Origin of the sequence: Yersinia aleksiciae, assembly GCF_001047675.1 — a bacterium.
Classification (GTDB): Bacteria; Pseudomonadota; Gammaproteobacteria; order Enterobacterales; family Enterobacteriaceae; genus Yersinia; species Yersinia aleksiciae.
The window spans coordinates 2,821,940-2,937,282 of sequence record NZ_CP011975.1 but is presented as its reverse complement, the minus strand read 5'-3'; the positions used below and the strand labels follow the sequence as shown (position 1 = coordinate 2,937,282).

Here is a 115,343-nt window from a genome sequence, read left to right as displayed (position 1 = left end):
ACCACATGCTCCAGACCGGGGCCTAAGGCGGCGACAAAAGCCAGTGCCAGCACCAAGCTGGGGAAGGAGATAAAAATATCGGTAATGCGCATCAGAATACTGTCGACTTTACCGCCGAAATAGCCTGCCACCACGCCAAGTAATAGCCCGATTGGCCCGACAGTCACTGATACTAACGCCACGATATACAAGGTGGTGCGAGCGCCATAAATCAGTCGGCTGTATTGATCACGGCCAAACTCATCGGTGCCAAACCAATGTTGGCTACCCGGCGCTTGCAAAGCATTGCCGAGATCTTGCACCAGCGGATCATGGGTCGCCAACCAAGGGGCAAAGAAGGCCACCACCAGTAGCAAGCCGATGATGGAGACGCCGATGGCGGTGAGCGGGTTTTTCATTAAGGTGCGCATAAAGTTCAGCACCCGCCGTAGTCCGCGCTTCCAGCCCTGCCTGTTGCGCTCAGGGCGTATCACGGTGTTATCGGGTTCAGAGGAAAGCATCATTGATTCGTCCTCGGGTCAAAGATCTGATACAGCATGTCAGACAGTAAATTCAGTGAAACGAAGATCAAGCCAACCAGCAACACACACCCCATCACCGCATTCATATCACCGAGCAGTAAACTGCCGGTCAGATAGGAGCCAAAACCGGGCCACGAGAAGACGGTTTCGATCAGTACCGCACCTTCCAGTAGTGAGCCGTAGGCCAGTGCGACCACCGTCAGCAGTTGCACCAGAATATTGCGGAACGCATGGCCCCACAGCACCTGAAACTCAGATAAACCCTTCACTTTGGCGGTGATAATGTACTCCTGCGACAGCTGCGCCAGCATAAAACTGCGGGTCATGCGGCTGATATAGGCCAGTGAGTGGAAGCCGAGAATAGTGGCAGGCAGCACCAGATGATTGAGTGCGCTGCGGAACACCTCCCACTCTCCCGCCAGCGCCGAGTCAATCAACAGCAAGCCGGTGCGGCGATCCACCAGACCGTCATAAGCCATATCGACCCGCCCGGCACCGCCCACCCAGTTTAGCCAGGCGTAGAACACCAGCAGCCCCATCATGCCGACCCAGAAGATCGGCGTTGAGTAGCCCACCAGACTGATAAAACGCACCACATAGTCAGCAAATTTGCCGCGTCGCGCAGCAGCCATCACCCCCAGCGGAATCCCCAGACCGGCCCCCACCAGAATCGCCATGGTCGCCAGTTCGATGGTGGCGGGGAAGACGCGGATGATGTCATCCACCACCGGCCGGCCGGTCAGCAAGGCATTGCCGAGGTCACCGTGGATCAGCGAGTTAAAATAGATAAAGAATTGCGTCCAAAGCGGCTTATCCAGCCCCAGTTGCAGGTAAACCTGCTGATAGGTGCTTTGATCCGCATCTTGGCCGACAATCGCCAATACCGGATCGATCGGCATCACCCGCCCAATAATAAAAGTCAGAATCAATAAGCCGAATAGGGTCACCGCCACTTGCAAAATGCGTTTTGATAAACGCCGTGCGACACCATGGGGGGCCAACCAGTCTGAAAGCTTCATGCTATCCTCCCGAAATGGACAAGGCACACGGCGCCCTGCCCCTTAGGTTGCGTGCAGTGAGTTATCGCTGCTTATACACCTGTAGCAGGCGGGTCGTGGTTGACGGGTGCGGCACGTAATCCATCACATCTTTGCGCACCACAACGGAATCAACCATTTGTGAGATCGGTAAAATGGCAGGGTATAGCGCGTCATAGCGCTGCTGAACTTCAATGTACATTTGCTTCTGTTTGACCGGATCTTTCTCGATTAACGCGTTATCAATCAGATCGTTAAGCTGCTTATCGTAGAACGAGGTGCGCCAGCCCTGGAAGTTGGTCAACTTAGCGGCATCACTGTTATCGGGGTTATAGGCAATCGAGCGCAGGCTAGAGTGAGGATGTGGATCAACACCGCCACCGCCACGGCCAACCAGCATGTCGAATTGACGATCGCGCATTGCGCCATAGACCTGATTGCCTGTGCCGGTCAGAATTTTGGCCTGAATCCCCGCCTGTGCCAGTGTGGATTGCACGGACGTCGCTACATTGATGAACGGTGGATCAGAGAGCACGCGCAGAGTGGTGGTGAAACCCTCTGGATAGCCCGCTTCAGCTAGCAGCCCCTTGGCTTTCGCCACATCCAGTTTATAGCCAGGATCCGGCAGGGTGACATCCATCCCTTTCTGAATCGGGCGCTGATGAGATATCCCGTAACCCGGCATAATAGTGCTATTAATGCCATCATAATCAATCAGGTAACGTACCGCTTCGCGCACTTTAGGATTGGCGAAGTGGGGCTCCTTCAGGCTCATGGCAACATAATAGATGGTGCCGCGCTGGACTTCGTCGACCTTGATGTCTGGGTGACTTTTCAGCGCGTTGATATCCGGCACCGACATGCCACTGGCAATATCAATATCGCCTTTCTCGATCATTAAACGCAGCGCCTGTGACTCCGTCATGTGGCGGAATATCGCCCGTTTGATCTTGGCATCCCCCTGCCAGTAGTTCTCTACCCGACTCATGCGTAGGACATCTTTCGCCTGCCAGACATCCAGCTTGAAGGGGCCAGAACCCGCTTCATTGGTGGTCAGCCAGCCATTGCCCCAATCGCCATTTTTCTCATGTTGCATCACAGTGGCGCGATCCAGAATCGAACCACTGCCCAAGGTGCCCAATGAGTAGATCACCAGTTTCGGATCTGTCGGTTTAGGCAGCTCAATCTCCACCGTTAAGGGATCTTTGGCGCGAATCAGTTGCTCGACGTTATCGGCGGTGAAACCGTAGGATTTCCAGGTGGTGGCTTGCGCCAGATTGAGGTGCATCAGGCGATTCATTGACCAGGCAAAATCAGCTGCCGTCACCGGATTGCCAGAGTGGAATTTCATGCCATCCCGCAGGGTAAAGGTGATTAACTTGCCGTCATCACTGATTTTCCATGCTGTGGCCGCGCCGGGCAGCACTTTACTCGGCGTATGTGGATCCAGCTCCACCAATGAGTCATACAGATTAACAATGATAGAAACTGCATCATTGCCCGTCATGGCTGCCGGATCGAGAGACAGCAGGTTATTCATATTCATGCCAACAATCAGTTGGTCATCGGGCGTTTTAGCCACACTGACGCCAGCCGACGTCAGTGTGACCAACAGGGTAAGGAGGAGTGTTCTAACTATTATTATCGCGTTCATGGACCATCTCCGGTAAGAAAAGACTAGATCTGAATGCTTGTTTTTATAGTCAATACAACGGGTTACTATGACCCAAAGACAGTAGTGTTGCCGGTTAGCGAGTGAGCTAAAGGTTAATCGGTGCTTAGGGTATGGGCCTCGATATAGTCGAAATTGATATCCTCACCCAACCCAGGGCGTGTCGGCAGTGAGACATAACCGTCACTGTCCATCGGGTCGATGATGCTATTGAGGTAAGCGGCCGGCTGGTCATAATCGAGGAACGGATGCAGTAACCCGCGCTCATACCAACGGCAGTTACGGATAGCCCCTACCACCGCCAAATTAGGTGCGCCGTTGCCGTGAATTTCGCAATCCATGCCGAAAGATTCCGCCAAATGTGCCACTTTCAAGCAAGGAGTAATGCCACCCACACCCTGAACACCGGCGCGTAAAATATCGCAGGCACCGGCTTTCACCCAGTCAGCACGGCTAAAGTACTTACCCGCCAGACTTTCAGGCCCAATGATGTCAATCTGGAGGTTCTCCCGCAGCCAACAATAAGAGGCCATGCTCTGCTCCTCCATCGGTTCTTCAAACCAACTGAAATTCAACTTTTGTAACTCGCGGCCGATGTAGAGTGCGTCGCTGCGGCTATACCAGTGGTAGCCATCGAGCATCAGCGAAATATCCGGCCCCACCGCTTCGCGTACGGCGGCACAAGCACGGACATCCATTTGTGGACTCGGCGCAAAGGAGACCGGCGGCATCCAGGTATGCAGCTTAATCCCCTTATACCCTCTGGCGACCAGTTGCTCAGCAAAGCGCGCATACTCATCGGGGGTGGATAAGCCATCGGCCAATTCGTCACCACACATGGTGCTGCCGTAGGCCAACACTTTATCGCGATAACCACCGAGTAATTTATAAACGGGCTGGCCCAGCTTGCGCCCTAACAGATCCCAGATCGCTTGCTCGGCAATCGCCAGCGCCCGATCGGTTAATTGATTGGCGCTGCCCCGCTGCCAGTGCACCAAATCATTCCACAGCCGCTCACGGTCAAAGGGGTTCTGCCCAATCAGCACTTTTTTAAAGAAGCTATTGATGATGTGCGGGCGAATGACTTCGGGAGGAGCAAAAGCATAACCACAATCGCCTTCGTCGGTGGTTAAGGTCAGCATCGCCATTTTGGCCTGCGACTCCTCACCGGGATGCGAATGCCCTGCGGTATCAGAAACACGTCGGGTGGGATAAGAAAAGACGGTTACATCTACTGAGATTATTTTCACCTGATTACCTGCCTTTAAAGTTCATCTCGTTTTCAATCGAAACGGTGGTCGCTTCGCGAGTGTTTCCTGACTCAATGGCCTTCATCCCTCGGCGCGAGAAACACTAATCCCTTATTTTTAATAATGATTTAATCACTTTACATATTAGAACGTCAGATCTTTTTAAATGGAATGTTATTTCACTTACTCAGTATTGAAGATAACCAGCGAATAGTCATTAGGAAATTCGCTGCAAAAGCAGCAATAAATACGGGGTTTTTTAGGCAAATGCCCAGTTTATTGTGAGCAGTATCACGATGAAATCGAGGGGAAGTGTCATACATCACAAAACAGGGCAGAACTACGGGGTTCAATTTGAGGTTTAAGACCCCTGCTTGCCACCACTTAGCTTCTCAGACAATCACTAGCCAATAGCTATCTCAACGATAGGCCAAGCTGCCGTCTACTTTCCAAAGGGGAAGTCGATAATCTGGCAACCTCAACGGGTGTCGATGGCCAGAAAGGCGGAATTAATGCCCCGACCGTATTTAACGCCGTATTTAATGTTAATCAATTCTGGGATGGCCGCGCCGTTGATTTATAACAGCAGGTAGGGAGGCCGCCACTGAATCCGGTAGAAATGGCCTCAACATCATGGGACGATATTATCAGTGACTGGTAAAGAGTAGATTTAGGATAAAAGACGTTGCTTAGAAATAAGCCCTCAAGCTATGCTCATTCTCATTTATAACAAAATGTAACAGGGAGTAGATCGCCGCCTGATTCCTCCCTGATTATCCTACGAACGCTTTTATAAAAATAATAGGAATGAAAATGAAGAAATTATCTCTGGGGATCCTGGTCGTGGCGTTAATCAGCGGCCAGCCAGTCTTGGCTAAAAGCTGGCAGGAGATTAAGCAAAGCGGGGAGTTACGCATTGGGGTGCCTGGCGATTATGCCCCTTTGGCATTCCATGATAAGCAGGGCCAATTAGTCGGTTATGATGTTGATATGGCAAAGTCTCTGGCCGAGAGCCTAAAACTCAACGTCACCTTTGTCACCACAAGCTGGCCGACACTGTCGGACGATTTGGTGGCAGATAAGTTTGATATCGCCATGGGTGGCGTCACCGAGACAGCGGGCCGTGCAGCACAATTTGCCTTATCCAGCGCCGTGGTCAAAAACGGTAAAATTGCCCTCGCCAACTGCCAGCAAGCCAAAAAATTCCCGACGCTGGATGCCATTGATCGCGCAGCGGTAAAAGTGATTGTGAATCCCGGCGGCACCAATCAATCATTTGTCGATGCTAATATCAAACAAGCCCAGATTATTCGCACCAAAGATAATGTCGCAAATTTGCAGGGTGTCCGCGATCAGAGCGCCGATATTATGTTTACTGACTTGATCGAAGGGGATTATTACCAGAGCAAAGAGCCGGGAGTATTTTGTGTCGCCACACCGGAAATATTACCCGGCACTGGTAGCTACAAAGTTTATATGATGTCTAAGGATAACCAACCGCTGTTAAAAGAAGTAAATCAATGGCTAACTGGCGAGACAAAATCCACCTTGGCGCATAAGTGGAATATATCTGAGTAGGGCGGTTTTGATTGCCATCCGTGGCAACAGTGATTCAGTACATTAAGCCGTTAACCCACCGTCCAGCACCAGGGTCTGGCCGGTCATGTAGCGGCTGTCATCGCCAATCATAAAGGCGCTGACGCGGGCGACCTCTTGCACGTCACCCAAGCGCCGCAACGGTATCTGTTTACGCAGCCCTTTTAAGGCATCGGCAGGCATCGCGCGCGTCATGTCGCTGTCGATGATCCCCGGCAACAAGCAGTTTACCCGAATACCAAAACGCCCCATCTCCAGCGCCAGCGAGCGGCCGAGGCCAATCATTGCCGCTTTACTGGCACCATAGGCGCTCTGCCCAATATTGCCTTTGATGGCGGTGACCGAAGACATCAGCAGAACTGCGCCCTCGCCCTGCATCATCATCTGCGGCAATAGATGCTTGTTCCAGTAGAAGACGGCATTCAGATTGGTGTCCAGCACATTGCGCCAGTTCTCGCCATTTTGCTGAATGTGTAAGCTGTCACCGGTAATGCCCGCATTATGGATAACCGCACCGGGCGGGCCATATTTCTCCAACAGCAGCGGAGCTAACTGGTCAACATCTGCTTCGTTGCTGCCATCACAGCGGTAGTGGGTCACCGAGCCGGGTAGCCCTGCACAGCTCTCTATCACTTCGCCGCTCTGTTGCTCACCGCTACGCCAGGTAAAAACCACATCCCACTCTTTCGCCAGCTCTTCAACCAGTGCACGGCCAATGCCACGGCTGCCGCCGGTAATCAATACCCATTTCCTGCTCATAATATTACTTCTTCTGCTCAGCTAATTTCTGGCAAAGCTCGCCTAACGTCATATCTGGGTGTTCCATAAACATCTCGGCATTCAGCGTGGCACCGAATTCGCGCTTTGCCAGCACCATCAGTTCGACGTAATCCAGGCTGTCGAGTTTCAGCTGATGCAGCGACATCTCAGGTGAGAGTGCTGACATTTCCAAATCTTTAGCGTCACACAACATTTCGCAAACGGTGTCATAAACGTGTTGATACTTTTCCATGGTCAATTCCTTATTGAGTCGCGGCTAATGGCCACGTTTTTAATGTTACGGCGGTAGTGATTAAGGGTCCGGCGTCTGACCAGGCCTGAATCGCGGCGCGCAATACCCAACCCTCTTCGGCATTACCAACGATTAACGTCGGTTCGATGCTGTATTGCAGCGCACTACGGACAAATAAATGCGGGTTGGTGCGCAGTAAATCCGCACTAAAATGCACGTCATGGTGGGTCTGGATGACAGGCACATGCTTGAAAATATCAATCAAGGTGTCCGCCTGAATCCCCGGCAACACCTCTTTAGCGCTTGCCAACGTTTCCGGGGCGGCCACTAACAGCTTAAACAGCAGCGCGTCGAAAAATCCCCAACACTCATTGGGTTCTGATGCATTGCCAGGAAATTGCTGGCTGAACTGATGAACTTGTTCCGCCGATAGTGAAGTCCATTGACCACTTTTCATCTGTTCCAGCGCGGGCCCGCTGCGCAATTTGCTGTTGAAGCAGCTTTCGCCAGTCCCCATATCCAGCAGATTGCCACTGACTTGCCCCACGGCCTCACTGAGTTGTAACTGATAGGCCGTGTGGCACAGCACTGGCTGGCGCAAGCGCACATTAAACCGCAGGAAATCCGCCTGAGGCATAGCCGGTAATAGCGCCGCACTGAGCTGATATTTGATATCCAGCATCGCGCGCATACCGTGAACCGTGAGTTGCTGTAGACCCAGATGCTGCGCATGTTGCAGATCAAAGTGGATCGGGTTGTAATCGCCGGAAAACTTAGCCCAACGTTCAGCATCGCTGAGGGTGTAGTTAAAGATCATGCTCAATCCAACCCGATAACCAATGCGGCGTTCGCCCCACCAAAGCCGAAGCTGAGGTTTAGCGTATTGCGCAAAGCTTTTGGCCGATGCCCTTCACTGATGTAGTCCAGATCGCACTGCGGATCGGCATTTTTCAGGTTACAGGTCGCGGGCATGATCTGATGCTTCAGCGCTTGCAGGCAGATAATCGATTCAAAGCTGCCCGCTGCGGCAATCAAATGGCCGGAGTAGGATTTGGTGCTGGACAGTGCTGTGGTATAAGCCGCATCACCAAATGCCTGCTTGATGGATTGCGTTTCATTCAGATCGTTAAGCTGAGTCGAGGTGCCGTGCAGGTTAACGTAATCAATCTCTTCGGCGCTCAAACCCGCCTGCTGCAAGGCGTGGCGAATAGTTTTCACCCGCGCCACGCGGTCTTCTGCTGGTGCAGTAAAGTCAAAGGCATCGGAGTAGTTACCGTAGCCTTTGATCTCGCCGAGGATAGTCGCGCCGCGAGCAATCGCCCCTTCGCGCTCTTCGAGGCACAAGACTGCCGCGCCCTCAGAGAGCACAAAACCATTGCGATCCAGACTAAACGGGCAGCTGGCTTTGGTGACATCCTCTTGCTCGCGCGCCAGTGCGCCCAGAATGTCGATATTCCACACCGCCGCATCGCTGCGCAGTGATTCACCCGCCCCTGCCAGCATCATTGATGCGCGGCCGCTGCGGATAATTTCAAATGCATCACCAATGGCGATAGTGCCGGTGGCGCAAGCGGCGATCGGTGAGTTCTGATAACCCCGTAATCCCCAGTACAAGCTACAGGCGGCAGTACCGGCATTCGGCATCGACAGGAAGCAGCCGAAAGGTGTACCCAGCCCGGTTTCCAGATAACCTTCGTAGTTATCATGGGTCTCATCTTGCCCGGCCCAGCCGCTGCCGATGATGGTGCCACAATCCAGCAAATCATAATAAGCTTCCGGCGACTGCTCGCCGAACGCCATGCCCATGGCTTCTCGTGCTGCCGCCAGTGCCAGTCGGGCATAGCGCGGTAGGCGGCGGCGAATGGCCGCAGGGACCGATTTCAGATTAGGTTCAGCGTCAAGCAAGCCAAAAAAGCGCGACTTGATGCCCTGCTCAGACTTATCGTAATAACGGTAACCCAGTTGGTAATCCATAATGGCGTCCCAACTCTGCTGTGCCGTCATGCCCATCGGGGTCACGCTGCCGTAACCGGTTACGACAACGCGGCGCTGTTTATCTGTCTTCGTCATGATTTAATTCCTTTACTGTCCTTACTGTTATCGACTCCACTGCTCACTACGCCGCCGCCAAGGGCTAACCATAATTTCATGGTGGCATTCAGGTAGTTATATTGCAGTTCGAGCAAACTGGTTTCACTGGTCAGCAGGGCATCCTGCGCGTCCAGTAAGGTCTGAAATGAGATAGCACCCGCCTGATATTGGCTGTTGGTTAGGCTCAACCGACGTTGGCTAAGTTGCAGGTTCTGCCACTGATTCTGTTTCTGTTTCTGGTAGCTCAGCCGCTGGGTCATCGCGTCATCCACATCTTTCAGTGCGCTATAGACCTTGCGGCGGAAATCAACGGCAGCCAATTGCACGTCCAGTTTTGACTGGTCGATGGTGAGCTGCACGGTATTCCATTGTAGGAAGGGCAATGCGCCACTGGCACTTAGGGTACGGCTCGGGTTGCTAAACCACTGTGAAAACACCGCGCTACCCGCATCCAAGGTGGCACCCAGCGAGAGTGTCGGATAGAAATTCAGTTTGGCGACATCCGAACCGGCCAATGCGGCACGCAAGCGCCACTCGGCGGCCTGCACATCGGGCCGCTGGGCAATGACCTGTAGTGGCAAACTTTCCGCGATTGGCACCTGCTGCTGGAGATCCAATGACTGACGTTCTGCCTGACGATAATCAGGCGCACGGTTAAACAGCAGCGCCATGGCATTGCGCGCCGCTTCCCGCTGCTGTTCGAGATTTTGATACTGGTTTTGGCGATCCAACAACGACTGCTGCGCCTGCAACAGCTCAATCTCACTCGCATCACCGGCCGCCAGCCGTGATTGCACCATTTTTAGCGTCTCCTGCGAGATAGCCAATGCCGTCTGTTGATAACCCAGCTGCTGATTGAATTTGGCAATCTGCCAGTAGAGATCCGCAGTGATACCAATCAGCGAGAGCGCCGTTTCCTGACGATCCTGTTCAGTGGCGTTCACCAGCCACGCCGATTGCTCGCGGGCGCGGGCCAGTTTGCCCCATAAATCCAGTTCGTAGCTCAAACCCAGCGAGGTACTATAGCTCTCTCGCGGCTGAGTATTTTCATTCAGCGAACGGGTATTGCTGCCCGTACCGTTCAGCGTGACATTCGGGGTCATATTGGTATTGGTCAGCCCTGCCGTGAGCCGCGCCTGCTGTAACTTCAGCCCTGCTGCCGCCAGATCATTGTTGCTGACCAACATGCGGTTGATGCTTTCCGACAGTTGCGGATCATCGAAATTCTCCCACCAGTGCACGCTGTGGTTCAGGTAGCCGCCGCCACTGTCCTTAACCCGCCATTCGTCGGGCACTGACAACATTGGCCGCTGATAATCACTTTTCAGCAGAGAGCCGCAACCGGTGAGCAACAGAGCAATTAGCCCTGCATTAATCAATCTATTCATTCTCGAGCCAACGCCTCGGTCGGGTGTAAACGCGCGGCATTGCGTGCGGGGAAGAAGCCGAATCCCAGCCCAATAAGCGCAGAGAAACTGCACGCCATCACCAACGGCTGCCAAGTGAAAATCATGGTGAACGTCTCCGTCACCCACGAGAAAACCACCCCAGCCAGGGCCGAACCGGCGATGCCAATCAAACCGCCGAGGGTGCAGATCACCACTGCCTCAATCAAGAACTGGAGCATGATGTCGCTCTGCCGTGCACCGACTGACAGGCGAATCCCGATTTCGTGGGTGCGCTCGGTGACCGACACCAACATGATGTTCATCACGCCAACCCCCCCCACCAACAGCGAAATGGCGGCAATTGCCGTGATCAGCAGCGTCATCGAATCAGAGGTTTTCTGGATGGCTTTGCTCATTTCATCATTGCTCAGAATAAAAAAGTCACGCTGACGATGGGCCTGATCCAGCAGCATCTCAACTTCGCGCTGGGCCGCATTCAGCTCAAAACCCTCTCGCACTCGCAGGGTGATCGACTCCAATGGCATCTCTCCGGAGATGCGCTCGGTTAGCGAGGTATAGGGCATCCATGCGCTCAGTAATCCGCCGAACTGCATACCTGAGCGTTTGGCGACCCCTATCACCCGTAACGGAATACCGTCGAGTTGCACAATCTCGCCAATCGGGTTTTCCCCACCAGCAAACAGTGTGTCACTGAGTTCAGGTTGCAGGACAACCACCGGCTCACGGGTGCTGACATGGCTTGAGCCAAAGCCCGCGCCGTTAATAAAGTTCAGCCCTTCCACCTGAAAGTAACCGCTGCTAACCCCAGAAAGATTGATCATCACTTTTTTATCGCCACGCACCGCCGTCACCATTTTGCTGACCACCGGTGACAAGCTATCGACGTAAGGTTGCTGGCTGAGCAACGCCACATCCACCGGAGTGAGGGAGCGTTCCAGGTCAGGGCGCGGTTTATCCCAGCCCAGTCCGGGGCGAATATCCAGCGTACTGGTGCCAAGCTGACTGATTTCACTGAGGATTTCTTGCCGTGCGCCTTCCCCTACTGCCATGGAGGAGACCACCGACGAAATGCCGATAATGATGCCCAGCATCGATAAAAAAGCGCGAATACGGTGGCCGAGCAGTGAGCGCCAGGCCATTTTTATCGCTTCGCGCACACTTAACCACCAGTGCGGGCGGCCAGTGGCAACAGTGGCGGGTAACGCCGCATGAACCACGGTGCTTTCAGCCACCGAGTTGTGACGATCGGCAATGATTTCACCGTCGCTGATCTCGATAATGCGCTGGGCCTGATTGGCGATATTGCGATCGTGGGTCACGATAATAATGGTGTGACCGGACTGATGCAGGCCGTGGAGAATCCCCATCAGCTCCTGCCCGCTGGCACTGTCCAGCGCCCCGGTGGGCTCATCCGCCAGAATAATGCCCGCGCCATTCATCAGGGCGCGCGCAATACTCACCCGCTGCTGTTGCCCCCCTGAGAGCTGCGCCGGTTTGTGCAACAAATGCTGGCCCAGCCCCAAACGACGCAGCAAGTAGGCTGCACGTTCCTGACGCTCGGCGGCGGTCATCGCGGTATAGAGTGCCGGAATAACCACGTTTTCGGTGGCGGTTAAGTAGGGCATCAGGTGGTAGCGCTGAAAAATAAAACCGATGTACTGGCTTCTTAATTGCGCCAACTGTTCGCTGCTGGCTTCGCGCGTCGAAATGTTATGAATCGACATCTCGCCCTGCGTCGGCTTATCCAAACAACCAATGATGTTCATCAGCGTCGATTTGCCCGAACCGGAAGCACCAATGATCGCCACCATTTCGCCGCTGTGAATCGACAGTGAGATGTTCTTCAGCACCGCCACCGACTGCGCACCAGAAGCAAAATGGCGATAAATGCCTTTGAGCTGGATCAGCGGATCCGCGTCAGCATGAGCAGGGTTATGGCTCATGGGTCGCTCCCGATGGCGCACCCATTAGCACCACCTGATCACCCTGATTCAGCCCCTCTTTCACTTCGGCATATTGAGCATTACGCAGGCCAAGGGATACCCAGCGAGTGGCGATCTGTTTGCCGTTGACCACTTGCACCCGATAGCGTTTATTCGGCTGCTGTTCACCCAGCGCAGAGAGTGGCACGCGCAGTACATTCTTCGCCTGCGCAGTGATAATAAACACTTGTGCCGTCATCGAGGTGCGCAATAGCCGCTCGCGGTTAGCGATAGTGAATATGCCGTTGTAATAGATGGCGGAGGTCTGTTGGTTGGGCTGCGGTCCAGTGCTGTCTTCCCGTAAACTCTCCGCAGACGCTTCCTGAATGGCATCCATTTGGCTTTCGTAACGGCGCTCAGGATCCGCCACCACATAGAACCATAACGGCTGCCCGACACTGACTTTGAGAATATCGGTTTCGGAAATGCGCGTGTGTACCGTCATGGTATCGACATTGGCCAGTACCAGAATTGTGGGTGCGCTTTGTGAGGAGACAATGGTTTGTCCCTCTTTGGTGACGATGCCCAGCACTTCGCCATCAATGGGGGCCGTGATGCGAGTAAAGGCCAGATTGGCTTTGGCTGTTTCCATCGCCATTTGGCTCTGCACAATCAGGGCTTCATTAACGCGTAACTGCGCCACTTGGCTATCGTATTGCGCTTGTGCTTTTTCCAGCGCGCTTTTCACGCCCGAATTATCTTTTATCAAGGTCTGCTGGCGGCGAAGCTCCAGTAAATATTGGCGTAACAGTGCCTGCGCGGCCTGCTTCTGCGCCTGCGCACTCTCTAATTCAGCCCCGGTTTTACGTAATTCGTTCTGCTGTAGTGTGGGGTCGATTTCAGCCAGCAATTGGCCTCGGGTCACGCGGTCGCCCTGCTTGACATAAAGTTTGGTGAGCTGCCCGTTAACCTGCGCACCGACATTGACTTGCAATGAGGGTTTTAAGCTGCCGGTTGCCATGACATTTCGTTCAATATCACCGCGACCAATGGTTTCAGTTAAAGGGGGGACAGCCTGCTGACTATCCGATAGCCATAGCGCCACCCCACCGCCAATCACCAACAACAGGGCAATCAGCAGGATCAGCGCTAAGCGCCGTGTTTTACTTGTCATATTGATACGCATCAGTTAACCGCCGCTGGCGTGAGGTGGCTTGAGGTCACGGATTGAGAGAAACGCACCAGTTGGCCGTCGTTCAAGCGGAAAACCCGATCAAACATCGGCAGCACACGGTCACTGTGGGTCACGGTGATCAGCGTTTTCTGGTGTTCGCGGCAATGAGCCAATAGGGTCTTCATCACTTGATGGGCGGTCTCTTCATCCAGATTGGCGGTGGGTTCATCCAAAACCAAAACCGGACAATTGCTGTACATCGCACGGGCCAGTAATAAGCGTTGGCGTTGCCCTAAAGAGAGCGCGGCGTGACTTTCACGCACCAGAGCGTTGAGGCCACCCGGCAATTTATCGATGACCGCCGTTAATTGCAGCCCTTGTAGTGAGCGCTCAATACGCTGGCGTTTATCCGCATCCAGATGCCCATCAAACAGGGTGATATTGTGCAATACCGAGGCGTTGAACAGGATGTCCTCCTGACTTTGCAGGAAGAACAGCGCGTGGGCCTGCTGAAAATCAACCGGTTCGCCATCGACCAACACCTGCCCTTGCTGTGGCGGCATCAATCCTGCCATCACTTTCAGTAGGGTACTTTTCCCAGCACCGGATTCACCGATGATCGCCACACTCTGCCCACGGGTCAGTGACAGTGACAAATCGCGCAATACTGGCTGGCTGGCGTCGTAGGCAAAACGGATCTTCTGGTAATCCAACTGGCGGGTAAACGCCGGGATCGCTGGAGGAATCGACGAGCGACTTTCAGGCGACGTTGGCTGCCCTGCCGGGAACAGGTCACGGGCGCGGATATCAATCACATGTAGTTGGTTTTTCTGCAAAATCGCATAGAAAATCTTGGTGATGTACGAGGTGAAAATTTCGCGCACAAAACTGTAGGCGAAAAACTCGCCCAGACTCAGTGTTCCCTGCTTCAACATTGGCAAAGCCAGCAGCATAAAGAACACCATTTCCAGGCTGCCGATCAGCTGATAGAGGCTATTTTTGACCTGATCGTATATTTTTTTCTTCTGTAACGCGCTGAACAGCGACAGCGCCAGACCAGCAAATACCCCTTGGCGTTGGCTGGCTAAACCGGCAGATTTAATGGTAGAGAAGCCCTGAATGGTTTCCAGAATGAAATCACTTTGCTCAGCGCCTTTGACCTGTAACTGCTGGGTGTAATAGCGGTCACGGTAGATGGCCCAAATACTGATCAGTCCCATCAACATCACGCCAACCGCTGATACCATCGCCAGTAATGGGCTCATATAGCACATCACTGCGAGCGCAATAGCGCCGATGATCCAGTCGGTGCGCAGGCCATTATCCAGCTCAATTTTTTGGGTGGCGGCCATTTGCCAGTTCGAGAAGCGGCTGAAGATATCGCCCGGTGCGCGCTTATCAAAAAAGTTGAGCGAATGGCTAAGCAGACGGGAAAAACCGGCGACGCTATTGAGCACCACAAATTGCTTGATGTAGCGCTCGGTGATGTACCGCACACAGAAAGCGAGTGAGGTGGAGACCACAAAGGCCAGCAGAAAATAGAAGTAGGGGAAGTCTTTGTCGCCCGCAGAAGAGAACACATCATTGATCGCGCTGCTGACCATGGTCGGCATGATAAATAGCGTCAGAGAGATCAAGAACGCCAGCGTCATTAGCCAGTAGATCCCCCGAACATTCGCGGTCTCTTTCAGGCTCATGCAGTCGAGCGCGCTGAGTCGCTTACTCTGTTCCATCTTCTTCACGGCTTCAGGATCGGCTGGGGTTTCGGGGTCCAGCACCAGCGCATAACCGCTGATCTCTGCTTTTAGGGCATCCATCGGCAATAGCTGCTGTCCGATAGCTGGGTTCATCACGCAGACATAGTTACCTTTACGGTAAGCGAGCAGCACATAATGGCTGGCACCGTAATGCAAGATGGCTGGCAACGGAATAGCTGACAGCTCTTGATGCTCAAACACCACCGGATAAGCCGGTATCGCCAACTCAGACAAAATAGTGCACAGCGTGGCCAGTGAGGTGCCATGTTGTGAGGCAGGATAGCGCTCCCGCAAGCTTTCCAAGGGTGCGTTGATGCCTTGCGTCTGTGCCAGCATCGAGATACAGGCCAAGCCGCATTCATTGGTTTCGCTTTGAAAAACTTGCGTCGGGATTATCTTTTCCATTTTCTACTATTCTTTATAAGTGACATTTATTCGTTAATAAAAAATAACGAATGTGAGTGCCATAACAGCCAATCTTGCGGATGCTGCGTCATTGACGTTTCGATCAATTCAGGTAATTTCTTTTTGACTTCCCGTGCACTAAGTGCAGGGTAAATATGGATTTTTATCCCTTTGTCGTAATAAAGGTAATAAAAAACCACCTGCGCCGACAGGGCGCGGGCAATGCGAATAATGCCGCTGTGCAAATTGGCGGGGCGGTTAAACAGCTGGCAGGGCATTTTGGCCGTTTCTGCTATCTGGTTATTGACGGTGTAATCAGGCGTAATGTCCGGAAAAACCATGATATTTCGCTTATGCTCTGCCGCTTCCATAATGGCATCCATCAGGTTACCGGCAATCGCACGGCTATCAGCATGAATGGAGCAATAAGAGATATTCACCCCGCCCATTTGCCGCGCCCGCTCTTCATAAGCTTCAGCGCTGGCCGAGACCACCACTGTCGCCTGCCCCGGATAAGCTCCTGCGCCCACCATGCCAGCAAGCACATCTGAAACCATGTGCAGTGGTGCCAAAACAACCGGAGAACCGGCTTGGTGCAGTGCGCTAACATGGCTGTCCAACTGCTGAGTACAGGCGGCCAACTGCGCTAAAATCCGCCGATTCTGGCCGTAAGTTGCTGCCAACTCCAACACCTGACGCCGCTGTGCCGTGCGAATAAAATTCTGCGCTGACGGGCTTTTCTGACCCACCAATAAACACTGGCTATTGGCGGCTGCCACCCGTGCCAGATTCTTCTGTCGCCGCGACGCCAAACCGAAAGCCCGGTGCAAAGCACCGAGCATCAGTAGAAAGCGATAATCACCGTGCCGTAACAACCAGACAGCCAGTTGGGCCTGCCAGCGGGTGAATGCTTGCCCACGGAAAGCCAGCTTATCCAACTGGTTTCTCCAGGCAAAATAACCCCATACGGCTAGCAGTCTCATTATTTATCCAGCGCCTTATCGTGCTCAAGTAATGACAAGAGCTGATCCGAGAACGCCGGGAATTCACGATCCTGCAAGGCTATCCATTTCTTACCGACGACAAAGGATGGGGTGGCGTCAATGTTGTAATGTGCCGTCACAGCCTTCATGTAGGCGAGTAGCGCTTTAGCTTCCTCAGACTGGCTAGCTTGCTGATATTGGGCGACATCGATGCCATTGGCTTTTAACCAGTTTTCGAGTTGGCTGTTATCGCTCAAATCGATGTTATCTTCGAGTACCGCTTTATAGGCACTTTGGCGGTGCTGCGATTCAATGCCCATCACGGATAAGGTGGCGAACATCGGTGCGAAACGCACCAGACCAGCAGTTTTGTCACTGCTGATATGTAGGCGGATAAAGCGGCTGCCCTCTGGCATGCGCTTTTCTAATTGGGCGACGTTCTCTTCGTTGATGGCGCAGTAATGGCAGCCATAAGAGAAGAATTCGATAATCGTTTTATCGTCTTTGATCGGGCTGTTGGCAATTTCACTGTCGCTAACTGATATCAGCGTTTCCTGTGTATTTTGATTCAGCACGAAATAGTGGAAATAGGCTGTTGTTATCAATGAAGAAATAAGGATAACCAACAGTGTGTAACCGATAAAAAAGCCCTTATTTCTAAATATACTGTTTTTTATCGAGATATCGTTTTTGATAGACATAAAGGTGTATTCACATTCAAGGTTCAGGTAAAGACATAAACAAGTGTAAAATCACATTTATGTCGGCTTAAAATCGCACCACTTAATATTCAATTAATACGAAATTTCTTGAATCTGAAAATTAGTTTCGCATTAATAAAAATAAATCAGGCAAGTACAGTTATTCCCCCGCACTTGCCTGGGTAATCATTAAGTATTGTTAGACATCAACAAACACTTAAAACTACATATTACATGCAGTTAGAGAAATCAGCTGGTTTAGAAGTCGTGCTAGTCACTTTACCGTGTTTATCAGTACAAGTAGTCGTTGCCATACAAGTTGCAGTTGTGCCATTAGCTTGCAGCTGGAAAGTATCTTTACAAGTAATACCAGTACCGCCAACGATTGTATTGGCATCAGCCAGGTTCATTTTTTTCATGAGTTTTTCCTTAAAGAAAAAATAAAAAATTACAGCCTATTATTTAATAGCCCATTGAAGTATGCGTTTTTAGCTATAGATATAAATCTTAATAACCAACCACTAAAACACAGTGAATTTATACTCTATTAACGCAATGAATTACAACTTAAAAATAACATTTATTTATTCTAAAAAATAGATAAATAAATGCCGCAAGGGTTCGCTGCTATATTAAAATAACAGTCTAACACCTCACTTTATGAAAATTAAAATAGCATATTTGAATACACTATTTTATCTTCATAATAATCATGCACTCAGATTAAGAGTGCATATCATTCTCTATTTAGAGGTATGACATAATCACAACTCCACTACCGCTAAATGTGCCCGCGTCAGGTAATGCGGGCGCATGAAGGGTTGATTCAATCGGGAAAGAGGTATTCCCCACCCCTGCGACGACCGTGACACTATTGGAAAGATCTTGCCCTGATACCTTCAATGTCGACTTTAGGTTCCCATTTTGCCCAAGGCTGATGTTTTGGCCACCCACGAGTGTCAATACCACTGATGTTGTGGCGGTGCAGTTGATGATCAAAGGTTCAGTTTTTGTTGCACCATCAACAGATTGCTGACTAAGCGAACCATGGTTGATATAGACATCACCGGTGACTTCACAGGTTTCTGGGGTAGGAGGAACCGCACCGCAATAAGAGCCAGGAATCAAACGACTGGTAAAGTTAGAATCACCAGATCCTTGCCAATATAAGATACCAAAACAGGTATTAATGGAGCTCAACACCACTGTTTTCGTACTCCAATTACCTGCAACACCATTCTGATCAACAAATTTTTGTCTCATCATTTTCGCCGTCGCGCCCTGGCTAACAATGACGCGTGTCGACGCCGAACTAGGGTTAAGGCATTGCTCCGACGGAGTACTTGAGTAATGGCATATCGCCACTGAACATGATAAGGAAGTGCAAAGTACTTCATCAAGTTCTTCACTCGGCCAAGAATATGTACCGTTATAATGCCCGTCAATCCGCGTTTGTGTCGAAACCCAGGCACTGGCTTGGCTATAGAGCGGCAATAAGAACAGCACGCAAGCTATTAGCCAGCAATATCCATTTTTAAATCGCATATTAGGCTGTTCCATTTGTTTAAGTTCCATTGTCCTATCAGCATTTGTGCTGTTGATAATAAATTTCAGCGACGACATCTTGGCATTAAAATAAAATCAGGCGGGGAGACTCACCGCTCAATAGTATTGCAAGCTAAAAGTTGCTACTGCATTAAACTCACCGCGCTTAATGGTGCGTTGGGTAATGGCATCGGGCTCACCCTGAACATAAGCTTTCAAGGTAATAATATTACTATCTGCGTTCAGCGAAATATCTTCACTGGCTTGGTCCAGCGGTAAGGGTCTACCTGCCAAGGTCTCGATACCTATACCGATGCCCATATCAGCATCAGTAACCGATAATAATCCCGGTAATTTAAGATTTTTATTTCCGGTAAACATAATCTTGGCGGTATTACCCAAACTGATATCACAATCGACCAGATGAATTTGAAATTGCTTACCTACAGTACGTTGATTCGAATAGAGGTATTTATCGACCACCGTGCCAAAATTCAAAGCAATGGCTTCGTCACCGGGACGTATTGTGCAAGGCTCCGCGACTAATGCACCGTGAAAACGCATATTATCAGCGGCCCATGTTGGCATCGCCCAAACAATATTCAGCATCAGCATGCTAAATATCATTCGTTCAGGGCGCATCAACAGATTAAAATTAGCCATCATGTGATCCTATTGATAATCCACTAATAATGTGGCGGTGGCTGAAAAAGCCCCTTCAGTTAATGTCGCACCCGGTGCTTGAACCGGTACGGCCTGAAGCACCGGCGGGTTATTCTTGTCATACGGAACACGTGTATTCAGTGTAAAAGCCGTGCCATTTTTCAGTATTCTGATACCCAGATCTTGGGTATCGGTTTGGATCGCTGCGGCATCAAATGTGGTTACAGATCCGCTAATGATCGTCAGACCCAATTCCGAACTGCCAGTAGGTGTCGTATCACAGGTGACGGTGTAGGGCACATTCTGGGTATAATTGGTGCCATTAATCTTATTCACCCCCAGGTTTTCCCCGAAAGCCACATCGATGGTGCTACCACCACTGATGGTGCAAGGTGGGGGATTAATTAATGTGCCCGAGAACGTCATATTCACGGCATACGCCAGTGGACTACTCAGTGCCAGTACCACCGCAACAGAAAAGCACGATATCAATGCGCTGTTTTTCATTATTGATACTCCACAACCATGGTGGCTGATGCAGTAAAAAGACCGGTCGCTAGCGCAGCACTTGTCTGTTTTATCGGTACCGCCTGCAACACTGGGATCGTCGGATAGGTAAAGTTGAAGGTGCTATTGAGCGGTAATGCTTGCCCACTGCGCATCAATTTGATCCCTAATCCGTTGTTACTGGTTTGCAAATAGCTGGCATCAAGTGCGGCACCATCACCCTTAATACTCATTTTTAGCGTATTGGATGCTGCTGTCGTGCAGTCCAAGTTATAGCTGATCGGCTTCATGTAATTAACGCCGTCGATACGCGAAGTCAGCAAGTCATCACCAAAATCGACGTTGATAGTGCTATTGCTGTTAATCACACAAGGCGGTGCGGCAAAAATACTGACCGTGATATTGACCGCCGCAACTTTATTCAGCGCCCATGCAGAGCTGCTCAACAATGTCGTCGCCCCGATGAAGGTCATCATGACCACCGGAACAAACCGGTTAACGATGCTGCTACAAACCGATCTGCTATAAACCGAGCTGCTATAAATAACAGTCATCCCATATTCCTTTTTCATCGTTCAGTCTGACATCCGCGCTGTCGTCTCATCTGCTCAGCTAAAGCCGTACCGAGATAAACAGTTATTTAACGCTTTCAACCACTGAGCAGGTGCTGCCTGTACAACCAAAGATCATTTTTGGTCGGCCACCAAAGTCATTGACGTAAGTCAGTACCGGTTTGCTGCCCAATGCGCCAGCGCTGACATCTAACATGCCCTGTGATTTTGGTGCGATCATCAGTGGCTTGAAACCCGTAACCGTTTTGCCGTTTTTGCTCTCACTGGCATCGACCAGCGTGATGTAATACGGCGTCGGGTTATTAACCTGATAACGATCGCCCTGACGAGTCAGCTGAACTTTTTCTTGCCAAGGTGTCGCCATATCGGCCTTTTGTGGCACGATGCTGGCTGGGCGGTAAAAAAGCTTGATGCGGGTTTGCAGCGCAATCTGCAAGGTATTGGCTTTTTCCGAACGTGGTGGAATTTCACGCAGGTTAAAGTAGTACAGCGTTTCACGGTCTTGAGCTAACTGGCTCACCGCAGGCAACGTCTGGATTTTTAACTGGCTGAGCGCACCCGGCTCTACGCGTTGCACTGGCGGAACCACTGTCAGCGGAGAGTTAATCTTGTTCCCCTGCTCATCTTCAATCCATCCCTGCGCCAGATAAGGCAACTGCTTATTCTGGTTGCTGATGTTCAGACTGATCGACTTATCGCCGCCATTGAGGATCACCCGGGTTCTGTCCAGTGCAATCGCTGCTGTCGCCTGCTGGGCCATCAATGCCGTCACCAAAATGGTGGCGATGCGCAGTTTGTTATTCAATTTCATTACCTTTTCCTTCGAATTAATCATGTCAGAACCTAGTGGCGCCGATCGTTTTCTATTCTCTAAACGGGCTGTTATCCGCAGGTCCATTGCTAAACCTTTCTACTGTGATACCGGGGGTTTATCCCCTTCCGTTATCGGCTGACAAGGCAACAGTAGATTCGCCAGTAGTGCTGGAGTGAGTGTCTTCGGAAGCGTCACGCTACATTGCGCCGCCCCATTCCAGTGTACTGACATGGTTTCACCGGCTTTGATCCCACTGAGATAAGTAGAACCATCGTCATTCACAATGCCGGTTTCTTGCTGCTTTTCATTTAAAACAGTGGCGCCGAATGGCGGTGCCGAACCATCAGCCATACGCAGCATGGCCAAGGCTTTCTCACCAGAAATCACATTAAAGCGGCGATAACCGATTGCACCTTCAGTCAGCGTAACTTGCGCAACCGTGCCTCTGGCTTCTACGTCATCCGCCAAGTTATCGATATCGATACTTGCTCGGTTACGGTGATAGCTGTTCACATCGCTGACGATGGCTTTACCAAAACGGTTGGTACGTACGGTTGAGCCATAGCCCTGAACCGGAACATCTGCTACACCTTGGGTATCCAGTAACAATCGCGTGCCGCCCATCACATTTGCCCGATGCAGTGCCGCACCTTCAGCTGTGACGGTCGCGCCACCCTGAATGCCTAAACCGACGGAAGAGTACTGCCCTTCCTGGTAGCTGGCGTTGGCGCTAATATCCGCGCTATTGCCAATGTGGTTATAGTTACCACTCACCAATGCGCCGCTACGTGCTACGCCGGTATTAATCTGGTAGTTATTGTGGGCATCTGGACGATTGGCGTATCCGACTCGGTGCGTATTTTCACCACTACTGACCGACGCGCTATAGCTCAAGGTCGCGTTATTACCGAACGGCATGGATAAGGACAAGTACATGCCGTCATCATTGCTGTCGTTATACCGGTTACGGAAAGCAGACAGAGACAGACTGACGTTCTTGAATTTACCCACGTCAAAATAGCGAGCCAATGACAGGTTATAGCGGTCATTCGCCGAACGGTCCCAATAGGTCTGATGGCTATAGTTCAGATAAGCACTCAGCCCCAAATCGCGGAATTGCTGGTTGAAGCTGATGGTATACATCTCTTTGTTACCACCCACTCTGTCGCCGCGATAACGCGCATCAAGATACTCGGTCATGCTCATAAAGTTACGTTCAGAGAAACGGTAGCCAGCAAAGGTCACTTGGCTGCCGGTTTCTTGGAAGTTTTTCGAGTAGTTGACTCGGTAAGAGCCACCACTCAAGGTGCCTTTCTCCGGCAAGTTGGCCCAGGATTGAGTCATATCAACCGACACGGCACCAAACTCCATCAGATCACGCCCCACCCCCATAGATGCGGCTTGATACTCGTTTTCACCGCTGATCCCACCACCGAACAGTGACCAACCGTTATTGACGCCCCAAGAGAATTCCCCGGTGGCAAATGCTGGCCCTTCAGCCCGATGCCCCATACTCGAGGGCTTACCGGCAGCGACGCGATAACGCACCATGCCGGGGCGAGTCAGGTAAGGAATGCTGGCGGTATTGACCTGGAATTGCTGGACTTGGCCATCAAGCTCTTCCACCCGCACATCCAGCGCCCCTGAAACAAAACTGTTCAGGTTCTGAATACGGAATGGGCCCGCAGCGACCAGCGTTTCACTCAGTACACGTCCTTGCTGACTGACAATGACCCGCGCATTGGTACGGGCAACACCCATAATCTCAGGTGCATAACCACGTAGATTCGGCGGTAACATGTTGTCATCAGTAACCAAACTGGCACCGCTAAAGCGGAAACTGTCAAAAATCGCTGAGTTCAGAAAATCCTCACCCAACGTCAGCTTGGCACCCAAACTCGGTATCGCACGGTAGGCGTAATAACGGCTCCAATCCCATTGACGTTCTGTGGACTCGCCGGAGGCCTGATCAATACGTGTCTGCCAATCAGCACGGAATCGCCAGGCACCGATGTTGGCCCCAGTGGTACCGTTACCGCTCAGACTGTTGTTATTGGTGTTATTCGTCTGCTGGCGGTTCAATTGCCCCAACAGGTTATAGTCGAAAAGCACCCCAGGAAGCCCCTCTTCCCAACGAGAAGGCGGATCCCAATCGGGTTCGCTGTATTCCAACCAAGCTTGCGGCACACTCAGGTAGAGTGATGAGGTCGCCAGATCGCCTTGCACAGTCAAGCCGGGCAAGCTGCTGATATCCAGACATTCACCATTACGCCACCAAGTCAGCTTGTGCAGGCTATCTTCTTTCAACGCCAGCAACTCAACCAACTTGGGTGATAAACACGCCTCACTATTTTTTGGATCTTTCTCAGAGGCGTAGAACACCACAGGTTGTTCGTTGAGCTCCTGCTTATTCATATGAACCAATAAGTTATAACTCCCAGGCATAATATAGCCACGTTGGGAGAATTGGCTCAGATCGATATTGGCGCGATCCGTGGTATCCAACACATCGGTATTAAACTGAATATCATCGCTGGCTGACACGCCATAGGCATTGCCACTTAACGCAACTGCAATCAAAATGCGTAATAAACCGCTACGGGCAATACCGTGAGTGATGGAACGAGCGGATACCATGGGATATGTCACCTTACTCATTGAAATCAGTAATAATCCAATTTGAAACGAACACTGGAGTAATAGTTTCCAGCACGCAGCATCTTGCCATTGCCCACTAACCGCAGGGCATAATTGAGTCTCATATCATCAGTAGGGATAATATTAATTTCCGGTGACGGCACACCTGGAGCAGAAGCATTGCCCTTATCATCAATGATTTGCATTGCGACGCCTTCGGCTTCACCGTAAACCGCGAAATTATTGCCATCCGCGGCACCATCAAATGACACAGTAAAATGCTGTCGGTTAGATTTATCGGGGTCCGCATGAACTATCGTGCAATCCAGTAGGCGAATCGCAAACGGGTGCTCATTCCCCACGCCGTTCTCGACCAATTGACCGATGGGCATAATCGCCATGTCGATGGTCTGCTCTAAACTTCCTGGGTCTATCGCGCAAGACGTATCAGTAATACTTCCTTCCATACTCACGTGGCCCAAGTCTGTCTTCATGGGATCAGCCATTGCAGAAAAACTAATTAATGACGCCATTAGCAAGGAAGGAGGCACTATCAAAAAAAATGACCTGGACATAAATCACCTAGCTCATCCAACACGTATCTTTCTCAAGATAAAAAGACATGCGGATAAATCCGCATGTCCAATTAAAAATGGGGTGCTTATTGGTAAGCCAGCATGAAGTTAGCTACGCTTGAGAAGCTACCTGGTTTGATAGCGTCAGAAGCAGTGCTGCCCTGCAGGTAAGCAGAGAAAGCCAAAGTGTTGTTACCGGTGATCAGAGTCTGTTCAGCAGTTGCATCGCCCAGAGTTACAACAGAACCAGAACCATCAACGATAGCAATACCAGCGCCTTGAGCCAGACCAACGATACCCAACAGGCCAGGGACTGCAGCTGATTCTGCACCGCTAAAAGTAGTGGTTACAGTTTTCAGAGTGGTGGTGTCGCAGTTTTCCAATTTGATGTCGAAATCATGGGAAGAAGAACGGCCACCATTCTGCAGAGCTACGTTAGAGATCTGACCCATTTCAACAGTCTGAGAATCAGAACCTGCTGCGATTGAGCATGGCGCATCAATGATAGAACCATTGAAAGTCACAGTACCTTGACCTTGGTCTGCTGCGTTAGCTACAGATGCAAAACCTAATACCAGAGCTGCTGCCAAGATCGTTTTATTCAGTTTCATTACGTAATTCCTTTATACACAATTAAAGTTTAACTAGCTGACTTACCTTTATAGAATCAAGGCAAATATCGCATCGAAGTAGTTGAAAAATAAGAACTCAAGCAATTTATTGTCGTTAAAATACGAGGAAATAAGTCGCATACTACAGAGAGCTATAGATTCAACATGCAAGCATTGCAAAACACCTGCATTTTAAAAAAACCTTTAAATAACGCTTAAGACCTTTTTGTTCGACGCAGATAATACAAATATAGATGTTAACTTCATAGGTAATTAATTCAAAAAATCAAAATTCAGAGTGTTTACCTTAATTAATTACACTTACCAATTAATCTCGATAAGATTGATCGATAAACACCACACCTTCGATACTTACCACTACCAAAAATCACATGTCGACACATTTGATCGCTAAAAGTCATTTTTCCAAAATTAACGATTGCTTATTCCATAAGTCAAATTATAATCGACATTAAATCCTCAAGACCCTAATTCCAAAAGCAGAAAAAACTTAACCACAAAAAAACAAAACATTAATAACATTTAAAAACACGCATAGATAAACGTATTTTTACACACAAAAATCAAAACAACCCATTGAAATATATGAATAAAAATAAAAAAATCAAAAACTTAGCTTCAATTAAAAATAAAGACCATTTATTTATTGATGGATTTGAGAATGGTATTTACTTGGTATTAAAACCAGGCTTAATTGTTAATTCCAGAGGGTCGATTTATGGCGATAAAATAAGAATTACAAAAACAATATAAAATAAATAAGATGCGACCTTACTGGTTGTGGGAAGTATCCTTTAAATTTGTAGGAAGATACTTACAACTATGTGGGAAATATAAATAATGAATAGAGAATGTAAGAAATAAAAAACACGACATTCTTAATAAAGATATTGCATGAGGAAAAATCAATGAAACCTAAGAATCAACGTAAAGAAGAAGTCATGGGCATATTGGAAGAAACTTGTAATAGCTTACAAGAGCAATTTAGTGAAGCGATACCGCCCGTAGACCGTTGGCCAAAAACTAGGGAGTTGGCTGATAAAGCACAATTAGATATTTATACCGCAAGACTGGTATTAATGAAGTTGGTTGATGAGAACAGAGCCAAGATGTCAGAAACTAAAGTGCTGAATTCATTGCGCTGGTTTATTGCTCAACCGGCAGAGAAATAGCGCTGTTGTCGCCGTTGAGCGGCCAGTCAGAGTGCACTGATAAGGCATTAATACATTATCCTTAATGTTTTATTCAATATCAAATCAACCTATTGATAGATAATGAAATTTAACTCACCTACACCCATGAAACCCACCCTCTCAGTGCAAGGGATTAACCTTATTGTGGTGGCGGTCATCGCCATAACATTCATTGCCATGATGCGCTATGAAATCAATGGAGGCGGTGCCGGACTCCATCTTCCCACCAACATAGTCATCTGGGTCATGATGGCGCTATTAACCATCGCACTCTATTGGCCACGTCATGAAGCGCGCCATACCCTGAACTCTCTGGGTTGTCTGTGGCTGCTATCAGGTGCACTAATGATGAGTATTCCTAGCTTATTCCCCGCCTCCTTGCAGCACGTCGGGGCTTGGTTACCCCGCATTTTGGGCTTGTGGGGCGGGATAACAGTGCTATTTGGGTTATTTCGTCTGAGGCTGAGCGCGGATACGCGACAACTGTGGTTGATACTCATCCTGTTGTCCGCTTGGGGGCAGGCCATACTGGCTCTACTGCAACTATTTGTTTTTACATCCGATAATTGGATGGAGTTCGATATTACGCAGCGCCCTTATGGCATCTTTCAGCAAACTAACGTGCTGGCCAGTTATCTGGCAACGGGATATGCCATCGCCGTCTATCTGTTTATGGTTTCGGGTAGCCGTGCCGTGCGCGGTATCAGCACACTGACACTGCTTATTTTCCCCGGCTTATTGATGTTACTGCAATCGCGGATCGGCTGGGTCGGTGGGATATCAACCTTGCTCTTGTTTTCGCTCTATTACTGGCGTCAGCGGCAGATCGCCTGGTTATGGTTATGTAGCCTGATAAGCTTACTGGCCGCTCTTTATCTATTGGGCCAATTGAGTGAGAGTTTGCTGCTCGCCAAGGAAACCAGTAATCGAGATCGCGGACTCATCCTCAAATATACCTGGCACATGATACAGCAGCACCCGTGGTTAGGCTGGGGTTACGGCAGCTTTGAGGCTGCGTTTGCTCAAGCGTTATCCCAAGCTGGACAAGTCCCGAATAACTTTATTTTTCCTTCTCACCCTCATAATGAAGTGCTGTATGGTTGGGCTGAAGGTGGCATAGTGGCACTGATTGGAATGCTGCTACTCGCTATCGGGTATGTAAAACCGCTGCTGAGACAGCCAAAAACAGTGTTCCCTCTGTGGGTACTCACCTTGCCAATCGCTTTACATCTGATGACGGAGTTACCACTTTATCAATCTGCCGCCCACTGGCTGGTGCTTATCCTGCTTGGCCGATTGATGATTCCGGAAAACATGCTGGTGGCAGAAACCACGGCACCCACGCTATGGCAACGCGGAATGCACTATGCCGTCATTTTATCGGCATTATGTACGCTACTATTTATGGTGACGGGCTTCAATACTGGCCGAGTGCTGACACTGGCCGAAAGAGGCGGGTTAGTTGACATGCGGCCATTAGATAAGCTGACGAATCCCTACATCCAGTGGGAAAGGTATGAATACATCCGCCATATCAATCTGTTACTGCAATTTAACCAGCGCCAAGATCCGGCGCTACTGACACAGTTTAGTGCATGGGCAGAGCAGTACATTCAATTGCACAATGATCCGAATGTTTATCAAAGTCTCATCATGATTAACCAGTATCAGAACAATGTTGCTCAAGCCAATCAGCTGCACCAGACAGCGAAAGCGTTATTCCCCGGCAACCCCGCCTTCAAGTAAGCCTCCCAACAAATCAGTGCGGCCCTGTTATCAAGGGTCGTGCGGTTTGCTTATTCTCTCGAGTGACTTTGTGTTTAGCGACTCATGGCCGAACTCTCGACAATAGTCGCTAAGGTTGATTTTCTACGCACCGATACCTTCAGCAAGTGAAGTTTGCCGGCGGTTTCCCATCTTTACCTGTGACAGCTTATTGCTCACTGGGCTAGTATAGCGATAGAAAAAGGTCTTGATACCCGTAGACCACAATTAACACGTAAGCCTCGATTTTCACCGATAGCAGCCTTATTCTTGTCTGTCGACCCCATCATCTCAGTGACTTTGGATGACAAGTGATACCTAACGAGCACAACGAAAATCACAATTTACTTTAAATTCAATGGAATAAAAAGATTAAGTCTATGACTGACAATGTAAATTTAGATTCCCATACCCCCATGATGCAGCAGTACCTTCGGCTTAAAGCCCAGCATCCTGACATACTGCTGTTCTACCGGATGGGGGATTTTTATGAGCTGTTTTACAGTGATGCGAAGCGCGCCTCACAGTTGCTGGATATCTCACTGACCAAGCGAGGCGCTTCCGCCGGTGAGCCAATTCCCATGGCCGGTGTCCCCTATCATTCGATTGAGCCCTATCTGGCGAAACTGGTCCAGTTAGGTGAGTCAGCGGCAATCTGTGAGCAAATCGGTGATCCGGCGACCAGTAAAGGGCCGGTTGAGCGCAAAGTCGTGCGGATCGTGACGCCGGGAACGGTCAGTGATGAGGCTTTACTCCAAGAGCGGCAGGATAATCTGCTGGCCGCTATTTGGCAGGATGCACGTGGATTTGGCTATGCGACCTTGGATATCAGTTCAGGCCGTTTTCGGGTGGCAGAACCGGCCGATATTGAAACCATGGCCGCCGAACTGCAACGCACCAATCCCGCCGAGCTTTTATACCCTGAAAATTTCGAGCAGATGTCGCTGATTGAGCACCGACATGGCTTACGCCGCCGCCCATTGTGGGAGTTTGAGCTGGAAACTGCCAAACAGCAGCTTAATCTACAATTCGGCACACGCGATTTAATCGGTTTTGGTGTTGAGCAAGCCCATCAGGCATTACGTGCCGCAGGCTGCTTGCTGCAATATGTCAAAGATACCCAGCGCACCTCCTTGCCCCATATCCGTGGTTTAACTATGGAACGCCAGCAAGATGGCATTGTGATGGATGCCGCCACCCGTCGTAACCTCGAATTGACCCTTAATTTATCCGGTGGGACCGAGAATACGCTGGCTGCCATTCTTGATTGCAGTGTGACCGCCATGGGGAGCCGGATGCTGAAACGCTGGCTCCATATGCCCGTGCGCGATATCAAGGTACTAACGGATCGTCAGCAAGCCATTGGTGGTCTGCAAGATATTACGGCAGAGCTGCAAACACCGCTGCGTCAAGTGGGTGATTTAGAACGTATTTTAGCGCGACTGGCACTGCGCACCGCCCGCCCGAGAGATCTGGCCCGTATGCGTCATGCTTTTCAGCAATTGCCGGAGATCCATCGCTTACTGCAACCGGTCAATGTGCCTCATGTGCAACACCTGCTATCGCAAGTCGGCCAGTTTGATGAGTTACTCGACTTGCTGGAGCGGGCCATTGTTGAAACGCCACCGGTATTAGTGCGCGATGGTGGCGTCATTGCACCGGGCTACAATGCCGAGCTGGATGAATGGCGAGCATTGGCCGATGGCGCGACCGACTATCTGGATCGACTAGAAATTCGCGAACGTGAAAAGTTAGGTCTGGATACACTAAAAGTGGGCTTCAATGGCGTCCATGGCTACTACATTCAGGTCAGTCGCGGTCAGAGCCATCTGGTTCCGATTCATTATGTCCGCCGACAAACGCTGAAGAATGCTGAGCGCTACATTATTCCTGAGCTAAAAGAGTATGAAGACAAGGTTCTGACCTCGAAAGGCAAAGCGCTGGCGATTGAAAAAGGGTTATACGAAGAGATTTTCGATCTGCTGTTGCCACATCTGCCCGAACTGCAAACCAGTGCCAATGCGCTAGCTGAGCTAGATGTGCTGTCGAATCTGGCGGAAAGAGCGGAGACACTCAACTACAGCTGCCCGACCCTAAGTGATAAACCGGGGATCAAAATTAGCGGTGGTCGCCATCCGGTGGTTGAGCAAGTGCTGAGCGAGCCCTTTATTTCTAACCCGCTGACCCTCTCCCCCCAACGGCGGATGTTGATCATTACGGGTCCAAACATGGGGGGTAAAAGCACCTATATGCGCCAAACAGCACTGATTGTGCTGCTGGCCCACATGGGGAGTTATGTGCCTGCGGATCAGGCCACTATCGGCCCGATTGATCGCATATTTACCCGTGTTGGCGCGGCGGACGACCTGGCATCAGGCCGCTCTACCTTCATGGTGGAAATGACGGAAACCGCCAATATCCTGCATAACGCCACAGAGCAAAGTTTGGTGTTGATGGATGAAATTGGTCGCGGCACATCAACTTATGATGGCTTATCACTGGCCTGGGCTTGCGCTGAAAATCTGGCTAGCCGCATTAAAGCAATGACGTTGTTTGCCACCCATTACTTTGAACTGACAACCCTGCCGGAAAAAATGGAAGGGGTGGTGAACGTACACCTTGATGCGCTTGAGCATGGGGAAACTATCGCCTTTATGCATAGCGTACAAGATGGCGCAGCCAGTAAAAGTTATGGTTTGGCGGTTGCCGCACTGGCCGGTGTGCCGCGAGAGGTGATCAAGCGGGCGCGGCAGAAATTGAAAGAGCTGGAGTCACTCTCCAATAATGCCGCGGCAAGTAACATTGATGGTTCGCAGCTGACGCTGCTCAATGAAGAGACGCCACCTGCCGTTGAAGCCTTGGAAGCGCTAGATCCCGATTCGCTGTCGCCTCGTCAGGCGCTGGAGTGGATTTACCGCCTGAAAAAAATGGTATAACGCCCATAAAAAAACGGTGAACATCAGTTCACCGTTTTTGTGTTTTGTCGGACTCGCGCTCTATACCCTAAATACAAACTATGACGGGTATTTTTATTCGCGGAACAATGCCTCAATACTTAAACCTTGAGTTTGCAGAATTTCCCGCAGACGGCGTAAGCCTTCAACCTGAATCTGGCGGACACGTTCGCGTGTCAAACCAATCTCACGGCCAACGTCTTCTAACGTTGCTGCTTCGTATCCTAACAGACCAAAACGACGGGCCAATACTTCGCGCTGTTTTGCATTCAATTCAAACAGCCATTTGACGATACTTTGTTTCATATCATCATCTTGCGTTGTATCTTCCGGACCGTTTTCATTCTCGTCAGACAGAATATCCAACAAGGCTTTCTCTGAGTCGCCGCCTAAAGGTGTATCAACCGAAGTGATACGTTCATTGAGGCGTAACATACGGCTCACGTCATCGACCGGCTTGTCGAGTTGCTCGGCAATCTCTTCAGCGCTGGGTTCATGATCCAATTTATGAGAAAGCTCTCGGGCGGTACGCAAATAAACGTTTAATTCTTTAACGATATGGATAGGCAAACGTATGGTTCGGGTTTGGTTCATAATCGCCCGTTCAATCGTTTGACGAATCCACCATGTGGCATAAGTGGAGAAACGAAAACCGCGTTCAGGATCAAACTTTTCCACCGCACGGATCAGGCCGAGGTTACCCTCTTCAATCAGATCCAGCAGCGCTAAGCCGCGATTGCTGTAACGACGGGCGATCTTCACCACCAACCGCAAGTTACTTTCAATCATACGCCGACGTGAAGGCACATCTCCGCGCAATGCACGCCGGGCGAAATAAACCTCCTCTTCTGCGGTCAGCAGTGGTGAATAACCAATCTCACCAAGGTAGAGCTGTGTCGCATCCAGCACACGCTGGGTAACGCCTTGCGCCAACAGCTCATCTTCCGCTAACTCGCTTTCAGTAGGTTCATCTTCTACTAATGCTTTTTCATCGAAAATTTCAGTTTCCGTACTGTTTTCATCAAAATCAGCATCTTCCTGCAACTCGTTAACTTTCAGCGTATTTTGGCTCATATGCTGCTCCTACCCGTGAATCCGGCGAGCAGAATACAGCGTATTCTGCCCAATCTATCGCTGCGGAAGGTAACGCAGCGGGTTTACGGATTTCCCCTTGTAACGAATTTCAAAATGCAATCTTACTGAACTGGTTCCGGTGCTACCCATAGTGGCTATTTTTTGACCCGCCTTCACTTCTTCTTGTTCCCGGACCAGCATTGTATCGTTGTGAGCGTAGGCGCTCAGGTAATCATCATTGTGTTTGATGATGATTAGATTACCGTAACCACGCAGTGCGTTCCCAGCATACACAACCCGCCCATTTGCTGTAGCGAAGATCGGTTGCCCACGAGAACCAGCGATATCAATCCCTTTGTTGCCTCCTTCGGAAGCAGAGAAGCTATCGATCGTTTTACCTTCAGTTGGCCATTTCCAGCTACTGACTGGACCACCATTGCTGGTTGGATCACTGATGGGACTGCTTGGTGCAGTAACAGGTGCAGTTGTCGCGGCAACGGCCCCTGACGCTGGTAACATTTTACCAACATTCTGTTTACCCGAGTTTTCAGAATACGCGCTAGTTGGTTGAGAATCAACCGTTGTAGTTGTGTTCTGAATATTTGACGGCGGTTTTGCTATTCCGCCTGATGTGGCATCAGTCGCCGCTAACATTCCACCGCCAGAACCATTACCTAACTGAATGGATTGCCCTACATTTAAGCTATATGGCTCAGCAATATTATTTTTTGCGGCCAGATCACGGAAGTCATTCCCCGTTATCCAGGCGATATAAAACAGCGTGTCTCCACGCTTAACGGTATAAGTATCACCGCTGTAACTTCCTTTGGGGATAGTGCCATAGCTACGGTTATAAACAATGCGTTCACCCGAACTGTTGGTGTCAGAGCCACTTAGCATGGTACCTGAACGATCACCACCGACACTGCTGATTGGCGCAGATGTTGTATTCTCATTGCTACAACCCACCAACCATAAACTCATAACCGTACATGCCGCGACTCGGCGTAATGTAATCATTGGGCTTCCCGTGCTCATGCTTCCCCCATGACAGCAATAATAAGCGATGTATCAAATACAGAAGCGCGCATGCTATCAATACCACGCCTGCCATACCATAAGATTTATGTTACTGATTTTTTGATCGATCTTTCGCGTAAATAACCACGTCTCGAATGAGATGAAAGATTTAAGGCTGAATTAAGGACATTGAGTTCAAGCCAACTCTCCTTTGACCAAGGGGACAAAGCGAACGGCTTCCACCGTTTCAATCTGGAATTCATTGTTGCGGCGCTGCACACATTTCAATGTTTGAGCCAGCTCTCCGACCGGAAGAACCAATATTCCCCCGTCATCTAACTGCTCAAGTAATGCCTGCGGAATTTCTGGTGGAGCCGCTGTCACAATGATCGCATCAAATGGCCCGCGTGATGCCCAACCTAGCCAGCCATCACCATGGCGGGTAGAGACATTATGCAGATCCAGCTGTTTCAGGCGGCGTTTTGCCTGCCACTGTAACCCTTTGATTCGTTCGACTGAACAAACATGTTCGACCAAATGCGCCAAAATGGCGGTCTGATAACCCGATCCGGTGCCGATCTCCAATACTCGCGAGGTTGGCGTCAATTGCAACAACTCGGTCATACGTGCCACCATATAAGGCTGGGAAATGGTTTGACCCGAACCTATAGGTAGAGCTGTGTTCTCATACGCCTTATGCGCCAAAGCTTCATCAACAAAACGCTCACGCGGCACCGCTTCGATCGCCTGTAACAAGCGCTCGTCCTGGATACCTTGCTGACGTAACTGCATCAACAATGTTTGCATGCGTTTATTTACCATTCCCCGTCAACCTCATGAATGCTGGCTAACCAATCTTCAACTACGTCTTGCGCCCCATAGGCGGTTAAATCAACCTGAAGTGGCGTGATCGAAACATAACCCTGCTCAATCGCCGCAAAATCTGTGTCCGGTGCTACATCAAATTTCTCACCCGGAGGGCCAATCCAGTAGATATCATGCCCCCGAGGGTCCTGCTGACAAAATACCTGCTCCGCTGGATGACGGCTACCACAGCGTGTTACCCGAATGCCTTTAATCTCAGATAAGGGTAAATCAGGTACATTAATATTCAGTATTTTGCCGGTACGCAATGGTTTATGTTGTAACGCGCGCAATATACGGCAAGTGATCGCCGCCGCCGTCTCATAATGTTGATGCCCATTAAGTGAGATAGCCAGAGCAGGAAACCCTAAATGCCGCCCTTCCATCGCTGCCGCGACCGTCCCCGAATAGATAACATCATCACCGAGATTAGGGCCAGCATTGATGCCGGAAACCACGATATCGGGCCGAGGGCGCATTAATGCATTCACCCCCAGATAAACACAATCGGTCGGCGTGCCTTGCTGAACCGCAATGTCACCATTGGATAATGTGGTGATGCGCAGTGCGCTATCCAGCGTCAATGCATTGGAAGAGCCGCTACGATTACGATCGGGCGCAACGATTTGTACCTGCGCGAATGTCCGCAATGCGCTGGCGAGCGTTTGGATGCCAGGCGCAGAAATACCATCGTCGTTACTCAGCAATATCCGCAGCATCAGCATTATCCTGATTCATAATTTCGCGCACCACACTGGTGGCAAAGCTGCCGGCGGGTAACCAGAAACGGAGTTCGAGGGTCACATCATCCCACCAGCTCCACGCCATATTCTGCGGTTTCAGCAGGACTGCCCGACGTGCGCCTTCAACACGTTCGCGCTTCACCAACGCCAGTAATTCGCTTTGCTCCGCCAAACAGGCCAGTTCGAAAGCCAATGCCTCGCCCTGAGTACCCAGTTCACCCTCCCCTGGCAACGGGGCGGTGATATTCAGTTCGCCCGCATCGACACGCTGCTGTAGCGCGGCCAATTCATCGGCGGCAGCAACAAACCAACTGCCGCGACCGGAAAGCTGCAATGCATCGCCTTCCAGCACTGTCGTGGCCTGCTGTTGTGCCAAACGACAACTGCTAATCAGATTGAACATGGCGCTACGGCTGGCTGAGAGATAAAAACTGCGTTTACTGCGCTCTTTGACCCGAATTTCGTTGTTCGCCCACAGACGCGCCTGCACCAAATTATTGCCGCCACGCCCAAACCGCTGGCTGCCAAAATAGTTCGGTACACCATGGGCCGCAATTTGCTGCAACCGCTGCTCGACATCCTGACTATCCGTGATGTGGCGCAATATCAAGGTAAAAGCGTTGCCCTTCAGTGAACCAATGCGCAGTTTCCTTTTTTGGCGCACCGACTCCAGCACTTCGCAACCTTCCAGTTCGAAGGTGGAAAGGTCTGGCGCTTCTTTACCCGGCAGATGCAAGCAGAACCACTGTTCGGTGACGGCGTGGCGATCTTTCAAGCCTGCATAGCTCACCAAACGTGGATGTAGCTTGGCAAAACGCGCCAGATAGTCAGCGACAAACTGGGTATTGCAGCCATTTTTGCGGATACGAACCAAGAGATGCTCGCCTTCGCCATCCGGCTCAAAACCCAGATCCTCGATCACCACAAAATCTTCTGGGTTAGCTTTTAGAATGCCACTCGCCTTGGGTTTGCCGTGCAGCCAGGTGAGATTTTCCATGTCCATGTTTTTATGCCTTAACCAACAATTATGCCTTAACCAACAGAGCTACCGCTTCACAAGCAATACCTTCGCCACGACCGGTGAAACCAAGCTGTTCCGTGGTGGTGGCTTTGACGTTGATATCATCCATATGACATTGTAGGTCTTCCGCCAAATGAACGCGCATCTGTGGGATATGGGGGGCCATTTTAGGCGCTTGGGCAATGATGGTAATGTCCAGATTCCCCAACTTATACCCTTTTGCCAGAATACGGCGGTAAGCTTCACGCAGTAAACCACGGCTATCGGCACCTTTAAATGCCGGATCCGTATCGGGGAATAACTTGCCGATATCACCTAAAGCGGCAGCGCCTAACAAGGCATCGGTGGCGGCATGCAATGCCACATCACCATCGGAGTGTGCCAGTAAGCCCTTTTCGTAGGGGATGCGTACACCGCCAATAATCAGTGGGCCACTGCCATTCTCGCCAAATTTATGAACATCGAAACCATGACCGATCCGCATTAGTGCTTCTCCATAGGGTGTAATCGGGTTAAATAAAACTCCGCTAGCGCCAGATCCTCTGGACGCGTCACCTTGATATTATCCGAACGGCCAGAAACTAATATCGGATGATAGCCGCAGTGCTCTAATGCAGAAGCTTCATCGGTGACCACCGCCCCCTCTCGCAAGGCGCGGGATAGACACAATTTTAATAACTCAAGCGGAAAAAGTTGAGGTGTCAGGGCATGCCACAGCGCTTGACGATCAACAGTATGGGCGATGGCTTGAACCCCTGCCTCACTGCGTTTCATGGTGTCACGCACCGGGGCGGCCAGAATCCCCCCCACTTTGCTGTGCCCAATAATCGACAGCAATTGGTCGAGATCGTCGCGGTGCAAACAAGGACGCGCCGCATCATGCACCAGCACCCACTCCGCCTGCCCCGCACATTGTAGGCCAGCCATCACCGAGTCGGCGCGCTGCTCGCCACCGTGAACAATACGAATACGGCGATCCTGTGCGATGGGCAACGTAGAAAATTGCGTGTCCTGCGGATGTAGGACGACGATAATCTGCTGAATTTGCGGGTGACCCAACAAAGAAAGAATAGCGTGTTCAATGATGGTTTTACCGCCCGCCATTAAATACTGTTTTGGGCAATCAGCCTGCATCCGGCTGCCAATACCCGCAGCCGGTAGTACAGCGATGACTTCAGGAAGGGAAACTGCAAAATGACTCATTATTATTGTTGCGCGTTATTTTGCGTCGAAGGGGGACTCGCATTGCGTCTGGATTGGTCAGGAACCAGACGATAGAAACTTTCGCCGGGTTTAATCATACCCAGCTCGTTACGTGCGCGCTCTTCGATCGCCTCTTGACCACCGTTTAAATCATCAATTTCAGCAAATAGCTGGTCGTTCCGGGCTTTAAGTTTGCCGTTGTTGGTCTCTTGAAGAGCCACGTCATCCTTAACCCGAACAAAATCATGAACACCATTCTTGCCCAACCACAGTGAATACTGGAGCCAGCCAAGTAAAATCAGCAAAAGAAGTGTAAGTTTTCCCATTCCCGCCCCCCGAAAACTGCCTAATCATCCCACAACTTTTCGTCGGACTCCACTCTGTGACGGAAATAGGCCACAACGCTCAGATTAAGAACGATTTCCAACCAAATAACAACGCGACTTTTCGCAAATTTGATTTAATAAATGTTATTGGCCTCATTTTTGTCGAGCCCCGCATAACAAATGAGCAACATACGTACTTTTGTTTGCATTTATGCGCGATAAATCAAGCGTGATAAAAAGAAAAATAAGCCACCAAATGGATTAATGCGCTGATTAATCCCTTCAGTGCCAATAAATAGGTTTTTTTCTAAGTTAGAACGAAGATACGCAAAGAAACAAGGACGTTTTCTGTTCACTATATTAAACAAATGTTCTACTATTTTATTCATTCCGACAGGATGATTCTGAATTTTACGTGTTCGGTAAACACTGTCAACGTGGCCAATTCTTCTTTTGCCGGGGGCAAAACCCATGGAAAAACAAACAATTCCGCCAGATAATGAATTGTTAACTGAAATTGCAGTGTCTTACTACCAAGATGAAATGACCCAGGAAGAGATTGCCCATAAATTTGGCATTTCAAGAATCAAGGTCGGGCGGCTACTTAAACGGGCAAAAGCCGAAGGCATTGTTGAGATTACAGTACGTTATCATCCGGTGTTTAGCACCCGCCTTGAGCAGCAGTTGATTGAGCATTTTGGCCTGAAACGAGCATTGATCGCGCTGGATTATCAAGATGAAGATGAACAGCGGCGTCAGGTTGCCTCGTTGGTTTCCGGCTATCTGGCGACAAATCTAAAAGACAACACAGTATTAGCGGTTGGACAGGGGCGTAATATCGCTGCCATCGCGGATCACATCAGTATCGTACCGGAAAGGCAGTGTAAGTTTATCTGCGGCATTGGCGGTACGCATCGCCCCGGTGATGCGATTAATGCTGATCATATCAGCCGTCGTCTAGCCAAGAAATTTGGTGGCTCCAGTGAGACTCTTTACGCGCCCGCTTACGTAGAAAATCGCGCGTTAAAAGAAGCCTTTATGCAGAACGGCACCATCAAAGAGACGCTCGATCGTGCCAGAAAAGCGGATATCGCTCTGGTCGGTATTGGTGATATGAATGAAAATAGCTATATGGTGAAACTGGGCTGGTTCACACCGCAGGAGATTGTCGATGCCAGTATGCATCAAGGTGTGACCGGTGAGATTGCCGGATACGATTTCTTTGATGCCCAGGGCCAGCCGGCGAATACCGTGATGAATGATCGGGTGATTGGCATCAGCACTCAAGAGTTGCGCCAGATACCTTGCGTGATCGCTATCGCCTCTGAAAGCACCAAAGCCTTGGCTATTCTGGGTGCTTTGCGCACCGGTGCGATTGATATTATTGCCACCAGCGCATCCAATGCGCGGACAATTTTGAAAATGATCCAGCAACAACCTTAATCGGGTTTTTACTGCGCGACACTATGGCGGTCAGCGCCCCCTGCTAACCGCCACCTACCTGTAAGCTAGACCAACCGCTGCTCTACCGAATCAGCCAATTGGCTCAGTATTAAGCAACATGATGTTGCCCCCGCATCTAAAACCCCGCGAGAGCGCTCACCCAGACGGCTGGCTCGGCCAATCCTGGCGACTAAATCAATGGTGGAATCGCGCCCGGCATGAGCCGCATTTTTCATCAGGTGGAGTGACTCAACGAAGGATTTATTCTGCTGTTGCGCCAGTTCGAATACTTCGACAGCGGGGATCAGCGTATCCATAATGCATTTATCCCCCACCCCCGCATCGCTGATATCTTGTAAGCAGGAAAGCCCCCCTCTCAACATAGCGCTAAATGCCGCGGCATCAATTTTATCGCAGTCACGAATACTGTCCGCCATACCCATAAAAATGCTGCCATAAAGCGGCCCCATCGACCCGCCAATCCCCTCCATCAGGGAGTCAGACAGCACGTCCAGCGCCTCGGACACGGTTAGATCTTTACCTTTGATACTGTCCGCACAAATATTGAAGCCTTTCGCCATATTGATGCCGTGGTCGCCATCGCCGATCGCACCGTCAATTTCACTCAGGTAGTCGCGATTGACGATAATCGTCTCCACCAAGTCTTCAACAATCGGTGTGCCTTCTTTGCTACAAAATACGCTCATCAGCCCTTACTCCACCTGCGTTAAACCTAATGAATGAGTTGGCACGTCAATTAACGCCTTTAATTCATCATCCAGTTTCATCAATGTCAGCGTGATACCCATCATGTCCAGCGAGGTAAAATAGTTACCGATATAGGGGCGATAGATATTTATCCCCTTCTCTTTCAACAAGTTGACCACTTCAGCATAGTAAATATACAGCTCAAGGGTCGGCGTGGCCCCTAAGCCAGAGATCAAAACTGCCACCTCATCGCCATCAGCAAAAGGCACATCATCGACCACGATATCCACCATCGTTTTAGCAATCTGAGCCGCGGGTTGTAATGGCTCCACCCGAATACCCGGCTCGCCATGATGACCAATGCCGACTTCCATCATGCCATCTTCAATATGAAAGTTAGGTTTACCGACCGCTGGAATGGTGCAAGAGGTCAAGCCCACCCCCACCGAACGGCAGTTATCAATGGCCTTTTGCGCCACATCGATGACGGCATCTAACTCATAGTGCTGAGCCGCTGCCGCTGCCCCCACTTTCCACATGAAAATTTCACCGGCCACCCCACGGCGCTTCTCTTTTTCTGTCGGAGGTGCAGAGGCCACATCATCATTGGCGACCACCGTTCTGACTTTGATGCCCAGCGCCTCGGCTTTTTTGGCCGCCATTTTGACGTTCATATTATCACCGGCATAGTTGCCGTACAGGCAAGCAACCCCCGCCCCGCCGTCAGCCGCCTTAATAGCGGTTAAAAATGCCCCCGCCGCCGGTGAGGAAAAGATCTCCCCGATCGCCACCGCATCCAGCATATTTTTGCCAATGTAACCTAAAAATGCAGGTTCATGCCCAGAGCCGCCGCCAGTCACAACCCCCACCTTTCCTTTATAAGGAGCCTCAGGGTGCTTCAACACTTTCTCATGATCCGTTTTAGCGAAAAACTGTGGGTACGCCGCCAGATAGCCCTTGATGGCATCCTCCACAACGTGGTCGGGATCGTTAATAATTCGGTTCATGGCACTCTCCTTGCAACAGAATAATAGGTAGCGAACTACTGGATGGTATAGCCGCCATCAATCACCAAATTAGCCCCAGTGATCATGTTGGCCGCGTCACTTGACAGAAATAGCGCGCAGGCCGCGACTTCGACGGGATAGGCGAAACGACGAGTGGGAATTTTCAGTTTCATCTCTTCCGCCACCTCCCCTGACCACGCCTTTTTGCCCAATTCAGTTAATACCACGGTGGGTGAGATAGCATTGACTTGTATGCCGAGCGGCCCCCACTCGAGCGCCAGCACTTTGGTCATGCCAATCACCCCGGCTTTACTGGTGCAATAAGCCAAATGATTAGGTAACGCCACAATCCCCGCTTGGGAGGCCAAGTTAACGATTTTGCCATGGCCCTGCGCAATAAAGTGTTTCCCCACTTCCTGACTCATCAGGAAAACCCCTTTCAGATTGACGTTAATTGTCCGGTCCCAATCTTGCTCCGTCGTCTTTTCCGCCGGGTCCAACGCCACAATTCCGGCACAGTTAACCAAAATATCCAGTTGGTTGAAGGTATTAATCGCCTTGGCGATCGCTGTTTTGACTGATTCGCTGTCACTAACATCACAAAACAATCCAATTGCGCTATTGTCATTTAGCTGCTTTGCTACCTCGGCGACATTATCGTTGCGGTCAATCAAGATCACTTTCGCCCCCTTAGCCAAAAAAAGCTCAGCAATGGCGTAACCGATACCTGCTGCGCCGCCAGTAATGGCAGCCACTTTACCTTGCAGAGAAAAATCAATATTGAATCTGTTGTATTCAACTTTCATGTTTTACGTCCTAATCAATAGCTCTCTGGTTATCACTGCTGATCTGCGAATAACGTGCTGAGTTACAGGGTTTTGTTCACCTCGTAGACCTGTTCGTGCTCTTCCAGTAGCTCATCAGGGCTGTCTGCGGGCAAGGTGACAAACTTCATCAAGACGGCGGCGACAAGATATAGCCCCGAGAAGAGCCAAATAATGCCTTCGATACCTAAAGGGCCAATAAAAAGGGTAACGATCAATGGTCCAACAAAGGCGCAAAGTCCGGCCCCCAGATTGAGAACTGACATGGCCGCACCTTTATCCGTGGGCGCGAGACTTGGCATGATGGCTGACAAAGGAACAAATCCGGCGAAACAGGCCCCCAGCGCACCGGCGGCCAGCATGGTGTAGGTGTAACCTTCAACGCCAAAGTAAGTTGGGATGTAATAGAGCAGCAGGATAGAGATGGCGCTGCCCATACAGCCGAACCACATCACGGTATTCGTCCAGCCCCAGCGGTCACTGATCACACCGGACAATAAGTTGAAGACAATATTGACCGTCCACATAAAGGCATAGATAGACAACCACTGATCGCGGGTAAAACCAATCACATCTTGCAGATAGGTCGGCAGGAAAACGATCATGCCAAAAGCAAACGACAGGTTGATGGTACGAACAAGCCCCCCTAGCCCGATTTTGTAATTCTCAAAGGCGATCGACACCCCTTTGAACAGATAAGCGAAGGTTTTCGGTGGCGCATCCGTTAGCGCCGTGACTTTGCTCTCTTTGCTTAACATCAGGCCAATCACCGCCCCGATCAAAACAAACACAATTCCACTCCACAGTGTGTGTATTTCGCCTAATATCGGCAATGCAATACTGGCGTAGAACACCCCCAGAACACTTAATCCGCCAGTAAACACAAACCAGAAAATACCCACCGCCGACCCCAATTTAGCTCTGGGGGCTTCATAGGCGATCCAAACTAAAAAGCCGTATGAGAACAAGGGGTAGCCAAGTCCGCGTAGCGCATAGGTCGGGATCATAATTGACAGATTATTGCTGGGTAAGCCAAGGGATAAGAACAGCACAGAGCCAATCAGGAAAATCACGACACCGGCCGCCATCACCTTTTTCGCAGTAAACATTTCAGCTAAGACACCGGACAGCCATGCGGCAATCGCCACGGCAAAGCCGTACACACTGAACATCAGGCCAGACTCTTCAACCGTCAGACCGCGACGAATAATGAAATCAGAGAGCCAACTTTGCTCCAATCCCTCCCCGGTCATAAATATCAGTACACCGATATAACCTAATAATATTTTCTTAGGCAGCCCTATCCTTTTAATCAACATGTTTAGCATGGTGCATCACCTATGATTTGGAAATAATGCGATGACTACTGGATATTGGGATTGAGGACCACTTTAAGAGAGCCGATACCTTTGGTGACCATGTCAAAGCCTTCGGCAAATCTCTCCAGCGGTAGGATATGCGTCACCACACCATCGGTTGGCAGGTCACCGTTACGGATACCTTCGATGACCAGTGGGTAGCAGTAAGGCCCCAGATGTGACCCCAACACGTCCAGCTCTTTGCGGTCGCTGATGATGCTCCAATCAACGGTCACCGGATCTTTGAACACCGAGAACTCCACAAAAGTGCCCAACTTGCGTAGCAGCGTTAACCCCTGCTCAACCGCCTTTTGCGCACCAGTCGCCTCAATGTAGATATCGCAGCCATAGCCGTCGGTCATCTCTTTAACAATAGAAATCACGTCATCTTTGCTGGGGTTAAGCACTAAATCCGCACCGAATTTCTTCGCCAGTGCCAGTCGGTCATCGGACAAATCCAAAACAATCAGCTTACCGGGACCTGACTTCTTGATGGCCCCCACCATACCGAGCCCTAATGTCCCTGCCCCCGCCAGCACGACGACATCACCGAGTTTTATTTTAGCGCGCTGTACGGCGTGGAAAGAGCATGAGTAGGGTTCGATCAGAATGGCTTTTTCCAACGGAAGATCATCGGGAACAAGGTAGTTAATCGCCTCTTTGGTGAATTTCATATATTCAGCCATCGCGCCATTAACGTTGTGTTGGAAGCCGTAGAGATCGTGTTTTTCGCACATCCAATACTGTCCACGATTACAGAATCGGCACTCCCAGCAAGGAACAATCTGTTCCGAGGTTACCCGATCGCCTAACTTAAACCCCTCCACTTCCGCCCCCAAACCCACCACGTGGCCGATAAACTCATGGCCGGGGATCATCGGTGCCTTGATATAAGCGGGTTGCGTCTCATCCCCCCAAAAACTGGGCGCACCGCCAAAGGCTTTGGTATCACCAGCACAGATACCGCAGGCTTCGACCTTTACTAAAATCTCTTTCGCATCAATTGTCGGGACCGAAACTATCTGAAGTCGATAATCCCCCGGGCCATAGGCAACAACTGCCCGCATTTTTTCAGGAATATTTTCAAGCATCTGAGCATCTTTAGAACATTCGTTATACATGATTGACTCCTTCAACAATTATTCTTGTCATATATTTAAATTCGCCATAAACACGATATGAACATAAGATCTTTAAATGTACTATTGAACAGTACAATTAAGCAGCGGATTTACGCTATTAGAAAATACTCAGGCTGTGAGGGAGATCATAAATAAAAGAAAAACCGTAATACCCCTTGTTTTTGTGGGCAATTGAGGGCTTGGATAGAGTCAACAAGAGATCAAAACAACATCAAAGCTTTTTTAAAAATGATCATAAGTTTATTGACTGATCATATGAAAAGGATGAATATGATGGGCATATGAACATGATAATAACTTTTGTTTGATGCCGTTGTATCCTGTTCCTGATGCTGAAACACCCAGCTATCAGCTCGCCAATAATGTATGGCAGCAATAAAAGTGATTAATCGGGTTGCCGTTCAATTTGTTAAGGGGTGAAATATGTTATCTATTGCCATCGGCTGTGATGATGCGGCTATTGAGATGAAAAATCAGATTCTTACCTTTCTGCAAAACAAAAACATAACTGTCGTCGATTACAGTTGCGATCAACAACGCGAACCCACCCTCTATCCCGATATCGCCGTTCAGGTTGCTCAGACCATTAAAGATGGGAAGCATGAACGCGGGATTTTGATCTGTGGAACTGGCATTGGTATGAGTATCTCGGCCAATAAAGTGCTGGGCATTCGTGCCGCACAGTGCCATGACCCCTTCTCCGCCCAACGGGCCAGAAAAAGTAATAATGCACAGATCATCTGTCTGGGGGCGCGGGTGATTGGTGTTGAGTTAGCCAAAACCTTAGTCGATACCTGGCTTGATTGTGATTTCGATGGCGGTAGCTCAACCGAAAAGGTGGAACGCATCAGCTATTATGAGCAGCGACAAAATCTCTGAGATAACGCCTCTGCCATTCTTCAAGCTGGCAGCGACATGGGAAGGGATACGATAGCGAATAGCGAGGGAGTCATTGCGGGCTGTTAGCGGATTACGCCTCAGTAGCCCGCTGATTCAGCGCTCACCAGCCCGTGAGAAAGGAGAACAGCATCCAGAATAGGCACAGCACCGCAATCCCGGAGCCCCCGATGGTCACCAGCAGATTACCGCGCGATAGCACACTGAGTACAATGCCAATCAACACGGAGACCGGCATCAGCGCTAAGAAGAACGGCCAGGTATAGAGCAGAAAGAAGACGGTATTGGGGCCGTAGACAAAGAAGGGGATCGCAAACGCCAGCCAATAGAAAACAAAACCAGTGACACCACCGAGAAAGGAGTATGAAGGTTCATCCCGCTCCCGCTGTTCGTCGATCATCATTTGGGTGACATTCTGCATAGAAATCCTGTAGGTACAATTTACCAGCACGTTCTAAGGACGTTTTGCCGGCTTAGTCATTATACCCAAAGCCATTGACGTCACAGGTTGGCAGCAAGCTAACAACCCAGTGGCAGTAGGGGCTAAGGGTATTGGTTTAGGATTTGATAATAGCGCGACCACGCAGCACGTCTAACAATTGTTCAATCAAATTTGTTACTAATTGTTCACCCTGCAAATGAATATCTGCCTGCTCAGGTGATTCGTAAATAGAGTCGATGCCGGTGAAGTTTTTCAGCTCGCCAGCACGGGCTTTTTTGTATAAACCTTTAGGATCGCGAGCTTCGCAAATCGCCAACGGCGTATCAACAAACACCTCAATAAACTGGCCTGATGCCAACATATCGCGCACCATTTGTCGCTCGGCACGATGGGGCGAGATAAACGCCGTTAGCACCACCAGACCCGCGTCCACCATCAGTTTGGCGACTTCGCCGACCCGACGGATATTTTCGCGCCGATCGTCATCAGAAAAACCCAAGTCACGGCACAAACCATGGCGTACATTGTCGCCATCTAGCAAGTAAGTACTAACACCACGGGCGAACAGCGCTTGTTCCAGTGCGCCGGCCACCGTGGATTTTCCTGAGCCGGACAACCCAGTAAACCAGAGCACCACGCCCTGATGCCCATGCTGCTGCTCACGATCCTGTCGCGTTACCGCATGGGGGTGCCAGACGATATTCTCATCGGCTGGTGTCACGTGATCGATTGGCACGCTATTTCCCCCCTAACAGATCACGCGCACCCCAATGCGGGAAGTGGCGACGAACCAGCGCATTCAGCTCCAACTCAAACGCACTGAAGGCGGTACTTTCCTGATAAACCGACGCCAATGTTTCACGAATTAAACCCGCGCCGACCGTGACATTACTCAGCCGATCAATAAAGATCATGCCGCCGGTATCGCGATTACGCTGATAGCTGTCCAGCACCAGCGGCTCATCGAACGCCAGTTCAACTAAGCCGATGCCATTGAGTGGCAAGCTCTCCACCACCCGCTGAGTGAGCGAGTTGATCTCGACCTGATATTGGATATTTTCAACTCGTGCTCGGGTCTTTTTACCCGCCACTTTGATGTCATAACTCTGCCCAACCACCAGCGGTTGTTCAGCCATCCATACAATATCCACCAGCGCATTCTGCGCCGCTTTTAGGGTTTCACAGGCATCCACCAGCAGGTCACCACGGCTGATATCCACTTCATCGGTCAGTACCAGCGTGATAGCTTCACCGGGGACGGCTTGGGTCAAATCGCCATCAAAAGTGACGATACGCGCCACTGTCGACTCCACACCAGAGGGCAACACTTTCACTTTTTGCCCAACTCGCACCATGCCCGCTGACAAGGTGCCAGCATAGCCACGGAAATCCAGATTTGGCCGATTAACGTACTGCACCGGGAAGCGCAATGGCTGTTGGCGGCTGGCATTCACCACATCCACACTTTCCAGCACTTCAAGTAGCGTCGGGCCGGAGTACCAATTCATTCTCTCGCTAGGCGAGGCCACATTATCGCCATCCAGTGCGGAGAGCGGGACAAACTTAATATCCAGATCTGTCGGTAACTGCTCGGCAAAACTCAGGTAATCCTCTTTAAATTGCTCGAAGACACTCTCCTGATAATCCACCAAATCCATCTTGTTCACCGCCACGACTAAATGGCGAATACCCAGTAAGGTCGCAATAAAGCTGTGGCGACGGGTTTGATCCAACACCCCTTTGCGGGCATCAATCAACAAAATCGCCAGATCACAAGTTGACGCGCCGGTTGCCATGTTGCGGGTGTATTGCTCATGCCCCGGCGTGTCGGCAATGATAAATTTGCGCTTTTCAGTCGAGAAGTAACGATAAGCCACATCAATGGTGATGCCCTGCTCACGCTCGGCCTGTAAGCCATCCACCAGTAGCGCCAGATCCAGTTTTTCGCCCTGTGTACCGATGCGTTTGCTGTCAGTATGTAGCGTAGTAAGCTGATCTTCGTAGATTTGGCGAGTATCGTGCAGCAAACGCCCAATCAGGGTACTTTTGCCGTCATCGACGCTGCCGCAGGTCAAAAAGCGCAGCATAGTTTTATGCTGCTGCGCATGCAGGTAGGCTTCTACACCACCTTCGTTGGCGATTTGCTCGGCGATGGAGCTGCTTTGTAGAATCATCGACCTGTTTTCTGGTGCTGATGGTTGGGCAGTAACAGGTTGAGTTTGTAATTTGGTGTTCATCGGGCGCTCCTCAGAAATATCCCTGACGCTTTTTAAGCTCCATGGAGCCGGATTGATCGCGGTCGATCATACGACCCTGACGTTCACTGGTGGTCGAGATAAGCATCTCTTCGATGATGGCGGGCAAGGTTTCTGCCTCGGACTCCACCGCACCGGTCAGTGGCCAGCAACCCAATGTGCGAAAACGCACCATCTTCTGAGTAATGACCTCGCCCGGCTGTAAATCGATACGATCGTCATCCACCATGAGCAACATGCCATCACGTTCCAACACAGGCCGTGGTTTCGCCAGATACAGCGGCACAATGTCGATTTTCTCCAAGAAGATATATTGCCAGATATCCAGCTCAGTCCAGTTGGAGAGTGGGAAGACGCGGATACTTTCGCCTTTGTTAATCTGGCCGTTGTAGTTGTGCCACAGCTCAGGGCGCTGATTTTTCGGGTCCCAGCGGTGGAAACGGTCACGGAAAGAGTAGATTCGCTCTTTGGCACGTGATTTCTCTTCGTCACGCCGCGCGCCACCGAAAGCCGCATCAAAACCATATTTGTTCAGCGCCTGCTTGAGGCCCTCGGTTTTCATGATATCGGTATGTTTGGCACTGCCATGGACAAACGGATTTATTCCCATCGCTACCCCTTCCGGATTGCGATGCACCAGCAATTCGCAGCCAAAGGCTTTGGCTGTGCGGTCGCGGAATTCGTACATCTCACGGAATTTCCAGCCGGTATCCACATGCAATAACGGGAAGGGCAAGTTACCGGGGAAGAATGCCTTGCGCGCCAGATGCAGCATCACAGAGGAGTCCTTACCGATGGAGTAGAGCATCACCGGGTTACCGAATTCGGCGGCCACTTCACGGATGATATGGATGCTCTCCGCCTCCAATTGCCGTAAATGAGTGAGTCGTTTTTCGTCCATAACAGATCCTTTATGCCAAATTCACGACTGACGGGCTGATGGCCTGTTCAGTCTGTTGCTGTTGCCCAAACCAAGCGATTTGGTGATGTAAATCCACCACTTCACCGATAACCAGCAGTGCCGGTGTGGGAGCCTGATGTGCTAATGACTCTAGCTGGGCCAATGTGCCGGTCCGAACCTGTTGGTCCGCGCGGGTACCCCGACTGATGACCGCCACTGGCGTAGTGCTAGCGCGGCCATGAGTGATTAACTGCTGGCTGATTTCAGCCGCTTTTACGGTCCCCATGTAAATCGCCAGAGTCTGGCGGCCACGGGCCAGTGCTTGCCAATCCAACTCACCGCCATCGCTGCGGCAATGGCCGGTAATAAAGGTCACGCTCTGCGCATGGTCACGGTGTGTCAGGGGGATACCGGCGTAGGCTGTCGCCCCCGCAGCCGCCGTCACCCCCGGCACCACCTGAAACGCAATACCCGCACGCGCCACCACTTGTAACTCTTCGCCACCACGACCAAAGATAAAGGGATCGCCCCCCTTCAGCCGCACCACCCGCTTCCCTTGCTGTGCGAGTGTGACCAGTAATTGATTGGTCTCTTCCTGCGCCACCGAGTGCGCCCCCGCCCGTTTGCCGACACAAATACGTTCAGCATCGCGGCGAACCAAATCTAAAACCTCGGGGCTGACTAAATGGTCATACAGCACCACATCAGCCTGCTGAATAACTTGTAGGCCGCGTAAGGTCAGCAAGCCAGGATCGCCGGGGCCTGCACCCACTAAGGCCACTTCACCGAGCGTACTGCCCTGCCCCGCGATTGATTGTTGTAATTCGTCTTCTGCCTGCGCGAGCTGACCACGACTGATCAAGCTGGCAAAACGGCCACTGAAGGCGTTCTCCCAAAAGCGGCGACGTGCGCCCATTGAGTGAATCTGCTGCTTAACGCGGCTACGCCAACGCCCAGCCACTGCCGCCATGTCACCCAGACTGGCCGGCAACAATGCTTCCAGTTTCTCGCGCAATATCCGCGCCAACACGGGCGCTTGACCGGCAGAGGAGATCGCCACCACCAAGGGGGAGCGATCGACAATCGACGGGAAGATAAACGAGCAGAGAGGTTGATCATCCACCACATTGGCCAAAATATGCCGTTGATCAGCAGCAGCGAAAACAGCGGCATTCAGTGCGGTATCGTTAGTGGCCGCAATCACCAGAAACACCTCATCCAACTGTTCGGGCAAGAAGACCTTTGCCTGCCAGTGAATACGGTCATCCAGATACTGTTGTTCGAGTTCAGATGAAAGCGTTTGAGCCACTACCCGCACTTGAGCGCCAGCGCGGTGTAGCAATTCAATTTTTCGCGCAGCAACTTCACCGCCGCCAACCACCAGCACTGGGCGCTGTTTTAAGTCGGCAAATAGAGGTAGATAGTCCACAACATCCTTCGATTACATGATAAAGCGTAGGGTGACTATAGGTGGGGGGCCTGACCTTATGAAATGACGAAAAGTAATTACAAGTTCCATAATGATATATAGCCGTAATAGTATAGCTCCCAGCTATGTTAGCCCGTTTTGGCAGGGGCTTTTTTCGGGTCCATCTTTCTGCAATTTAAGAATCATACAAATTGTTAATTTGTGCAGACAGTTTCATACTAAGCACCGCTAAGCGCCGCGTTATCCATGCCAGCAGGCATGGCCCAGACTATAACAAGGATATTTCGGTATGTTTTCCCGCCGTTGCCTAAAGTGGGCATTATTCACCCTGTGTTTCAGTGCCGTGCTGCCATTGCAGGCCGCCACAACTCAAGCCGCTGGCAACATTGCTGAGCAGCAAACTCGCCATATTAGCACCTACTTCCCCGGCCGAATGGCGGGCAGTCCTGCCGAGCTACTGGCTGCCGAGTACATCAATCATCACTTTCAGCAGATGGGCTATCAAAGCAATATGCGCGGTTTTAATACCCGCTATCTCTATACCAGTAAAAATGGCAAGCAGAGCTGGCGGACACTGAGTGCGACATCAGTGATTGCGGCGCGCAACGCGACAGCCACGAATAATACTGCGGCCAGTAAAGCGGATGAACAGAAACAGATCGTGATCATGGCGCACTTTGATACTTACACGCCGCAAAGTGATACCGAGTTAGATAAAAATCTTGGGGGTCTGACACTGCAAGGTGTCGATGACAATGCCGCTGGAGTGGGTGTCATGCTGGAACTGGCCGAGCGTCTGAAAACCGTTCCACTGCGCTATGATCTGCGTTTTGTCGCCCTCAGCGCGGAGGAGATTGGGGCACAAGGCACCGAGAACTATCTGCAACGAATGAGCAAAACAGAGAGAGCCAATACCTTGTTGGTGATCAATCTGGATAATCTGATTACCGGTGACCGCCTCTATTTTAATGCCAGTAACCAACCCTCGGCCATTGCCGCCAAAGAGCAGGCACTGAAGTTGGCACGGCGTTATGGCATTACCGCCGCAACCGTTAAAAATCAGGTCAGCGCTCCGTGTCGGGTAGATAAAAATCTCTTCGCCACTGCTGGATTGCCGCTGTTATCCGTCGAAGCCAGTAACTACAGCTTAGGCAACAAAGAGGGTTGCCAGCAACGCGCCATCAGCAGCCACTTCCCACAAGGCACAACTCGCCACCAGAGTCAGTTGGATAACTTAAATTATCTGGATAAATTCTTACCGGGCCGCATCACTAAACGCACCCATGACACGGTAAAAATACTCCTCCCCCTGATCGAAACGTTAGCTGCCGCGAAGAAATAATTTTAGCGCTGCGAAGCGCTACGCAAAATGAACAAAAACACCATAAATTCAACGTTCAGGCGGTCATTTTGACCGCCTTTTTTCGTGTCTTTCGCGTATAACTCTCGGTGGGTATAACTCCTACAATTAATTGACTCAATCTCGATGGTGGGTGCAATACCCACCAGCAACTCACCTGGAGATCACATGGAGAGTGGCGAATTAATTGATTTAACCAAAGCATAGATGCTTAGGGAGTTAACCATGATCTACCCTATTTTTATCTTCAGTACCGATGAAGGATTCGACGGCTATTTTCCCGATATTGACGGCTGTTTCTTTGCGGGCAGTACCCTCGCTGATATCAGCAAAAATGCGGAGGAAGCCTTTGCTGTTCATATTGAAGCACTAATGGATGAGGGCTTTCCATTACCGACTCCGTCCAAGGATCCGCAACGCTATATTGGTGATCCACGCCTAAAAGAGGATGGTGGGATTTTGGGGTTTGTTGAGATTGATCCGGCCAAATATGAGAGTAAGGCAGTTAAATTCAATCTGACCATGTCACAAAACCTGCTGACTGCGATTGATAAATTTATCGCGACACACCCTGGCTATAAAAACCGGAGCCAGTTTTTGGCGGAGTTGGCTCGCGAGCGAATTATCAGCTAACGTGGAAAGAACAAGGGCGCTCACTGCGCCCTTGATATCACTCTCCGCTACATCAGCCTTCATGCAGGCCGCATTCACGCTTCAGGCCGAAGAAACGGGTCTCTTCCTCACTCATACCAGGTTCCCATTTACGGGTAGTATGGGTATCGCCGACAGAGAGATAGCCCTGCTCCCACAACGGATGATAGCTCAACCCGTTTTGCGTTAAATATTGATAAATCTGACGGTTATCCCAGTCAATGATCGGCAGCAGCTTAAATACCCCACGCTGGACAGCCAGAACCGGTAATTGCGCACGGCTGCCCGATTGCTCACGGCGTAGACCCGCAAACCAGGTTTGTGCGCCTAAGGTCTCCAGCGCCCGATTCATCGGCTCCACTTTGTTCAGCTCGTTGTAACGCTCAATGCCTTCGACACCCTGCTCCCACAACTTGCCATAGCGTGCCTCCTGCCAAGCGGGGCTTTGCGGCGCGCGGAACACCTGCAAATTAAGTTGCAGCTGCTCGGTCAACGCATCAATAAACTGATAGGTTTCTGGGAACAGATAGCCGGTATCCGTCAGGATGACCGGAATATCAGGGCGCTGGCGGGTCACCAGATGCAAGCAGACTGCTGCCTGAATCCCAAAACTGGAAGAGAGCACAAACTCACCGGGCAGATTTTCCAACGCCCAACTCACGCGCTCTTGAGCGGTTAAATGCTCAAGTTCGCCGTTAATCATGGCTAATGCTGCCGCTTGCTCTGCTTTTGGTCGCGCATTAAGCTCGCTCAAATTCATTTGGCTCACACCACCTCCTGCACTTCATAAAAGTCACGGGCTGAATCAATCACGGGTGCAATAACACCTGCGCGGATAACAAAGTCACCGAAACCTTCATCGGTATGGCGCTCTTTGGCCCAACGACCAACCAACTGATCAGTGATCGCTAAAATCTCATCTTCGGTAATGTTTTCACGGTACATCCGTGGGATGCGAGTCCCCTCACGGTTGCCGCCCAGATGCAGGTTATAACGGCCAACGGCTTTCCCCACCAGCCCCATCTCAGCCAGCAAAGCACGGCCACAGCCATTCGGGCAGCCCGTCACGCGCATCACAATATGCTCATCGGGCAGACCGTGCTGCTGCAAAATACCTTCAATACGGGTCACAAATTCCGGCAAGAAACGCTCAGCTTCCGCCATTGCCAGTGGGCAAGTTGGGAATGAAACGCACGCCATGGAGTTTTCACGTTGCGGGCTGACACTGTCATCCATCAAGCCATGTTCTCGCGCCAAAGCTTCAATGCGCGATTTATCTTTTTCCGGCACGCCCGCCACAATCAAGTTCTGGTTAGCCGTTAGGCGGAAATCGCCCTGATGAATTTTAGCCATCTCGGCGACGCCGGTTTTTAGGCTGCGGCCGGGGTAATCCAGCAGACGTCCATTCTCAATAAACAGGGTCAAATGCCACTTTTTATCAATACCTTTCACCCAGCCGATACGATCGCCACGGCCCGTAAACTGGTAGGGTTTGATGGCCCCAAAGCTCACACCCGCACGTTTTTCAACTTCAGCTTTGAATGTCTCAACGCCAACGCGCTCAAGTGTATATTTGGTTTTGGCATTTTTACGGTCGGTACGGTTGCCCCAGTCACGTTGGGTGGTGACCACAGCTTCAGCAATCGCCAAGGTGTGTTGCAGTGGGATATAACCGAATTCACTAGCCTTACGTGGATACGTATTCTTATCACCATGAGCAATAGATAGCCCACCGCCCACCAGCACGTTAAAGCCCACTAATTTGCCTTTTTCCGCTACCGCCACAAAGTTGAGGTCGTTAGCATGGAGATCGACATCATTTTGCGGCGGAATAACGACTGTGGTTTTAAATTTGCGCGGTAAATAGGTCGCACCAAGAATCGGCTCTTCATCGGTAGTAGCGACTTTCTCTGCATCCAACCAAATTTCGGCATAAGCACGAGTTCGTGGCAGCAGATGTTCAGAGATCTTTTTCGCCCATTCATAGGCTTCTTGATGCAGCACCGATTCAACCGGATTCGACGTACAGAGCACGTTACGGTTGACATCATTTGCTGTCGCCAGCGCATCTAGCCCCAATTGATTCAGCAACTGGTGAGCCGGTTTTACATTGCCCTTCAGAATGCCATGGAACTGAAAGGTCTGGCGGTTGGTGATACGAATACTGCCGTATAAGGTGTTATCCGCTGCGAATTTATCAATGCCCAACCACTGTTGCGGGGTAATAATCCCGCCCGGCAAGCGGCAACGCAGCATCATGGCGTGGCGGGGTTCCAGCTTCTGCTCAGCACGTTCTGCGCGGATATCGCGGTCATCTTGCTGATACATGCCGTGGAAACGGATCAACAGGAAGTTATCGCCATTGAAACCCCCAGTCAGCCCATCATTCAGATCTTTGGCAATGGTGCCGCGCAGGAAATTGCTTTCAGACTTCATGCGTTCGCCATCGGAGAGTTTTCCGGTCACGACCAGTGGCCCTGGGTGTTTTTCATTCATCAGTACACATCCCGCTGATAACGGCGCGCCAGGCGCAGCTCACTTAAATATTCATCAGCCTGCTCGGTATCCATTGCACCGTGCTCAGCCACCACGTCCAGTAAAACTTGCTCGACGTCTTTTGCCATGCGGTTAGCATCGCCACAGACGTAAATGTGGGCGCCTTGTTGGATCCAGCTCCACAGTTCTGCGCCCTGTTCGCGCAGTTTGTCTTGTACGTATATTTTATCGGCCTGATCGCGGGACCAAGCCAGATCAATGCGGGTCAGCAGGCCGTCTTTGACGTAGCGCTGCCATTCAACCTGATAGAGGAAGTCTTCGGTGAAGTGCGGATTGCCGAAGAGCAGCCAGTTCTTACCACTGGCACCAATGGCTTCACGCTGTTGCATAAAGGCACGGAATGGGGCGATACCGGTACCCGGCCCAATCATTATCACTGGCGTTTCTGGGTTAGCAGGCAAACGGAAGTTATCGTTATGTTCGATGAAAATGCGGATGTCACCATCCACCACCAGCCGGTCAGCCAGATACCCTGAAGCCCCCCCCGTGCGTGGTCGACCATCAATGTCATAACGCACCACGCCTACGGTGATATGCACTTCATTTTCAGTTTCCGCCTGCGAAGAGGCGATGGAGTAGAGGCGCGGGGTCAGTGGCCGCAGTAGCGCCACCAGTTGATCGGCATTTAGGTCTGATGGGGCCTGGCGCACCATATCAACGATTGGCGTATTTTTCGCATATTGTTGCAGCGCGGGTTTATCGGCCAACAAAGCAATCAGTGTTTCATCGCGAGAGAGCGCTGCGTATTTATCGACGATCACCGTGGTGTTCTGTGTGAGTTCAAGATGGCTGCGCAACCCTTGTACCAGTGGCATATTCTGCCCATCAATACTCACCGGCTCATCACCTTTGAGCCACAATAGTGCGAGCAGCTCTTCGACCAGTGCCGGGTCATTATCAAACCAGACCCCCAGCGCATCGCCCGGCTGGTAACGCAGCCCTGAGTCGCCTAAATCAATTTCAATGTGGCGCACATCTTTTTCTGAGTTACGGCCAGTCACTTTTTGCTGAACTGATAACTGCGCCGTCAGTGGCACGGTTTTGCTGTAGGGGCTGGAGGTAATTTCATCGACAGCACCACTTTGCGTAGCCGCGACTGCCGCCGTCGATTGGGCTGGAACTCTGGCCTGCAACGCCGCAACCACCTGCTGACGCCACTGCTGTGCTGATTCCTGATACTCCACATCGGCATCGACGCGATCCAAGAGCCGCTCAGCACCCAGCTCAGCCAGTTTGTTGTCGAAATCTTTACCGGCCTGACAGAAATGCTCGTATGACGTGTCACCAAGACTAAATACCGCAAACGCAGTTTCTGGTAATTTCGGCGCTTTTTTAGAGAAGAGGAATTTGTGCAATGCAACGGCTTCTTCCGCTGGCTCACCTTCGCCCTGAGTCGAGGCCACCACCACCAACAGGCGCTCCTGCGCAATCTGCTTAAACTTATAATCACCCGCATTGACCAGATTGACACTCAGCTTAGCGGCCAAAAGGTCATCGCGTAACTGTTCAGCTAGACGCCTTGCATTCCCCGTCTGAGAGGCCGAAATTAGGGTCACCGTCACTGCCGGTGATGCTATCGCCGCTGGAGTAACAACTGCGCCAGGTTGCTGATTAACCATGCCCCAGAAGTAGCCGGACAACCATGCCATTTGGGTTGGTGAGAGCTCACCAACCGCCGCTTGTAAGCGGGTCAACTGCTCCGGTGATAGCGGAAGTAAGGAAGTAAGAGGAGCCTGAGTCGTCATTGCAGTACGAATTCCTTTATGCTTTAGCCAGTGTCAGTCGATTATTTTCAGCAAGAAAATCTTTATGTTTGTAAGGTTAACCATCTCGATCATAACAATTAAAGAAGCGATGGAAATAATAAATAACTAAAACGACTAAGCGGTTTTTCAGGTAATCAATATGAGTTAAAGTGTTCAACTTATTAGGTAAATTTACAACAACGGATATCAAGCTCTGGGTTCAACCTGTCTGCCTATAAATCAGCAAGCTACGTCATGATTACCCAGCGCAATGGGCACAATGATGTTCATCATGGATAGATGTTCACCATCAGCACCAGTACTTTCCTGTATAGCCAGCATCGATACTTTCCGATACTATGCGGCGATTTTTTGAGTCAATAAGGCCAGAATTATGAGCACCACGCTATTTAAAGATTTTCAGTTTGAAGCCGCACATCGGCTACCCCATGTGCCAGCAGGGCACAAATGTGGTCGTTTGCACGGTCATTCATTTATGGTCCGCATCGAGGTGACGGGTGAAGTTGATGCTCACTCCGGTTGGGTGATGGATTTTGCTGATCTAAAAGCGGCATTTAATCCGATTTGGGAACGTTTGGATCACCACTATCTGAACGATATTCCTGGCTTGGAAAACCCAACCAGCGAAGTGCTGGCGAGCTGGATTTGGCAGCAGCTTAAACCGCAATTACCTGAGTTAAGCGCCGTGATGGTGAAAGAGACCTGTTCTGCGGGTTGCGTTTATCGCGGGTAAGGTTTGTGTCACCTACCAATAAGCATCTTCTTCGTGCGAAGAAAACCTAACACCCAAAGAATTTGACGTTACAGCTAGGCAGCAAGTGAATGAATCCCAATGAGCTTACATCAGTAAGTGATTTGGGTGAATGAGCACCGCAACACAGCTGCGGCGGCAAGGACGAAGCGGGCCCCCAAAGTCATTGATGTTGCAGCAAGGCAGCAAGTGAATGAATCCCAATGAGCTTACATTAGTAAGTGATTTGGGTGAATGAGCACCGCAACACAGCTGCGGCGGCAAGGACGAAGCGGGCCCCCAAAGTCATTGATGTTGCAGCAAGGCAGCAAGTGAATGAATCCCAATGAGCTTACATCAGTAAGTGATTTGGGTGAATGAGCACCGCAACACAGCTGCGGCGGCAAGGACGAAGGGGATTAAGCGATATTTAAATACTTATGTGTCTGCATGGAAAGCCGCCAGTTCTTGGCGATACAAGTTTCAATGCAAAGTTTGGTCGCCTCCTCTTTTTGACTGATGGGCTGCAACGCAATGATGCGTTTTTTATCATCATGCAGAGTGGCCAACAACGCCTCCAATGCTTCGATATCCCGTAAACGCCCCACCGGATGCTTAATTTCATCTGCGCGCTGCAATGCTTGCGGTAAGACTTTCAGGCCACCTCGCATATTCACTTTCGGCGAAACGGTGACCCAAGTGGCCGCCGAGCACTGCACTTCGTGTGTGCCGCTGGTTTCAATCTGACAGCTGTAGCCGGCATGCTCCAGCACAGAAGTTAGCGGTAGCAAATCGTAAATAGCGGGTTCGCCCCCAGTGATCACCACATGGCGAGCGGTATATCCTTGCTGGGAAAAGATATCCAATAGCTGCTGTTCACTGGCAGAACCCCAAGCATCACTTTCAGCGGTTTTCACCATAATGCGCTGCATATCGACTTCCCGATCGGCCTCTTTCTCCCAAGTATGCTTGGTGTCGCACCAACTACAGCCTACTGGGCAGCCCTGCAAGCGTACAAAAATCGCCGGAACACCGGTGAAGTAACCCTCGCCCTGCAAGGTCTGGAACATCTCATTAATCGGGTACAGCATCAGTATCTCTATATCGTGATTCAGGCCAATGGGCAATTATTGCAGATTCCCGCGCCTTCACCAAACTGGCAGCACCCAGACTGCCAGTTTGTTTGTATCAGAGCGTTACTCAATAACACCACAGGCCATGCGAGCACCGCCACCACCCAGTGGCATTGGATGGTCAGCATAGTTATCACCGCCAGCATGGATCATCAACGCATGTTTTTTCAGCTCGGATAGTGATTTCAGCCGCGGGGCCAAGACCTGATAGGTGGCAGTGCCATCGGCATTGACGACCAGTCCCGGTAGATCACCCAGATGCCCTTTGTCATTATAAGGGCCAAGATGGGTGCCGGTTTTTTGTGGGTCAAGATGGCCGCCAGCAGCAAGGGCTGGCACGGTTTTTCCGTCTTTCTGTCCAGGTGCACAACTTGGGTTTTCATGCAGATGGAAACCATGAGTACCAGCTGCCAGCCCAGTCAGATTGGGGGTGAACAATAAGCCATAAGCGGTTTCCGTTACCGTCACAGTGCCCAGCGCCTTGCCATTACCTTCGGGCAGGGATTCATTCATGGTCACGGTAATACCCGCAGCCAGTAAGCTGCCAGAGAACAGCATCGCCGGCAACAGTATGTATTTCAGTTTCATCAGTTATCTTCCTTTATGCATGATTATCGAATCATTCGGGTGATTAATAAGGATAACGGTTGATGAATTATCTGCACGGTAGCAGTGCCATAGATGTGAGTCAGATGAGGGTTATCAGCCAGATTCAGATAAATCTCGCCGGGATAAATCAAGAGATAACAATATGATGGGATCTATTCGGCAGGAGAGCGCAACGCCATAAAAAAACCCGCCGAAGCGGGTTTTATCAATCAACTGTAACAGAAGATATAGCGCAGTAATTACTGGCCTTTAACTTCTTTCAGACCGTTGAATGGTGCGCGGTCGCCCAGCGCTTCCTCAATCCGAATAAGCTGGTTGTATTTAGCAACACGGTCAGAACGGCTCATAGAACCAGTTTTGATTTGGCCTGCTGCGGTACCTACTGCCAGATCGGCAATGGTAGCATCTTCGGTTTCGCCTGAACGGTGAGAGATAACCGCGGTGTAACCTGCATCTTTCGCCATCTTGATAGCAGCCAGAGTTTCGGTCAGAGAACCGATCTGGTTGAATTTAATCAGGATAGAGTTAGCAACACCTTTCTCGATACCTTCTTTCAGGATCTTGGTGTTAGTGACAAACAGATCGTCACCAACCAGCTGGATTTTGTCACCCAGAACTTCGGTCTGGTATTTGAAGCCAGCCCAGTCAGATTCGTCCAGGCCATCTTCGATGGAGACGATTGGATACTGTTTAGTCAGGTCTTCCAGGAAGTGAGTGAACTCTTCAGAAGTGAAAGCTTTGTTGCCTTCGCCAGCCAGAACATATTTGCCATCTTTGTAGAATTCAGATGCAGCACAGTCCATCGCCAGAGTCACGTCTTTGCCTAACTCGTAGCCTGCTTGTTTTACCGCTTCAGCGATAACAGCCAGTGCTTCGGCGTTAGAACCCAAGTTAGGTGCATAACCGCCTTCGTCACCAACTGCTGTGCTCATGCCTTTGGATTTCAAAACTTTAGCCAAGGTATGGAACACTTCAGAACCGATGCGAACAGCTTCTTTCAGAGTTTTAGCGCCCACTGGCTGAATCATAAACTCTTGAATATCAACGTTGTTATCAGCATGTTCGCCGCCGTTGATGATGTTCATCATAGGCAGTGGCATAGAGAATTTGCCTGGGGTGCCGTTCAATTCAGCAATGTGCTCGTACAAAGGCATGCCTTTAGACGCTGCTGCTGCTTTCGCTGCTGCCAGAGAAACTGCCAGGATGGCGTTAGCACCAAACTGGGATTTGTTCTCAGTACCGTCCAAATCGATCATGATTTTATCGATGTTAGCCTGGTCTTTGGCATCTTTACCCAAAACTGCCTGAGCAATTGGACCATTTACTGCTGCAACGGCTTTCAGAACGCCTTTGCCCAGGAAACGGGATTTGTCACCGTCACGCAGTTCCAGTGCTTCACGGGAACCAGTAGATGCACCTGATGGTGCCGCAGCCAAACCAACAAAACCGCCTTCCAGATGAACTTCGGCTTCTACAGTTGGGTTACCACGGGAGTCGATGATTTCGCGACCGATGACTTTAACGATTTTGGACATTAGATTTTCCTCAGTACAAGTTAAACTAAAACTCCAGACAGAGGGGGCGACATCGCTGCCGCCCCTTCTACCAAATATTTTATTTCACCTGGCGCTTCTGATAATCACCAGCCGCTTTCACAAAGCCGGCGAACAACGGGTGACCATCACGTGGCGTCGAAGTAAATTCTGGATGGAACTGACAAGCCACAAACCATGGATGGTCTGGCAACTCGATAATTTCCACCAGTTTGTTATCCGCAGAACGCCCGGCAACGCGCAACCCGGCAGCTTCGATCTGCTTCAACAACATATTGTTTACTTCATAGCGATGACGATGGCGCTCAACGATGATTGGTTCACCATACATCTGACGTACCAGGCTACCTTCGGTCAGGTTGCATGGCTGGCCACCTACACGCATGGTACCGCCCAAATCGCTCTCTTCCGAACGCACTTCAACGTTGCCGTCTTCATCACGCCATTCGGTGATCAATGCAACCACCGGATACTTACAGTCTGGCACAAATTCTGTGGAGTTCGCGTTTTCCATTCCCACAACATTGCGGGCAAACTCCAACAGTGCAACCTGCATCCCCAAGCAAATGCCGAGGTAAGGAATATTGTGTTCACGGGCATAATTTGCCGTCAGAACCATGCCTTCCACACCACGGTAGCCGAACCCACCAGGAATAAGGATAGCATCCAGCCCCTTCAGCATCTCTTCGCCGCGTGTCTCAACATCCTGCGAATCAATCAACTTGATGTTCACTGTCAGGCGATTTTTCAGCCCACCGTGCTTCAAGGCTTCAATCACAGATTTATAGGCATCCGGCAATTCTACGTATTTACCAATCATCCCGATGGTCACTTCGCCACCCGGATTGGACTCTTCGTATAATACCTGTTCCCACTCTGCGAGATTTGCTTCAGGACAAGTTAAGCTGAATCGTTTACAAATATAATCGTCAAGGCCCTGTGATTTCAATAGCCCTGGGATTTTATAAATGGAATCAACGTCTTTTAGGGAGATAACCGCTTTTTCTGGCACATTACAGAACAGGGCTATTTTGGCACGTTCATTAGCAGGAACTGGGCGATCAGAACGACAAATCAGCACATCTGGCTGAATACCAATTGAAAGTAGCTCTTTTACCGAATGTTGCGTTGGCTTGGTTTTCACTTCACCGGCAGCCGCCAGATAAGGAACCAACGTCAGGTGCATGTAAAGCGTGTGCTCGCGGCCAACATCAACCGCCATCTGACGAATCGCTTCCAAGAATGGCAGGGATTCGATATCCCCTACAGTGCCGCCAATCTCAACCAATACGACATCGTGGCCTTCGCCGCCTTCGATGATGCGTTCTTTGATAGCATTGGTGATATGAGGAATAACCTGAATAGTTGCACCCAGATAGTCGCCACGACGCTCTTTACGCAGGACTTCAGAATAGATGCGGCCCGTAGTGAAGTTGTTACGACGGGTCATTTTAGTGCGAATGAAGCGCTCATAGTGCCCTAAGTCCAGATCGGTCTCAGCACCATCTTCGGTGACAAAAACTTCCCCGTGTTGTGTCGGGCTCATGGTGCCCGGATCCACGTTGATATACGGGTCCAGTTTCATGATGGTAACGTTGAGGCCACGGGCTTCAAGTATAGCCGCCAGAGAGGCTGCGGCAATGCCTTTACCCAGAGAGGATACTACCCCGCCGGTCACAAAAATATAATTAGTTGTCATGCTGAACCTGAGAGTTTAGGTTTAAAGACGATGGAAGTACCAGGACGGGAAAGTAGTATACCGGAACCTTGGTTTCGCTACAAATGATCTCCACGTCCACGGCGGTTTTCGCTGCCAAAACCGCGCGGAACGTCGTCTTATGATCCGTTATAATTCAATATATTAACGTAATTAAAATTCCACAACCATCCGTGAAATGAATTAAAACACCTTACATTTCAGTTTCTTGCTTTTTAACTTGCTGCCAGGCAGCTTCCATTTCATCGAGCGTCGCGCGCTCCATGGTCAGACCTGATGCTGTAACTATTTGTTCTACCTGACGAAAACGCCGTTCAAACTTACGGTTGGCAGCTTGTAGGGCATTTTCCGCCTTATGGCCTAAATGGCGGGATAAGTTCACCGTAGCAAACAACAAATCACCAATCTCTTCACCCAACTTCTCTTCATCGACGACGACCTGACGCGCCTCGAACATCACCTCATCGATCTCTTCGTAGACTTTGTCCAGCACCGGTCCCAGCGTATTCCAATCAAAGCCCACCGACGCACAGCGTTTCTGGATTTTATGGGCTTTCATCAACGCGGGCAGGGCATCAGGGATATCATCCAAGGCCGAATACAGCGCCTTCTCGGCCCGCTCCTCTGCTTTACGGGATTCCCAGCCTGCCAACGCGGCTTCACTGCCCATGGTTGCCTCAGCGGCGTGCTGAGCTTCATTTGGGAACACATGGGGATGGCGGCGCACCAATTTGTCACTGATGGCGTGACACACATCATCAAACGCAAACAACCCCTGCTCCTGTCCCATTTGGGCATAAAACACCACTTGGAACAGTAAATCACCGAGCTCATCGCGCAGATCGTCGAAATCCTTGCGCTGAATCGCGTCAAGCACCTCGTAAGTCTCTTCCAGCGTATAGGGGGCGATCGTGTCAAACGTCTGTTTACGATCCCATGGGCAGCCATGCTCCGGGTCGCGTAAAGTGCGCATAATATCCAACAGTCGTTGCAGAGCTATGGCCGTGGTGTTAGGGGGAGTTACTGGCTGAGTCATCTCAATTTATTCACTTTTTAGTTTTTAAAACTCGAGGCGTCGCGAGCGCAGGCAGATTGATTGCGGCCAGCGCACAGCCCCCGGAATGTACACGTAGTACATGAGGAGGGCGAGCACTGCCCAATATCAATATGCCAAAGCGTAGTAGCCGCTTAAAGATCACTAGTTACCGTGGAGGCGACGGGCGTCTATTACATCCGGCAACTGATTCAATTTAGCCAACACCCGACCCAGCACCTGCAAGTTATAGATCTCGATATCCATATCGATGGTTGCCATCATCTTTTTGGTATCGCTACGGCTGGCAACACCTAGCACGTTGACTTTTTCATTCGCCAAAATGGTGGTGATATCACGCAACAGTCCACTGCGATCGTTGGCAGTGACCCGCACCACCAGCGAGTAGCCGCTGGAGTAACTTTCGCCCCAGACAGCATCGACAATCCGTTCTGGCGCGTGAGATTGCAATTCAGCTAACTGTTCGCAATCGGCGCGGTGGATCGATATCCCCCGCCCCTGCGTGATAAAACCGATAATTTCATCACCGGGGATCGGCTGGCAGCAGCGAGCAATATGGTGCATCAGATTACCGACACCTTCGACCACAATGCGCCCGCTGTCTTTGCTGGCATTACGCGACGGTTGCTGCGTTTTATTCTTGAGATGGCGTAATGCTTCTAAATCAGCCTCTTCCGGCGTCGGCTTATTCAGTTTCCCTTGCAGGAAGTTCACCATCTGATTCAGACGGATATCACCACCGCCAATGGCCGCCAACACTTCATCCATAGAATTCATGTTATAGCGCGGAACCAGTAGCTTCTCAGCCTCTTTCAGGCTGATATCCATATGCTCCAGTTCGTCATCCAACATCTGCCGACCAGCAAGAATATTCTTGTCTCTATCTTGTTTTCGGAACCAGTTATGTATCTTGGATCGCCCTCGGTTGGTGGTGACATAACCGAGGTTAGGATTTAGCCAGTCGCGACTTGGGTTTGGCTGTTTCTGAGTGATGATTTCAATTTGATCACCCATCTGCAACTGATAGGTAAAGGGCACAATGCGCCCACTGATTTTCGCGCCGATACACCGATGGCCCACATCGCTGTGAATATGGTAGGCAAAGTCCAGTGGCGTAGAACCAGCAGGTAAGTCAATAACATCGCCTTTCGGGGTAAACACATACACCCGATCGTCAAATACCTGACTGCGCACTTCATCCAGCATCTCGCCGGAGTCGGCCATCTCTTCCTGCCAAGCAATCAGTTTACGTAACCAAGCAATGCGCCCTTCATAACCAGAGCGGCCTGCGGCCACCGCACCCTCTTTATACTTCCAGTGCGCAGCAACCCCCAGTTCGGCATCTTCATGCATCTGGCGGGTACGAATCTGAATTTCCAAGGTTTTTCCGCGCGGACCGAGTACCACAGTATGGATCGACTGATAACCATTGGGTTTAGGGTTAGCGACGTAATCATCAAATTCATCAGGTAAATGACGAAAATGGGTATGCACAATCCCCAGTGCGGCGTAGCAATCCTGTAAGCGCTCCACCACCACCCGCACAGCACGCACATCAAATAGCTCATCGAAAGCGAGCGATTTTTTCTGCATTTTGCGCCAGATACTGTAGATGTGCTTGGGACGCCCATAAATATCAGCTTTGATACCTTCATCCGCCATCGCTTTGTGCAATGAAGCAACGAAGTCATCAATGAATTGCTCACGATCGATACGTCGTTCGTGGAGTAATTTGGCAATTTGCTTATATTCATCGGGGTGCAGATAACGGAAGCAGAAGTCTTCCAGTTCCCACTTGATCTGGCCGATCCCGAGGCGGTTAGCCAGCGGCGCATAGATATTGGAACACTCTTTGGCGGCCAGAACACGGATCTCTTCTGGCGCATCCTTCACTTCACGCAGATGCGCGATGCGTTCTGCCAGTTTGATCACCACGCAGCGGAAATCTTCCACCATCGCCAGTAGCATACGGCGCACGTTATCCACTTGCTCAGAGCTCATGGAGTCATTATGGGTGGCTTTCAACTGACGGATGGCGTCCATATCGCGCACACCGTGCACCAGATAGGTGATGCCTTTGCCGAATTGCTCAGTCAGGGTGGCTTCATCCACCACATTAGCATCCGCTAACGGGAACAGTAGCGCCGCGCGCATACTGTCATTATCCATACTCAGGGTGGAAAGGATTTCAACCATTTCAAGGCCGCGCCACAGCAGCAATGAGGCGTCGGGATGATTTTGCGTCTGCTGCTCACAGTAACGCCAGGTTTCGGCTAATCGCTCACATGACTGCGGATTGGGAAGCCCCAAACTGGCGATCCAATCGTCGAGCGCAAACTCGCCCGCTGGATTCAAATGTGCACTTCGTACCGCAACCATAACTTCTCCCTACTTTGCGACCCCTGACGCCTGCATAAACAGCGCCATAGATTCAAGATGCCCGGTGTGGGGAAACATATCCAACATTCGCACCTGAGCAAGACGGTAACCGGCGGCTAACAACACCTGACTATCCCGTGCCAGCGTAGTGGGATTACACGAAACATACACCACTCGCTTTGGCGCCAGTTTAACTATATGTGACATGACCCCAGCAGCACCAGCGCGTGCGGGGTCTAATAATACTTTATCGAATCCCTGTGCCGCCCAAGGCTGACAACTGATGTCGGATTCCAGATTTTCATGAAAAAATGATACGTTGGGTAATGCATTGTTCCGCGCATTATACTGCCCATTCGCCACCAGCGCCGCAACTCCTTCCACCCCGACAACTTCCCGCGCACGCTTTGCCAGCGGCAAGGTGAAATTCCCCATGCCGCAAAACAGATCCAGCACCCGTTCGTCCGGCTGCACATCCAGCCAAGTGATAGCCTGAGCCACCATTTGCTGGTTGACCGTATCATTGACCTGAATAAAATCTCGCGGATGGAATGCTAAGCGTAGACCGTCGATTTGGTAAAAGGGTTCTTCACCGATGAGTTTTTCCAGATTCTCACTGTCGCCAGCCAGATAAACCGTCACTTGCTCTCGTTTGGCAAAATCGGTTAGCGCCGAGCGATCTACCTCTTTCAGGGTATCAAGGTGGCGTAAAACCAGCAACGGCCCGTTGTCAGCCAAGACCAGCTCCACATGCCCTAATCTCTGCACGGCCTGTAAGGCAGATAAGCACTGATAAAGTGGTTGCAGCAGGCGCTCCAATTCAGGCCGAAGTACGGGGCAGTGCTTCACACTGACCAGATCGTGAGACTCGGTTTGGCGGAATCCCATTTGTAATCGCTGCTGTTTGGGCTGATAGAGCAGTCCTAATCTCGCCCGCCGCCGATAGCCATATTCTGGTCCACAGATAACCGGGTCTAACTCAGGGCAGCCCCCCACCGCCCGCGAGATCAACCGCGAGAGCGAATCGGCTTTGCTGGTTTGTTGCAGTTGGCTACAGGCGTGTTGCTGCTGACAGCCTCCACAAATTCCAAAGTGAGGGCAAGGAGGAGCGACCCTTTCGCTGCATTGGTTCAGTAAACGTTTAAGTTTGCCACGGCCATACTGGCGTTTTTGTTCGATCAGCTCAATTTCAGCTTGCTCTCCCGGCAAAGCTCCGGAGATAAAAATAGCTTTACCTTGGTGGCGCGCAACGCCCTGACCAAAAGGGTCGAGAGAATTTACTGTCACAGTTATCGTTTGTCGGGTCGTCACACGTCGGTTTGCAGAGTAGAATTGCGCCATAATGATTGATCGAGCATCAGTTTCGTTAGCTGCCAATTCTCCCACATTGGAATACCATGACCAAATACAGTCTTCGCGCGCGCATGATGATTTTAATCCTGGCCCCCACGCTGCTTCTTGGGCTGTTACTCAGCACTTCCTTTATGGTCAATCGCTACAATGAGTTGCAAAACCAAATAGTTAACGCTGGTACTAACATTATTGAACCGCTGGCAGTTGCCAGTGAGTACGGAATGACCTTCCGTAACCGCGATACCGTCCGACAGTTGATAAACCTCTTTCATCGTCGTCACTCAAATATTGTTCGGTCAATTTCAGTTTTCGACGCAGATAACAATCTTTTCGTCACATCTAACTATAATTACAATTCCTCACAATTAAGGTTACCCAAAGGCGAATCCATTCCCCGTTCGTTAATGTTCTCCTATCGCGGCGACTCTCTGGTCATGCGCATGCCCATTGTCTCCGAATCCAATTTATCCAGTGATCGGGAGTCAGATTCCGATATCACCAGCCGACCACTGGGCTATATCGCTATCGATCTGGATCTGCAATCCGTGCGTTTGCAGCAATATAAAGAGATCTTTATTTCGACCCTACTGCTGCTGTTCTGCATGTGTGTGGCGATTTTGTTTGCTTATCGCCTGATGCGCGATGTCACCGGCCCGATCCGCAACATGGTGAATGCTGTAGACCGGATCCGCCGAGGGCAGTTAGATAGTCGGGTCGAAGGACACATGCTCGGTGAGCTGAATATTTTGAAAAATGGTATCAATTCGATGGCGATGTCGTTAGCGGCCTATCACGAAGAGATGCAGCAAAATATCGATCAAGCCACATCAGATTTGCGTGAAACACTGGAGCAGATGGAGATACAAAACGTCGAGCTGGGGCTGGCGAATAAGCGCGCTCAGGAAGCTGCGCGCATTAAATCTGAGTTTCTGGCGAACATGTCCCACGAGCTGCGAACCCCGCTAAACGGCGTGATTGGCTTTACCCGCCAAACACTGAAAACCTCACTGACACCGACGCAAACCGATTATTTGCAAACGATCCAGCGCTCGGCCAACAACTTGTTATGCATCATTAATGACGTGCTGGACTTCTCCAAACTGGAAGCCGAAAAACTGATTTTGGAGCATATCCCCTTCTCGCTCCGTGGCTCGCTGGATGAAGTCGTTATCTTGCTGGCGCACACCGCCCATGAGAAGGGGCTGGAATTGACACTGCAGATTAACAATGATGTCCCTGAGCAGGTGGTTGGGGACGCGATGCGTTTGCAGCAAATTGTCACGAACTTGCTTGGTAATGCGATTAAATTCACTGAACAGGGCAATATCGATATTGTGGTGGCGGTGCAGACGTTAACGGCACAAAGCGTAATGCTGGTAGTCGAAATTCACGATACCGGCATCGGAATTTCCGAATTGGAGCAGGCCCAGTTATTCCAGGCATTTCGTCAAGCGGATGCCAGTATCTCACGCCGCCATGGCGGCACCGGGCTTGGACTGGTGATTACCGAAAGATTGGTCAAAGAGATGGGGGGTGATATCAGCTTCCATAGCCAAGTGGATCGCGGATCTACCTTCAGATTCCACCTCACCTTGGATCTCAACGAAACACTCTCTTATCGCCAACCCGACATGTCATATTTAGAGGGGAAAACGCTGGCCTATATCGAGCGCAATACCTCCGCAGCAAGGGCCACATTGGATATTCTCAGCGTCACGCCATTGCAGATAACCCATAGCCTGACGTTAGCGCAACTACCGGTGCAGCATTATGATTTTCTACTGGTCGGTGTGCCTATTCCGTTCCGCACTAATATGGCTGTTCATCAGGATAAACTGATGGCGGCCATGAAGATCTCTGAGCGGGTGATTCTGGCGCTGCCAAGTCAGTCACAGGTGGAGGCCGAGCAGCTTAAACTGTTAGGTGCCAAAGCATGCCTCATCAAGCCATTATCATCCAATCGATTGATTCCTATATTGCTATCTGAAGAACCGCTCGGTTTATCACTGGTCAAGGAACAAGCGGAGAAGCCGCTTAAATTGCCGTTTAAAGTGATGGCCGTTGACGACAATCCGGCTAACCTGAAATTGATTGGCACCCTGCTGGAAGAGCAGGTTGCAGAAACTGTGCTCTGTGACAGCGGGGCGAAAGCCATTGCCTACGCTCGCGAAAATACATTGGATATCATTTTAATGGATATTCAAATGCCAGAAATTGATGGCATCCGCGCCAGCGAAATCATCCATCAGATGTCCCATCATCTGGACACGCCGATCATTGCCGTCACAGCCCATGCAGTGAGGGGGCAGCAAGAACAGTTATTAAAACTGGGCATGGCTGATTATTTGGCAAAACCTATTGATGAAGCCCGATTGATACAAGCACTCTCCCGTTATCAGCACAATAGTTCGCCACCACGTAAGCGGGTGGATGATATCAGGCCAAGCGTGTCACTTGAGTATGCAGGGGCAATAGACTGGCCATTGGCCGTCAGGCAAGCGGCTAATAAAGAGGCGCTCGCTAAAGATCTATTAACCATGCTATTAGCGTTTATGCCGCATGTCACAGACCGCGTGCAGGCTATTCTGGCAGGGAAAAATGACGACGACATCCTGAATCTGATTCATAAATTCCATGGCAGTTGCGCATGTAGCGGTGTACCACGGCTAAAACAGTTATGCATGATAATTGAGCAGCAATTGCGTCAACAAACAGACTTGCAGGAGCTGCAACCAGAATGGTTTGAGTTGTTAGATGAGATAAAGAATGTCCGCCATGCCGCCAAAAGCTACTTGGGGGCAGCGTAACATTCGTCCGACAGCTGAAATAAAAAGGGGCACAGCGATAAATCACTGCGCCCCCTTTGACGCCATTTATTTGGCGACATGAATACCTGTTACTGCATCAACAAATAGAGTGAGGTATCACCACGCTGGATGTTTAATGCCAATACCGATGGTTTGGCATCAAGGATTTTCCGCAACTCACCCAGATTCTGGACTGGTTGCTGGTTAATCCCAATGATGATGTCACCTTTTTTCAGTCCGATGCGTGCAGCAGCAGTACCGGCTTTCACGCTATCAACTTTCACGCCTTTCTTGCCATTAACATCAGAGTTGCTCAGCTCAGCACCTTCAATACCGGTATAGAGATTACCTGAGTCAACTTGTGCCTGACTGCTCTGCTCTAACGTCACGTCCACATTGACAGGTTTACCATCACGCAGCAGACCCAAGGTCATTTTGCTACCAACCGGCAGGGTACCAATCTCGGCACGGAAACCAGCGAAACTATTGATTGGTTTACCATTCATGCTAACAATGACATCACCCGCCTTGATACCAGCTTTAGCCGCAGCAGATTTCGGCATAACTTGGCTAATAAAGGCCCCTTTCTGCGCATCGACATTCATGGCTTTTGCCAGCTCAGAGTTCAGCTCAGTCCCCATGATACCCAGTTCACCGCGCTTCACCTGACCAAACTCAACCATCTGAGATGTCAGGTTTTTCACCATGTTACTTGGGATGGCAAAGCCAATACCGATGTTACCGCCGTCTGGTGCCAAAATCGCCGTGTTGATCCCGATCAGCTCACCGTTCAGGTTGATCAAAGCACCACCAGAGTTACCACGGTTAATCGCCGCATCAGTTTGGATAAAGTTTTCATAATTTTCTACGTTCAGGCCGCTACGACCCAAAGCAGAGACAATACCAGAAGTCACGGTTTCGCCCAGACCATATGGGTTACCGATAGCAACGGTATAGTCACCGACACGCAATTGATCAGAATCGGCCATTTTAATAGCGGTCAGATTTTTAAAATCTTTCAACTGTAACAGCGCGATATCCGTACGTGGATCTTTACCAATAACTTTCGCTTCATAGCTGCGGCCATCGCTCAACTTGACGTTGATTTTGGTCGCATTATCCACCACGTGGTTATTGGTAACGACATAACCCTTAGCGGCATCAATAATGACCCCCGAACCTAGCGCACGGAAGTCTTGCTTGCTTGGCACGCCACCTTTACCGTCCTGTCCACCCTGGCACATTGGAGAACCCTGGAACGGAGAACCGTCTTGGCAGAATGGTGAGTTGTCGCCAAAGAACTGCTGGAACTGCGGTGGCACACCACCCGCACCAGCATTGCTTACCTGGGTGCTACCTTCCACATTAATACTCACAACAGAAGGCATCACTTTCTCTAGCATTGGCGCCAGGCTAGGGAGCTGCTGGCTGCTAGAAGACGCCGTTTCTGCCGAAATGGCAGAAGAAACCGGCCCCATGGCTAAACCGATGCTCAATGCCAATGCACTTAACACTAAAGTTGTTTTCTTCATCTATTCCTATTCTCGCTATACAATTAATAATGATTCAATAAATGGTATTTTGCAGACCAATGTCGTCTTGCATAGTAAGATTGAATATGGGGGATGAAGTTCATAGACCCAAGAATCAGAATAGTAAAAAATATTGTCCGTCTTTACAAAACTACAGTTAATTAAACGGGCAATTCAATTTACCCGCATACTATTCCGCAGCCATTAAGCGCCGATATTCATCATAGGCATAAAGATCAGTCATACCACTAATATAATCCTGAATTAAACGAGCACGATAATAATATTCATATATCTCATGTTGTTCTGGCGGTAAATTACGTAACCGCTCCACTGATTCAGCATAAGCCAGCCGATGTTTAGTCGATAATTTATGGAATAATCGCGTCTCAATGGGATACTGACGGTGGCTATCTTCTGCAACTAAATACGTAAATGCCGTTTGCGACATAGCTAATAGCGGGCTATAAATATCGAGCAACCCACTAATGACTCTATATCCTTGTAATTCAAGCTGTTCTACTTCCGGATGATTAAATACGTGTTTTACGGCGACCTTTTTAAAAATTTGCAGTAATTTACACGCGGCACTGGAATCTTCTAATAATGCCTGATTAAACGAACCGGAAAAAACGGCGGGTAGATTCTCAATGAAACGCTGTGCGGCATGTGGAACCAATTTCCCCACCGTATTTACCCGTAAATACATAAAGAATTGATCTTCGGTGCTGCGCCGACCTTGTTCGCGTCCTAATTGCCGAAAAGCCCCTCCCACGACTTTATCAAACAAATCGCCATGGGTGACATCCCCCCACTCCTGCCCCATATGATCATAAAGTTGCTCAACACTGAAAATATTTTTTTCCACCGCGTCTTCTAAATCGGCAATACAATAAGAAATATCATCGGCAGCTTCCATAATATAGGTCAGCGGGAAACGGTCAAACTCCCCCATATTGAGTTCACAGCGCAAATCTTTAACATAGCTCTCTTCGGCAAGATAAAAACCAGGCTTTTTCATCAAATAGTTATGGGAAGCAGGAATATCACCTGACCAATATGCCGGTTTAGTATATTTGAGAATGCAGCCCACCTGAGCATAAGTCAGATTCAGTTTTAATAAGCTGTAAACCAGCCGTATCGCTTGCGCGTTACCTTCGAACTGGCTCAAATCATGGCGGATTTTACTGCGCAGCACATTGAGTTCGGCTTCCCCTTCCCGCAGCTTCAACGTATTGACCTGACAATGATCCTTGCCTCGAGGCTCAATGCCTCCGCCATTCGGATCCATCTGCTTGGTAAACCAGTTATTGATCGCCGACTCACCAAAATGGCCGAAGGGGGGATTACCGATGTCATGCATCAGGCACGCCATTTCCACAATACTTTCAAAAGGATCGAGTAACTTATCCAGCCCATAGGCCGTGATTTTCTTATCCTGCTTAAAACGATTAAGGATCTCTTTGGCAATATAACGACCCACCTGCTGGACTTCCAGCGAATGGGTTAAGCGGCTACGGACGGCGGCATTGCGCTCTAGCGGAAATACCTGTGTTTTTTGCTGTAAACGCCGAATGGCGGCGGAGTTTACAATACGCCCACGATCGCTTTCAAATACCCGGGTAATCTCATACTCATCCTCTGCCGAACTGGATTTACCAAACGGCCGCTGAAAACTGATTTTCTGCTTAAAGTCGATCCCAGACATAGTTCCCCCTGATATTTCAATACAAACAGTGATACCCACTCTTGTCGGTAGAAGCAATTGATAACGTATGAACTGCGGCACATTACGCATTATCTCTGCTTAGCTACCCGAATATCTCACTTAGCTGATAAACTGTATGTCGATAATTACAGGTTAATCCACTCTTTAAAATCAGCAGGTATCCATATGAAAGTCGGCATTATTGGTGCAATGGAAGAAGAAGTGACGCTGCTGCGTGACAAAATTGAAAATCGCCAAACCTTAACGCGCGCAGGTTGCGAAATTTACAGCGGCCAACTTAATGGCGTGGACGTCGCATTGCTGAAATCAGGTATCGGTAAAGTATCGGCGGCCATGGGAACCACCTTGCTACTGGAACATTTCCAGCCAGATATCGTGATCAATACCGGTTCTGCGGGGGGCTTGGCTTCTAGCCTGAAAGTGGGCGATATCGTGGTGTCGACTGAGGTTCGCTATCACGATGCCGATGTCACTGCTTTCGGCTATGAACCGGGCCAAATGGCCGGTTGCCCAGCCGCTTTCGTTGCTGATAGCGATCTGATTGCACTGGCCGAGAGTTGTATCAAGCAATTGAATTTAAACGCAGTGCGCGGCCTGATTTGCAGCGGCGATGCATTTATTAACGGTGCCGCCCCACTGGAACGTATTCGTACCACCTTCCCGACAGTGGCAGCGGTTGAGATGGAAGCCGCAGCAATCGGCCATGTTTGCCACCTGTTCAATACGCCATTTGTTGTCGTGCGCGCCATTTCAGATGTGGCGGATCAAGAGTCTCACCTGAGCTTTGATGAATTCTTAGTGGTCGCCGCTAAACAGTCGACGCTCATGATCGAAGCCATGTTAACCACGCTGGCTCAACGCGGTTAATGGCGCGGTTCGATACCCCTCCCTTAGCACAAGCTGCAATAACCTTAGCCCGAGCGATTATCCTATTATTGCTCGGGCTGTTTGCCCTTAGCCTGTTCTCCTCGCAGGCACGGGCGGCAGAGCGGATTATCAGTTTGTCACCCAGTACCACCGAGTTGGCCTTTGCCGCTGGGCTGGGGGATAAGCTAGTGGCTGTAAGTGCTTACTCCGATTATCCCGAAGCAGCAAAAAAACTGGAACATGTGGCGTCGTGGCAAGGGGTCAATGTCGAGCGTATTCTGGCACTCAAGCCCGATCTTATCCTTGCCTGGCGTGGCGGGAACCCACAACGTCCACTGGATCAACTGGCCTCTTTTGGTATTCCGATCTTCTATTCTGATCCGGTAAATATTGACCAAATTGCTGGTGATCTGGATAAATTGGCGCAACACAGCCCCCATCCTGAGCAAGCCCATCAGGCCGCTGAGCAGCTCCGTCAGCAAGTCGCTGAGTTGCGCCGCCACTACACCCGTAAACCGCCACTACGCACCTTCCTACAATTTGGGACACAGCCCTTATTTACCAGCTCCGGGCATACATTGCAGAGCGAGATAGTTTCCCTCTGTGGGGGAGAAAATATTTTCGCGGGCAGCCGAGTTCCTTGGCCGCAGGTGAGCCGCGAACAAGTGATGATCCGCCAGCCACAGGTGATTGTGGTAAGCGGTGATAAGTCTCAAGCCGAGAACATCAGCGCCTTCTGGCGGCCTCAGCTTGCAGTACCCGTGATAACCCTTAATGAGGACTGGTTTAATCGCACTGGCCCACGTATTCTGCTGGCCGCTAAGCAGCTGTGCCAACAAATGGCCAGCCTTCCATCCCCTGTGGCGGAGTCACATTAATGCTGGTTTATTGGCTGGATATTTTAGGTACTGCGGTATTTGCTATCTCTGGTGTACTGCTGGCGGGGAAGTTGCGAATGGATCCGTTTGGCGTGCTAGTGTTGGGTGTGGTGACCGCTGTTGGTGGCGGCACAATACGTGATATGGCATTAGCCAATGGCCCGGTATTTTGGGTAAAAGATCCCACTGATTTGGTCGTCGCAATGGTGACCTGCCTGGCCACTATTTTACTGGTGCGTCAGCCAAGGCGAACACCGAAGTGGATACTACCAGTACTCGATGCCATTGGTTTGGCGGTATTCGTCGGTATTGGCGTCAACAAAGCCTTTGCTGCGGATGCCAGCCCGCTGGTGGCTATCTGTATGGGGGTCATCACCGGTGTCGGTGGCGGGATTATCCGCGATGTATTAGCCCGCGAGATCCCAATGATCCTGCGCACTGAAATCTACGCCACAGCCTGTATCATCGGCGGCATCGTTCATGCTACCGCATTCTATACTTTTGGAATGCCATTGCAGCAAGCCATGATGCTGGGGATGGTAATCACACTCGGTATCCGCCTTGCCGCTATTCGCTGGCGTTTGAAACTGCCAACGTTTGAAATTGAGCATTAATATCCGCTCCCACAAGATTCCCTGTCAAATAAAGCGTATTTTTTGTACTATATGCTGAGTATTTAGGCTTTCAGGCGAACGAATAGGCTCTCACCGAGTCTATTCGTTCTCTTAATGATCCCGTCAACCAAGATAAAGCATCTGTATTGATTGGATTTAAATCTTCAATTTTTTAAATTATTAGCCAATATCTCTCTAAAATCATTACTGTTCGCAGCTAACAACGCTGCAGCGTCAAGTAAGAAGGATATCCCCATTTAGCTGGCTGAGTGGACACCGACAGTTTAAGTGCAGTTAAAATCATGAAATCTACTTTTCTTATATTTGGGCTGGTATTTTTTACTGGTCAGTCACTGGCCCAGGGGCTGGGTGGCGCAATAGATATACGCCTGACTATCGTGTCATCTTGTCAGGTGCAGTCACCGAATCAGAATGTACACATAGCCAATGATTTAAAAGTGAACGACCCAACAATACAGTGTCATAAAGGAAGTGGACTGGTGACGAAACCTAAAATCAGCCATGCCTTTATTGTTCCAGATGGCTCGCAACTGGGTAAAAACAGTGCTCGTCAAATGGCGCAATTGATTACTGTAGAATGGTAAGATTCAGATGTAAAAAAACCGCAGCTTACACAATGTTGCGGTTTTTTTTATCAAAATTTTGGCGGTGGCTCTATTTCCAACGTAGGAATAAAGTGATTACCCAAAATCATTGGCGTTTCAGCAAGGCAGCAAACGAATGAGTCCTGATGAGCTTACTCAAGTCAGTGATTCAAGAGAGCGAGTGCCGCTAATACCGTTGAAGCGTTAAGGAAGAAGGGTAATTTAGATACTGAAGGAAGAACCGCACCCACAGGTACTCTTCGCATTCGGGTTAGTTACGACAAAGCGCGAACCCTCCAGCCCTTCGGTGTAATCCACTGCGCCGCCGACCAAATATTGCAGGCTCATCGGATCAACGACCAGCTCAACGCCTTGTTTTTCAATGGTCATATCACCATCGTTGATCTGATCATCGAAAGTAAATCCATACTGGAACCCGCTGCACCCGCCACCGGTAATGTAAACCCGCAGCTTCAGATTTGGATTTTCCTCATCAGAAATCAACAGCTTAACTTTTTTTGCTGCTGCCTCGGTAAACTGTAGGGGCAGTACTGTTTCGTCGCTCATACTCATCACTCCCAACCGGTATTCGAGTTGCAGGTTACTACAATGGCAGCCTGATCTATGCATCAATTATCCAATACCTGAGTAGTTCATTCAAGTATTGCTGACTAATGTTATATATTATCTACCTGTTTGAGTATGACTTTCAACCACCGGTTGTGGCTGCGCTGCCGCAGATGCTGCTTGTTCTTGTCTCTCTAAAGTACGGGCCAAAATGGCTGAATACAAGGGCTTACCTCCCATAAACTGGGCAATTAATGTCGCCCCCAGACAGGTAACAATCATCGGCAAAATAAGTTGATAATTATCGGTCATTTCCAGTACCAATACTAACCCAGTCAGAGGTGCGCGTACTGAAGCGGCAAACAGCGCCCCCATCCCGGCGATAGCGAAAGTGCCGGCCTCAATACCGTATTCTGGGAAAAAGTGTGCACAGGATAGGCCAAAAGCGGTGCCTAGGATGGTACCGAGAGCCAACATCGGGGCAAATATTCCGCCCGGAGCACCCGAACCAAAGCACAGCAAGGTGGTAATGACGCGGGCAACAAAGATGAAGATCAACATGCCAATGCTGAAATTACCGGCCAGTGCGATAGGAATTAATGTAAAGCCGCCGCCTACCGCCTCACCATGAATCAATGCCAGCAGGCCGCACATCCCCCCCAATAAGCCACCGATCAATACCAGCTTGCGCCAATCGCCGCCGTGGAAGCGCATAAACAGATCCTGCGTACGAAATATCAGAGCATTGAACATCACGCCTACAGCACCAAAAATAATGCCAAGCAAGAGGTAAAGCCATAGGCTATTCAGCGGGACATCACCGAGTTTGCCAACATCAATAATCGCGCGTTCACCATTAAAATAGCGATAAACGATGGTTGAAGTAATCACCCCGACAAATACCGCTTTGATTGAGACCAGACTGTAACGGAACTGCGAGCGCATCTCTTCAATAACGAACAAAATCCCCGCCAACGGCGCATTAAAGGCGGCAGAAAGGCCCGCCGCTGCCCCCGTCGCTAATAGTGAGTGCCGAGCTTCAGGACTGCGCAGGCGGAAAATATCGACAATCATGCGCCCACTATTCCCCCCCATCTGCACCATCGGCCCTTCACGACCTAACACCATGCCAGCCCCTAATGTCCCAAGGCCGCCAATAAACTTAACTGGGATGACTCGCCACCAGCGCACCGGACGCATCTCCTCCATTGCACCTTCAATTTCGGGGATCCCCGAACCACCGGCCTCAGGAGCAAAACGACGCACCAGAAAATAACCCACCATCGCCAATAGCGCTGACATAATAAACGCCAGTGACCACACCAAAATGGCAGAATCTGCCACCTTCGCCAGCGTTGCCAATCTTTGTTGTTGAATCCAATCGACGCCTCGGTCAAAGGCTACGCCCAGTAACCCCGTCACCATTCCGACGACCCCTGCCATGACAAGAATGATCAGTGGGGTTTTATCACGGTTAACCAGTGCGCGGATAAAACGCCCGCGCTTGAGTTTAGTCTCACCTTCGGAAGGCATATTTTGCGTTGAATCAGTCATGGTTTGTATGATTTTTTATTAATGATAAATGATGTAAATAAACAGTAGCATTAGTCTAGTCCACGTCATGATGAAGTGTCTGCTTAAACATCGATGAAATGATCTGGCTCAGTTAAGACTGTTGGAATGGCAAGGTGTTGGATTTGCGGCACGCTGCGCAAGCTAGCCGCTAAATATGCTCAATCATTTGATAACCGCCGCCAGTTCTTTAGAATAGGCCGCATTATTCTATTGCTAAGGCGGATGTTATTAACGCTGAAGTTATTGATGCTGATGGATGCTATTAGCGTTGATGTCATCAATACTAATATCGCCAACCCCAATTCAGGAGCCAGTTTATGAGTAAGTCCGAAAGTCTGTATGCCCAGGCAAAACAGTTAATTCCAGGCGGGGTTAACTCTCCGGTGCGTGCATTCACAGGGGTAGGCGGCGTCCCACTCTTTATTGAACGTGCTGATGGCGCTTACTTGTTTGATGTAGATGGCAAAGCTTACATCGATTATGTCGGCTCTTGGGGGCCAATGGTGTTGGGTCACAACCACCCGGCGATCCGTCAGGCGGTGATTGAAGCTGTTGAGCGCGGTTTGAGCTTTGGCGCGCCAACAGAGATGGAAGTGAAAATGGCTGAGTTGGTCACAGACTTAGTGCCAACCATGGATATGGTACGCATGGTTAACTCAGGTACCGAAGCGACCATGAGTGCTATCCGTCTGGCCCGTGGCTTCACCGGTCGCGATAAAATTATCAAGTTTGAAGGCTGCTATCACGGTCACGCAGACTGCCTGCTGGTCAAAGCCGGCTCCGGTGCGCTAACACTCGGTCAACCGAACTCGCCGGGCGTACCAGCCGATTTCGCTAAACACACCTTAACCTGCACTTATAACGATCTGACCACCGTGCGCGAAGCCTTTGAGCAATATCCGCAAGACGTCGCCTGTATCATCGTTGAACCCGTCGCCGGTAACATGAACTGCGTGCCACCACTGCCAGAGTTCCTACCTGGCCTGCGCGCACTGTGCGACGAATTTGGTGCGTTATTGATTATTGATGAAGTCATGACCGGTTTCCGTGTGGCATTAGCGGGAGCGCAAGATTATTACGATGTCATCCCTGACTTGACCTGTCTGGGTAAAATCATCGGTGGCGGCATGCCAGTTGGTGCTTTCGGTGGCCGCCGCGATGTGATGGATGCACTGGCACCCACGGGCCCGGTTTATCAGGCCGGTACACTCTCCGGTAACCCCATCGCAATGGCAGCAGGTTTTGCCTGTCTGACAGAAGTTGCGCAGGTGGGTATCCATGAGACCCTGACTGAACTGACCGATTCGCTAGCGACGGGCCTGCTCCATGCAGCTAAAGCAGAGAATATTCCGCTGGTGGTTAACCATGTCGGCGGTATGTTCGGCATCTTCTTTACCGATGCCCAAACCGTGACTTGCTATCAAGATGTCATGAGTTGCGATGTTGAGCGTTTCAAGCGCTTCTTCCATCTGATGTTGAAAGAGGGTGTTTATCTCGCACCTTCTGCTTTTGAAGCGGGCTTTATGTCTGTGGCACACAGCAAGGAAGATATTCAGAAAACTGTGGATGCTGCACGTCGGTGCTTTGCCCAACTTTGATATCAGTGAATAAACTAACCACCACTCAATATGGGTGGTGGTTAATAAATTAAATTAATATTGACGAAAAAAATATTTGGTTGACTTAATAACAGTCAGTATAGCCAAGACAATATTATTAATAACTTACAACATTAGATGTGACTAAATATTGCCACTACTGCCATTCCACGTTGGCCCCATGGGAATAGCCGGCAATTTAACCTCAACGGGACAGTGGCTTACCATGTTACTTATTACTGGCTGAACGGTATCAGTAAGCAGACTAAAGTAACCAAATAACACTTCGGAATTGAGTATTGTGCCAAAGCCAACAACCAGTAGACCATAGATGAGCACAGCTTTTGTTACTCTTTCATTACCAACACTATATTTTTCTGACTTGTTTTCTTCACAATTTAGCTCAGTCATATTAATTCCCTCTAATATAATTTGTTACTATCAAGCAAAGTAACCAGACAAACCAAAGAGTTATTTATATCAAGCAAATAAAATCATGAAGACTAATAATCAACAGAAAATCATAGAATAACAACTGACCAAGTTTATCTGGGGTTTGATATTATCATAGAATACTTTATGTGTAATATCTCTATGTAGCATTAAAGTTAAATCACATTAAGGAAGAATGGAATTTTTATTTTACTATTGAGTTGAAGTTTTCTCTGAATTTAAAAGATAATTTTTAGATATACAGTAACATTATTTACTCGGCTATTATTTTTCAATGATTATTATTGTAAATATGCCATAGGTGTATCTGACACCAGCTTCAGTTATCCATAGCTGAAGCTGGTGATTATTCGAATAAGCTCCTACCGCCCCTGCTTACGTAATAGATAAACAAAATAGGGGGCCCCAATAAAGGTTGCCAACAATCCGGCAGGGATCTGGTTCGGGAACAGCAGCATCCGACCACACCAGTCGGCAAATACCATCAATAAGCCGCCCAAGATAGCGGCAATAAACAGTTGCGGAATGGCACGCCGGAAGCCCAACATGCGGGCCATATGAGGTGCCATCAGCCCGACGAAGCTTAGTGGCCCCACTGTCAGCGTAGCCGCCGCCGTCATGGTCGCCGCCAAGAGCAAAATAGCTAACCGGCTAGGTGCCAGCGCGATACCTAATGCCCTAGCCGTCACACTGCCCAAGGGTAGAATCATTAACCAACGGCGGCACAGCGGGGCCAATGCAATCAGCACCAAGGCAATGAAGCCAGTACTCAGCGCCTGTGGACCATCAACGGCGTAGGTAGAGCCTGAAATCCATGCCAGCAAGCCGCGCATTCGCGGATCACCACTGGCTAACAACATGGTGATTACCGTGGTAAAGGCGGTGCTCAGCGCAATCCCCGCCAGTAACATTCTGCTGGGCGAGAACCCGCCCCGCCCCGCCACCACCAATATCAGCAATAAGGTTACGGCCGCGCCCAGACTCCCCGCAGGTAGCAACCACGCTAGCGCGTTACCTGGCACAATGAACATCATAATCACTACGCCGAAAGACGCGCCGGAGCTGATACCCAGCACCTCCGGACTCGCCATTGGGTTGCCCGTCAGTTTTTGAATCAGGGTCCCTGCCACCGCCAGCATCATCCCGGCCGCCAGCGCCGCCAACACGCGCGGCCAGCGCCAGTGCAGCAGAGCCTGAAGTTCATCACCACTAATCCAGTTCCAGCCTTGGCTGTCGCGACCAAACATCAGCGCTACCGTCAATCCCGCCAGCAGTAACAATAAACCGGCACTGATCCATAATCCCAAACGCTGCCGTTCAGCAGGAACATTGTCGCCAAAATCCATCGACGGCGCAGTGGCGCTGTGCAAACGAGGTAGTAGCCACAATAGCAGCGGCGCACCAATCAGCGCCGTCGCCGCACCGGTAGGGATCTCCCGCCAGACTTGCGCCAACCAGACAATGCCTTGGTCCGTCACCCACAGCAGCAACGCCCCCAGTAGTGGTGCCAGTATCAGCCGTTGTGATAACCGCCGCGCACCCAGAATTTTTGCCAGCAGAGGGGCGAATAAACCGATAAATCCAATCACACCCACCGCATTGACCAACATTGCGCTGAATAGAATTGCCAGCCCCAGCGCACTCAAGCGGGCCAGCGATAGCCCTAACCCCAAATTGCGGGCAACGCCATCATCCAGCCCGAGCAGGGTTAATGGGCGGATCAATAACGCGGCCAGAACACAGGTGATCAGCAAGCGCGGCAGGAGAAACTGCACCGTGCTCCAATCCTGCTGATTCAAGGCACCACTGCTCCACAAGAATAGCCCTTGCAGTTGGTCATAATTAAACAGCGCCAGTAAGTTACTGACTGCGCTACAGTAAAGGCCGAGAACCAGCCCTGCCAGAATCAGGGTGACAGGCGACATACGTTTGCCCCAAGCCACACCAAAGACCAGCACACCGACAGTGATACCACCGGCCATTGCGGCCAATTGGCGGGTCAGTTCACCGCCGGGCAGCATCCACAATGTCGCGATAGTCAGGCCGAGTTGAGCACCCGCAGCCACACCTAATGTGGCTGGTTCAGCCAATGGGTTACGCAGCACTTGCTGGAACAACACCCCCACCAATCCTAATCCGGCCCCAGTTAACAGCGCCACGGTCAAACGAGGTAACTGGCTGTAATGGAATAACATTTGGCGCACGTCATCACTGTCGGGCTGCCAGAGGGCTTCACCCCAAAGTGATGCTGGTAATAATTGACTGAGGTTGTACAGTGTCAAGGCCACGGCAACCAGCAGCAAGCAGCTCAGTAATCCCGCAGCCAGCAGCCATCGGTTACGCAGATTTTTTGCCATCATGATGCTTTACCCCACACTGGCCCCAAAAGGCGCACAAAACGCATGGCGGAAAGCGTCGAGCCGTAGAACCACACCGGCGGCAATATGTGTAACTGATTTTGGCGGACAAAATCCATCGACTGCCACAATGGGGTTCGAGCAACTTGCTGTAAAATCTCGCTATTACCGTGGCTAAAGCAGATTGCTTGCCCCGGTTTTATCGTCGCTAAACGTTCAATACCGACCACCGTGCTGCCCCAGAGATTGGTTTCTCCCTGCCAGGCATTTTTAATGTTCAATTCGTTCAAAACATCCTGAAACAGACTGCCTTGGCCGACCACCAGTGCATGGCGGGTATCCAGCAGGGAGAACATCAATAGTGATGCCTTGCCGTTACCCGTGAAGCGCTGACGGGCGGCCTGCATAAAGTGGGTAAAATCGGCGATATGCTGTTCCGCGGCAGCCTCCAAACCCAAACGTTCGCCCAACGCACGTAATGAGTTCTTGCCCACCGCCAGCGGTGAACTGCCTTTTTCGTTGAAGGCAAAACTCATGGAGGGAGCAATAGGCGTGAGCATTTGCGGCGAAGGGCCGAAACCTTGCGACATCAGGATTAGCGACGGTGCCATTTGTTGGAGCAATTCGAGATTGGGTTCAGTGCGCTGGCCGATGTCGATCACACTGGCAGGCAGTTCTGGCTCCTCAACCCATAGCCGATAATTATGGGTATCTGCCACACCATAGGGCGTAACCCCCAAAGCGAGCAGTAGCTCAGTGGGTAGCCACTCAAGGGCGACGACGCGCCGACTATCGGCTTTAGGCGGATTCACCGCCCATCCGGGCAATGAACACAGCAGTGGCGATAAGGCCAACGCGGCGAGCAGTCTGCGCCGAGTGAGATCCGGTGTGGCTAAATGGGGCTGTTCCATGGGGAGATAGGTTTTCATTAATAGACGAAGCTTACCGGCGCGCCACCAGCCGGATGCGGCAATATTCCCATCGGGATGCCGTAAATTTGTTCCAATACCGCGCCCTGCATCAGACTGTCAGCGGGGCCTTGTGCAATCATCTCCCCGCCACGCAGTGCCACTAAATGGTCACAGTAGCGGGCCGCCATATTAATATCATGCAGTACCGCAATCACTGTCAGGCCACGTTCACGGCTAAGACGCTGAATCAGCCCCAACACTTCAACCTGATGCGCAATGTCTAGTGCCGAAGTCGGTTCATCGAGCAGCAGGCAGCGGCTGTTTTGGGCCACCATCATCGCCAGCCAGGCACGTTGGCGCTCACCGCCGGATAAGCTGTCGACTAATCGGTTAGCCAGCGGTTTTAAGTCTACCAGCGCAATCGCCTCTTCCACTTGTTGGCGGTCTTCCTGACGAAAACGGCCTAATGCGCCGTGCCACGGATAGCGGCCAATGGCGACTAATTCGCGCACTGTCATCCCTTCAGCCGCAGGCAGCTGTTGCGGTAAATACGCCACTTCACGGGCAAAAGCTTTGCTCTCCCACACGGCCAATGGCACATCATTAAGCAAGGCTTCGCCACTTGATGGCGGTTGATGGCGACCCAGCATTTTTAATAATGTCGATTTACCGGAACCGTTATGACCAATGAGCCCGCAGACTTTCCCTTGGGGAAACGTCAATGACAGTGGCTGCAATAAGGTCCGGCCCGGAACCGAAAAACTCAGTTCACGGAGTGTGAAGATGCTGGATTGGCTTGCCTGTTGGTCCAAGATAGTGCCCTGCTTTGCGCGATTAAGTATCAAGCGAGAAGATAAATCTAAACGATAATAGTTATCAAAGTGAAATAATTATCAAAGCAGGTAGTTTATGCGTAACTTACGGCGGACTGCAAGCGCTAAGCCAGCCGATTGAGTCGGACGAAAGGCAAAAAAAAAAGCCCCTTCGGGCGTGAGACCGAAGGGGCTTGGTAAGCAGGCTGATAGGTTACTGACCGAACATATCTTTGATCCAACCGGCGACACCGTCACCGTCGGCTTTCGGCTGTTCAGTGGGTGCTGCGGCCTGACACAGCCCTTGCGGGTTCTCGGTCCATACCGGAATCGAGCGCATGCCGCCACCATCACCGCAGACAAAGTTACCTGCCGAATCAATGTTCATCTGGCTAATCCCTTCCGGTGGCTGCAATACCAGCGGCAGCGGCGTTTGGTTCTCCAGGTAGCGGCGATACAAGGTCAGTGCGCCATTGGCACCAGTCAGTTTGGCTGGGCCGTTATTGTCGCGACCGACCCAGGCAATCGCCACTTCCTTGCCATCGATACCGGCAAACCAGCTATCACGTAGGTCGTTGGTGGTACCGGTTTTAGCCGCCAGATTGTATTTAGAGAATTTCACTGACAGCGAACGGGATGTCCCACGGGCGACCCCTTGCTGCATGGCGTAAAGTGTCAGATACGCGGCCTGCGCTGGCACCATACGTTCCGCCTGCGGGAAGCTCTGATACAACACAGTGCCATCTTCGGCAATCACCGAGCGCACCGCTGATAACGGTGCACGATTCCCGCCACTGGCGATGGTCTGGTACTCCTGTGCCACTTCAACGGGCGTCAAATCGATCGCCCCCAGCAACATGGCCGGAACCGGATTGATCACCGCTTTCGGGATACCCAAGCGTTGCAGCATGGCGGTGATTTGATCCAGCCCAACCGACATCCCCAAGTTCACCGTGGGTACGTTCAGCGAGTTCGCCAGTGCATCAACCAACATCACCTGACCACGATACTGACGGTCATAGTTTTTTGGCTGCCACAATGAGCCGTTAGGCAGTTTGATCGACAGTGGCTGATCCGCAAGCCAAGTATTGAGGCGGAATTTATCGGGCTCACTCAGGGCGGTCAGATAGGTCGGCGGCTTGGCGAGTGACCCCACCAGTCGGCGGGCCTGCATCGCGCGGTTAAATCCGGCATATTGCGGCTGTGCGCCACCCACCATGGCACGAACTTCACCACTGAAGCGATCGACAATCACCATTGCCGCTTCCAAATCATCCAAATGACGCGCGGCTTTCAGGGCCGGAATGCCGTCTTCGATAGCTTTTTCTGCCGCATCCTGCGAAACCGGGTCTAGCGTGGTGAAAATCTTCACGCCGGACAGATCGTTAATCTTGTCACCCAGTTTTTGTTGCAGCTCCTGACGCACCATCTGCATAAAAGCAGGCTGAGGGGTGATAACCCCACCTTTCGGCTGGACACCCAATGGCCGAGCGCTGAGCATGGTGTAAAGCTCTGCATCGATCACGCCCTGATTCTGCAACAGGCGCAGCACCAGATTGCGCCGCTCAAGCGCCAATGTCGGGTTGCGCCACGGGTTATATAGTGAGGCCCCTTTTACCATCCCCACCAGCATCGCTTGCTGGTCGAGGCTCAGTTCATTCACCGGACGCCCGAAGTAATAGAGGCTCGCCAGCGGGAAGCCGCGGATCTGATCACTGCCACTCTGGCCGAGATAGACTTCGTTGAGATAGAGTTCCAGAATCCGGTCTTTGCTGTAGCGGTAGTCCACCAACAGCGCCATATAGGCTTCATTGGCTTTACGCCACAATGAGCGCTCGTTGGTCAAAAACAGGTTTTTGACCAGTTGCTGCGTCAGCGTACTGCCACCCTGCACCGCCTTACCGGCGGTCAGGTTCGCTAGCATGGCGCGGCCAATGGAGTAAGGGCTGATGCCGTCATGCTCATAGAAATGACGGTCTTCCGTTGCCAGCAAAGTATCCACCAGCAAATCAGGGAAACCAGCACGTGGCACAAACAGGCGCTGCTCACCATTCGGCGATTGCAACATGGTGATCAGCTTGGGATCGAGGCGTAAGAAGCCGAAATCACGCTGATTATCCAGGTTTTGAATCTGCACCAGCCGATCGTCTCTAAACACTAAGCGCGCGCGAATTTGCCCCTCTTTCGCATCAGGGAAATCAAACGGGCGGCGCAAGATATCAATGCTGTCGCCTTGCACGGTGAACTCGCCCGGTCGGGTCATACGAGTCACTTGGCGGTATTGCATCCCCTCCAGCAAATCGACCATCTCTTTTTTGCTGTAGGACATGCCCGGTTCGAGGTTAACCATGCGGCCATACACCGCAGCGGGCAGTTGCCACACTTTGCCATCAATACGGCTGCGGATTTGCGAATCAAGATAGACCCCGTAAATGGCTAACACCACCGCGCCGACCAAGAACAGCTTAATAAATAAACCGAGCCAGCGGCGTTTTTTGCGGGGTGGACGTGATGCTACCTTTCTTGGCATCGGTTCTTCCTCGTCGTCGTAGTCATCATCGTCGTGCTCTTCATCATCTAAATAGTCTTCATCTTCGTATTCATCTTCATCACGCCGCCGGCGCAGTGGCCTTTTCGGTGCGGCTTTGGGTTGGGCTTTCTTGCCCTTGCGCCCTATTGGCTCGCGATCATCCCCAGACATGTCTTTTTCTCCACGCGCATTGGCGATTATTGCGGCTTAATGTGTTCCCCAATCTCGCTAATAGAAAGGGGAAACATCTGAAATTATTGGCTCTTAGCCATGGGATATTATTTATCCTGATACTTCTTGGTTCTGCGGGTCGGGCGAGTATTGGCGGGATCATCCGGCCAAACATGCTTGGGATAGCGCCCCTTCATCTCTTTTTGCACTTCTCGATACGCGCCCTGCCAGAAAGCGGCCAAATCACCGGTAATCTGTAATGGTCGATGGGCCGGAGAGAGCAGCTCAAGCACCACGGCTACCCGCCCACTGGCGAGCATCGGGCTGTGTTGCTCACCAAAAACCTCCTGCAAACGCACCGCCAGCACCGGAGGCCGGTCGTTATAATAGCGGATTGGCAGGCGGCTGCCAGTGGGCACAGTGTAATGAGTTGGTAGCTCAGTATCCAGCCGTTGGCGTAGCTGCCAGTTCAACAGCCGGGTCAATGCCTCCACAATATTCACTTGCCGCAACCCACGGAGATCGCGCACGCCGGATAACGACGGCAGTAACCATTGCTCAAGCAGAGCCAATAATGTGTCGTCATCGACCGCAGGCCACTGCTCTTCCGGTAACCAGCGGCTGGCACATTGCAATCGGGTGCGGAGCTGTTCAGCACTCTCATCCCAATTCAGCACTTGCAGCCCTTGCTCGCGTACCCAGTTTAGCAACGCCGATTGCAGTGCCTCGTCACTCGGTTTCGCCAATGGCTGCGCCCGTAAGGTCAGCCGCCCGATTTGCCAGCGTCGCCAAGCTCGTAGCGTACCTTTGGCCTCATCCCACTCCACGACCGTCCGCTCTTCCACCAGTCGTGGCAGCTGTTTCGCCAGCTTTTCGATATCAATGGGCAATGCCAGTAAAATGCGCGCATCTGGCCCGCTATTGCTTTGTAACAAGCTGGCGGCCACCAACCAAGGTGCACGTGACAACGCCTCATCTTGCGCCATTGCAGCCCCCATTCCGTTCGCTAACAGGTAGCGCCCATCCTGCCCGCGCTGCTGCGCAATGCGATCGGGGTAAGCCAGCGCCAATAATTGATCGGCGATATCGCTGTCGACAGCCCCCACACGCGCACCGATTCTTTGAGTCAGTTGCCTTGCTCGCCGCTGCCAGTGGGGCTGCGGGCGACTCAGCCAGTCGTGCAGATCAATCTGACCGCTGCGGGGTGGCTCTTCCAAAATCGCCGCCAACAGAGCTGCGGTTGCTAATGCATCCGGGTTTTGATCGGCGGCAAAACAGAGCATGGCGGCCAGACGCGGCTCGCAGCCCAAATTGGCCATGGCACGCCCCGTACCGGTCAGATGGCCGGAGGCATCGATCGCCCCTAGCCGCTGCAGTAAATCGCGCGCGGCAGCCAGCGCTGCCGATGGCGGTTGATCCAGCCACGTGAGCTGCGCCGCGTCCTGACATCCCCAGTTCAGCAGCTCTAGCCACAAGCTGCATAAATCACTGTTCAGGATCTCCGGTTCACTGTATTCCGCCGCCCGTTCGGCCTGCTCTTTGGCAAACAGATGCCAGCAGATCCCCGGTTCTAACCGCCCGGCACGGCCCGCGCGCTGAATCATCGACGCCTGACTGATGCGCTGAGTCACCAGCCGCGTCAGACCGTTTTTGACATCAAAGCGCGCTACCCGTTCCAACCCGCTATCGACCACCAGCCGAATACCTTCGATAGTCAGGCTGGTTTCGGCAATATTGGTTGCCAGCACCACCTTGCGCCGCCCTGCGGGGGCGGGTTGAATCGCTCGCTGCTGCTCATTCAGCGGCAGTGCACCGTACAACGGGCAGAGATCCGTGTCGCTGGCGACCTCACCCTGCAAGCGCTCCAGCACCCGATGAATCTCACCGACGCCGGGTAAAAACAGCAACAAAGAGCCAGATTGTTCATTCAGTAAGCGCTTCACCCGATGGGCGACCCCCTCCTCCAGCCGCTCATGGCTCGACAGCGGTTGGTAGCTGCGCTCGACCGGGAAGCTGCGACCCGCGGAGACAATGGCTGGCGCGGCGGGCAGCAGCGCGGAAAGCCGTTGGTTATCCAGCGTCGCCGACATAATCAGCAGTTTCAAATCATCGCGTAGCCCCTGCTGCACATCCAGCAACAGCGCCAGCGCTAAATCAGCCTGCAAGCTGCGCTCATGAAACTCATCGAGGATCACCAAAGAGACGCCCGTTAGCTCGGCGTCTTGTTGCAGCATGCGCGTTAGGATGCCCTCGGTGACCACGTCCAGACGGGTGTCCGGCCCACTTTTACTTTCGGCCCGCATCCGATAACCCACCGTCTGCCCCGGCTGTTCACCCAACTGCTGCGCCAGTCGGTAGGCCACATTTTTCGCCGCCAGCCGTCGGGGTTCCAGCATGATAATGCGGCCCGACAATCCGCCATGTTTCAGGATTTGCAGCGGTAACCAGGTCGATTTCCCTGCACCGGTGGGAGCATGGAGCAAGACTTGCGGTGAGCTTTGCAACGCGCACAATATCTCGCTAAGCACTTCACCTACCGGTAAAGCGGCCATCGCTGCATCACTTTCTCTCTGACTCACCACCACATTCTTCCCCATGCTCTCTACTTTCATCGTCAGCCATTGTAACATCATGACCGTATAGCGTATTTAGCCGAGTGATTATGCCAATCTGATGATTAATACCGTTGATAAAACTAGAGTCCGCGAAACCCACCTTCGTCGCCTGTTCTTCGCGCTGGCGCTGCCAGAGACCCTCCAGCAAAATATTGTGCAGTGGCGAGCGGATAACTTCCCGCCAGAGGCAGGACGCCCCATTGCAGCCGCTAACCTCCACCTGACGCTGGCATTTCTCGGTGAGGTGAGTGCCGCCAAAGCGCAAATATTGCAGCAACAAGCTGGCCGCATCAGCCAATCAGGTTTTAACGTGACTTTAGATGATATCGGCCACTGGCCCGGTTCTGGCGTGATATGGCTCGGCTGCAAAAATCCGCCCCGTGGCTTATTGCAGTTAGCGCAATTGCTGCGTTCTCAGGCCGCTCGCAGTGGGTGTTACCAAACGCCGCTACCATTTCATCCCCATGTGACCTTGCTGCGTGGCGCGGTGCGTCCAGTCGCGTTACCGGCTAAAACCCATAATGAAAGCTTCCGGGCGGACCATTTTTTATTGTACGAATCTGTTTTCGCGCGCGGACGTACCCGTTATAACATCGTACAGAGCTGGCCGCTGGCGGGCAGTGAAAGGAGATTTGATGCCAATTAACCCTCTGCTGTCAGTTAAACCCAAGTTACTGTCATTTAACCCCAAGTTACTGTCATTTAACCCCAAGTTACAACCGGCCACACTTATCCAGCGGTATAAACGCTTTTTAGCTGATATTGTGACGCCCGCCGGAGAATCATTAACCATTCATTGCGCTAATACCGGAGCGATGACCGGTTGTGCCACACCTGGGGATACGGTTTGGTATTCAACCTCGGATAATCCGAAACGTAAGTATCCCCACAGTTGGGAGCTGACTCATACCCAGAGTGGTGATTGGATCTGCGTAAATACGATGCGTGCCAATGAGTTAGTGAGTGCCGCGATAGATAATAATCAGATCGTTGAATTATCTGGTTACACTTCTGTCAAAAGAGAGATTAAATATGGGGATGAGAACAGCCGTATAGACTTGTTATTGCAGGCAGAAAATAGGTCTAACTGCTATATTGAAGTCAAGTCGGTTACCTTATTACAGCAACAGTGTGGGTATTTCCCGGACGCTGTCACCCTGCGGGGTCAGAAGCATCTCAGGGAGCTACAAAGCATGGTTGCCGACGGTCACCGGGCGGTACTTTTTTTTGCCGTATTGCATACGGGCATCAGACAAGTCGCTGCGGCCCGACACATTGACAATCGCTATGCAGAATTGCTGGCCCAGGCTCAGCAAGCAGGAGTGGAGGTTATTTGCTACGGTTTCCAACTATCGCCTGACGGTATCGCGCTGGATGCCCGTTTACCGTTATTACTGGATGAAACGCTGTAACCAAGAACGCTGAATAAAGAAGCAATTATTGGATAGAGCGGCTCGCCAAATACGCCTTCCTTCACACCATTGTCAAGCAGGCGACAGGAATAATTGCCAACCTACCTTCCTTCTGTTATTTATAGCGGCCTGATTTTTCCCCGTCTTGGGGATTTCGATAGTGCGTATGAATGTAGGAGAAGCATCATGCAAGAAGGGCAAAAACGTAAAACCTCGTCCTTGAGCATTCTCGCCATCGCTGGGGTAGAGCCGTACCAAGAGAAGCCCGGCGAAGAGTATATGAATGCCGCCCAGTTGTTGCACTTCAAGCTGATCCTTGAAGCATGGCGCAACCAACTCAGGGATGAAGTAGATCGTACTGTATCGCACATGCAAGACGAAGCTGCTAACTTCCCAGATCCGGTGGACCGTGCCGCGCAGGAAGAAGAGTTTAGTCTTGAACTTCGTAACCGCGACCGTGAGCGTAAACTGATCAAAAAGATCGAGAAAACGCTGAAAAAAGTCGAGGATGACGATTTCGGTTTCTGCGAGTCTTGTGGCGTAGAGATCGGCATTCGCCGTCTGGAAGCACGGCCAACTGCAGATTTGTGCATTGACTGTAAAACCCTGGCCGAAATCCGCGAAAAGCAGATGGCAGGCTAACACAGCAATAACGTGTAACACGGTGCCAGAGTCACCTCCGGCACCGTATTTATCACGCTGGACTCCCCTTCCCTTTTTATGTCCGAAGATACCCATACTCAGTCGTCTGGTTCTCAGCAACCCGATCCTAAGCAGAATCAGTATGTCGGCCGTTTTGCGCCCTCTCCATCCGGCGATTTACATTTCGGTTCGCTCATTGCTGCACTCGGCAGTTACCTGCAAGCCCACGCTCAAGGTGGGAGCTGGCTGGTTCGCATTGAGGATATTGATCCCCCTCGTGAAATCCCTGGTGCTGCCGCACGTATTTTGGCCACATTGGACCATTATGGCCTCCATTGGGACGGCCCTGTTATCTACCAATCACAGCGCCATGAAGCCTACCGCGCCACCTTAGACTGGCTAGAACAACAAGGGCTGAGCTACTACTGCACCTGCACACGCAGCCGAATTCAGCAAATTGGCGGCTTCTACGACGGTTATTGCCGTGAGCGCCATTTGCCGGCCAAAGGCGCGGCCATTCGTCTGCGACAGACTCAGACGGTTTATGCCTTTTATGATAAATTACTCGGTGAACTGCATGCTGAGCCCGCGCTGGCGAGAGAAGATTTTATTATTCGCCGCCGAGATGGCCTGTTCGCCTATAATCTGGCTGTGGTGGTTGATGATGCATTTCAGGGGGTGACCGAAATTGTGCGCGGGGCAGATTTGATTGAGCCAACCGTGCGCCAGATAGCCCTCTACCAGCAGTTGCAGCAACCGGTTCCCAGCTATTTGCATCTGCCACTGGCGCTGAATCATCAGGGTAATAAGTTATCCAAACAAAACCATGCGCCACCGCTGCCGGGCGGCGATCCGCGCCCCGTTTTGGTCGATGCACTGAGGTTTTTGCGTCAACCCTTGCCGGAATGCTGGCAAGATCTTGATTTACCGTTATTATTACGTTTTGCAGTCGAAAACTGGACGTTGACAACCATTCCAGCGTCAGGCGTCTACAACGCCACTTCAGGGGGCGATAACTGCCACTGAAAACACAACGGCATTCTCAAAGGAAGCACGGTGAGCTATGATTAGCCGCTGTTTTTCTGTAGTTCTGTTATTTATTAGCCACTATCGAGGTGTACCATTTTTACCCGAGTAGCCAATTTCTGCCGTAAGGTACTGATTCGCGATGATAAATCAGCTCGCGATAGCAAGGCTGTCCATGACGACACGGCCCGTGATAGCAGTACCCGTAAAGATAAAGTGCCCGGTGAAGATAACGTGGCCCGCAAAGAGAGAAGGCCTGCCAGAACAAATACTGGCCGCAAGAATCATGCGGTGCCTGCTTCGGAACAGAGTCCGATGACGATTATTCCGCGAGATCAGCACAACATTTCCCGTAGAGAGATCAGCGATAATGCGCTGAAGGTACTCTATCGCCTGAATAAATCAGGCTATGAAGCCTATCTGGTTGGCGGCGGTGTTCGCGACTTGCTGCTGGGCAAGAAACCAAAAGATTTTGATATCACCACTAGCGCGACTCCTGAACAGGTGCGGAAATTATTCCGTAACTGCCGCCTGGTGGGTCGCCGTTTCCGTCTGGCCCATGTGATGTTTGGCCCGGAAATCATTGAAGTCGCGACTTTCCGTGGTCACCACGAACAACAGCAGGCGGAAGATAGCGATAAAAATTCTTCCCAGCAGGCGCAGAATGGCATGCTGCTACGTGACAACATTTTCGGCACCATCGAAGATGACGCCCAACGCCGCGATTTCACCATTAACAGCCTCTACTACGGCATTTCAGATTTTGCGCTGCGCGACTACACCGGCGGCTTGCGTGATCTGAAAGAGGGCATTATCCGTCTGATTGGTGATCCTGAAACCCGCTACCGTGAAGATCCGGTGCGAATGCTGCGCGCGGTGCGTTTCGCCGCCAAGCTGGATATGACCATCAGCCCGGAAACCGCTGAGCCGATCCCGCGTCTGGCCTCATTGCTGCGCGAGATCCCACCGGCACGTCTGTTTGAAGAGTCGCTCAAGCTGCTGCAATCGGGTTATGGCTATAAAACCTATTTAAAACTGTGTGAATACCAGCTGTTCCAGCCACTATTCCCGCTGATTGCCCGTAATTTTACTGAGCAGCATGACTCGCCGATGGAGCGCATTCTGGTTCAGGTGCTAAAAAATACCGATCATCGTCTGCATAATGACCAACGGGTCAACCCCGCGTTCTTATTTGCAGCTATGCTTTGGTATCCGTTGATCGAACATGCGCAGAAACTGACGCAGGAAAGTGGGTTGGCGTATTACGACGCTTTCGCGCTGGCGATGAACGATGTGTTGGATGAAGAGTGCCGTTCGCTGGCGATTCCAAAGCGCATTACCTCGTTGGTACGGGACATCTGGTTGCTGCAATTGCGCCTGTCGCGCCGTCAGGGTAAACGTGCGCACAAGTTGATGGAGCATCCGAAATTCCGCGCCGCTTATGATCTGCTCGCGCTACGGGCGGAAGTGGAAAACAACCATGAGTTGCAGCGGTTGACGCAGTGGTGGAGCGAATTCCAGGAAGCGACGCCGCTACAGCAGAAAAATATGCTGAGTACGCTAGGAGCTGATCCGGCGCCACGCCGCTCTCGTCCTCGCCGTCCGCGTAAGCCTTTACCACGTAAAGAAGGGGCATAATTCGCACCATGATCCGGGTCTATATCGCGCTGGGAAGTAATCAGGCCATGCCACTGCAACAGGTTAAAACCGCACTGGAAGCGCTGGAGCATTTGCCGCGCACCCGGTTGGTGGCCTGTTCGCCTTTTTATCGCACCAAGCCCTTAGGCCCACAGGATCAACCTGATTTTCTCAATGCCGTGGTGGCACTGGATACGTCGCTGCCACCGGAGCAACTGCTGGATCACACCCAAGCCATTGAGCGCAATCAGGGACGGGTGAGGAAAGAGCAGCGCTGGGGGCCACGGACTCTGGATCTGGATATTATGTTGTATGGCGATCAAGTGATTAAAACCGATCGTCTGACGGTGCCGCACTATGGGCTGAAAGAGCGCGAGTTTATGCTCTACCCGCTGGCCGATATCGCACCCGACCTGATTTTCCCCGATGGCGAAGCCTTATCGGCGCGACTAAGTTTAGTGGATAAAAATGGTTTGGTGCCTTGGTAACCTGCGCTAAACACTGATAATCTGCTACAAATCATATTCCTATCTGATATCTCCTTTCCTTTTTAAAACCCTATTTCAGGAGAAAGCGCGATGAAAGCCACCACCATGAGCCAGTTACGCCAATGGAAACAAGATAAGCGTAAGTTCGCCACACTGACGGCCTATGATGCCAGTTTTGCCCAGTTATTCGCCGAGCAGGGTATTGAGGTGCTGCTGGTGGGGGATTCGCTCGGTATGACGCTACAAGGGTTCGACTCAACGCTACCGGTGACCGTCGCGGATGTGGCTTACCATACCCGTGCCGTGCGCCGTGGTGCGCCTCACTGCCTGTTATTGGCTGATATGCCGTTTATGAGTTATGCCACGCCGGAGCAAACATTCACTAACGCCGCAGAGCTGATGCGCGCCGGGGCCAATATGGTCAAACTGGAAGGCGGTAGCTGGTTGTGTGACACCGTTCGCATGCTGGTAGAGCGCGCAGTTCCGGTTTGCGCCCATTTGGGGCTCACACCACAATCAGTCAATATTTTTGGTGGCTACAAAGTACAGGGCCGAGAAGAAGTCGCGGCGAATCAGCTCATTAAAGATGCGTTGGCCCTTGAACTTGCCGGTGCGCAATTATTGGTGCTGGAGTGTGTCCCTGTGGAGTTGGCAAAACGGGTGACCGAGGAGTTGGCTATTCCGGTGATTGGTATTGGCGCGGGAAATGTCACCGACGGCCAGATTCTGGTTATGCATGATGCACTGGGCATTACTGGCGGCCATACCCCAAAATTCAGCAAAAACTTCTTAGCGCAAAGTGTAGGCGACATTCGCGCTGCCATTAAGCTGTATATTCAAGAAGTTGAAAGTGGCAGCTACCCTGCCGAAGAGCACACATTCCAATAAATTATTATTGAAAAATTATCCCCAAAGAACTTGGAGTCGCAGGTAGGCAGCAAGTAAACGCATCCCGATGAGCTTACATCAGTCATTGATTCGGGTGAACGAGTGCAGCCAATACACCTGCAACTTGAAAGATGACGGGTATACCGGAGGAAATAATGCTGATAATCGAAACCCTGCCATTATTGCGCCAGCAAATCCGCCGCTGGCGTCAAGAAGGCAAGCGCGTTGCCTTGGTGCCGACCATGGGCAACCTGCACGAGGGGCATATGACCTTGGTGGAAGATGCCAAAACCCGCGCTGATGTGGTGGTGGTGAGTATTTTTGTCAATCCGCTGCAATTTGAGCGCCCGGATGATTTGGCCCACTACCCACGCACGTTGCAGGAAGATTGCGAGAAGCTGACCCGCCATGGCGTTGATTTGGTGTTCGCCCCCGCAGCCGATGATATTTATCCCGCAGGGCTGGAAAGCCAGACCTACGTTGAGGTTCCTGCGCTGTCGACCATTTTGGAAGGCGCCAGCCGCCCCGGTCATTTCCGTGGCGTATCGACCATCGTGAGCAAATTATTCAATTTGGTTCAGCCAGATGTCGCTTGCTTTGGCGAAAAAGATTATCAGCAGTTAGCGCTGATCCGCAAAATGGTGACGGATATGGGCTATGACATCAATATTGTTGGCGTCCCGATTGTTCGCGCTAAAGATGGCCTGGCACTGAGTTCCCGCAATGGGTATCTGACGGCTGAAGAGCGCAAAATTGCGCCACAGCTCAATAAGATAATGCAGGCACTGGCCGAGAAGCTGACCTTAGGTGAACGGCAGATTGATGATTTACTGGCAGACGCCGCTGAGCAGTTACGCAGCGCCGGTTTTACGCCGGATGAGCTGTTTATCCGCGATGCCGAGACCTTGCAACCACTGACCGTAGAGAGCAAACAAGCGGTGATTCTGATGGCAGCCTGGCTGGGTAAAGCACGTCTGATTGATAATCAGCGGGTTGATCTGCGCGATTAATTCTGGTGCGGTGAATATTGGTCTCGCGCCGATGTCACCGCATCTCTTTTTCAGCTCCTCCAGTTATCGTCCCTCAAGCTGCATCACTGCATTGCGACTATTACGCCGGATAATCATCTTGCACAAGGCTAGTTTGTAGATTAATTATTTGCCGATATATTTTTCAAATAAATGCCCCCCGCCATCTCTATAGCATCGCCATAGACAAGTGATATAAAATCAGCAAAACTGAGCGCTTCTCTCGGGATCAGATGATGATGGAATCTGCTTCTGGGCTTAATCAGGGTCAAAGGTAAGAGTTATGATACGCACAATGTTGCAAGGCAAACTGCATCGGGTCAAAGTCACTCAAGCGGATTTGCACTATGAAGGTTCCTGCGCTATTGATCAGGATTTTCTGGAGGCCGCAGGCATTCTAGAATATGAAGCCATTGATATTTATAACGTTGATAACGGTCAGCGTTTCTCTACTTATGCGATCGCTGCCGAGCGTGGTTCACGGATTATCTCGGTCAATGGCGCGGCGGCACGTTGCGCATGTGTCGGCGATAAACTGATCATCTGCTCTTATGTGCAGATGTCTGATGCCGATGCCCGACTGCATCACCCGAAAGTAGCCTATTTTGAAGGTGAGAATCAGTTGCAGCGCAAGGCTAAGGCCGTACCCGTTCAGGTCGCCTAACCCCCCTTCGTTCTTGAAGCTGCAGGGTGTTAGCCAGGTTCATTTACCCGAATCGCTGTGGTTTATAAGATAAAAAAATGGCGCCTTATTAGAGCGCCATTTTTCATATCACCAGTCTATTAATCTGACTCCATCACCGCAGGGGCGGGTGCGACCTGACCGGGCTCATTGGCAATTCGCTCTGCCATGGTCGGGATTGAGTCAGTACGCAAAATATAGAGCCGCTTAAGGGTAAATGGGTTGTCGCCCGGTTTTACCTTGCCCTGCATGGTGGTGACCGCTAAATGGAAACCTGCATTCTTCGCCGCATCAATGGCGGTTTGGTTAAACCCGCCGAAGGGATATGACAGAAAAACCACGTGCGGATTAAACTGCGATAACGCACGGCGCGAGTGTTCAAAGTCAAAAACAATATTGTGATAAGAACGACTCAATAAAATTGGGTTACGCTTATTATCAGTCCGATGTAAAAAATGCGTATGAGACTGAATATCAAATACATCCTGAATCTCTTTCAGTTCAGCAATACTCATAAACTGTAATGAGTCAGGATTCCATTTCTGCGGGTGGCGTTTAATACGTGATGAAATAATAAACGCGGTAGCCCGGAAACCATTCTCTTTCAAAATCGGATAAGCATAACGATGGACTGATTTAAGGCCATCATCAAATGTCAGCACCACGACTTTTGCCGGTAAATTAATTTTGTTATTAAGATAGCCTTCAAGCTGATAGAGCGAAATCGTGTCGTAACCGGTCTGCTTGAGATAGGTCATTTGGTTACTGAATGCTGCATCAGAGGTCGTGGTTGAGGTATTCAGAAAACGTTTATTTTCCTCATTTTTCAACATATGGTGATAGGTCAGGATCGGTATGCCATTATCTATTTCCGCATCGACACTGCTGACATACCCCAAGCGATCGCCAATATTGACCTGATACCAGGTATTGCCTAAACGGTCTTTCAGCTTACCCACAATCGGGTAACGCAGATTATCTACCAGCGTCGCAAATTGCTCGCTGTCGACATCCGCCGCGAGATAAACCGCGGTTTCCCGTTTGATCAGAATATTTTGATTCGGTAACGGCTTATTCAAATCCCCCAGAATATCGTTGGTTTTTCGTGCCTTAGTGATATCGCGTAAATCGCCTTTATCAATAAAGCCAATACCATTACCAAATTTAAATTCGTAATACTCTGCTGCCGCAGGCGAAACCTGAATAAGCTGATCTTCTTTTATCTCACCGACGGGAATGACACGTTCGCCGACCAGCGAATATATTTCGCTATCACGCTGCGCAACCATATATTTAGGTACAAGTGCCGATTCATCAGGCAAGAGATCTGCGTGGGCTGCCGGTATCAATACCGACATGACAACACCGAGTAGCATCCCAATAGCTATTCTGTTTTTATGCCACATTATCGTTCTACTTATGCGCATTCGGCGCTGAATTGAAAAGGGGAAAATCTGGTGCGCCAGCATAGCACGAGACACTTAGAGTTGAGAAAGACGATATTAGACGGGGACATTATTTATTACGATTAAATTCCAGCATTAACAACAATTAACTAACTATTAATTCACGAGCCACGCCCAAACAGTTTGACGAGGCAGAGGCGCATATAACCAACACCGCGGCAATGCCAGGGCCGAAAAGTCATTGACGCTACAGCAAGGCGACAAGTGAATGTAGCCAACACCGCTGTAGCGCCAAGGCCGAAGGGTATTAGGTGCGCAGGCCGCGACCACGCTCAATCAAATACCAAGCCCAAGCATAAAATATCGCGATAAACACTACCAGCACACCAATGGTCAATACCAGCGGCACATCGGTAATACCGAGGAAACCATAACGGAACCCACTGATCATATACACGATAGGGTTGAGCTTTGATACCGCTAGCCAGAAAGGCGGCAAGAGGGATAGTGAGTAAAATACGCCCCCTAGATAGGTCAACGGCGTCAGCACAAAAGTAGGCACCAGACTGATGTCATCGAATGTTTTGGCGAACACCGCATTCAACAATCCACCGAGAGAAAAGACTATCGCTGTCAGCATTAATGTCAGCGCAATCATTGACCAAGAGTGAACATGCAGTGGCACAAAGAACAGTGAGATTATTGTGACCAGAATCCCCACGCAGATCCCACGCGCCACCCCGCCACCGACATAACCGATAATCACGATATGGGTTGGCACCGGAGCCACCAGCAGCTCTTCAATGCTACGCTGGAATTTTGCGCCAAAGAAGGACGCAGCCACGTTGGCATAGGAGTTGGTGATCACCGCCATCATAATCAGGCCGGGCACGATAAACTGCATATAATCAAAGCCGCCCATATCACCAATTCGAGAACCAATCAGGTTGCCGAAAATAACGAAATAGAGCGACATGGTAATCACTGGTGGCACCAATGTTTGGATCCAGATACGTGCAAAACGCGTGATCTCTTTGATCCAAATACTCTGTAATGCTACCCAATACAGGCGGGTCATGCTTTCTCTCCCCCGTTGCCATTAACCAAGGTGACAAATAGCTCTTCCAGACGGTTAGCCTTGTTGCGCATACTTTGTACCTGAATTCCCTGCGCGTTCAGTTGGCTGAATAGACCATTCAGCCCCTGCTCACGTTTAACATCGACTTCCAGCGTTGAGGTATCCGTCAGACGATAGCCATAACCTTCCAGCTTAGGTAGCGGGCTTTTAATCGCCAGATCAAAGATAAAGGTTTCTGATTCAAGCTTGCCAAGCAGCTGTTTCATCGTGGTATTTTCGACCAGTTCGCCATTTTGGATAATGCCGATATTGCGGCACAGCATTTCAGCTTCTTCCAGATAATGGGTGGTCAAAATGATGGTTGTCCCCTGCGCATTCAGCTCTTTCAGGAAGCCCCACATAGAGCGGCGCAATTCAATATCCACCCCAGCAGTCGGCTCATCGAGGATCAGCAGTTTAGGTTCATGCATCAAAGCGCGAGCAATCATCAGACGGCGCTTCATCCCGCCCGACAGACGAATAGCACGCTCATTACGTTTGCTCCACAGATCTAACTGGCTGAGGTATTTTTCAGCACGTTGTAGGGCTTCGCTCCGTGTCACACCGTAATATCCTGCTTGGGTGATAACAATCTGCAATACCGTTTCAAACGGATTGAAGTTAAATTCCTGCGGTACTAACCCGAGCTGACGTTTGGCATTCACGATATCCTGATCGATGTCGTAGCCAAAGACAGTCACCTTGCCCGATGTTTTGTTCACCAATGAACTGATAATACCTATGGTGGTGGATTTACCTGCACCATTAGGTCCGAGCAGAGCATAAAAATCGCCTGCCTCTACGCGCAGATCGATGCCTCGCAGTGCCTGAACGCCACCCGCATAGGTTTTGGTCAGCTGCGATATTTCCAGTGCATATGTCATAAGTAAGAAAGAACCTTATTCAATGGGTATCTCGGGCGTCGCAGCACATCCATGGCTTGCTTAACCCACCGTCGTCGAGGCGGGTCACAGGTGGCAGAAGGGAACCAAACAGACACCGAGAAGATGTTACGCAGACAAAATTGCGCAATCAAAGGAACCACAGTTCCGATTTCAAAATCGTAATCCTTGCCGTATATTATCCTATCGCAATCCGTTCATTACAGGCTATTTACATTCATGAAAGAAATAGAAAAGCTCATCGCGAATAATCGAGCATGGTCAAACACCATCAGTAAAGACGATCCCGATTTTTTTGAGCACCTGGCAGAAGCCCAGAAACCCCGTTTCCTGTGGATTGGCTGTTCCGACAGCCGTGTCCCAGCTGAGCAGCTTACCGGTTTGAAATCTGGCGAGTTATTTGTTCACCGTAACGTTGCCAATCTGGTTATCCATACCGATTTGAACTGTCTGTCCGTGGTTCAATACGCCATTGATGTTCTGCAAGTGGAACACATCATTATTTGTGGTCACCTTGGCTGTGGTGGTGTTGAAGCCGCCATCAAAGGCGAAGAGATGGGACTGATTGACAACTGGTTACTCCACATCCGCGACCTTTGGTATAAGCACAGCTCACTGCTGGGTGAACTGCCGCAAGAAGAGCGCAGCAATGTGTTGTGCCAAATTAACGTGGTAGAGCAAGTGTACAACTTGGGCCATTCTACCATTGTTCGTTCGGCATGGAAGCGTGGCCAGAAAGCCATGATTCACGGCTGGGTATACGGCATCGAAGACGGCCTACTGCGTGATTTAGAAGTGTCAGCCACGAGTTTGGGCAGCCTTGAAATGGTGTACCGTAAAGCCATGGCTGAGTTGTTGCAGCAAAATAACAAAGAAGACTAATTAGTCTATGGGAGGGTACGTTAACACGCGCCCTCTCCCATCAATAAATCCCGCTAAATCTATCGCCTAAGTTCGCTGTAACACTTCATCGGCAAAGGGGTGGCGAGCTAAGTTAGTTTGAGCACTGTGTAATCTCAAAATGACGACACACAGTAGCCGATCACTCGTCCAACATCACCACTTTACCGACATACGGTAAATGCCGATAACGCTGCGCATAATCGATACCATAACCCACAACAAACTCATCGGGGATAGCGAAACCGACCCACTCAACCGGCACTTGTACTTCGCGGCGCTGTGGTTTGTCCAACAAGGTGCAGATAGCTAATGATTTCGGGCCGCGCAGTTGCAGAATCTCACGGACTTTACTCAACGTATTACCGGAGTCGATGATGTCTTCAACAATCAGCACATCTTTGCCACGGATATCTTCATCCAGATCTTTCAGGATTTTCACATCGCGGGTGGTGCTCATGCCGTTGCCATAGCTAGAGGCCGTCATAAAATCGACTTCATGAGAAACATCTATGGCTCGACATAAATCAGCCATAAACATAAATGAACCACGGAGTAACCCTACCAACACCATTTCACTGCCGCTATCGCGATAGTGTTCAGATATTTGGCGGCCTAATTCGGCAATTCGGGTTTTTACTTCCTGTTCGGAAATCATGACTTCTACAATATGTTTCACAGCCAACATACCTATTTGAATTAATTGATTTTATATCCGTGGTGAGCTTAAAAGAAAAGCCCCACAGATACAGAGTAATGCCCATAGCTTAACACAAATCAGGCAACATCCCGCAGCGACAGCCAGCATTCGGGGGCGCAGAGTATAGCAAGAATGCGCTGACGGATGCATTGATAGCGGCCTGATAAATTGACTTCCCCCCTTTGCGATAATGAAATTATCCGATTCAATAAGGAATTTTGTTTACTTGCCGATAAATTTTGCCATGTATAATCGTGAGTCAAGTGATTGAAGCCCATAACCACAGCGAAAAATGCCCTTACAAGGAATGTTTTGATGAACTATCAGTCCAGCAATATGCTGGTTTACTCTGCCCGTTTTGCGATAATTGCAGCCATATGCCTGCTCGTTTCATTTTTTGGTCTGAACGTTGCCATCTTTTACGTCCTTATTTTAGGGCTAGTGTATGGTCTATGGGTCTCTTTATCTCTGCATCGTTTGGCAGAAAAGGGCTTTGTCTATCTGATTGCTGAAAAAACACAATGGACAGTGTATGTACAAGGCATACCCGTGCGCGAAACCCGTTCATCGCTAAAGAACCCCTGCTTTATCAGTGTCGCGCGTTTAGTGTCCTTCTTTTCGCGTTTTCTGATAATTAAGGTGCTGATACAGGCGGCATTAGTCTATTTAGCACTACAGCAAACCTTCCATCTTTCTCTCACGCTTAATCCTTACCTGCTAATGGCGCTCAGAGCTATAGGCGTGGTCGTTATCTGCATTCTTATCTATAAAGTGTGGCTAAGCATGAAAACGCTGCTTGCACTGCGACGTTCGGAGTGGCTGTTTGAAGAGGTGCCAAGAGATGGCTTTAGCTATTATCAGGCTTACATCATCAAGCATGATAAAAAGAGTGGCAATCAGCTTCTTCAGCCCGCATTGGCTGAACTTCTCGCCCTATAGAGCGCGCTGCTGACAAATAAAATTACCCCCAGCAACCTTGCTGGGGATTAGTTTAAGCGCTGACGGTAAAGCCCATCATCATACCGGTATCTTCATGTTCCAGCAGATGGCAGTGCGCCATATAGGGCGTACTGGCCGGTGCCAAGTGATTAAAACACACTAAAATCTCACTGCGCGCCCCTTCCACCCTGACGGTATCTTTCCAGCCACGGCGATGCTCTGCTGGCGGCTTGCCATTTTCGGTCAAAATACGGAACTGCGTACCATGGACATGGAATGGATGCAGCATCATGTCGCCTTCACCGGAAATCGTCCATTTCTCGTATTTGCCTTGTTTGGCATCAAATGCCGCTTCGTTCATTGAGAAGGCTTTGCCATTAATCATATTGGCATGGCTGAAATCGAAAGCTGGGGCGGCTTTCATCGCGCCATGATCCATGCCTTTCATATTGCCGTGATCCATACCCGCCATGCTGCCACTATCCATCCCCGCCATGGCACCGTGATCCATGCTCATGCCCGCCATCGCCTGCATGCCATAGCGGCTCATCAACGCCTGCATTCCTAGCATATCCAGTTTAGGATCCATCATCAGTTGGAACCAACGCTCCTGCAGACCCGTGACATCAACTAGCGCAGGCACCACAACCAACGAATCTGGCAGCACTTTGCTCCCTGCCACCAGTGAGGGCTGAATGCGTAACACCGGGAGTGGCTTATCAAATGGCGCTAATGTCATGCCCATTTGTTTCACCGGCAAGGTGACCAGATCGAGGGCTTTGCCATCTGAGGTATCCACCAATACTTCGAAACGCTCTCCCATCAGAATGGGCAATTCCTTTACCGCGACTGGCTCCGCCAGTAACCCGCCATCACTGCCAATAACATACATGGGGCGGCCATCGCTGAGTGCCAGATTCAGTGAGCGGGCGTTGCAACCATTGAGTAGCCTTAATCGCACCCAGCCACGCGGTGTAATCTGTTGCGGATAACGTGCGCCATTGGTGAACATCCGGTCGCCAAACCAGCCAACGGCGGCGGTCATCACATCCAGCTGATAGTCAATTTGGCCATCTTTGCCCAGCAATTTATCCTGCAAAATAACCGGAATATCATCCACCCCCCACTGTTTCGGTAGGGGCAGTTTTTCACTGTCACTATCATCAATCAGCACTAAACCGCCTAACCCCATCGCCACCTGGTGGCCGGTTTTACCGTGGGTATGAGGGTGGAACCAGCAGGTGGCAGCGGGTTGTTCGACGGTAAATGCAACCTGCCGTTTTGCGCCGGGCTGAATCAGCGCCTGTGGGCCACCATCCATTTCACCGGGGATCTCCAAACCGTGCCAGTGTAGCGTCGTCGCTTCCGGCAGAGAGTTGGTGACATTGATGGTGACCGGCTTGCCCCGTTGCAAACGAATGGCAGGCCCCAGCAAATTGCCATTATAGCCCCAAGTTTGGGTGGCAGCAGAAGGCAACCAAGCCATAGTGCCGGTCTGAATATTCAGATTAATATTGCCAGTGGTGTCCGGTTGGAGCAGTGGCGGGATAGGCAGTGGTGAAAAATCTGCGGCCAAGGCCGCGCGGCTCCATAAAGGCAGTGAAGTGGCGGCTCCAAGAGCTGCCGTTAACTTGATAAAATCACGGCGATGCATGGTCGTCTCCATTCGTGATAGCCGATAAACACTGATGAAAAGTCAGCATTTATCGCGGGTGAGTGCCTAAGCGGCACAAAAACAGCATTATGGCGAGCATAAACCCTCCCCTAACGGGAAGGTCAAGGTGCAATCAATCACTCTGTGAATCATCCCCGATGTAATATTATTTACGCTGTAGCATCACAGTGTGATAACGTCTGTTAACAATGAACAAGCCTGTTTCCGCTATGAAAAGAACAACGTTAGTTATGCTGCTGCTTACTCTGTGCGGATTCTCATCTGCCAGTTCTGCATTAAGTGAATCTGAAGCAGAAGATCTCGCGGATCTGACTGCGGTATTCGTCTATCTGAAAAATGATTGCGGGTATAACGAATTACCCAATAATGAAATCAAGCGGGCAATCGTCTATTTTGCCCAACAAAATCGCTGGGACCTGCGTAACTACAATAGCTTTAATATGAAAGCGTTAGGCGAAGATAGCTATCGTGACCTGCGTGGTATTGCGATCCCCGTTCCAACCAAATGCAAGTCTCTGGCCCGTGACTCTTTAAGTTTATTGGCTTACGCTAACTAGCGATCCCACCTTTATCCTTTCAGTCTGGAATTCCGCCGTGCAACCTCAGGCAGAGTTGGCTATGATGTTGCCCCCCATTTTTCATGGCTGTTACTGCGAAGGAGAAGCCCCGAACATGTCACAGAAAGAACTATGGTATGAAACATTACATGCCAACTTCGGCCAGTACTTTTCAGTAGAAAATGTCCTGTACCGCGAAAAAACTGAGCATCAGGATCTGGTAATTTTTGAGAACTCAGTGCTGGGCCGGGTAATGGCTTTAGATGGTGTGGTGCAAACCACCGAACGTGATGAATTTATCTATCACGAAATGATGACTCACGTCCCTATACTGGCCCACGGTCAGGCGAAGAAGGTGCTGATCATCGGTGGTGGTGACGGTGCAATGCTGCGCGAAGTCAGCCGCCATAAAAACATCGACCACATTACCATGGTTGAAATTGACGCCGGTGTGGTGGCGTTCTGCCGCCAGTATCTGCCGAATCACAGTGCCGGTGCCTATGATGATCCCCGTTTCACATTGGTGATCGATGATGGCGTTAACTTCGTTAATCAAACCACTGAAAAATTCGATGTCATTATCTCTGACTGTACCGACCCTATCGGCCCTGGGGAAAGCCTGTTTACCTCTGCTTTCTACCAAGGATGCGCTCGTAGCCTGAACGACGGCGGCATTTTTGTGGCACAAAACGGTGTTTGCTTCCTGCAACAAGATGAAGCGGTCGACAGCCACAATAAGCTTAGCCACTATTTCAGCGATGTCAGTTTTTATCAGGCCGCCATTCCAACCTATTACGGTGGCATTATGACCTTCGCTTGGGCGACTCAGAATCCATCGCTGCGTCAGCTAGATCTGACCACACTGCAACAACGTTTTGCCGATGCGGGTCTAACTTGCCGTTACTATAATCCAGCCATTCATGTCGGCAGCTTTGCATTGCCACAATATCTGTTGGATGCGTTAACGACCCGTGTTGATAATTCATAAGGAGCGGAACCAAATTGTCCAAGCTTAAACTACACGGCTTCAACAACCTGACGAAAAGCCTGAGTTTTTGTATTTACGATATTTGTTATGCCAAGACCGCAGATGACCGCGATGGCTATATCGCCTACATTGACGAACAGTACAACGCCAACCGCCTGACCGAGATCTTGAGCGAAACCTGCTCGATCATTGGTGCCAATATATTGAATATTGCACGTCAGGATTACGATCCACAGGGGGCCAGTGTCACCATTTTGGTCAGCGAAGAACCTGTCGATCCCCGTGATGTCGATACATCAGAACACCCCGGCCCGCTGCCAAATGCGGTGGTTGCTCATTTGGACAAGAGTCATATCTGCGTCCATACCTACCCGGAAAGCCACCCTGAAGCGGGGCTATGCACATTCCGTGCGGATATCGAAGTCTCCACCTGCGGGGTGATTTCACCGCTGAAAGCCCTGAATTACCTGATCCACCAGTTGGAATCCGACATTGTCACCATGGATTATCGGGTGCGTGGATTTACTCGTGATATCAACGGGGTTAAACACTTTATCGATCATAAAATTAACTCGATTCAGAACTTTATGTCAGACGATATGAAATCGCTTTATCACATGATGGATGTGAATGTTTATCAGGAAAATATCTTCCATACCAAGATGATGCTGAAAGATTTCGACTTGAAGCATTATCTGTTTAACGCCAAGCCAGAAGAGTTGAGCGCGGAAGAGCGAGAACGCATTACCCGCCTGTTATATAAAGAAATGCAGGAAATCTACTATGGCCGTAACGTGCCAGAAGTGTGATAAATCGTAGGTAATATCAGCCTTTAAAATCCCGGTTTTTAGCCGGGATTTTTTGTTAAGGAAGTTGAGAAAGTAAAGGGGATCATTATCACCCGGTGCAACGGCTAATCGCTAATCGCAGGGCCGCGCCGATTTCTGCTGGTAAGCTATTTGCTGAGATAGCCACATGATCCGATTCCTTTATTCCCTTACCACTCCATGCTTCGAGTTTTTCATGGTGAGTAGGTGAGATCATAATCAGATCATTAACACAATGAATAGAGCAATTTTTCATATCTTTAAATAAGGATTTTTTGGTTTTATAACCATATCTTTCCATCAGCATAGCTATCCAAGCAGCATATTGCTCTTTGCCTTTTTCGAGATCAAAAAATGCAACGCGTTCCTCAAGTGAAGTTAAGGTTCGACTATCTAACAATGCCTTGAGGATAATATTGCCAATAGTTTGATCATCTGCATCTGGCTGCAATAGGTAGGGAGGAAAAAGTGGATCTCTACGAACTCTGCCAAATCCCGAATCAGTTTCAACACTCAAAAATTCTTTTGTTGAATAAACTGATGCCCAGTAATCTTGATCTTTAATGAACATAACTATTTTACCTTTGTTACAGCAACTTTCACGCCTTGACTTTTACCATACTCAATAGCCCGATTTATTTCTGTCCACTGGGATCTACTCGTCTGTGCCGGAACAGCCAATTGTATTTCTCTACTCGTGATCATTGAGGCTTTTAACGTTTCGCCTGAAAGTATATACGTATCAAATTTCGCAACCTCGTCAATGTTACCTTTCAACGATCTGTAGATTTGCCTTGGATTCGCCACTCGAACTGCGGTGGTAGTATCTAAGGTTTTTACACTGATAGCGGTTCGGGAGATGGAATTATAGTAATCAAACGTTTTAAAATTCTTCGGTAATCGAGCATCTGCTGGAAGTTGTGTTCCCACATAATTTTCCCACGGCATCCCTTGATGTCTAATACCTTCCCCCCATTTGATGCCCGTTGTTGACTGATTTACACTTGCAACCTTTGGTACCTCAAACTTCTCAACCTGCTTACTGGCAAAACGCACACCTTTCGCCGTGATACTCGCAGCACCCGCGGTGGCACCGACCGCGCCTGTGGCGTAGCCACCAAACTCCAACAGCAGCTTACCGGCTTCTCTTCCTGAATCATAGGCTCCCCTCACGCCGGCCCGCTGGTAGTGGGCCTCCATTCTGTTAATCCGGGCCAGCCAGTCTTGCTTAACACTTTGCACCACCGTGACAATAACATCATCACTGTTAACCAGCTCTCTCAGTGCGGCAATAGCTTGCCGAGGCTCTTTTAGCATCCCCAGCAATTCAACGGCGCTGTCGTAGAGCCCTTCTGGCACTCCTGCAACAATGCCGGCCGCAAAAGCCCCGTCCTGTGTGGTGCTGGTCAGCCCCCAGTCAATAAAGACTTTGCCCTTATCCGCCAATGTTTCAGCCGCCGCCATTTCAGCTTCCATCAGCTTTTGTTGATGGTGGCTGAGATAGTTATAACGAAATGCAGTTTCGGCGGCATTGGCACCACTGTAGGCACCTTCCGATGTGCCAGTAAATACCGCCCCTACCACACCACCGAAGAACCGGGTTAGCTGGGCTTGACGCTCAGACTTCGCCTGCCACTGTTGCGAGCCGATGAAGTTTTCCCCCATCACCACCCCAGCCAGCTCTGCTGCCAGTGCTCCTGCGGCGGCACCGTTGGCATTGCCACCGCCGATTTCTGCAGCGATACCGGCCATCATCGCATGGCTGACCGCTTTGCCGGGCGCGCCCAACACCGCACCGTTATTGCCAATCAGATTGGCCCCTTCGGCGTGTAACTGGCCGCCAATATTGGCGAGCAGCGCCACGGTCAGATAGTGAATTAAGGTGAGTAACTTGAAAAGTTGAGATTTTAAAATAACTAACCACCACCATGAGTGGTAACGGTTAATTATTAGGAATGATAATAACCTGTAAAGTAATACCCAAACGTATAATCCGAGACAATCCTGCTAGTTATTAGCTAAATCTAATGCAATGAGTAAGTCTAACTTAGCTGACTTATTTTTTATCAATTTTGAATAATATGAAACTGGCATTTCTTCAATATCACTTATCGTTGAATCAAGCCTTGATATTTCAAACTCGATAACAATACATCCATTAACAAGGATGCGGTAAATATCCTCTCCCTGCTCTGGTGTATGCGCTAATAGATATGCAGACTTAACAGGAGAAAATTTCTGATTAAGGAAATTAACTATCATCTTATTTTTCTTTATAAAGAGTTCGGATTTCTGTAACTCCTCTTTTCGAAGAGATTCGGTTCTTGATCCTATAAGTCTCATTGGATTCTCCCTGGCGTAGCTGTGATTAAATTACCATGCTTATCAGTTAAGACAGTCATAATTGAGGTTGACACCCCCCCACTGAATTTATCAAAACCAATTGGCTTGCCTACATCGATAACTCTTTCATATCTAGGACTTTCATTGCTTGGAATAGTACGGCTAATTGGTGTTTGAACACTACTTTTATCTTGCAAGATAGCCCTTAGTTCTTGCTGGCTTATACTGAACTGGCTGGCATTTGTTTTGCCTGAAAAATGACGTTCAACAACATGCTCCCAACCAGCGCGCTTGTCTCCTTTCATAAGATTAATACGTGACTGAGTAATACCAAAAGTATTTGGGGCAACCTTTGTACCTCCCCTCTTTTGTCCCCGCACCAGCCCAACCAGAGATATAGATAACCCAAGAGCTTCTATCGTCTCCTTAGACCAGCCGGTAGCTTTACTGGCACTCTCAATCCACTGATTCTTAGCGAAAGTTTGGCTATCAGAAAGTTTATCAGCATCCGTATAGGTAAATAACTGGATTTGCTCAAAACCTGTAAGAGCGGGGTAATTACCAAAGCGTTTCTTCTCTTTTTGTATCCAATAATGGGTCAGAATACCCTCTTCTTCTGGCGTATTAGGATACTGGGCCATTAACGTTTCAGCCTGCATACGCTCAGCAGAATTTAGTGACGCCTGTGCGGTGCAATTAACTTGTCGACAAGATGCGGCCAAAAAGCGCTCTTGCTTAACTCGGTCATCTTGCGCCAGTTCGTTAACTGCCTTGATTTCTGCCAGATGTAATTGACGGTTAAACCGCTCGACCACTTCGGCGGCATCAGCACCACTGTAGACACCCTCTGCTTTTCCAGTGGCTAAAGCTCCGGCAACAGCACCTGCAATACGACTAAGTTGCGCCTGCTGTTCCTGCCACTGTTGCGAGCCGATGAAGTTTTCCCCCATCACCACCCCAGCCAGCTCTGCTGCCAGTGCGCCTGCGGCGGCACCTTTGGCATTGCCACCGCCGATTTCTGCAGCGATACCGGCCATCATCGCATGGCTGACCGCTTTGCCGGGCGCGCCCAACACCGCACCGTTATTGCCAATCAGATTGGCCCCTTCGGCGTGTAACTGGCCGCCAATATTGGCGAGCAGCGCCACGGTCAGATTATCTTTAAAACTGCCGCCGTTGATGCCCGTGTTCAGGCTGGAACTGATGATAGATTGACCCGCGACCCGCTGTGCAACTTTGCTCCAGTCGCCATTGCTCAGCCGTGGCAGTTTGGCGGCAGTGGCTCCGTCAGCGGCGCTCTCCCACCCCATCAGCCCATCAAATCCGCTCAGTGCGCCACCCAGTGCCATCGAGGTGACCAACGATTTTACCGATGATTGACTGCCCAGATCTTTGAAGGTTTGGGAGAGATCCCCCTGATTATTGACCAGTGCGACCGCGGCCTGCGACGCCAGTGCGGAGATCCCCCCAGTCACTGCGCCGCCCGCGACACCGCCGCCCACAGCACTGTTGGCGGTGGCAACCAGCCCCGATCCCGCAGTGGCGACGGCCACACCAATACCAATGACCGCAGCAACCACCGGGTTTAGGTGCTCGCTTTGGTGATCCCAGTGGTGGTAGGCATCCATCACTTTTTGCCACTGCACGTCATCGCGCAGGTACAGCTGTTTCAGCCATTGGTTACCGGGGAGGGCTGCCAGTTCATTAACCGCCGCCTGGACCGATTGGTTATTTCTGGCCTTAACATCAGCGCTGATACCTTGTGCGGCATTAACGGTTAACTCGCCGCCGGTATAGATGGCGGGCAGTACCCATTTGCCCTGCTGATAGCCGTTATCGGTCTGTTTGATGTAAAAACCTTTCGCCAGCGTGGTTTTTTGCGCGAAAGTGGCGTCTTTTACCGCGTCGAAAATCACTTTGCCGTGGGTGCTGGTGAGCCTGGCATTCTGCCCGGCGGCGATTTTGCTGGCCTGATAGGTGCTGTCATCGCGGCTTAACAGGCTAATATCACCTTCGGCGGTGAATTCCGTGACTTTATTGATGCTGGAGTGGCTGACATTATGGTGCGACTTTTTCCGCCCATACCATGTGCGGGTGGTCCAGTGCGCTTCCGAGTGGCTGGTCTCTTCCATCGCTTGGGCGAATAAGTAACCGCCTTCAGCGGCGATGTCCATGACACTTTTAGCCACCAGTTGAGTGGCCTGAAACAGAATGCTGCCGTTTGAAATCAGTGTCAGCGCACCGCCACTGCTCAGTTGCGTCGGCTGTTGCAGCTTTCTATAACTGAAATTATCGCCGCCGCCCTGATGCTCTTCGTTAAGCAACGACTCAAAACGCATATTGTTGCCAGAGGTTAGCGTCATGTCGTGGCCGGAAGCCAGTTCAGCGCCATAGGTCAGCAGTTGATGGTTCGCTGCCGCGTTGAGTTTTCCCCCCGCCTGCAAGCGGGTGACCCTATGGCGATCCCGACGTGGGGCAACAGCCGGATAAGGTACCGCCGCCAGTTGGATATTCTGACCGGCCAGCAAAGTCATATTATTATCCGCGGTGATCTCCGTGGTCTGAGCCAGAATATCGCGGCCGGCATTGATTAGGATATTGCCGTTGGCACTTATCTTAGTGTCGAGTTCAGGGGTGCGTGAGTCGGGGAAGAACAGGTATATATCATCATGTGGATAGTTGTACTCTTCTATTGTGGCAGGGTTATCAGATATAAATGAGATATCGCGCGCCGTCAGATCAATATCGTGAGTAGAGTGCAGGTTAATATCTCTCCCCGCGTCCAGCGTGATTCCCTTTAGCGACAGGCTATTACCGGAATTTATATTAATATCCGCACGACTTTTTAATTTCCCCGGTAACGTGAGCAATTGATTAAACAGCTGTATATTCTGCTCGCGAGTGAAAATTTTTCTGTCATGAATGGGTTCTATCAGATCTTTGCTGTGCGTAATGTTAATATCTTGACTTGCCGATAAGTTAATATTACCGGCAGGATGCAAAAGCGTATCTATCAAATTAATATCATTACCGGCCATCGCAGTGAAATCACCAGTTGCATTGATCTGGCTGATAATTCGTTGTTGATCAGGTTGAAGATAATGTGCTCTGTCATATATTGGCTTGAATTCAACATTCCCTTGGCGACTAAGCAACGTGATATCCCGTCCAGAAATTTCACCGTGTATCCCATTAATATCATTGAGTGCTGCAAGGGAGACATCTCTACCTCGCAGCGCACTGTTATTTAAATAAATATTATCTTCAGCAATTAACGTGATATCACCACTGGCATGTATCAGTTCATTATTGGTGGTTATAGTATTGGCATTTAATAGGATGTTTTTACCCTGTAGGATAGGTTGAGTCAGTTCTTTTAACTCTAAGATTGTATAGAACCTATTATCACTTTCCGGGATCTCCGTGGATAAATTAATACGGCTATTAAAATCAAGCACAATATTCCCCCCAGCAGTGATGGCGGCAGGATATTTTTCAGCTTCACTCCATGGGGCGTACCACTCAGTTATCCTCCCATAATTTTCATCACGCATTACTCCTCGTACTTCATAATCATAAATATCATCCTGTACCCAGTTACTGTGGCTACGGTTTAAAAAGTCATTCCCTGTGAGAAAAATATCTTTTTTTGCCCCAACATTACTGACATTGTTAGTTAGCTGGTCAGAATTGATATACAGATTATTACCGGAGTAGAGTGTGGCAGCAGGTGTTTCCGCTGTTATCTCATACAAACTTCTCTCTGTATTTAATTTATATAAAGACCATTGCCCAAGTATATGAACAGTTCTGAAATCTGCGATGCCGAACCATCCTGTAGGACCTTCACCGTGAAGTTGTTGTTTAGAAAATGTTGCTACTGTCTTATATGGGTAATGATTCTCATCGTAAGCATAAATCATTGCGCTGGTCGAATCTGGTGTTAATTCTCTCCATTCTGCGTTAAATACCTGACGGGTATTTTCCAGCTTATCTGTACGAATAATTAAATCACCGACGCCGGTTTTAATGCTGCCGGACTTATTTTCAACCAGTGCATTTTTATTCCCTGCAGCATCTTTTTGTATCCACATCTGGTTATTCGCATACAGTTCAGCCGATGGCCCCGTATTACGTACCTGATGACTGAATAACCGCATATCACGCTCGGCTTTCACCTGACCAAAATTATTAAGTTCAGTCGTCGCTAAGGTAATATCACGCCCACTGCGTAATTGACTGCCCGCAGCGACAGTGGTCTTTTTGCCAATAACATTGAGATCTTTTTTCGCTGTCACATTGCCGAAAGTCAGATCCCCCACAGTATCTATAGTGATATCACCTTGATGACTGACGATATTGTTAAGATTGGCAGCAACGTCTTTTTCCGTGATAACCAGTCGGATGCGATTGGCGTACATGCCGCCCAAGTTTTTGGTGTCCAGTGCCAAGACCGGAGTCGCACCCGTTGCTGTTTGTGGCTGAATACGACCCAGTTGGTCATCAACCTGATTAACGCCCAAAATAACATCAAGGTGATTGGCCCGGACTTCCCCCTCAAGTGCCAGAGAGCGGCTGATCAGTTGGGCATAATCTTGTGATTGGCTATCGAACCCTTTATCACCGACGGTGATGGTTCCGCTCATCACATTGAACCGCTCCAGCTCACCTTGCGGGCTCAATATCGGTGTACCCGTGGTTAAGGTGATGCCGCTGGCATTGATAAAACTACAACCATTGCAAGTCAAACCATTAGGGTTGGCGATAATCACATCGGCTTTCTGGCCGAAGATCTCCAGCTTACCCGCCAGTGTTGTCGGCTTGTTGCTGATGACTTCATTGATGATTAATTTCGCACTCTCGCCATTAAAATGGGGATTGGCTGCCAGTTGACCTGCCAACACAGACTGCCCCGCCTCTGTGGCATTATTCAGCACGATTCCGTTAGCGCCGACATTAAGTTCGCTATAGGGGGTATGGGAAACTCCATTCGCATCGGGCGCACGGATAGCAATCACTGGCAGAAACGCCGGTGTTTGCTGAGCGGCGATGGCCGGGTGGAGGGGTTGTATTGCGGTAAGATAAATCAGTAGCCAGCTGGCCAGACGCCTAAATCGATAAGCATTTCCTTCCATAAGATCACCTTCCTGGTGTTGCGTGGGTTATCAGCAAACTCGCTATCTGACAGGCAAACAGCACGTGAGCCGGAGAGAACAACTCACGCATTAGCCTACGCAATTTGGGGTGAAAATCTTATTGTGGTTTGGCTGATTTAATATTTTAACAGCTTATTATTTCGACTATTTATGATTAGCGCCCCATCAAAAAATGTAAATCGCCCGGTGGAATAAGTGGGCTAATAGGGTTAACGTGCTCATAATTGATCTTGGGCTATTCCCATCATCCTGATTGACGATGTATAAGAAGATCCTATTTCCTCCGTTTGACGTTGCACAAGGAAGCTGCCCCGCCCATGAACCGCCTCCCTACCCTGTATGGCATTATTGCGATCTTGCTTTGGAGCATGAGTGTCGCCTTGACGCGTGGGCTAGCTGAAACCCTAGGGCCGTTTGGCGCAGGGGCCGCTATTTACAGTGTCAGTGGGATTTTGGTGTGGCTGGTGGCGGGTAAGCCGACTTTGCGCGGGCAGCATCCCGCAT

At 50.4% G+C, this 115,343-nt stretch carries 101 protein-coding genes and 2 pseudogenes (2 of these 103 running past the window's edge); 33 read left to right on the top strand and 70 right to left on the bottom strand.

The window, feature by feature from the left end:
• From ACZ76_RS13140 to ACZ76_RS13125, 4 genes are all read right to left on the bottom strand, one after another.
• Window positions 1–410: the 5' portion of an ABC transporter permease gene (locus tag ACZ76_RS13140; protein ID WP_371410622.1), read on the bottom strand. It extends 406 nt beyond the left edge of the window; only the first 410 of its 816 coding nucleotides appear in the window; the start codon lies at window positions 408–410; its stop codon lies beyond the left edge, outside the window.
• 89 nt (window positions 411–499) lie between these two features.
• Window positions 500–1,540 (bottom strand): ABC transporter permease, encoded by a 1,041-nt coding sequence (locus tag ACZ76_RS13135; RefSeq protein ID WP_048619316.1) that lies wholly within the window; start codon window positions 1,538–1,540, stop codon window positions 500–502.
• A gap of 61 nt (window positions 1,541–1,601) precedes the next feature.
• Window positions 1,602–3,212: an ABC transporter substrate-binding protein gene (locus tag ACZ76_RS13130; RefSeq protein ID WP_048619315.1), complete on the bottom strand. Its 1,611-nt coding sequence runs from the start codon at window positions 3,210–3,212 to the stop codon at window positions 1,602–1,604.
• Between the two features lie 113 nt (window positions 3,213–3,325).
• Entirely contained in the window at window positions 3,326–4,480 is a 1,155-nt protein-coding gene (locus tag ACZ76_RS13125; protein ID WP_048619314.1) for a mandelate racemase family protein, read from the bottom strand.
• Between the two features lie 433 nt (window positions 4,481–4,913).
• Between ACZ76_RS13125 and ACZ76_RS18520 the strand changes: the two are divergent.
• Together ACZ76_RS18520 and ACZ76_RS13120 are read left to right on the top strand one after the other, a co-directional pair.
• Window positions 4,914–5,132: pseudogene (locus tag ACZ76_RS18520) on the top strand (cytochrome c peroxidase); the annotation flags it as partial.
• Window positions 5,133–5,293: 161 nt separating this feature from the next.
• Complete coding sequence (locus ACZ76_RS13120; protein WP_048619313.1) at window positions 5,294–6,058, top strand: transporter substrate-binding domain-containing protein; 765 nt, start codon at window positions 5,294–5,296, stop codon at window positions 6,056–6,058.
• A gap of 42 nt (window positions 6,059–6,100) precedes the next feature.
• Here ACZ76_RS13120 and ACZ76_RS13115 read toward each other — a convergent pair whose 3' ends face one another.
• From ACZ76_RS13115 to ACZ76_RS13025, 19 genes are all read right to left on the bottom strand, one after another.
• Window positions 6,101–6,835, bottom strand: a complete 735-nt coding sequence (locus tag ACZ76_RS13115; RefSeq protein ID WP_048619312.1) for an SDR family NAD(P)-dependent oxidoreductase — start codon at window positions 6,833–6,835, stop codon at window positions 6,101–6,103.
• A gap of 4 nt (window positions 6,836–6,839) precedes the next feature.
• On the bottom strand, window positions 6,840–7,088 hold the full coding sequence (locus ACZ76_RS13110) for an acyl carrier protein (RefSeq protein ID WP_048619311.1): 249 nt from the start codon (window positions 7,086–7,088) through the stop codon (window positions 6,840–6,842).
• 10 nt (window positions 7,089–7,098) lie between these two features.
• On the bottom strand, window positions 7,099–7,905 hold the full coding sequence (locus ACZ76_RS13105) for a MaoC family dehydratase (RefSeq protein WP_048619310.1): 807 nt from the start codon (window positions 7,903–7,905) through the stop codon (window positions 7,099–7,101).
• Between the two features lie 2 nt (window positions 7,906–7,907).
• Window positions 7,908–9,158, bottom strand: a complete 1,251-nt coding sequence (locus tag ACZ76_RS13100; protein ID WP_048619309.1) for a beta-ketoacyl-[acyl-carrier-protein] synthase family protein — start codon at window positions 9,156–9,158, stop codon at window positions 7,908–7,910.
• Window positions 9,155–10,567, bottom strand: coding sequence for an efflux transporter outer membrane subunit (locus tag ACZ76_RS13095; protein ID WP_048619308.1), 1,413 nt, complete (start codon window positions 10,565–10,567; stop codon window positions 9,155–9,157). Before ACZ76_RS13095 ends, ACZ76_RS13100 begins: the two co-directional genes overlap by 4 nt.
• The gene (locus tag ACZ76_RS13090; RefSeq protein WP_048619307.1) at window positions 10,564–12,531 is read right to left on the bottom strand and encodes an ABC transporter permease; all 1,968 of its coding nucleotides are present in this window, start codon (window positions 12,529–12,531) and stop codon (window positions 10,564–10,566) included. The genes ACZ76_RS13095 and ACZ76_RS13090 overlap by 4 nt, the downstream gene beginning before the upstream one ends.
• The gene (locus ACZ76_RS13085) at window positions 12,521–13,684 is read right to left on the bottom strand and encodes an efflux RND transporter periplasmic adaptor subunit (protein WP_374700754.1); all 1,164 of its coding nucleotides are present in this window, start codon (window positions 13,682–13,684) and stop codon (window positions 12,521–12,523) included. The genes ACZ76_RS13090 and ACZ76_RS13085 overlap by 11 nt, the downstream gene beginning before the upstream one ends.
• Before the next feature lie 11 nt (window positions 13,685–13,695).
• Window positions 13,696–15,846, bottom strand: a complete 2,151-nt coding sequence (locus tag ACZ76_RS13080; RefSeq protein ID WP_048619305.1) for a peptidase domain-containing ABC transporter — start codon at window positions 15,844–15,846, stop codon at window positions 13,696–13,698.
• Window positions 15,847–15,872: 26 nt separating this feature from the next.
• Window positions 15,873–16,829: a lysophospholipid acyltransferase family protein gene (locus ACZ76_RS13075; protein ID WP_048619304.1), complete on the bottom strand. Its 957-nt coding sequence runs from the start codon at window positions 16,827–16,829 to the stop codon at window positions 15,873–15,875.
• Complete coding sequence (locus ACZ76_RS13070) at window positions 16,829–17,455, bottom strand: DsbA family protein (RefSeq protein ID WP_048620293.1); 627 nt, start codon at window positions 17,453–17,455, stop codon at window positions 16,829–16,831. Before ACZ76_RS13070 ends, ACZ76_RS13075 begins: the two co-directional genes overlap by 1 nt.
• A gap of 305 nt (window positions 17,456–17,760) precedes the next feature.
• Window positions 17,761–17,949 carry a DUF4762 family protein gene (locus ACZ76_RS13065; RefSeq protein WP_048619303.1) on the bottom strand — a complete coding sequence of 63 codons (189 nt, stop codon included), beginning with the start codon at window positions 17,947–17,949 and terminating at the stop codon, window positions 17,761–17,763.
• A 328-nt stretch (window positions 17,950–18,277) separates the two neighbouring features.
• Window positions 18,278–19,105: an MrpH family fimbial adhesin gene (locus ACZ76_RS13060; protein WP_074007662.1), complete on the bottom strand. Its 828-nt coding sequence runs from the start codon at window positions 19,103–19,105 to the stop codon at window positions 18,278–18,280.
• Between the two features lie 87 nt (window positions 19,106–19,192).
• Window positions 19,193–19,738, bottom strand: coding sequence for a fimbrial protein (locus tag ACZ76_RS13055; RefSeq protein WP_048619301.1), 546 nt, complete (start codon window positions 19,736–19,738; stop codon window positions 19,193–19,195).
• Between the two features lie 9 nt (window positions 19,739–19,747).
• Window positions 19,748–20,245, bottom strand: a complete 498-nt coding sequence (locus tag ACZ76_RS13050) for a fimbrial protein (RefSeq protein WP_048619300.1) — start codon at window positions 20,243–20,245, stop codon at window positions 19,748–19,750.
• A complete protein-coding gene (locus ACZ76_RS13045; RefSeq protein WP_374700755.1) occupies window positions 20,245–20,799 on the bottom strand; it encodes a fimbrial protein in 555 nt (184 codons plus the stop codon). Before ACZ76_RS13045 ends, ACZ76_RS13050 begins: the two co-directional genes overlap by 1 nt.
• 82 nt (window positions 20,800–20,881) lie before the next feature.
• Complete coding sequence (locus tag ACZ76_RS13040) at window positions 20,882–21,628, bottom strand: fimbria/pilus periplasmic chaperone (RefSeq protein WP_048619299.1); 747 nt, start codon at window positions 21,626–21,628, stop codon at window positions 20,882–20,884.
• 99 nt (window positions 21,629–21,727) lie between these two features.
• A complete protein-coding gene (locus tag ACZ76_RS13035; RefSeq protein WP_048619298.1) occupies window positions 21,728–24,268 on the bottom strand; it encodes an outer membrane usher protein in 2,541 nt (846 codons plus the stop codon).
• 26 nt (window positions 24,269–24,294) lie between these two features.
• Entirely contained in the window at window positions 24,295–24,801 is a 507-nt protein-coding gene (locus ACZ76_RS13030; RefSeq protein WP_048619297.1) for a fimbrial protein, read from the bottom strand.
• Window positions 24,802–24,929: 128 nt separating this feature from the next.
• Entirely contained in the window at window positions 24,930–25,454 is a 525-nt protein-coding gene (locus tag ACZ76_RS13025) for a fimbrial protein (RefSeq protein WP_048619296.1), read from the bottom strand.
• A 606-nt stretch (window positions 25,455–26,060) separates the two neighbouring features.
• Between ACZ76_RS13025 and ACZ76_RS19325 the strand changes: the two genes are divergently transcribed.
• The 4 genes from ACZ76_RS19325 (at window position 26,061) to mutS (ending at window position 31,368) form a co-directional block, all read left to right on the top strand.
• Window positions 26,061–26,228, top strand: a complete 168-nt coding sequence (locus ACZ76_RS19325; protein WP_156312875.1) for a hypothetical protein — start codon at window positions 26,061–26,063, stop codon at window positions 26,226–26,228.
• 155 nt (window positions 26,229–26,383) lie between these two features.
• On the top strand, window positions 26,384–26,647 hold the full coding sequence (locus ACZ76_RS13020; protein ID WP_048619295.1) for a faeA-like family protein: 264 nt from the start codon (window positions 26,384–26,386) through the stop codon (window positions 26,645–26,647).
• Between the two features lie 126 nt (window positions 26,648–26,773).
• Window positions 26,774–28,414: a PglL family O-oligosaccharyltransferase gene (locus ACZ76_RS13015; RefSeq protein WP_390621182.1), complete on the top strand. Its 1,641-nt coding sequence runs from the start codon at window positions 26,774–26,776 to the stop codon at window positions 28,412–28,414.
• 398 nt (window positions 28,415–28,812) lie between these two features.
• Window positions 28,813–31,368, top strand: coding sequence for a DNA mismatch repair protein MutS (gene mutS / locus ACZ76_RS13010; protein ID WP_048619293.1), 2,556 nt, complete (start codon window positions 28,813–28,815; stop codon window positions 31,366–31,368).
• Window positions 31,369–31,461: 93 nt separating this feature from the next.
• Here mutS and rpoS read toward each other — a convergent pair whose 3' ends face one another.
• The 8 genes from rpoS to ftsB form a co-directional block, all read right to left on the bottom strand.
• Window positions 31,462–32,460 carry an RNA polymerase sigma factor RpoS gene (rpoS, locus tag ACZ76_RS13005; RefSeq protein ID WP_048619292.1) on the bottom strand — a complete coding sequence of 333 codons (999 nt, stop codon included), beginning with the start codon at window positions 32,458–32,460 and terminating at the stop codon, window positions 31,462–31,464.
• 54 nt (window positions 32,461–32,514) lie between these two features.
• On the bottom strand, window positions 32,515–33,480 hold the full coding sequence (nlpD, locus tag ACZ76_RS13000; RefSeq protein ID WP_048619291.1) for a murein hydrolase activator NlpD: 966 nt from the start codon (window positions 33,478–33,480) through the stop codon (window positions 32,515–32,517).
• 195 nt (window positions 33,481–33,675) lie between these two features.
• Window positions 33,676–34,302, bottom strand: a complete 627-nt coding sequence (locus tag ACZ76_RS12995; RefSeq protein ID WP_048619290.1) for a protein-L-isoaspartate(D-aspartate) O-methyltransferase — start codon at window positions 34,300–34,302, stop codon at window positions 33,676–33,678.
• Complete coding sequence (surE, locus tag ACZ76_RS12990; RefSeq protein WP_048619289.1) at window positions 34,296–35,063, bottom strand: 5'/3'-nucleotidase SurE; 768 nt, start codon at window positions 35,061–35,063, stop codon at window positions 34,296–34,298. The genes ACZ76_RS12995 and surE overlap by 7 nt, the downstream gene beginning before the upstream one ends.
• A complete protein-coding gene (gene truD / locus ACZ76_RS12985; protein ID WP_048619288.1) occupies window positions 35,041–36,090 on the bottom strand; it encodes a tRNA pseudouridine(13) synthase TruD in 1,050 nt (349 codons plus the stop codon). The genes surE and truD overlap by 23 nt, the downstream gene beginning before the upstream one ends.
• Window positions 36,091–36,112: 22 nt before the next feature.
• On the bottom strand, window positions 36,113–36,592 hold the full coding sequence (gene ispF, locus ACZ76_RS12980; RefSeq protein ID WP_048619287.1) for a 2-C-methyl-D-erythritol 2,4-cyclodiphosphate synthase: 480 nt from the start codon (window positions 36,590–36,592) through the stop codon (window positions 36,113–36,115).
• Complete coding sequence (gene ispD, locus ACZ76_RS12975; RefSeq protein ID WP_048619286.1) at window positions 36,592–37,311, bottom strand: 2-C-methyl-D-erythritol 4-phosphate cytidylyltransferase; 720 nt, start codon at window positions 37,309–37,311, stop codon at window positions 36,592–36,594. The genes ispF and ispD overlap by 1 nt, the downstream gene beginning before the upstream one ends.
• 2 nt (window positions 37,312–37,313) lie before the next feature.
• Entirely contained in the window at window positions 37,314–37,637 is a 324-nt protein-coding gene (ftsB, locus tag ACZ76_RS12970; protein WP_048619285.1) for a cell division protein FtsB, read from the bottom strand.
• A gap of 471 nt (window positions 37,638–38,108) precedes the next feature.
• Between ftsB and ACZ76_RS12960 the strand changes: the two genes are divergently transcribed.
• Window positions 38,109–39,080, top strand: a complete 972-nt coding sequence (locus ACZ76_RS12960) for a sugar-binding transcriptional regulator (protein WP_048619283.1) — start codon at window positions 38,109–38,111, stop codon at window positions 39,078–39,080.
• A 65-nt stretch (window positions 39,081–39,145) separates the two neighbouring features.
• On the opposite strand, the gene dhaL is transcribed toward ACZ76_RS12960, so the two are convergent.
• From dhaL to ACZ76_RS12935, 5 genes are all read right to left on the bottom strand, one after another.
• Complete coding sequence (dhaL, locus tag ACZ76_RS12955) at window positions 39,146–39,787, bottom strand: dihydroxyacetone kinase subunit DhaL (protein WP_048619282.1); 642 nt, start codon at window positions 39,785–39,787, stop codon at window positions 39,146–39,148.
• Between the two features lie 6 nt (window positions 39,788–39,793).
• Window positions 39,794–40,795, bottom strand: coding sequence for a dihydroxyacetone kinase subunit DhaK (locus ACZ76_RS12950; RefSeq protein ID WP_048619281.1), 1,002 nt, complete (start codon window positions 40,793–40,795; stop codon window positions 39,794–39,796).
• A gap of 35 nt (window positions 40,796–40,830) precedes the next feature.
• The gene (locus ACZ76_RS12945) at window positions 40,831–41,601 is read right to left on the bottom strand and encodes an SDR family oxidoreductase (RefSeq protein ID WP_048619280.1); all 771 of its coding nucleotides are present in this window, start codon (window positions 41,599–41,601) and stop codon (window positions 40,831–40,833) included.
• A gap of 62 nt (window positions 41,602–41,663) precedes the next feature.
• On the bottom strand, window positions 41,664–42,947 hold the full coding sequence (locus tag ACZ76_RS12940) for an MFS transporter (protein ID WP_048619279.1): 1,284 nt from the start codon (window positions 42,945–42,947) through the stop codon (window positions 41,664–41,666).
• Between the two features lie 35 nt (window positions 42,948–42,982).
• Window positions 42,983–44,098 carry an MDR/zinc-dependent alcohol dehydrogenase-like family protein gene (locus ACZ76_RS12935; RefSeq protein ID WP_048619278.1) on the bottom strand — a complete coding sequence of 372 codons (1,116 nt, stop codon included), beginning with the start codon at window positions 44,096–44,098 and terminating at the stop codon, window positions 42,983–42,985.
• Between the two features lie 444 nt (window positions 44,099–44,542).
• Between ACZ76_RS12935 and rpiB the strand changes: the two genes are divergently transcribed.
• A complete protein-coding gene (gene rpiB / locus ACZ76_RS12930) occupies window positions 44,543–44,998 on the top strand; it encodes a ribose 5-phosphate isomerase B (protein ID WP_048619277.1) in 456 nt (151 codons plus the stop codon).
• A 121-nt stretch (window positions 44,999–45,119) separates the two neighbouring features.
• Here the strand turns inward: rpiB and ACZ76_RS12925 are convergent, their stop codons facing one another.
• The 5 genes from ACZ76_RS12925 to cysG form a co-directional block, all read right to left on the bottom strand.
• The gene (locus ACZ76_RS12925; RefSeq protein WP_048619276.1) at window positions 45,120–45,437 is read right to left on the bottom strand and encodes a DUF3561 family protein; all 318 of its coding nucleotides are present in this window, start codon (window positions 45,435–45,437) and stop codon (window positions 45,120–45,122) included.
• Between the two features lie 136 nt (window positions 45,438–45,573).
• Complete coding sequence (gene cysC, locus ACZ76_RS12920) at window positions 45,574–46,194, bottom strand: adenylyl-sulfate kinase (protein WP_048619275.1); 621 nt, start codon at window positions 46,192–46,194, stop codon at window positions 45,574–45,576.
• 1 nt (window position 46,195) lies between these two features.
• Complete coding sequence (gene cysN / locus ACZ76_RS12915; protein ID WP_172684447.1) at window positions 46,196–47,695, bottom strand: sulfate adenylyltransferase subunit CysN; 1,500 nt, start codon at window positions 47,693–47,695, stop codon at window positions 46,196–46,198.
• Window positions 47,696–47,705: 10 nt separating this feature from the next.
• Window positions 47,706–48,614, bottom strand: a complete 909-nt coding sequence (gene cysD, locus ACZ76_RS12910; protein ID WP_048619274.1) for a sulfate adenylyltransferase subunit CysD — start codon at window positions 48,612–48,614, stop codon at window positions 47,706–47,708.
• A 10-nt stretch (window positions 48,615–48,624) separates the two neighbouring features.
• The gene (gene cysG / locus ACZ76_RS12905; protein ID WP_048619273.1) at window positions 48,625–50,043 is read right to left on the bottom strand and encodes a siroheme synthase CysG; all 1,419 of its coding nucleotides are present in this window, start codon (window positions 50,041–50,043) and stop codon (window positions 48,625–48,627) included.
• A gap of 289 nt (window positions 50,044–50,332) precedes the next feature.
• Here cysG and ACZ76_RS12900 point away from each other — a divergent pair, with 289 nt between their 5' ends.
• Together ACZ76_RS12900 and ACZ76_RS12895 are read left to right on the top strand one after the other, a co-directional pair.
• Complete coding sequence (locus tag ACZ76_RS12900) at window positions 50,333–51,385, top strand: aminopeptidase (protein WP_048619272.1); 1,053 nt, start codon at window positions 50,333–50,335, stop codon at window positions 51,383–51,385.
• 243 nt (window positions 51,386–51,628) lie between these two features.
• Window positions 51,629–52,036, top strand: coding sequence for a type II toxin-antitoxin system HicB family antitoxin (locus ACZ76_RS12895; protein ID WP_048619271.1), 408 nt, complete (start codon window positions 51,629–51,631; stop codon window positions 52,034–52,036).
• 52 nt (window positions 52,037–52,088) lie between these two features.
• Here ACZ76_RS12895 and ACZ76_RS12890 read toward each other — a convergent pair whose 3' ends face one another.
• Genes ACZ76_RS12890 through cysJ form a run of 3 tightly spaced genes read right to left on the bottom strand, consistent with a single transcriptional unit; the run spans window position 52,089 to window position 56,355 of the window.
• Complete coding sequence (locus ACZ76_RS12890; RefSeq protein ID WP_048619270.1) at window positions 52,089–52,823, bottom strand: phosphoadenylyl-sulfate reductase; 735 nt, start codon at window positions 52,821–52,823, stop codon at window positions 52,089–52,091.
• Window positions 52,820–54,550 (bottom strand): assimilatory sulfite reductase (NADPH) hemoprotein subunit, encoded by a 1,731-nt coding sequence (gene cysI / locus ACZ76_RS12885; protein WP_048619269.1) that lies wholly within the window; start codon window positions 54,548–54,550, stop codon window positions 52,820–52,822. Before cysI ends, ACZ76_RS12890 begins: the two co-directional genes overlap by 4 nt.
• Window positions 54,550–56,355, bottom strand: a complete 1,806-nt coding sequence (gene cysJ, locus ACZ76_RS12880) for an NADPH-dependent assimilatory sulfite reductase flavoprotein subunit (RefSeq protein WP_048619268.1) — start codon at window positions 56,353–56,355, stop codon at window positions 54,550–54,552. Before cysJ ends, cysI begins: the two co-directional genes overlap by 1 nt.
• A gap of 394 nt (window positions 56,356–56,749) precedes the next feature.
• On the opposite strand from cysJ, the gene queD reads away from it, so the two are divergent.
• Complete coding sequence (gene queD, locus ACZ76_RS12875; protein ID WP_048619267.1) at window positions 56,750–57,109, top strand: 6-carboxytetrahydropterin synthase QueD; 360 nt, start codon at window positions 56,750–56,752, stop codon at window positions 57,107–57,109.
• Window positions 57,110–57,525: 416 nt separating this feature from the next.
• On the opposite strand, the gene queE is transcribed toward queD, so the two are convergent.
• The 7 genes from queE to rlmD all read right to left on the bottom strand — a co-directional run bounded on the left by queE (window position 57,526) and on the right by rlmD (window position 66,892).
• Window positions 57,526–58,197 carry a 7-carboxy-7-deazaguanine synthase QueE gene (queE, locus tag ACZ76_RS12870; RefSeq protein WP_048619266.1) on the bottom strand — a complete coding sequence of 224 codons (672 nt, stop codon included), beginning with the start codon at window positions 58,195–58,197 and terminating at the stop codon, window positions 57,526–57,528.
• A 105-nt stretch (window positions 58,198–58,302) separates the two neighbouring features.
• Window positions 58,303–58,827, bottom strand: a complete 525-nt coding sequence (sodC, locus tag ACZ76_RS12865; protein ID WP_048619265.1) for a superoxide dismutase family protein — start codon at window positions 58,825–58,827, stop codon at window positions 58,303–58,305.
• Window positions 58,828–59,087: 260 nt separating this feature from the next.
• Window positions 59,088–60,383: a phosphopyruvate hydratase gene (gene eno / locus ACZ76_RS12860; protein WP_004875041.1), complete on the bottom strand. Its 1,296-nt coding sequence runs from the start codon at window positions 60,381–60,383 to the stop codon at window positions 59,088–59,090.
• 79 nt (window positions 60,384–60,462) lie between these two features.
• Entirely contained in the window at window positions 60,463–62,100 is a 1,638-nt protein-coding gene (gene pyrG, locus ACZ76_RS12855; RefSeq protein ID WP_048619264.1) for a glutamine hydrolyzing CTP synthase, read from the bottom strand.
• Window positions 62,101–62,311: 211 nt separating this feature from the next.
• Window positions 62,312–63,154, bottom strand: coding sequence for a nucleoside triphosphate pyrophosphohydrolase (gene mazG / locus ACZ76_RS12850; protein ID WP_048619263.1), 843 nt, complete (start codon window positions 63,152–63,154; stop codon window positions 62,312–62,314).
• A 162-nt stretch (window positions 63,155–63,316) separates the two neighbouring features.
• Window positions 63,317–65,551, bottom strand: coding sequence for a GTP diphosphokinase (gene relA / locus ACZ76_RS12845; protein WP_048619262.1), 2,235 nt, complete (start codon window positions 65,549–65,551; stop codon window positions 63,317–63,319).
• Between the two features lie 9 nt (window positions 65,552–65,560).
• The gene (gene rlmD / locus ACZ76_RS12840; protein WP_048620290.1) at window positions 65,561–66,892 is read right to left on the bottom strand and encodes a 23S rRNA (uracil(1939)-C(5))-methyltransferase RlmD; all 1,332 of its coding nucleotides are present in this window, start codon (window positions 66,890–66,892) and stop codon (window positions 65,561–65,563) included.
• A 56-nt stretch (window positions 66,893–66,948) separates the two neighbouring features.
• On the opposite strand from rlmD, the gene barA reads away from it, so the two are divergent.
• On the top strand, window positions 66,949–69,711 hold the full coding sequence (gene barA, locus ACZ76_RS12835; RefSeq protein ID WP_048619261.1) for a two-component sensor histidine kinase BarA: 2,763 nt from the start codon (window positions 66,949–66,951) through the stop codon (window positions 69,709–69,711).
• Window positions 69,712–69,800: 89 nt separating this feature from the next.
• On the opposite strand, the gene degP is transcribed toward barA, so the two are convergent.
• Window positions 69,801–71,243, bottom strand: coding sequence for a serine endoprotease DegP (gene degP, locus ACZ76_RS12830; RefSeq protein WP_048619260.1), 1,443 nt, complete (start codon window positions 71,241–71,243; stop codon window positions 69,801–69,803).
• Between the two features lie 190 nt (window positions 71,244–71,433).
• Complete coding sequence (gene dgt, locus ACZ76_RS12825; protein WP_048619259.1) at window positions 71,434–72,951, bottom strand: dGTPase; 1,518 nt, start codon at window positions 72,949–72,951, stop codon at window positions 71,434–71,436.
• Between the two features lie 186 nt (window positions 72,952–73,137).
• Here dgt and mtnN point away from each other — a divergent pair, with 186 nt between their 5' ends.
• From mtnN to ACZ76_RS12805, 4 genes are all read left to right on the top strand, one after another.
• The gene (gene mtnN, locus ACZ76_RS12820; protein ID WP_048619258.1) at window positions 73,138–73,839 is read left to right on the top strand and encodes a 5'-methylthioadenosine/S-adenosylhomocysteine nucleosidase; all 702 of its coding nucleotides are present in this window, start codon (window positions 73,138–73,140) and stop codon (window positions 73,837–73,839) included.
• The gene (gene btuF, locus ACZ76_RS12815; RefSeq protein WP_048619257.1) at window positions 73,839–74,717 is read left to right on the top strand and encodes a vitamin B12 ABC transporter substrate-binding protein BtuF; all 879 of its coding nucleotides are present in this window, start codon (window positions 73,839–73,841) and stop codon (window positions 74,715–74,717) included. Before mtnN ends, btuF begins: the two co-directional genes overlap by 1 nt.
• A complete protein-coding gene (locus ACZ76_RS12810; protein WP_025379458.1) occupies window positions 74,717–75,331 on the top strand; it encodes a TRIC cation channel family protein in 615 nt (204 codons plus the stop codon). The genes btuF and ACZ76_RS12810 overlap by 1 nt, the downstream gene beginning before the upstream one ends.
• Before the next feature lie 302 nt (window positions 75,332–75,633).
• On the top strand, window positions 75,634–75,936 hold the full coding sequence (locus tag ACZ76_RS12805) for a hypothetical protein (protein WP_048620289.1): 303 nt from the start codon (window positions 75,634–75,636) through the stop codon (window positions 75,934–75,936).
• Between the two features lie 222 nt (window positions 75,937–76,158).
• Here ACZ76_RS12805 and erpA read toward each other — a convergent pair whose 3' ends face one another.
• Both erpA and clcA read right to left on the bottom strand, forming a co-directional pair.
• A complete protein-coding gene (gene erpA / locus ACZ76_RS12800; protein WP_005276505.1) occupies window positions 76,159–76,503 on the bottom strand; it encodes an iron-sulfur cluster insertion protein ErpA in 345 nt (114 codons plus the stop codon).
• Window positions 76,504–76,620: 117 nt separating this feature from the next.
• Window positions 76,621–78,057: a H(+)/Cl(-) exchange transporter ClcA gene (gene clcA / locus ACZ76_RS12795; RefSeq protein WP_048619256.1), complete on the bottom strand. Its 1,437-nt coding sequence runs from the start codon at window positions 78,055–78,057 to the stop codon at window positions 76,621–76,623.
• A gap of 126 nt (window positions 78,058–78,183) precedes the next feature.
• On the opposite strand from clcA, the gene ACZ76_RS19210 reads away from it, so the two are divergent.
• Window positions 78,184–78,399, top strand: coding sequence for a hypothetical protein (locus ACZ76_RS19210; RefSeq protein WP_144413913.1), 216 nt, complete (start codon window positions 78,184–78,186; stop codon window positions 78,397–78,399).
• Entirely contained in the window at window positions 78,396–79,676 is a 1,281-nt protein-coding gene (hemL, locus tag ACZ76_RS12790; RefSeq protein WP_048619255.1) for a glutamate-1-semialdehyde 2,1-aminomutase, read from the top strand. Before ACZ76_RS19210 ends, hemL begins: the two co-directional genes overlap by 4 nt.
• A 144-nt stretch (window positions 79,677–79,820) precedes the next feature.
• On the opposite strand, the gene ACZ76_RS12785 is transcribed toward hemL, so the two are convergent.
• The 6 genes from ACZ76_RS12785 to hrpB all read right to left on the bottom strand — a co-directional run bounded on the left by ACZ76_RS12785 (window position 79,821) and on the right by hrpB (window position 89,540).
• The gene (locus tag ACZ76_RS12785) at window positions 79,821–80,087 is read right to left on the bottom strand and encodes an E492 group microcin (protein WP_048619254.1); all 267 of its coding nucleotides are present in this window, start codon (window positions 80,085–80,087) and stop codon (window positions 79,821–79,823) included.
• Between the two features lie 404 nt (window positions 80,088–80,491).
• Window positions 80,492–82,489, bottom strand: a complete 1,998-nt coding sequence (gene fhuB / locus ACZ76_RS12780; protein ID WP_074007668.1) for a Fe(3+)-hydroxamate ABC transporter permease FhuB — start codon at window positions 82,487–82,489, stop codon at window positions 80,492–80,494.
• Window positions 82,486–83,415 (bottom strand): Fe(3+)-hydroxamate ABC transporter substrate-binding protein FhuD, encoded by a 930-nt coding sequence (fhuD, locus tag ACZ76_RS12775; RefSeq protein ID WP_048619253.1) that lies wholly within the window; start codon window positions 83,413–83,415, stop codon window positions 82,486–82,488. The genes fhuB and fhuD overlap by 4 nt, the downstream gene beginning before the upstream one ends.
• A complete protein-coding gene (fhuC, locus tag ACZ76_RS12770) occupies window positions 83,415–84,209 on the bottom strand; it encodes a Fe3+-hydroxamate ABC transporter ATP-binding protein FhuC (RefSeq protein WP_072081153.1) in 795 nt (264 codons plus the stop codon). Before fhuC ends, fhuD begins: the two co-directional genes overlap by 1 nt.
• A 214-nt stretch (window positions 84,210–84,423) precedes the next feature.
• A complete protein-coding gene (gene mrcB / locus ACZ76_RS12765) occupies window positions 84,424–86,910 on the bottom strand; it encodes a bifunctional glycosyl transferase/transpeptidase (protein WP_048619252.1) in 2,487 nt (828 codons plus the stop codon).
• Between the two features lie 107 nt (window positions 86,911–87,017).
• On the bottom strand, window positions 87,018–89,540 hold the full coding sequence (gene hrpB, locus ACZ76_RS12760) for an ATP-dependent helicase HrpB (RefSeq protein ID WP_048620286.1): 2,523 nt from the start codon (window positions 89,538–89,540) through the stop codon (window positions 87,018–87,020).
• Window positions 89,541–89,583: 43 nt separating this feature from the next.
• Between hrpB and thpR the strand changes: the two genes are divergently transcribed.
• From thpR to panD, 9 genes and pseudogenes are all read left to right on the top strand, one after another.
• On the top strand, window positions 89,584–90,171 hold the full coding sequence (gene thpR, locus ACZ76_RS12755) for an RNA 2',3'-cyclic phosphodiesterase (protein ID WP_048619251.1): 588 nt from the start codon (window positions 89,584–89,586) through the stop codon (window positions 90,169–90,171).
• Window positions 90,161–90,937 (top strand): DNA/RNA nuclease SfsA, encoded by a 777-nt coding sequence (gene sfsA / locus ACZ76_RS12750; protein WP_048619250.1) that lies wholly within the window; start codon window positions 90,161–90,163, stop codon window positions 90,935–90,937. The genes thpR and sfsA overlap by 11 nt, the downstream gene beginning before the upstream one ends.
• A gap of 186 nt (window positions 90,938–91,123) precedes the next feature.
• Window positions 91,124–91,579, top strand: coding sequence for an RNA polymerase-binding protein DksA (gene dksA, locus ACZ76_RS12745; protein WP_004875059.1), 456 nt, complete (start codon window positions 91,124–91,126; stop codon window positions 91,577–91,579).
• Between the two features lie 78 nt (window positions 91,580–91,657).
• A pseudogene (gluQRS, locus tag ACZ76_RS12740) lies at window positions 91,658–92,639 on the top strand (tRNA glutamyl-Q(34) synthetase GluQRS).
• A 62-nt stretch (window positions 92,640–92,701) separates the two neighbouring features.
• Window positions 92,702–94,243, top strand: a complete 1,542-nt coding sequence (gene pcnB, locus ACZ76_RS12735) for a polynucleotide adenylyltransferase PcnB (RefSeq protein WP_071840501.1) — start codon at window positions 92,702–92,704, stop codon at window positions 94,241–94,243.
• Between the two features lie 8 nt (window positions 94,244–94,251).
• Complete coding sequence (gene folK / locus ACZ76_RS12730) at window positions 94,252–94,731, top strand: 2-amino-4-hydroxy-6-hydroxymethyldihydropteridine diphosphokinase (protein WP_048619247.1); 480 nt, start codon at window positions 94,252–94,254, stop codon at window positions 94,729–94,731.
• 90 nt (window positions 94,732–94,821) lie between these two features.
• Entirely contained in the window at window positions 94,822–95,619 is a 798-nt protein-coding gene (gene panB / locus ACZ76_RS12725) for a 3-methyl-2-oxobutanoate hydroxymethyltransferase (RefSeq protein WP_048619246.1), read from the top strand.
• Between the two features lie 155 nt (window positions 95,620–95,774).
• Window positions 95,775–96,629 (top strand): pantoate--beta-alanine ligase, encoded by an 855-nt coding sequence (panC, locus tag ACZ76_RS12720; protein ID WP_048619245.1) that lies wholly within the window; start codon window positions 95,775–95,777, stop codon window positions 96,627–96,629.
• A 301-nt stretch (window positions 96,630–96,930) separates the two neighbouring features.
• On the top strand, window positions 96,931–97,311 hold the full coding sequence (panD, locus tag ACZ76_RS12715; protein WP_005156780.1) for an aspartate 1-decarboxylase: 381 nt from the start codon (window positions 96,931–96,933) through the stop codon (window positions 97,309–97,311).
• 119 nt (window positions 97,312–97,430) lie between these two features.
• On the opposite strand, the gene ACZ76_RS12710 is transcribed toward panD, so the two are convergent.
• From ACZ76_RS12710 to ACZ76_RS12700, 3 genes are all read right to left on the bottom strand, one after another.
• Complete coding sequence (locus ACZ76_RS12710) at window positions 97,431–98,735, bottom strand: polysaccharide deacetylase family protein (RefSeq protein ID WP_048619244.1); 1,305 nt, start codon at window positions 98,733–98,735, stop codon at window positions 97,431–97,433.
• Window positions 98,736–99,042: 307 nt separating this feature from the next.
• On the bottom strand, window positions 99,043–99,813 hold the full coding sequence (locus ACZ76_RS12705; RefSeq protein WP_048619243.1) for an ABC transporter permease: 771 nt from the start codon (window positions 99,811–99,813) through the stop codon (window positions 99,043–99,045).
• Window positions 99,810–100,736 (bottom strand): ABC transporter ATP-binding protein, encoded by a 927-nt coding sequence (locus ACZ76_RS12700; RefSeq protein ID WP_048619242.1) that lies wholly within the window; start codon window positions 100,734–100,736, stop codon window positions 99,810–99,812. The genes ACZ76_RS12705 and ACZ76_RS12700 overlap by 4 nt, the downstream gene beginning before the upstream one ends.
• A 237-nt stretch (window positions 100,737–100,973) precedes the next feature.
• Between ACZ76_RS12700 and can the strand changes: the two genes are divergently transcribed.
• Window positions 100,974–101,636: a carbonate dehydratase gene (gene can, locus ACZ76_RS12695; RefSeq protein WP_048619241.1), complete on the top strand. Its 663-nt coding sequence runs from the start codon at window positions 100,974–100,976 to the stop codon at window positions 101,634–101,636.
• Window positions 101,637–101,796: 160 nt separating this feature from the next.
• On the opposite strand, the gene hpt is transcribed toward can, so the two are convergent.
• Window positions 101,797–102,333 carry a hypoxanthine phosphoribosyltransferase gene (gene hpt / locus ACZ76_RS12690; protein ID WP_042806689.1) on the bottom strand — a complete coding sequence of 179 codons (537 nt, stop codon included), beginning with the start codon at window positions 102,331–102,333 and terminating at the stop codon, window positions 101,797–101,799.
• Window positions 102,334–102,669: 336 nt separating this feature from the next.
• Between hpt and ACZ76_RS12685 the strand changes: the two genes are divergently transcribed.
• Window positions 102,670–103,293, top strand: coding sequence for a hypothetical protein (locus tag ACZ76_RS12685; protein WP_048619240.1), 624 nt, complete (start codon window positions 102,670–102,672; stop codon window positions 103,291–103,293).
• Between the two features lie 52 nt (window positions 103,294–103,345).
• On the opposite strand, the gene cueO is transcribed toward ACZ76_RS12685, so the two are convergent.
• Window positions 103,346–104,947 carry a multicopper oxidase CueO gene (cueO, locus tag ACZ76_RS12680; RefSeq protein ID WP_048619239.1) on the bottom strand — a complete coding sequence of 534 codons (1,602 nt, stop codon included), beginning with the start codon at window positions 104,945–104,947 and terminating at the stop codon, window positions 103,346–103,348.
• A 230-nt stretch (window positions 104,948–105,177) separates the two neighbouring features.
• Here cueO and ACZ76_RS12675 point away from each other — a divergent pair, with 230 nt between their 5' ends.
• From ACZ76_RS12675 to speD, 3 genes are all read left to right on the top strand, one after another.
• Window positions 105,178–105,525 (top strand): YacC family pilotin-like protein, encoded by a 348-nt coding sequence (locus ACZ76_RS12675; protein ID WP_032898327.1) that lies wholly within the window; start codon window positions 105,178–105,180, stop codon window positions 105,523–105,525.
• A 115-nt stretch (window positions 105,526–105,640) separates the two neighbouring features.
• Window positions 105,641–106,513: a polyamine aminopropyltransferase gene (gene speE / locus ACZ76_RS12670; protein WP_048619238.1), complete on the top strand. Its 873-nt coding sequence runs from the start codon at window positions 105,641–105,643 to the stop codon at window positions 106,511–106,513.
• A gap of 14 nt (window positions 106,514–106,527) precedes the next feature.
• On the top strand, window positions 106,528–107,322 hold the full coding sequence (gene speD / locus ACZ76_RS12665; protein ID WP_004714112.1) for an adenosylmethionine decarboxylase: 795 nt from the start codon (window positions 106,528–106,530) through the stop codon (window positions 107,320–107,322).
• 88 nt (window positions 107,323–107,410) lie between these two features.
• On the opposite strand, the gene ACZ76_RS12660 is transcribed toward speD, so the two are convergent.
• The 4 genes from ACZ76_RS12660 to ACZ76_RS12645 form a co-directional block, all read right to left on the bottom strand.
• Entirely contained in the window at window positions 107,411–107,911 is a 501-nt protein-coding gene (locus tag ACZ76_RS12660) for a contact-dependent growth inhibition system immunity protein (RefSeq protein ID WP_048619237.1), read from the bottom strand.
• Window positions 107,912–107,913: 2 nt separating this feature from the next.
• Window positions 107,914–109,203 carry an endonuclease toxin domain-containing protein gene (locus ACZ76_RS17975; RefSeq protein WP_053082178.1) on the bottom strand — a complete coding sequence of 430 codons (1,290 nt, stop codon included), beginning with the start codon at window positions 109,201–109,203 and terminating at the stop codon, window positions 107,914–107,916.
• A 144-nt stretch (window positions 109,204–109,347) separates the two neighbouring features.
• Complete coding sequence (locus ACZ76_RS12650; RefSeq protein WP_048619236.1) at window positions 109,348–109,683, bottom strand: hypothetical protein; 336 nt, start codon at window positions 109,681–109,683, stop codon at window positions 109,348–109,350.
• Window positions 109,680–114,818, bottom strand: coding sequence for a DUF637 domain-containing protein (locus tag ACZ76_RS12645; protein WP_053082177.1), 5,139 nt, complete (start codon window positions 114,816–114,818; stop codon window positions 109,680–109,682). The genes ACZ76_RS12650 and ACZ76_RS12645 overlap by 4 nt, the downstream gene beginning before the upstream one ends.
• Before the next feature lie 338 nt (window positions 114,819–115,156).
• Here ACZ76_RS12645 and yddG point away from each other — a divergent pair, with 338 nt between their 5' ends.
• Window positions 115,157–115,343: the beginning of an aromatic amino acid DMT transporter YddG gene (yddG, locus tag ACZ76_RS12640; RefSeq protein WP_048619235.1), read on the top strand. 701 nt of this gene lie beyond the right edge of the window; only the first 187 of its 888 coding nucleotides appear in the window; it begins with the start codon at window positions 115,157–115,159; its stop codon lies off the right edge, out of view.

Excerpts from the sequence above, each read along its gene's own strand:
- ACZ76_RS13135 (WP_048619316.1), bottom strand. The coding sequence starts at position 1,540 with ATGAAGCTTTCAGACTGGTTGGCCCCCCATGGTGTCGCACGGCGTTTA.
- ACZ76_RS13130 (WP_048619315.1), bottom strand. The coding sequence starts at position 3,212 with ATGAACGCGATAATAATAGTTAGAACACTCCTCCTTACCCTGTTGGTC.
- ACZ76_RS13120 (WP_048619313.1), top strand. The coding sequence starts at position 5,294 with ATGAAGAAATTATCTCTGGGGATCCTGGTCGTGGCGTTAATCAGCGGC.
- ACZ76_RS13115 (WP_048619312.1), bottom strand. The coding sequence starts at position 6,835 with ATGAGCAGGAAATGGGTATTGATTACCGGCGGCAGCCGTGGCATTGGC.
- ACZ76_RS13110 (WP_048619311.1), bottom strand. The coding sequence starts at position 7,088 with ATGGAAAAGTATCAACACGTTTATGACACCGTTTGCGAAATGTTGTGT.
- ACZ76_RS13105 (WP_048619310.1), bottom strand. The coding sequence starts at position 7,905 with ATGATCTTTAACTACACCCTCAGCGATGCTGAACGTTGGGCTAAGTTT.
- ACZ76_RS13100 (WP_048619309.1), bottom strand. The coding sequence starts at position 9,158 with ATGACGAAGACAGATAAACAGCGCCGCGTTGTCGTAACCGGTTACGGC.
- ACZ76_RS13095 (WP_048619308.1), bottom strand. The coding sequence starts at position 10,567 with ATGAATAGATTGATTAATGCAGGGCTAATTGCTCTGTTGCTCACCGGT.
- ACZ76_RS13090 (WP_048619307.1), bottom strand. The coding sequence starts at position 12,531 with ATGAGCCATAACCCTGCTCATGCTGACGCGGATCCGCTGATCCAGCTC.
- ACZ76_RS13085 (WP_374700754.1), bottom strand. The coding sequence starts at position 13,684 with ATGACAAGTAAAACACGGCGCTTAGCGCTGATCCTGCTGATTGCCCTG.
- ACZ76_RS13080 (WP_048619305.1), bottom strand. The coding sequence starts at position 15,846 with ATGGAAAAGATAATCCCGACGCAAGTTTTTCAAAGCGAAACCAATGAA.
- ACZ76_RS13075 (WP_048619304.1), bottom strand. The coding sequence starts at position 16,829 with ATGAGACTGCTAGCCGTATGGGGTTATTTTGCCTGGAGAAACCAGTTG.
- ACZ76_RS13065 (WP_048619303.1), bottom strand. The coding sequence starts at position 17,949 with ATGAAAAAAATGAACCTGGCTGATGCCAATACAATCGTTGGCGGTACT.
- ACZ76_RS13060 (WP_074007662.1), bottom strand. The coding sequence starts at position 19,105 with ATGGAACTTAAACAAATGGAACAGCCTAATATGCGATTTAAAAATGGA.
- ACZ76_RS13055 (WP_048619301.1), bottom strand. The coding sequence starts at position 19,738 with ATGGCTAATTTTAATCTGTTGATGCGCCCTGAACGAATGATATTTAGC.
- ACZ76_RS13050 (WP_048619300.1), bottom strand. The coding sequence starts at position 20,245 with ATGAAAAACAGCGCATTGATATCGTGCTTTTCTGTTGCGGTGGTACTG.
- ACZ76_RS13045 (WP_374700755.1), bottom strand. The coding sequence starts at position 20,799 with ATGACTGTTATTTATAGCAGCTCGGTTTATAGCAGATCGGTTTGTAGC.
- ACZ76_RS13040 (WP_048619299.1), bottom strand. The coding sequence starts at position 21,628 with ATGAAATTGAATAACAAACTGCGCATCGCCACCATTTTGGTGACGGCA.
- ACZ76_RS13035 (WP_048619298.1), bottom strand. The coding sequence starts at position 24,268 with ATGGTATCCGCTCGTTCCATCACTCACGGTATTGCCCGTAGCGGTTTA.
- ACZ76_RS13030 (WP_048619297.1), bottom strand. The coding sequence starts at position 24,801 with ATGGCGTCATTAATTAGTTTTTCTGCAATGGCTGATCCCATGAAGACA.
- ACZ76_RS13025 (WP_048619296.1), bottom strand. The coding sequence starts at position 25,454 with ATGAAACTGAATAAAACGATCTTGGCAGCAGCTCTGGTATTAGGTTTT.
- ACZ76_RS19325 (WP_156312875.1), top strand. The coding sequence starts at position 26,061 with ATGAATAAAAATAAAAAAATCAAAAACTTAGCTTCAATTAAAAATAAA.
- ACZ76_RS13020 (WP_048619295.1), top strand. The coding sequence starts at position 26,384 with ATGAAACCTAAGAATCAACGTAAAGAAGAAGTCATGGGCATATTGGAA.
- ACZ76_RS13015 (WP_390621182.1), top strand. The coding sequence starts at position 26,774 with ATGAAACCCACCCTCTCAGTGCAAGGGATTAACCTTATTGTGGTGGCG.
- mutS (WP_048619293.1), top strand. The coding sequence starts at position 28,813 with ATGACTGACAATGTAAATTTAGATTCCCATACCCCCATGATGCAGCAG.
- rpoS (WP_048619292.1), bottom strand. The coding sequence starts at position 32,460 with ATGAGCCAAAATACGCTGAAAGTTAACGAGTTGCAGGAAGATGCTGAT.
- nlpD (WP_048619291.1), bottom strand. The coding sequence starts at position 33,480 with ATGATTACATTACGCCGAGTCGCGGCATGTACGGTTATGAGTTTATGG.
- ACZ76_RS12995 (WP_048619290.1), bottom strand. The coding sequence starts at position 34,302 with ATGGTAAATAAACGCATGCAAACATTGTTGATGCAGTTACGTCAGCAA.
- surE (WP_048619289.1), bottom strand. The coding sequence starts at position 35,063 with ATGCTGCGGATATTGCTGAGTAACGACGATGGTATTTCTGCGCCTGGC.
- truD (WP_048619288.1), bottom strand. The coding sequence starts at position 36,090 with ATGGACATGGAAAATCTCACCTGGCTGCACGGCAAACCCAAGGCGAGT.
- ispF (WP_048619287.1), bottom strand. The coding sequence starts at position 36,592 with ATGCGGATCGGTCATGGTTTCGATGTTCATAAATTTGGCGAGAATGGC.
- ispD (WP_048619286.1), bottom strand. The coding sequence starts at position 37,311 with ATGAGTCATTTTGCAGTTTCCCTTCCTGAAGTCATCGCTGTACTACCG.
- ftsB (WP_048619285.1), bottom strand. The coding sequence starts at position 37,637 with ATGGGAAAACTTACACTTCTTTTGCTGATTTTACTTGGCTGGCTCCAG.
- ACZ76_RS12960 (WP_048619283.1), top strand. The coding sequence starts at position 38,109 with ATGGAAAAACAAACAATTCCGCCAGATAATGAATTGTTAACTGAAATT.
- dhaL (WP_048619282.1), bottom strand. The coding sequence starts at position 39,787 with ATGAGCGTATTTTGTAGCAAAGAAGGCACACCGATTGTTGAAGACTTG.
- ACZ76_RS12950 (WP_048619281.1), bottom strand. The coding sequence starts at position 40,795 with ATGAACCGAATTATTAACGATCCCGACCACGTTGTGGAGGATGCCATC.
- ACZ76_RS12945 (WP_048619280.1), bottom strand. The coding sequence starts at position 41,601 with ATGAAAGTTGAATACAACAGATTCAATATTGATTTTTCTCTGCAAGGT.
- ACZ76_RS12940 (WP_048619279.1), bottom strand. The coding sequence starts at position 42,947 with ATGCTAAACATGTTGATTAAAAGGATAGGGCTGCCTAAGAAAATATTA.
- ACZ76_RS12935 (WP_048619278.1), bottom strand. The coding sequence starts at position 44,098 with ATGTATAACGAATGTTCTAAAGATGCTCAGATGCTTGAAAATATTCCT.
- rpiB (WP_048619277.1), top strand. The coding sequence starts at position 44,543 with ATGTTATCTATTGCCATCGGCTGTGATGATGCGGCTATTGAGATGAAA.
- ACZ76_RS12925 (WP_048619276.1), bottom strand. The coding sequence starts at position 45,437 with ATGCAGAATGTCACCCAAATGATGATCGACGAACAGCGGGAGCGGGAT.
- cysN (WP_172684447.1), bottom strand. The coding sequence starts at position 47,695 with ATGAACACCAAATTACAAACTCAACCTGTTACTGCCCAACCATCAGCA.
- cysD (WP_048619274.1), bottom strand. The coding sequence starts at position 48,614 with ATGGACGAAAAACGACTCACTCATTTACGGCAATTGGAGGCGGAGAGC.
- ACZ76_RS12900 (WP_048619272.1), top strand. The coding sequence starts at position 50,333 with ATGTTTTCCCGCCGTTGCCTAAAGTGGGCATTATTCACCCTGTGTTTC.
- ACZ76_RS12895 (WP_048619271.1), top strand. The coding sequence starts at position 51,629 with ATGATCTACCCTATTTTTATCTTCAGTACCGATGAAGGATTCGACGGC.
- cysI (WP_048619269.1), bottom strand. The coding sequence starts at position 54,550 with ATGAATGAAAAACACCCAGGGCCACTGGTCGTGACCGGAAAACTCTCC.
- cysJ (WP_048619268.1), bottom strand. The coding sequence starts at position 56,355 with ATGACGACTCAGGCTCCTCTTACTTCCTTACTTCCGCTATCACCGGAG.
- queD (WP_048619267.1), top strand. The coding sequence starts at position 56,750 with ATGAGCACCACGCTATTTAAAGATTTTCAGTTTGAAGCCGCACATCGG.
- queE (WP_048619266.1), bottom strand. The coding sequence starts at position 58,197 with ATGCTGTACCCGATTAATGAGATGTTCCAGACCTTGCAGGGCGAGGGT.
- sodC (WP_048619265.1), bottom strand. The coding sequence starts at position 58,827 with ATGAAACTGAAATACATACTGTTGCCGGCGATGCTGTTCTCTGGCAGC.
- eno (WP_004875041.1), bottom strand. The coding sequence starts at position 60,383 with ATGTCCAAAATCGTTAAAGTCATCGGTCGCGAAATCATCGACTCCCGT.
- pyrG (WP_048619264.1), bottom strand. The coding sequence starts at position 62,100 with ATGACAACTAATTATATTTTTGTGACCGGCGGGGTAGTATCCTCTCTG.
- mazG (WP_048619263.1), bottom strand. The coding sequence starts at position 63,154 with ATGACTCAGCCAGTAACTCCCCCTAACACCACGGCCATAGCTCTGCAA.
- relA (WP_048619262.1), bottom strand. The coding sequence starts at position 65,551 with ATGGTTGCGGTACGAAGTGCACATTTGAATCCAGCGGGCGAGTTTGCG.
- rlmD (WP_048620290.1), bottom strand. The coding sequence starts at position 66,892 with ATGGCGCAATTCTACTCTGCAAACCGACGTGTGACGACCCGACAAACG.
- barA (WP_048619261.1), top strand. The coding sequence starts at position 66,949 with ATGACCAAATACAGTCTTCGCGCGCGCATGATGATTTTAATCCTGGCC.
- degP (WP_048619260.1), bottom strand. The coding sequence starts at position 71,243 with ATGAAGAAAACAACTTTAGTGTTAAGTGCATTGGCATTGAGCATCGGT.
- dgt (WP_048619259.1), bottom strand. The coding sequence starts at position 72,951 with ATGTCTGGGATCGACTTTAAGCAGAAAATCAGTTTTCAGCGGCCGTTT.
- mtnN (WP_048619258.1), top strand. The coding sequence starts at position 73,138 with ATGAAAGTCGGCATTATTGGTGCAATGGAAGAAGAAGTGACGCTGCTG.
- btuF (WP_048619257.1), top strand. The coding sequence starts at position 73,839 with ATGGCGCGGTTCGATACCCCTCCCTTAGCACAAGCTGCAATAACCTTA.
- ACZ76_RS12810 (WP_025379458.1), top strand. The coding sequence starts at position 74,717 with ATGCTGGTTTATTGGCTGGATATTTTAGGTACTGCGGTATTTGCTATC.
- ACZ76_RS12805 (WP_048620289.1), top strand. The coding sequence starts at position 75,634 with ATGAAATCTACTTTTCTTATATTTGGGCTGGTATTTTTTACTGGTCAG.
- erpA (WP_005276505.1), bottom strand. The coding sequence starts at position 76,503 with ATGAGCGACGAAACAGTACTGCCCCTACAGTTTACCGAGGCAGCAGCA.
- clcA (WP_048619256.1), bottom strand. The coding sequence starts at position 78,057 with ATGACTGATTCAACGCAAAATATGCCTTCCGAAGGTGAGACTAAACTC.
- ACZ76_RS19210 (WP_144413913.1), top strand. The coding sequence starts at position 78,184 with ATGGCAAGGTGTTGGATTTGCGGCACGCTGCGCAAGCTAGCCGCTAAA.
- hemL (WP_048619255.1), top strand. The coding sequence starts at position 78,396 with ATGAGTAAGTCCGAAAGTCTGTATGCCCAGGCAAAACAGTTAATTCCA.
- ACZ76_RS12785 (WP_048619254.1), bottom strand. The coding sequence starts at position 80,087 with ATGACTGAGCTAAATTGTGAAGAAAACAAGTCAGAAAAATATAGTGTT.
- fhuB (WP_074007668.1), bottom strand. The coding sequence starts at position 82,489 with ATGATGGCAAAAAATCTGCGTAACCGATGGCTGCTGGCTGCGGGATTA.
- fhuD (WP_048619253.1), bottom strand. The coding sequence starts at position 83,415 with ATGAAAACCTATCTCCCCATGGAACAGCCCCATTTAGCCACACCGGAT.
- mrcB (WP_048619252.1), bottom strand. The coding sequence starts at position 86,910 with ATGTCTGGGGATGATCGCGAGCCAATAGGGCGCAAGGGCAAGAAAGCC.
- hrpB (WP_048620286.1), bottom strand. The coding sequence starts at position 89,540 with ATGTTACAATGGCTGACGATGAAAGTAGAGAGCATGGGGAAGAATGTG.
- thpR (WP_048619251.1), top strand. The coding sequence starts at position 89,584 with ATGATTAATACCGTTGATAAAACTAGAGTCCGCGAAACCCACCTTCGT.
- sfsA (WP_048619250.1), top strand. The coding sequence starts at position 90,161 with ATGCCAATTAACCCTCTGCTGTCAGTTAAACCCAAGTTACTGTCATTT.
- dksA (WP_004875059.1), top strand. The coding sequence starts at position 91,124 with ATGCAAGAAGGGCAAAAACGTAAAACCTCGTCCTTGAGCATTCTCGCC.
- folK (WP_048619247.1), top strand. The coding sequence starts at position 94,252 with ATGATCCGGGTCTATATCGCGCTGGGAAGTAATCAGGCCATGCCACTG.
- panB (WP_048619246.1), top strand. The coding sequence starts at position 94,822 with ATGAAAGCCACCACCATGAGCCAGTTACGCCAATGGAAACAAGATAAG.
- panC (WP_048619245.1), top strand. The coding sequence starts at position 95,775 with ATGCTGATAATCGAAACCCTGCCATTATTGCGCCAGCAAATCCGCCGC.
- panD (WP_005156780.1), top strand. The coding sequence starts at position 96,931 with ATGATACGCACAATGTTGCAAGGCAAACTGCATCGGGTCAAAGTCACT.
- ACZ76_RS12710 (WP_048619244.1), bottom strand. The coding sequence starts at position 98,735 with ATGTGGCATAAAAACAGAATAGCTATTGGGATGCTACTCGGTGTTGTC.
- ACZ76_RS12705 (WP_048619243.1), bottom strand. The coding sequence starts at position 99,813 with ATGACCCGCCTGTATTGGGTAGCATTACAGAGTATTTGGATCAAAGAG.
- ACZ76_RS12700 (WP_048619242.1), bottom strand. The coding sequence starts at position 100,736 with ATGACATATGCACTGGAAATATCGCAGCTGACCAAAACCTATGCGGGT.
- can (WP_048619241.1), top strand. The coding sequence starts at position 100,974 with ATGAAAGAAATAGAAAAGCTCATCGCGAATAATCGAGCATGGTCAAAC.
- ACZ76_RS12685 (WP_048619240.1), top strand. The coding sequence starts at position 102,670 with ATGAACTATCAGTCCAGCAATATGCTGGTTTACTCTGCCCGTTTTGCG.
- cueO (WP_048619239.1), bottom strand. The coding sequence starts at position 104,947 with ATGCATCGCCGTGATTTTATCAAGTTAACGGCAGCTCTTGGAGCCGCC.
- ACZ76_RS12675 (WP_032898327.1), top strand. The coding sequence starts at position 105,178 with ATGAAAAGAACAACGTTAGTTATGCTGCTGCTTACTCTGTGCGGATTC.
- speE (WP_048619238.1), top strand. The coding sequence starts at position 105,641 with ATGTCACAGAAAGAACTATGGTATGAAACATTACATGCCAACTTCGGC.
- ACZ76_RS12660 (WP_048619237.1), bottom strand. The coding sequence starts at position 107,911 with ATGTTCATTAAAGATCAAGATTACTGGGCATCAGTTTATTCAACAAAA.
- ACZ76_RS12650 (WP_048619236.1), bottom strand. The coding sequence starts at position 109,683 with ATGAGACTTATAGGATCAAGAACCGAATCTCTTCGAAAAGAGGAGTTA.
- ACZ76_RS12645 (WP_053082177.1), bottom strand. The coding sequence starts at position 114,818 with ATGGAAGGAAATGCTTATCGATTTAGGCGTCTGGCCAGCTGGCTACTG.